General features: G+C 58.8%; 90 protein-coding genes and 1 pseudogene (1 of these 91 running past the window's edge). 63 read left to right on the top strand and 28 right to left on the bottom strand.

The annotated features are described in order from the left end of the window. The first annotated feature begins 205 nt into the window (after positions 1-205). Positions 206-1,870 (top strand): putative bifunctional diguanylate cyclase/phosphodiesterase, encoded by a 1,665-nt coding sequence (locus tag LJU29_RS27705; RefSeq protein WP_016982710.1) that lies wholly within the window; start codon positions 206-208, stop codon positions 1,868-1,870. Positions 1,871-1,882: 12 nt separating this feature from the next. On the opposite strand, the gene LJU29_RS27700 is transcribed toward LJU29_RS27705, so the two are convergent. Beyond that, the gene (locus LJU29_RS27700; protein ID WP_054995865.1) at positions 1,883-3,262 is read right to left on the bottom strand and encodes a NorM family multidrug efflux MATE transporter; all 1,380 of its coding nucleotides are present in this window, start codon (positions 3,260-3,262) and stop codon (positions 1,883-1,885) included. 155 nt (positions 3,263-3,417) lie between these two features. Between LJU29_RS27700 and LJU29_RS27695 the strand changes: the two genes are divergently transcribed. From LJU29_RS27695 to LJU29_RS27675, 5 genes are all read left to right on the top strand, one after another. Continuing rightward, complete coding sequence (locus LJU29_RS27695; protein ID WP_002551384.1) at positions 3,418-4,338, top strand: LysR substrate-binding domain-containing protein; 921 nt, start codon at positions 3,418-3,420, stop codon at positions 4,336-4,338. 135 nt (positions 4,339-4,473) lie between these two features. After that, complete coding sequence (locus LJU29_RS29970; protein WP_306459385.1) at positions 4,474-6,498, top strand: methyl-accepting chemotaxis protein; 2,025 nt, start codon at positions 4,474-4,476, stop codon at positions 6,496-6,498. 762 nt (positions 6,499-7,260) lie between these two features. Beyond that, a complete protein-coding gene (locus tag LJU29_RS27685; protein WP_057453311.1) occupies positions 7,261-8,913 on the top strand; it encodes a Na/Pi cotransporter family protein in 1,653 nt (550 codons plus the stop codon). Positions 8,914-8,970: 57 nt separating this feature from the next. Next, the gene (locus LJU29_RS27680; protein WP_005756378.1) at positions 8,971-10,347 is read left to right on the top strand and encodes a M16 family metallopeptidase; all 1,377 of its coding nucleotides are present in this window, start codon (positions 8,971-8,973) and stop codon (positions 10,345-10,347) included. A gap of 96 nt (positions 10,348-10,443) precedes the next feature. Beyond that, positions 10,444-11,637 (top strand): DUF5924 family protein, encoded by a 1,194-nt coding sequence (locus LJU29_RS27675; protein ID WP_016980492.1) that lies wholly within the window; start codon positions 10,444-10,446, stop codon positions 11,635-11,637. A gap of 4 nt (positions 11,638-11,641) precedes the next feature. Here LJU29_RS27675 and LJU29_RS27670 read toward each other — a convergent pair whose 3' ends face one another. Beyond that, positions 11,642-12,883 (bottom strand): spore maturation protein, encoded by a 1,242-nt coding sequence (locus tag LJU29_RS27670; protein WP_054995861.1) that lies wholly within the window; start codon positions 12,881-12,883, stop codon positions 11,642-11,644. A gap of 727 nt (positions 12,884-13,610) precedes the next feature. Next, positions 13,611-15,005: an argininosuccinate lyase gene (gene argH / locus LJU29_RS27665; protein ID WP_002551376.1), complete on the bottom strand. Its 1,395-nt coding sequence runs from the start codon at positions 15,003-15,005 to the stop codon at positions 13,611-13,613. Positions 15,006-15,138: 133 nt separating this feature from the next. Between argH and LJU29_RS27660 the strand changes: the two genes are divergently transcribed. The 8 genes from LJU29_RS27660 (at position 15,139) to LJU29_RS27625 (ending at position 22,716) form a co-directional block, all read left to right on the top strand. Then, entirely contained in the window at positions 15,139-16,221 is a 1,083-nt protein-coding gene (locus LJU29_RS27660) for a sensor histidine kinase (RefSeq protein ID WP_002551375.1), read from the top strand. Continuing rightward, the gene (locus tag LJU29_RS27655; RefSeq protein ID WP_002551374.1) at positions 16,218-16,964 is read left to right on the top strand and encodes a LytR/AlgR family response regulator transcription factor; all 747 of its coding nucleotides are present in this window, start codon (positions 16,218-16,220) and stop codon (positions 16,962-16,964) included. The genes LJU29_RS27660 and LJU29_RS27655 overlap by 4 nt, the downstream gene beginning before the upstream one ends. 232 nt (positions 16,965-17,196) lie before the next feature. Then, a complete protein-coding gene (gene hemC, locus LJU29_RS27650; protein WP_002551373.1) occupies positions 17,197-18,138 on the top strand; it encodes a hydroxymethylbilane synthase in 942 nt (313 codons plus the stop codon). After that, complete coding sequence (locus LJU29_RS27645) at positions 18,135-18,908, top strand: uroporphyrinogen-III synthase (RefSeq protein ID WP_002551372.1); 774 nt, start codon at positions 18,135-18,137, stop codon at positions 18,906-18,908. The genes hemC and LJU29_RS27645 overlap by 4 nt, the downstream gene beginning before the upstream one ends. A 53-nt stretch (positions 18,909-18,961) precedes the next feature. Next, positions 18,962-20,083 (top strand): uroporphyrinogen-III C-methyltransferase, encoded by a 1,122-nt coding sequence (locus LJU29_RS27640; protein ID WP_257111480.1) that lies wholly within the window; start codon positions 18,962-18,964, stop codon positions 20,081-20,083. Continuing rightward, positions 20,080-21,324 (top strand): heme biosynthesis protein HemY, encoded by a 1,245-nt coding sequence (locus LJU29_RS27635; protein WP_004667181.1) that lies wholly within the window; start codon positions 20,080-20,082, stop codon positions 21,322-21,324. The genes LJU29_RS27640 and LJU29_RS27635 overlap by 4 nt, the downstream gene beginning before the upstream one ends. A 216-nt stretch (positions 21,325-21,540) precedes the next feature. After that, the gene (locus LJU29_RS27630) at positions 21,541-22,068 is read left to right on the top strand and encodes a disulfide bond formation protein B (RefSeq protein ID WP_230017231.1); all 528 of its coding nucleotides are present in this window, start codon (positions 21,541-21,543) and stop codon (positions 22,066-22,068) included. A 174-nt stretch (positions 22,069-22,242) separates the two neighbouring features. Next, the gene (locus LJU29_RS27625; protein WP_002551368.1) at positions 22,243-22,716 is read left to right on the top strand and encodes an Rsd/AlgQ family anti-sigma factor; all 474 of its coding nucleotides are present in this window, start codon (positions 22,243-22,245) and stop codon (positions 22,714-22,716) included. An 80-nt stretch (positions 22,717-22,796) separates the two neighbouring features. On the opposite strand, the gene LJU29_RS27620 is transcribed toward LJU29_RS27625, so the two are convergent. After that, positions 22,797-23,477, bottom strand: a complete 681-nt coding sequence (locus LJU29_RS27620; RefSeq protein ID WP_002551367.1) for an FKBP-type peptidyl-prolyl cis-trans isomerase — start codon at positions 23,475-23,477, stop codon at positions 22,797-22,799. 216 nt (positions 23,478-23,693) lie between these two features. On the opposite strand from LJU29_RS27620, the gene LJU29_RS27615 reads away from it, so the two are divergent. After that, positions 23,694-24,719, top strand: a complete 1,026-nt coding sequence (locus tag LJU29_RS27615; protein ID WP_005756393.1) for an AlgP family protein — start codon at positions 23,694-23,696, stop codon at positions 24,717-24,719. Here the strand turns inward: LJU29_RS27615 and LJU29_RS27610 are convergent. Beyond that, positions 24,716-25,192 (bottom strand): TIGR02444 family protein, encoded by a 477-nt coding sequence (locus tag LJU29_RS27610; protein ID WP_257111479.1) that lies wholly within the window; start codon positions 25,190-25,192, stop codon positions 24,716-24,718. The two genes, LJU29_RS27615 and LJU29_RS27610, sit on opposite strands and share 4 nt — an antisense overlap. 46 nt (positions 25,193-25,238) lie before the next feature. On the opposite strand from LJU29_RS27610, the gene abc-f reads away from it, so the two are divergent. The 5 genes from abc-f to LJU29_RS27585 all read left to right on the top strand — a co-directional run bounded on the left by abc-f (position 25,239) and on the right by LJU29_RS27585 (position 30,961). Beyond that, complete coding sequence (gene abc-f, locus LJU29_RS27605; RefSeq protein ID WP_005743916.1) at positions 25,239-27,149, top strand: ribosomal protection-like ABC-F family protein; 1,911 nt, start codon at positions 25,239-25,241, stop codon at positions 27,147-27,149. 16 nt (positions 27,150-27,165) lie between these two features. Continuing rightward, the gene (locus tag LJU29_RS27600) at positions 27,166-27,759 is read left to right on the top strand and encodes a mechanosensitive ion channel family protein (protein WP_002551363.1); all 594 of its coding nucleotides are present in this window, start codon (positions 27,166-27,168) and stop codon (positions 27,757-27,759) included. Positions 27,760-27,826: 67 nt separating this feature from the next. Next, entirely contained in the window at positions 27,827-28,459 is a 633-nt protein-coding gene (locus tag LJU29_RS27595) for a LysE family transporter (RefSeq protein ID WP_002551362.1), read from the top strand. Positions 28,460-28,620: 161 nt separating this feature from the next. Next, positions 28,621-30,519, top strand: coding sequence for a cytochrome c/FTR1 family iron permease (locus tag LJU29_RS27590; RefSeq protein WP_257111478.1), 1,899 nt, complete (start codon positions 28,621-28,623; stop codon positions 30,517-30,519). Positions 30,520-30,733: 214 nt separating this feature from the next. After that, on the top strand, positions 30,734-30,961 hold the full coding sequence (locus LJU29_RS27585; protein WP_002551360.1) for a hypothetical protein: 228 nt from the start codon (positions 30,734-30,736) through the stop codon (positions 30,959-30,961). Positions 30,962-31,048: 87 nt separating this feature from the next. Here LJU29_RS27585 and LJU29_RS27580 read toward each other — a convergent pair whose 3' ends face one another. Both LJU29_RS27580 and prlC read right to left on the bottom strand, forming a co-directional pair. Beyond that, entirely contained in the window at positions 31,049-31,336 is a 288-nt protein-coding gene (locus tag LJU29_RS27580; RefSeq protein ID WP_005732774.1) for a YheV family putative zinc ribbon protein, read from the bottom strand. Continuing rightward, positions 31,333-33,420 carry an oligopeptidase A gene (gene prlC / locus LJU29_RS27575; RefSeq protein WP_183137997.1) on the bottom strand — a complete coding sequence of 696 codons (2,088 nt, stop codon included), beginning with the start codon at positions 33,418-33,420 and terminating at the stop codon, positions 31,333-31,335. The genes LJU29_RS27580 and prlC overlap by 4 nt, the downstream gene beginning before the upstream one ends. A 76-nt stretch (positions 33,421-33,496) precedes the next feature. On the opposite strand from prlC, the gene LJU29_RS27570 reads away from it, so the two are divergent. Beyond that, positions 33,497-34,042 (top strand): gamma carbonic anhydrase family protein, encoded by a 546-nt coding sequence (locus LJU29_RS27570; RefSeq protein WP_002551357.1) that lies wholly within the window; start codon positions 33,497-33,499, stop codon positions 34,040-34,042. Between the two features lie 140 nt (positions 34,043-34,182). On the opposite strand, the gene LJU29_RS27565 is transcribed toward LJU29_RS27570, so the two are convergent. Beyond that, the gene (locus LJU29_RS27565; RefSeq protein ID WP_054994650.1) at positions 34,183-35,238 is read right to left on the bottom strand and encodes an aminopeptidase; all 1,056 of its coding nucleotides are present in this window, start codon (positions 35,236-35,238) and stop codon (positions 34,183-34,185) included. Between the two features lie 287 nt (positions 35,239-35,525). On the opposite strand from LJU29_RS27565, the gene LJU29_RS27560 reads away from it, so the two are divergent. Together LJU29_RS27560 and LJU29_RS27555 are read left to right on the top strand one after the other, a co-directional pair. Continuing rightward, the gene (locus LJU29_RS27560; protein WP_054994651.1) at positions 35,526-36,194 is read left to right on the top strand and encodes a hypothetical protein; all 669 of its coding nucleotides are present in this window, start codon (positions 35,526-35,528) and stop codon (positions 36,192-36,194) included. A 16-nt stretch (positions 36,195-36,210) separates the two neighbouring features. Beyond that, complete coding sequence (locus LJU29_RS27555) at positions 36,211-36,645, top strand: PA0061/PA0062 family lipoprotein (RefSeq protein WP_442628643.1); 435 nt, start codon at positions 36,211-36,213, stop codon at positions 36,643-36,645. On the opposite strand, the gene LJU29_RS27550 is transcribed toward LJU29_RS27555, so the two are convergent. Both LJU29_RS27550 and LJU29_RS27545 read right to left on the bottom strand, forming a co-directional pair. Beyond that, positions 36,646-36,879: a DUF1161 domain-containing protein gene (locus tag LJU29_RS27550; protein ID WP_011167298.1), complete on the bottom strand. Its 234-nt coding sequence runs from the start codon at positions 36,877-36,879 to the stop codon at positions 36,646-36,648. Positions 36,880-36,997: 118 nt separating this feature from the next. Then, positions 36,998-37,429: an OsmC family protein gene (locus tag LJU29_RS27545; protein ID WP_257111476.1), complete on the bottom strand. Its 432-nt coding sequence runs from the start codon at positions 37,427-37,429 to the stop codon at positions 36,998-37,000. Between the two features lie 212 nt (positions 37,430-37,641). On the opposite strand from LJU29_RS27545, the gene LJU29_RS27540 reads away from it, so the two are divergent. Beyond that, positions 37,642-38,643, top strand: coding sequence for an LLM class flavin-dependent oxidoreductase (locus LJU29_RS27540; protein ID WP_004660365.1), 1,002 nt, complete (start codon positions 37,642-37,644; stop codon positions 38,641-38,643). Between the two features lie 138 nt (positions 38,644-38,781). On the opposite strand, the gene LJU29_RS27535 is transcribed toward LJU29_RS27540, so the two are convergent. Continuing rightward, on the bottom strand, positions 38,782-39,006 hold the full coding sequence (locus LJU29_RS27535; RefSeq protein WP_002551351.1) for a DUF1161 domain-containing protein: 225 nt from the start codon (positions 39,004-39,006) through the stop codon (positions 38,782-38,784). 150 nt (positions 39,007-39,156) lie between these two features. Beyond that, a pseudogene (locus LJU29_RS27530) lies at positions 39,157-39,372 on the bottom strand (dodecin). 166 nt (positions 39,373-39,538) lie between these two features. Between LJU29_RS27530 and LJU29_RS27525 the strand changes: the two are divergent. After that, positions 39,539-39,865: an ElaB/YgaM/YqjD family protein gene (locus LJU29_RS27525; protein ID WP_002551349.1), complete on the top strand. Its 327-nt coding sequence runs from the start codon at positions 39,539-39,541 to the stop codon at positions 39,863-39,865. Here LJU29_RS27525 and LJU29_RS27520 read toward each other — a convergent pair whose 3' ends face one another. Beyond that, positions 39,866-40,822 carry a LysR family transcriptional regulator gene (locus LJU29_RS27520; RefSeq protein WP_122320959.1) on the bottom strand — a complete coding sequence of 319 codons (957 nt, stop codon included), beginning with the start codon at positions 40,820-40,822 and terminating at the stop codon, positions 39,866-39,868. Between the two features lie 79 nt (positions 40,823-40,901). Here LJU29_RS27520 and trpB point away from each other — a divergent pair, with 79 nt between their 5' ends. The 3 genes from trpB (at position 40,902) to LJU29_RS27505 (ending at position 43,596) form a co-directional block, all read left to right on the top strand. Continuing rightward, entirely contained in the window at positions 40,902-42,131 is a 1,230-nt protein-coding gene (trpB, locus tag LJU29_RS27515) for a tryptophan synthase subunit beta (protein ID WP_002551347.1), read from the top strand. Then, entirely contained in the window at positions 42,128-42,940 is an 813-nt protein-coding gene (gene trpA, locus LJU29_RS27510) for a tryptophan synthase subunit alpha (RefSeq protein ID WP_004660359.1), read from the top strand. Before trpB ends, trpA begins: the two co-directional genes overlap by 4 nt. Positions 42,941-43,065: 125 nt before the next feature. After that, positions 43,066-43,596 carry an anti-virulence regulator CigR family protein gene (locus tag LJU29_RS27505; RefSeq protein ID WP_257111475.1) on the top strand — a complete coding sequence of 177 codons (531 nt, stop codon included), beginning with the start codon at positions 43,066-43,068 and terminating at the stop codon, positions 43,594-43,596. Between the two features lie 184 nt (positions 43,597-43,780). Here LJU29_RS27505 and LJU29_RS27500 read toward each other — a convergent pair whose 3' ends face one another. The 3 genes from LJU29_RS27500 to LJU29_RS27490 all read right to left on the bottom strand — a co-directional run bounded on the left by LJU29_RS27500 (position 43,781) and on the right by LJU29_RS27490 (position 46,138). Beyond that, the gene (locus LJU29_RS27500) at positions 43,781-44,605 is read right to left on the bottom strand and encodes an alpha/beta fold hydrolase (RefSeq protein WP_005732763.1); all 825 of its coding nucleotides are present in this window, start codon (positions 44,603-44,605) and stop codon (positions 43,781-43,783) included. 213 nt (positions 44,606-44,818) lie between these two features. Beyond that, the gene (locus LJU29_RS27495) at positions 44,819-45,151 is read right to left on the bottom strand and encodes a DOPA 4,5-dioxygenase family protein (RefSeq protein WP_117139771.1); all 333 of its coding nucleotides are present in this window, start codon (positions 45,149-45,151) and stop codon (positions 44,819-44,821) included. A gap of 36 nt (positions 45,152-45,187) precedes the next feature. Further along, positions 45,188-46,138, bottom strand: coding sequence for a choline sulfate utilization transcriptional regulator (locus LJU29_RS27490; protein WP_257111474.1), 951 nt, complete (start codon positions 46,136-46,138; stop codon positions 45,188-45,190). A gap of 114 nt (positions 46,139-46,252) precedes the next feature. On the opposite strand from LJU29_RS27490, the gene betC reads away from it, so the two are divergent. From betC to LJU29_RS27475, 3 genes are all read left to right on the top strand, one after another. Beyond that, positions 46,253-47,758 carry a choline-sulfatase gene (betC, locus tag LJU29_RS27485; RefSeq protein ID WP_257111473.1) on the top strand — a complete coding sequence of 502 codons (1,506 nt, stop codon included), beginning with the start codon at positions 46,253-46,255 and terminating at the stop codon, positions 47,756-47,758. 37 nt (positions 47,759-47,795) lie between these two features. Beyond that, positions 47,796-48,722, top strand: coding sequence for a choline ABC transporter substrate-binding protein (locus tag LJU29_RS27480; RefSeq protein ID WP_005743937.1), 927 nt, complete (start codon positions 47,796-47,798; stop codon positions 48,720-48,722). A gap of 177 nt (positions 48,723-48,899) precedes the next feature. Continuing rightward, the gene (locus LJU29_RS27475) at positions 48,900-50,468 is read left to right on the top strand and encodes a SulP family inorganic anion transporter (protein WP_257111472.1); all 1,569 of its coding nucleotides are present in this window, start codon (positions 48,900-48,902) and stop codon (positions 50,466-50,468) included. A gap of 96 nt (positions 50,469-50,564) precedes the next feature. On the opposite strand, the gene aroE is transcribed toward LJU29_RS27475, so the two are convergent. Continuing rightward, a complete protein-coding gene (gene aroE / locus LJU29_RS27470; RefSeq protein ID WP_257111471.1) occupies positions 50,565-51,389 on the bottom strand; it encodes a shikimate dehydrogenase in 825 nt (274 codons plus the stop codon). Then, on the bottom strand, positions 51,389-52,303 hold the full coding sequence (gene hemF / locus LJU29_RS27465) for an oxygen-dependent coproporphyrinogen oxidase (RefSeq protein WP_002551339.1): 915 nt from the start codon (positions 52,301-52,303) through the stop codon (positions 51,389-51,391). Before hemF ends, aroE begins: the two co-directional genes overlap by 1 nt. A 171-nt stretch (positions 52,304-52,474) precedes the next feature. Here hemF and LJU29_RS27460 point away from each other — a divergent pair, with 171 nt between their 5' ends. Further along, complete coding sequence (locus LJU29_RS27460; protein WP_257111469.1) at positions 52,475-53,452, top strand: NADPH:quinone reductase; 978 nt, start codon at positions 52,475-52,477, stop codon at positions 53,450-53,452. Positions 53,453-53,459: 7 nt separating this feature from the next. On the opposite strand, the gene tsaC is transcribed toward LJU29_RS27460, so the two are convergent. From tsaC to LJU29_RS27445, 3 genes are all read right to left on the bottom strand, one after another. Continuing rightward, complete coding sequence (gene tsaC / locus LJU29_RS27455; RefSeq protein WP_004662860.1) at positions 53,460-54,017, bottom strand: L-threonylcarbamoyladenylate synthase type 1 TsaC; 558 nt, start codon at positions 54,015-54,017, stop codon at positions 53,460-53,462. 38 nt (positions 54,018-54,055) lie between these two features. After that, positions 54,056-55,174 carry a DNA-processing protein DprA gene (dprA, locus tag LJU29_RS27450; protein ID WP_257111468.1) on the bottom strand — a complete coding sequence of 373 codons (1,119 nt, stop codon included), beginning with the start codon at positions 55,172-55,174 and terminating at the stop codon, positions 54,056-54,058. Positions 55,175-55,297: 123 nt separating this feature from the next. Continuing rightward, positions 55,298-56,323, bottom strand: coding sequence for a LysM peptidoglycan-binding domain-containing protein (locus LJU29_RS27445; RefSeq protein ID WP_002551334.1), 1,026 nt, complete (start codon positions 56,321-56,323; stop codon positions 55,298-55,300). Between the two features lie 125 nt (positions 56,324-56,448). Here LJU29_RS27445 and def point away from each other — a divergent pair, with 125 nt between their 5' ends. From def to LJU29_RS27420, 5 genes are all read left to right on the top strand, one after another. Continuing rightward, positions 56,449-56,955 carry a peptide deformylase gene (gene def, locus LJU29_RS27440; protein WP_005732754.1) on the top strand — a complete coding sequence of 169 codons (507 nt, stop codon included), beginning with the start codon at positions 56,449-56,451 and terminating at the stop codon, positions 56,953-56,955. Positions 56,956-57,014: 59 nt separating this feature from the next. Then, positions 57,015-57,959: a methionyl-tRNA formyltransferase gene (gene fmt, locus LJU29_RS27435; protein WP_005781328.1), complete on the top strand. Its 945-nt coding sequence runs from the start codon at positions 57,015-57,017 to the stop codon at positions 57,957-57,959. Beyond that, positions 57,956-59,302 (top strand): 16S rRNA (cytosine(967)-C(5))-methyltransferase RsmB, encoded by a 1,347-nt coding sequence (rsmB, locus tag LJU29_RS27430; protein WP_257111467.1) that lies wholly within the window; start codon positions 57,956-57,958, stop codon positions 59,300-59,302. Before fmt ends, rsmB begins: the two co-directional genes overlap by 4 nt. Continuing rightward, the gene (gene trkA / locus LJU29_RS27425; protein WP_005743947.1) at positions 59,299-60,672 is read left to right on the top strand and encodes a Trk system potassium transporter TrkA; all 1,374 of its coding nucleotides are present in this window, start codon (positions 59,299-59,301) and stop codon (positions 60,670-60,672) included. The genes rsmB and trkA overlap by 4 nt, the downstream gene beginning before the upstream one ends. Positions 60,673-60,826: 154 nt before the next feature. After that, positions 60,827-63,178, top strand: a complete 2,352-nt coding sequence (locus LJU29_RS27420) for an FdhF/YdeP family oxidoreductase (RefSeq protein WP_257111466.1) — start codon at positions 60,827-60,829, stop codon at positions 63,176-63,178. Positions 63,179-63,346: 168 nt separating this feature from the next. On the opposite strand, the gene LJU29_RS27415 is transcribed toward LJU29_RS27420, so the two are convergent. Together LJU29_RS27415 and LJU29_RS27410 are read right to left on the bottom strand one after the other, a co-directional pair. After that, the gene (locus LJU29_RS27415) at positions 63,347-64,234 is read right to left on the bottom strand and encodes a lysophospholipid acyltransferase (RefSeq protein ID WP_004660326.1); all 888 of its coding nucleotides are present in this window, start codon (positions 64,232-64,234) and stop codon (positions 63,347-63,349) included. A 38-nt stretch (positions 64,235-64,272) separates the two neighbouring features. Continuing rightward, a complete protein-coding gene (locus tag LJU29_RS27410; RefSeq protein ID WP_005743950.1) occupies positions 64,273-64,824 on the bottom strand; it encodes a DNA-3-methyladenine glycosylase I in 552 nt (183 codons plus the stop codon). A gap of 80 nt (positions 64,825-64,904) precedes the next feature. Here LJU29_RS27410 and glyQ point away from each other — a divergent pair, with 80 nt between their 5' ends. From glyQ to LJU29_RS27385, 5 genes are all read left to right on the top strand, one after another. Next, positions 64,905-65,852 (top strand): glycine--tRNA ligase subunit alpha, encoded by a 948-nt coding sequence (glyQ, locus tag LJU29_RS27405; RefSeq protein ID WP_002551326.1) that lies wholly within the window; start codon positions 64,905-64,907, stop codon positions 65,850-65,852. Beyond that, positions 65,849-67,903 carry a glycine--tRNA ligase subunit beta gene (gene glyS, locus LJU29_RS27400; protein WP_005756442.1) on the top strand — a complete coding sequence of 685 codons (2,055 nt, stop codon included), beginning with the start codon at positions 65,849-65,851 and terminating at the stop codon, positions 67,901-67,903. The genes glyQ and glyS overlap by 4 nt, the downstream gene beginning before the upstream one ends. Before the next feature lie 10 nt (positions 67,904-67,913). Next, positions 67,914-68,468: a D-glycero-beta-D-manno-heptose 1,7-bisphosphate 7-phosphatase gene (gene gmhB, locus LJU29_RS27395; protein ID WP_005756444.1), complete on the top strand. Its 555-nt coding sequence runs from the start codon at positions 67,914-67,916 to the stop codon at positions 68,466-68,468. Between the two features lie 57 nt (positions 68,469-68,525). Next, on the top strand, positions 68,526-69,296 hold the full coding sequence (locus LJU29_RS27390) for a lysophospholipid acyltransferase family protein (protein WP_054994624.1): 771 nt from the start codon (positions 68,526-68,528) through the stop codon (positions 69,294-69,296). Positions 69,297-69,656: 360 nt separating this feature from the next. Further along, positions 69,657-70,142, top strand: a complete 486-nt coding sequence (locus tag LJU29_RS27385; RefSeq protein ID WP_005756448.1) for an SHOCT domain-containing protein — start codon at positions 69,657-69,659, stop codon at positions 70,140-70,142. A 263-nt stretch (positions 70,143-70,405) separates the two neighbouring features. On the opposite strand, the gene LJU29_RS27380 is transcribed toward LJU29_RS27385, so the two are convergent. The 5 genes from LJU29_RS27380 to dnaA all read right to left on the bottom strand — a co-directional run bounded on the left by LJU29_RS27380 (position 70,406) and on the right by dnaA (position 78,243). Further along, positions 70,406-71,731 carry an NAD(P)/FAD-dependent oxidoreductase gene (locus LJU29_RS27380; protein WP_257111465.1) on the bottom strand — a complete coding sequence of 442 codons (1,326 nt, stop codon included), beginning with the start codon at positions 71,729-71,731 and terminating at the stop codon, positions 70,406-70,408. Positions 71,732-72,017: 286 nt separating this feature from the next. Further along, the gene (gene gyrB / locus LJU29_RS27375; RefSeq protein ID WP_257111464.1) at positions 72,018-74,435 is read right to left on the bottom strand and encodes a DNA topoisomerase (ATP-hydrolyzing) subunit B; all 2,418 of its coding nucleotides are present in this window, start codon (positions 74,433-74,435) and stop codon (positions 72,018-72,020) included. Positions 74,436-74,439: 4 nt separating this feature from the next. After that, positions 74,440-75,543: a DNA replication/repair protein RecF gene (gene recF, locus LJU29_RS27370; RefSeq protein ID WP_057423247.1), complete on the bottom strand. Its 1,104-nt coding sequence runs from the start codon at positions 75,541-75,543 to the stop codon at positions 74,440-74,442. A gap of 22 nt (positions 75,544-75,565) precedes the next feature. Beyond that, on the bottom strand, positions 75,566-76,669 hold the full coding sequence (dnaN, locus tag LJU29_RS27365) for a DNA polymerase III subunit beta (protein ID WP_005756455.1): 1,104 nt from the start codon (positions 76,667-76,669) through the stop codon (positions 75,566-75,568). A 38-nt stretch (positions 76,670-76,707) separates the two neighbouring features. Beyond that, on the bottom strand, positions 76,708-78,243 hold the full coding sequence (gene dnaA, locus LJU29_RS27360) for a chromosomal replication initiator protein DnaA (RefSeq protein WP_005744955.1): 1,536 nt from the start codon (positions 78,241-78,243) through the stop codon (positions 76,708-76,710). A 583-nt stretch (positions 78,244-78,826) separates the two neighbouring features. Between dnaA and rpmH the strand changes: the two genes are divergently transcribed. From rpmH to glmS, 21 genes are all read left to right on the top strand, one after another. Beyond that, positions 78,827-78,961 (top strand): 50S ribosomal protein L34, encoded by a 135-nt coding sequence (rpmH, locus tag LJU29_RS27355; RefSeq protein WP_002551315.1) that lies wholly within the window; start codon positions 78,827-78,829, stop codon positions 78,959-78,961. Between the two features lie 16 nt (positions 78,962-78,977). Next, positions 78,978-79,379 carry a ribonuclease P protein component gene (rnpA, locus tag LJU29_RS27350; protein ID WP_002551314.1) on the top strand — a complete coding sequence of 134 codons (402 nt, stop codon included), beginning with the start codon at positions 78,978-78,980 and terminating at the stop codon, positions 79,377-79,379. After that, positions 79,372-79,617 carry a membrane protein insertion efficiency factor YidD gene (gene yidD / locus LJU29_RS27345; protein ID WP_002551313.1) on the top strand — a complete coding sequence of 82 codons (246 nt, stop codon included), beginning with the start codon at positions 79,372-79,374 and terminating at the stop codon, positions 79,615-79,617. Before rnpA ends, yidD begins: the two co-directional genes overlap by 8 nt. A gap of 2 nt (positions 79,618-79,619) precedes the next feature. Further along, positions 79,620-81,311 carry a membrane protein insertase YidC gene (gene yidC, locus LJU29_RS27340; protein ID WP_257111463.1) on the top strand — a complete coding sequence of 564 codons (1,692 nt, stop codon included), beginning with the start codon at positions 79,620-79,622 and terminating at the stop codon, positions 81,309-81,311. 78 nt (positions 81,312-81,389) lie between these two features. Then, complete coding sequence (gene mnmE, locus LJU29_RS27335; RefSeq protein WP_054077432.1) at positions 81,390-82,760, top strand: tRNA uridine-5-carboxymethylaminomethyl(34) synthesis GTPase MnmE; 1,371 nt, start codon at positions 81,390-81,392, stop codon at positions 82,758-82,760. A gap of 574 nt (positions 82,761-83,334) precedes the next feature. Further along, positions 83,335-85,227, top strand: a complete 1,893-nt coding sequence (mnmG, locus tag LJU29_RS27330; RefSeq protein WP_005756465.1) for a tRNA uridine-5-carboxymethylaminomethyl(34) synthesis enzyme MnmG — start codon at positions 83,335-83,337, stop codon at positions 85,225-85,227. Next, complete coding sequence (gene rsmG, locus LJU29_RS27325) at positions 85,224-85,868, top strand: 16S rRNA (guanine(527)-N(7))-methyltransferase RsmG (protein WP_005744951.1); 645 nt, start codon at positions 85,224-85,226, stop codon at positions 85,866-85,868. The genes mnmG and rsmG overlap by 4 nt, the downstream gene beginning before the upstream one ends. Before the next feature lie 18 nt (positions 85,869-85,886). Then, positions 85,887-86,678 carry a ParA family protein gene (locus LJU29_RS27320; RefSeq protein WP_002555991.1) on the top strand — a complete coding sequence of 264 codons (792 nt, stop codon included), beginning with the start codon at positions 85,887-85,889 and terminating at the stop codon, positions 86,676-86,678. 9 nt (positions 86,679-86,687) lie between these two features. Continuing rightward, positions 86,688-87,560: a ParB/RepB/Spo0J family partition protein gene (locus LJU29_RS27315; RefSeq protein WP_002555990.1), complete on the top strand. Its 873-nt coding sequence runs from the start codon at positions 86,688-86,690 to the stop codon at positions 87,558-87,560. Positions 87,561-87,706: 146 nt separating this feature from the next. After that, positions 87,707-88,114 (top strand): F0F1 ATP synthase subunit I, encoded by a 408-nt coding sequence (locus LJU29_RS27310; RefSeq protein WP_002555989.1) that lies wholly within the window; start codon positions 87,707-87,709, stop codon positions 88,112-88,114. Positions 88,115-88,130: 16 nt separating this feature from the next. Next, entirely contained in the window at positions 88,131-89,000 is an 870-nt protein-coding gene (gene atpB / locus LJU29_RS27305; RefSeq protein ID WP_002555988.1) for a F0F1 ATP synthase subunit A, read from the top strand. A gap of 138 nt (positions 89,001-89,138) precedes the next feature. Continuing rightward, complete coding sequence (gene atpE, locus LJU29_RS27300) at positions 89,139-89,396, top strand: F0F1 ATP synthase subunit C (RefSeq protein ID WP_257111462.1); 258 nt, start codon at positions 89,139-89,141, stop codon at positions 89,394-89,396. Between the two features lie 57 nt (positions 89,397-89,453). After that, positions 89,454-89,924 (top strand): F0F1 ATP synthase subunit B, encoded by a 471-nt coding sequence (locus LJU29_RS27295; RefSeq protein WP_002555986.1) that lies wholly within the window; start codon positions 89,454-89,456, stop codon positions 89,922-89,924. 12 nt (positions 89,925-89,936) lie between these two features. Continuing rightward, entirely contained in the window at positions 89,937-90,473 is a 537-nt protein-coding gene (locus tag LJU29_RS27290; RefSeq protein WP_003315956.1) for a F0F1 ATP synthase subunit delta, read from the top strand. A gap of 21 nt (positions 90,474-90,494) precedes the next feature. Continuing rightward, positions 90,495-92,039, top strand: a complete 1,545-nt coding sequence (atpA, locus tag LJU29_RS27285; protein WP_002555984.1) for a F0F1 ATP synthase subunit alpha — start codon at positions 90,495-90,497, stop codon at positions 92,037-92,039. 50 nt (positions 92,040-92,089) lie between these two features. Further along, on the top strand, positions 92,090-92,950 hold the full coding sequence (atpG, locus tag LJU29_RS27280; protein ID WP_003367855.1) for a F0F1 ATP synthase subunit gamma: 861 nt from the start codon (positions 92,090-92,092) through the stop codon (positions 92,948-92,950). A gap of 27 nt (positions 92,951-92,977) precedes the next feature. Next, the gene (gene atpD, locus LJU29_RS27275; RefSeq protein WP_002555982.1) at positions 92,978-94,357 is read left to right on the top strand and encodes a F0F1 ATP synthase subunit beta; all 1,380 of its coding nucleotides are present in this window, start codon (positions 92,978-92,980) and stop codon (positions 94,355-94,357) included. A gap of 44 nt (positions 94,358-94,401) precedes the next feature. Continuing rightward, on the top strand, positions 94,402-94,818 hold the full coding sequence (locus tag LJU29_RS27270; protein ID WP_257111461.1) for a F0F1 ATP synthase subunit epsilon: 417 nt from the start codon (positions 94,402-94,404) through the stop codon (positions 94,816-94,818). 125 nt (positions 94,819-94,943) lie between these two features. Next, entirely contained in the window at positions 94,944-96,311 is a 1,368-nt protein-coding gene (gene glmU, locus LJU29_RS27265; protein ID WP_057454282.1) for a bifunctional UDP-N-acetylglucosamine diphosphorylase/glucosamine-1-phosphate N-acetyltransferase GlmU, read from the top strand. A 302-nt stretch (positions 96,312-96,613) separates the two neighbouring features. After that, positions 96,614-97,381 carry a DeoR/GlpR family DNA-binding transcription regulator gene (locus LJU29_RS27260; protein WP_257111460.1) on the top strand — a complete coding sequence of 256 codons (768 nt, stop codon included), beginning with the start codon at positions 96,614-96,616 and terminating at the stop codon, positions 97,379-97,381. Positions 97,382-97,390: 9 nt separating this feature from the next. Beyond that, positions 97,391-98,743, top strand: the 5' portion of a protein-coding gene (gene glmS / locus LJU29_RS27255; protein WP_005756480.1) for a glutamine--fructose-6-phosphate transaminase (isomerizing). Its footprint extends 483 nt past the window's final position; 1,353 of the gene's 1,836 nt are visible here — the first part of the coding sequence; its start codon is at positions 97,391-97,393; the stop codon falls past the right edge of the window.

Raw genomic sequence — 98,743 nt, 5'->3', positions numbered from 1 at the left:
GGCGGTATGAAGAGTCGTCTGTAAAAAAGGTCGGGCATTTTAACAGGCCCACGGGTTTGTGCAGCGGTCATCGTAGCCAGACAGTGATCGCTATCTAATTCTTCTGTTTTTGTTACATTTGCGCCGCGACGCAACGATACGTGTATTTGTCACGCTCCAGCGGGAGTGCGGCCACCGGTTTTTCCTTTGCACTTAGGAAGTTAGATTGCCTACACCTGTCGAACCCTTGCGATTGCTGTTATTGGCGCACGAGCCTTTCTGGTACGCGCTGCTGCGCGATTGCCTCACTGCGCCGGGCAGCAACGTAATACTTCTGCATGGCGAGAACTGGGACGCTTTCAGCGCCGGGTACGCTAACGAGCGCAGCACCGTGCTGCTGACAACGCCCGACCTGCAGCCCAGAACCGGAACCTGCCTGCTACCCACCGTGGTGCTGCTCGAAAAGGAACCGCTGGTCGGACCGAGTGGCGTCAGTGACTGGCTGGTGCGCGATGCATTGACCGGCGATGCGCTGCGCCGCTGCCTGCGCTATGTCCATGAACGCAGTCGCCTGGAAGACAGCTTGCGGCGTCTGGTCGGTCAGGACCCATTGACCGGCATCGCCAATCGTCAGGGTTTTCAGGCGCTGTTGACGGCGCGTCTGGCCGAGGGTGGCAGCCTGGCGCTGGGGCATCTGGACCTGGACAACTTCCGCCGCGCCAACGATTCGCTGGGGCATCAGGCCGGTGACCGACTGATTCTGCAAGTCGTGGCACGTCTGAAAAACCAGCTCGCTGCGGGCGATCAGCTTGCACGCCTGGGCGGCGACGAATTCGCCCTGTTGATTGACACCCGCACAACACCTGCACGCGCCATGCAACTGGCCGAGCGAATTACTGACGTGCTGTCCGAACCCTACTGGGTCGATGGCGAAAGCCTGCTGCTGGGTTGCAGCCTGGGCATTGCCCATTCACAAACCCGGCCCGAAGCAGACCCGCTGATGTGGCACGCCCACATCGCCATGCGCCAGGCCAAGAGCATGCAGGGCTGCACCTTTCATCTGTTCGACGAGCGCATCAACCGCAACGCCCGCAGCCTGGCCGATCTGGAAGGCGAGCTGCGACGAGCCCTGCGCCGCGATGAACTGGAGCTGCATTATCAGCCGCGGCTGTGCCTGGAGACCGGGCGCGTTGTCGGCCTGGAAGCGTTGGTACGCTGGCGCCACCAGGCGCGCGGGCTGCTGCCGCCCAGTGAATTCGTGCCACTGGCCGAGCAAAGCGGCCTGATCGTGCCGCTCGGCTACTGGGTCATCTTCCGCGCCCTGCGTGACATGCAGGCCCTGCGCGAGCAAGGATTTGCGCCGTTGCATATGGCGATCAACCTGTCGTTCCGGCAATTTCAGGACAGCCAGTTGTTGCCGACACTGAGTCGCCTGATTGAGGAGCTCAGCGTCGACGCGCACTGGCTGGAGTTCGAACTGACCGAAACTGCCGTCATGCGCCGCAGCGATCAGGTCCTGCAGACCATGGACGCAATGCGGCGGCTGGGTGTGCGCTTCTCGCTGGATGATTTCGGTACGGGCTATTCATCGTTCATGCACCTCAACAGCCTGCCCATCGCGCTGCTCAAGATCGACATGGGCTTTGTCGGGCAGATGGAGCTACGCGAAGAGAACCGCAAGCTGGTCAACGCCATGATCAAGCTGGCCCACAACCTGAACCTGGAAGTGGTCGCCGAGGGCGTCGAAACCGCCGGGCAACTGGAGTTGCTGCGCGATTTCGGCTGCGACCAGGTGCAGGGTTATCTGATCAGCAGGCCGCTGCCTATAGCGGATCTGGTGGCTTACCTGCGCTCGGAAGCCGCCAATACGGGTGCATCAAACTCCGGATGACGGCGCGCCGGATCAGGCTGGCACCGCTAACCCGGCTGCCTCCCGACGCAACAGGCGAGCCGTCTTCCACTCAAACGCATAGGTCAGCGCCACGGCCGAGCAGAACAGACCCAGCGCCAGCCCCCACCAGACGCCTGAAGCACCGGCATTGGTAGAAAAGCCGAGCAACCAGGCGGCAGGCGCGGCAATCAGCCAGTAACAGCCCAGACCGATCAGGAACGTGGTGCGCGCATCCTTGAGCCCGCGAATCGCCCCCATCGCAATCGTCTGAGTACCGTCGAAGAACTCGAACAGGGCCGCAATGGCCAGCAGTTTTGCGGCCAGCACGACAATCTCGGCAAAGGCCGGGTCATTGATATCCAGAAACAGGCCGATGACCACATTGGGTGCCAGCCAGAACAGCAGCCCGAACATCAGCATCACGCAGCCGCCAAAACCGATGCCCAGACGGCCCGCCATGCGCACCATCAACAGGTTGCCCGCGCCATAATGCTGGCCGATACGCATGGTCACCGCATAGGACATTCCCACCGGAACCATGAACGCCATGGACACTGTCTGCAGGGCGATCTGGTGCGCGGCCATTTGCGTACTGCCCATTGCCCCCATGCAGAACGCTGCGAAGGTAAACAGGCCGACTTCCACCGCATAGGTCCCGCCAATCGGCAGGCCGAGACGCCAGAGTTCTTTCAGATGGCTGCGCGACAACTTCGAAAGCCCCTTGCTGATCGGGTACGCCGCGTAGGCCGGATGGCGCTTGATGTGCAGTGCCAGCGCCAGGGCCATGCAGTTGGTCACGATCGCGGTCACCAGCCCGATGCCCATCAGCCCCAGATTCGGCAGCCCGAGCCATTGATGAATCATCGCGTAATTGAGCACGAAGTTTGCGCCCGCACCGGCCAGACTGATGGTCATCACCGGCCCCGCACGCCCGAGTGCACTGGTGAAGCCGCGCAATGCCATGAAGCTGAGCAAGCCAGGCAGAGCAAAGGGCAGGGTGATCAGAAATTGAGCAGCCATATGCACGTTGGCTTCGGCCTGACCGAACTGCAACAGGATGGGCTCGAGGTTCCACAGCAGCAGCGCGGCAACCAGCGCCATGCCCCACGCCAGCCACAGACCGGCCTGCGTCAGGCGCGTCGCACCTTCGGTATCACCTGCACCATGGCGAATCGCGACCAGCGTGCCGACCGCAGCCATCACGCCCACGCAAAAGAATGAAACAAAGCTGTACGTGGCCGCACCCAGGCCACCGCCTGCCAGCGCCTCCGGACCGATCTTGCCCATCATCACCGTGTCGGTGAACACCATCAGCATGTGCGCCATCTGCGATGCAATCAGCGGCCCGGCAAGGCGCAGGATGATCCAGAGTTCTTTAAGTGCGGGCTGCATGTGGGCGGTGCTCTACGGCGGAGTTCGGATGAGCGCCTATTCTGGGCGGTTGCACGCGCAAGCACAAAACGATAAACCTGATGCGCTGCATGAGTAAAACTCATCTGAAGCGATTTGCAGTAAAGTAGCCACTCATCGCCAGCAGGAAGCGCCACATGCCTCGCAGTCTCCCCCCTCTTTATGCACTAAGGGCGTTTGAAGCTGCGGCGCGGCATACTTCGTTCACGCGGGCGGCCGAGGAGCTTTCGATCACTCAAAGTGCAGTAAGCCGTCATATCCGCACGCTGGAAGAGCACTTTGCCTGTCGTTTGTTTCAGCGCAACGGGCGCAACTTGCAACTGACTGAATCAGCGCGTGCGCTGTTGCCCGGCGTGCGTGATGGGTTTCTGGCGCTTGAGCGAGCCTGCAGCACCTTGCAGACCGACGAAGGCATTCTGCGCATGAAAGCGCCATCGACGCTGACCATGCGCTGGTTGCTGGCGCGGCTCAGTCGCTTCCGTCATCTGCAAGTAGGCAACGAGGTGCAGCTGACCAGCGCCTGGATGGATATCGATGCCGTGGACTTCACTCTGGAGCCTTTCGACTGCGCGATTTTACTCAGTCACGGGCATTTCCCCTCGGACTGGGAAGCCACTTTGCTGTTCCCGGAGCTGTTGATTCCGGTGGGGGCACCTACGTTGTTGAAGGACCCGCCATGGGACGTGAAGCGGCTGGCCAAGGCCGAGTTGCTGCATCCCACCCCTGACCGGCGTGACTGGCGCACCTGGCTGAACCGCATGGGGCTGGCCGATCAGGTGTCGCTCAAAGGCGGGCAGGTGTTCGATACGCTTGAGCTGGGAATGATTGCAGCGGCACGCGGTTACGGCGTATCGATGGGCGACTTACTTATGGTCGCCGAGGACGTGGCGCAGGCCCGTCTGAGCCTGCCGTGGCGCACCGCGGTATTCAGCGGAGAAAATTATTATCTGGTCTGGCCGCGCACAAGGCCCGGCGCAGAGCGGTTGCGTCGCCTCAGCGATTTTCTGCAGACGGAAGTCAACGCTATGGAGTTGCCGTTAGTTGAAGTACTGCATTAAAAATTAGTTTAGTATTGAACTGCCATCATTGGTTAATGTCGCGACCGTTACTCAAGTAACGACTCTGGTGGCCGAAGCACTGCTTAACGACTGCCTGTTCAGGCAGCTTAAAACACTCATTAATTTGTTCGCTGAATGGTAAGCCACGGATCAGGCAACTCCAATCATTCGGCATGGAGTCTCTATGTCCAAGCCCCGTACCCGAATGCCTCGCAACTCGGTATTGCTCTGGCCGTGATCCTGGCTGTGGTTATCAGCGGCAGCACCCTGTTCGCGTTAAGGTCTCTGGACGCGTCCAACCTGGTCATTCGCGAAGAGCACATGTCGAGCGAAGCCAGATTACTCGCCGACCAGTTGAGCACGTTCCACAGCACACTGCGTGATAGCACTCAGCGCCTCAGTGGTCTGTTCGAAAAGCGCTTTGCCGGTGGCCTGAGCCTGCAACCCGACAAACCGGTCACGGTAGCGGGCACCTCCACGCCAGGCCTGTTTATGCGTGATACCGCACTGAACAACGACTTCGCCGAGGTTGATGAATTCCGCTCGATGACCGCGGGCGTGGCGACGATTTTCGTGCGCAGCGGCGACGACTTCGTCCGTATCAGCACCTCTCTGAGCAAACAGGATGGCACGCGCGCCATCGGTACCGTGCTGGATCGCAAGGGCGCAGCCTACGAGCGTTTGATCGCCGGTCAGAGCTATGTGGGCAAAGCGGTATTGTTTGATCGCTATTACATGACTCAGTACAGCCCGGTTCGCGACAGCAGCGGCAAGATCATTGCGGCGCTGTTTGTGGGCTTCGATTACACCGACGCACAGAAAACCCAGTTCGATAACCTCAAGAGCTTCCGCATTGGCTCTACCGGCTCGCTGGCACTGCTGGACGAGAAAGGCACCTGGCTGGTTCCGCCGGCGGGCGTAAAATCTCTGGACGGTGCAGCGAAGTCCGTTGCCGACCTGGCCAGCAAACCTGGCAAGGCGCAGTTCTGGAACGACGGTGATGACGACTACTACAGCGTTGGCCAGCCGTTTGCCGGTGGCCCCTGGACCGTCATCGCCAGCATGCCGCGTGACGAAATCAGTGAAGTGACCTGGAGCGTCGGCACCCAGCTGGCCATCGGCAGTGTGCTGGCCATGCTGATCGCAGTGATCAGCGCGATCTGGCTGCTGCGCAGCAAGCTGCGTCCACTGTCCGAACTGGTACGCCAGGCCGATGCATTGGGTGCGGGCGACCTGAGCGTACGCCTCAATGTGACCAGCAACGACGAGATCGGGCAACTGTCGGGCAGCTTCAACAAGATGAGCGAAGCGCTGTCATCAATGGTGTCGCATATCCGCACCGCGGCGCAGGAAGTCAGCACGCGCGCCCACGCATTGTCCGGCCTGTCCGGCGGCGCGTTCGAGGGCATGGAGCAGCAATCCGGCGAGATCACCAGCATGGCCGGTGCCGTCGAGGAGTTCAGCGCCACGTCGATGAACATCGCTGACAACATGAGCAATACCGAACGTCTGGCACAGGAAAATGCGCAGCAAACGCGCATTGGCCGTACCTCGATGGACGAGGCGTCTTCATCGCTGCAACAGATCGCAACCTCGCTGAACAGCACGGCAACGGTCATCGACACACTGGGCCAGCGCTCGCAGGAAATCGGCAGCATTGTCGGGGTAATTACCTCGATTGCCGACCAGACCAACCTGCTGGCGCTCAACGCCGCCATCGAGGCCGCACGTGCCGGTGAACAAGGCCGTGGCTTTGCCGTGGTGGCTGATGAAGTGCGCAGCCTGGCCTCGCGTACCCGTGAAGCGACGGACGAAATCTCCGGCATGATCGCCAGCATTCAGCAGGAAACCGGCAACGCCATCAGCACCATGCAACAGGGCAATACGCTGATGCAGGAAGGCCTGGCGCTTAACGCCAAAGTGGCCTCGGCACTGGCCCAGATCGACGAACAAAGCCGCTCGGCCGGTCACCAGTTCGCCGCCATCACCACCGCCACCCAGGAACAAAGCAGCACCGCCACCATGCTCAGCAGCAACCTGCAAAGCATCGCCATGGCCAACAGCGAACAGCGCCAGGTGATGTCCAACCTGGCGGTCACCGCTCAGGAGCTGAATGGGTTGGCGACAGAACTGCGTAACGAGGTTGACCGGTTCCGTTGATGGCTGCTGGAAGCCTGACGACTATCGTGCCGATGCTCCGCGTCGGAGAGCGATAAGTGCTCTCAAGAACACCATCGTACCCATGCTCCGCGTCGCATGCCGTTCTGGACGCTCCGCGTCCGGTCTTGCGTTTGCGGTGCGGCGCAGACTTGTGACGCAGAGCGTCACGAACGGCATTCCCACGCTGGAGCGTGCGGAACGATAATCTCAACTGTCGTGCCGAAGCTCTTCAGCTATCGTGCGACGCTCCGCGTCGCATGCCGTTCTGGACGCTCCGCGTCCGGTCTTGCGTTTGCGGTGCGGCGCAGACTTGTGACGCAGAGCGTCACGAACGGCATTCCCACGCTGGAGCGTGCGGAACGATAATCTCAACTGTCGTGCCGAAGTTCTTCAGCCATCGTACGACGCTCCGCGTCGCATGCCGTTCTGGACGCTCCGCGTCCGGTCTTGCGTTTGTGGTGCGGCGCAGACTTGTGACGCAGAGCGTCACGAAAGGCATTCCCACGCTGGAGCGTGCGGAACGATAATCTCAACTGTCGTGCCGAAGTTCTTCAGCCATCGTGCGACGCTCCGCGTCCGGTCTTGCATCTGCGGTGCGGATTTATGACACTTTTATTTCAATGAATCCCACCCTGTGCGATGCTGGCGCCAAGGCTAATAGCCGACTAAAAGCTTAGTAGAGCGTTACACCCTTTCCCCGCTCGCTACATGCACATCTTTCAATTCATCGCCTGAACGGGCAAACCTCAGGGGGCTTTCAGCATGCTGACCCTGCTCGATTTGCTATCTGCCGTCGCCCTGCTGATCTGGGGCACGCATATCGTGCGCACTGGCATCCTTCGTGTTTACGGTGCACAACTTCGTCGTTTACTCAGCCAGAACATGTCCAAGCGACCACTGGCGTTCATCGCCGGCATTCTGGTGACAGCCATGGTGCAGAGCAGCAATGCCACTGCCATGCTGGTGACCTCATTTGTCGGCCAGGGGCTGATGACGCTGACACCGGCGCTGGTGATCATGCTCGGCGCCGATGTCGGCACGGCATTGATGTCCCGCGTGCTGACGTTCGATCTGTCGTGGCTGTCGCCGTTGCTGATTTTCCTTGGCGTGGTGTTCTTTCTGTCGCGCAAGCAGACCCGTGCCGGTCAGTTGGGGCGGGTCGGTATCGGCCTGGGCCTGATCGTGCTGGCACTGCAATTGATCGTCGCAGCGGCTGCACCGATCACCCAGGCGGCCGGGGTCAAGGTGCTGTTTGCATCGTTGACCGGCGACCTGCTGCTGGATGCGCTGGTTGGTGCCATGTTTGCGCTGATCTCCTATTCCAGCCTCGCGGCAGTTCTGCTGACGGCCACCTTGGCGGGCACGGAAGTCATTGGTCTGCCAGTGGCGATCGGCCTGGTGATCGGTGCCAATATCGGCAGCGGTCTGCTGGCGTTTCTCAGCACCAGTATGCAGAACGTCGCCGGTCGGCAGGTGGCGCTGGGCAGTCTGTTGTACAAACTGTTCGGCCTGTTGCTGATCATTCCGGTGCTCGACCCGCTGGTTGCCTGGATCGACACGCTGGGCTTTCGTCCGCAGGAGTTGGTGATTGGCTTTCACCTGATCTACAACACGTTGCGCTGCCTGATCATGCTGCCTACCGTTGGCCCGATGGCGCGGTTGTGCGCGGCCTTGCTGCCGCAGCAGAACGAGGTCGGTGGCCTGGCCAAACCTCGCCATCTGGACCTGACCGCACTGTCGACGCCCAGCCTGGCACTGGCCAACGCAGTGCGAGAAACCCTGCGCATGGGCGATTTGATCGAGAGCATGCTGGGCTCGATGCTGGCGGTGCTGCGCGGCACGCAAACAGCGGTCACTCAGGAAGTGCGCCGCCTCAACGATGACGTGGAAGCGCTCTACAGTGCGATCAAGCTATACCTGGCGCAGATGCCGCGTGAGGACCTCGGCGAGCACGATAACCGGCGCTGGGCCGAGATCATCGAGCTGACCATCAATCTGGAACTGGCCAGTGGCCTGATCGAACGCATGCTGCGCAAGATCCAGCAGCAGAAGACCTCGCACCGCCGCTCATTCTCGGAAGTGGGCCTGGAAGAACTCGCCGATCTGCATATCCAGTTGCAGTCGAACCTGCGTCTGGGGCTCTCGGTGTTCCTCAGCGGTGACGAGGAAAGCGCGCGTCAATTACTGCGTGAAAAACGCCGTTTTCGAGCCCAGGAACGCCGTCTGGCGCATGCTCACGTCAGCCGCCTGCGGCAGAAGGTTGTGCAGAGTATCGAGACCAGTTCGCTGCACCTGGAACTGATTGCCGACATGAAACGCCTGAACTCGCTGTTTTGCAGCAGCGCTTATGTGGTACTGGAAACGGCCGACACCGGGGCCTTGTCGAGCGAGAGCGAGCCCGAACGATCACTATGAACGTAAGGGCCGAGGTGAAGTCTGTTAAACATACCGGCCCGCCAGGAAAGCTGTTTTATGCGTTGCCTGCTGTTCGCTTGTCTGCTCCTCGGTTCACTCCCTTCGTTTGCCCTTGACCGCCTTCAGGTCGAGGGCTATCTGCTGCCCAATGGTTTGCAAGTCCTTCTCAAGCCCGGTTCCGAAAAGGGTCACGTCGCCATCCGGCTGGTGGTAGGTATCGGGTTCGATGACTTCCCCTGTCAGGACAAGGAGCTGCCGCATTTGCTGGAACATCTTCTGTTCAGCGGGGTTGATGACAGCGGTGAAGGCGGCCTGGAAGAGCGCATGCAGGCACTGGGCGGCGAGTGGAACGCATTCACCAGCAATGCCGATACCACCTTCGTGATTGAAGCGCCCGCGCGAAACCAGCGCAAGGTGCTCGACCTGCTGCTGGAGATCATGACCAGAACCGAGCTCAGCCAGGCACGACTGGACGGCGTCAAACGAGTCGTAGAACGAGAAGACGGCGGACACTTTTCACACTTGCAGCGCCTGCTTGACCGGCGTGACTCGGGGCGCAGCGCCAGCAGTCAACTGGCAGTGGAGCTGGGCCTCAAATGCGCCGAGCGTCCTGAAGTGGATGGTATCAAGCTGGGCCATATCGAAGACGTCTTCGCCAACTGGTACGCGCCCAATAACATGACGCTGATCGTGGTTGGCGATCTGGACAAGCTGTTGCCGGCCTATCTGGAGCGCACTTACGGCAAACTGGCACCCACCGACCCCATCGATCACCCGCCGCTGGCGCAAAGCACGGGTTCAGCCGAGCCGCGACGCGAGCTTGAGCGCGGCGGGCTGGGCGAGAGTGCCAAGCTGCACCTGATCTACCCCGAGCCACAACTTGACGACCAGCACGACGAAACCTGGGAGCTGGTCAAAGCCTATCTTGACTGGACGCTCTACACTGAGCTGCGTCTGAAACACAGCTTGTCGTACGGTCCTTCTGCCGAGCGGGAAGTGTTCGGCGATGTCGGGTTTTTGAGCCTGAATGCCGATGTCGAACGTGACGATGCCGATGAAGCCGAGCGGGACATCCGCAATATGGTCGAGCGCCTGCAAAAAGAAGGTATGCAGCCCGCTACATTTGCGCGGTTGCAACAGCTCGCCATCGACCGGCAATCGTGGGCCACACAGGGCAATAGTGCGCTGGCCGACTATTATTGGAGCGCGCTCAATGATTACGAAAACGGGCGCTTCGAAGACCCGGCCAAACGCATCAAGGCGGTGAAACTGGAGACAGCCAGTCAGGCCATGCGCCAGCTGCTCGCCCAGCCGGGCTACATGCGAATTGAAAAGCCTCTGTTCAGTTATGACAGCCTGTATTGGCTGATTGGCGGGGTGCTGGGCCTGATAGCCTTGTTGGCCGTGTGGCGCTGGCGTGTACGCAATAAATAGAATTCTGACGCCGAACTGCATTGGTGGTGTTGGCTGCGCGCCGCGCTTGTTACGCTGCGCGGTTTTTTGTATGAACAGAACCGAGTGACCCCTCCGATGCTTGACGTGAATCGCTATGTGACACCCGTGCTCAACTTGATGCAGCGCTATCCGGGGCTCATTGCGGCGTTTGGTTTTGTTTCAGGTATCGCCAGTTTTATCCTGGTCGACCGCCAGGCAGGGCTGGCCACCTGGATCGCCGTGGTGATGCTGATCAGCTGGCTGTGGCTGATGGTCGAAAACACCATGGTCGGGCTGCTCAACAAGGCGCTGGGCCGCGAGATTCCGCAGGGTTTGCTGCGCTACGGCACGCAGATGATCCATCAGGAAAGCCTGTTTTTCGTGTTGCCGTTCTTTTTCATCACCACCACCTGGAACAGTGGTCAGGCGGTATTCACTGCGGTGCTTGGCGCCGCCGGGCTGATCTCGATCATCGACCCTCTCTACTACAAGTGGCTGGCGCCCAGACGCTGGCTGTTCATGACGTTGCACACTCTGACACTGTTCGCGGCACTGCTGACCGCGCTGCCGATCATCCTGCACCTGACCACCGCCGAGAGTTACAAACTGGCGCTGGGCGTGGCGATGGTCCTGTCGGCACCCAGCCTGATGTCGAACTTCCCGCTCAACACCTGGCGCAGCGCACTGGCCGTGATCAGCATCATCCTGGCCATCGGCGCGGCGGGCTGGTTGCTGCGCTCCTGGGTGCCGCCTGCGACGCTCTGGTTGACCGAAGTGGCGGTCAGCCCGGACTTCGATAACAAGAACCGCACACCAGGCGACAGTATTTCGCTGATCAGCGCCAAACAGCTGCGCAACGGCGGCCTGTATGCGTACACCGCTATCAATGCGCCGCGCGGTCTGGACGAGCGTATCTACCATGTGTGGTGGCATGAAGGCGAAGAGATGGACCGGATCGCGCTGGACATTCACGGCGGACGCAAGGAAGGCTATCGCGCCTGGACACGCAAACAGAACTTCCCGGAGGACGTGACAGGGCGCTGGCAGGTGAGGGTGCTGACCGAGGACGGCCAGATGATCGGCGTGCTGCGCTTTGTGGTCACTGACAATGACCAGCCAGCAGTCAAGCGACCTACCGGGCGGATAATCAAGCTCAAGCCGGGCGGCGACTCGGCTGAGGAAGCCACACCTGAATCTGCACCCGCCGATCAGCCGAAGCAGGAAAAGCAGGAGGCAGCGCCTGCCGAGTCGGCACCTGCGGAATCTGCACCTCAGGCTCCGGCGCAGTGAGCTGTCAGGAAGCGGTCGCGCCGAAGAACCAGTAGCAGACGAAGATCGCGGCCACGACACCGGAAAACTCGGCCAGCAGCGCGCAGCCCACCGCATGGCGAGCGCGCTGAATGCCCACGGCGCCGAAGTACACCGCGAGCACGTAGAACGTGGTTTCGGTGCTGCCCTGAATCGTTGCGGCGGCCAATGCCGCGAAGCTGTCGACGCCTTGGGTCTGCATGGTTTCGATCAACAGGGCACGGGCGGCGCTACCGGAGAAGGGTTTGACCATCGCGGTCGGCAACGCATCGACGAAGCGTGTATCCAGCCCCAGCCACTGCACCACATGCCGAATGCCTTCCAAGCCAAAGTCCAGCGCGCCGGATGCGCGCAGTACGCCCACTGCGCAGAGCATGGCGACCAGATAAGGCAACAGGCTCTTGGCGACGTCGAAGCCTTCCTTCGCACCTTCGACAAAGGCCTCATAGACCAGCACCTTACGCAGCGAGCCGATGATCAGAAACATCATGATCAGGCCAAACAGCGTGAGGTTACCCAGAATGGACGACAGTCCCGCCAGCGCAGCTGCCGACAGTGTGCCGAGAAAGGCCATGAAAGTACCCAGCAGCAGGGCGCCGGGGATCAGGTAAGCGAGCACCACCGGGTCCCAAAGCCGCAGGCGCTGCATGAACGCCACCGACAACAGGCCGACGATGGTCGAGACGCTGGTGGCCAGCAGAATCGGCAGAAATACCAGGGTGGGGTCGGGAGCACCCTGCTGGGCGCGGTACATGAAGATCGTTACCGGCAGCAGTGTCAGCGAGGAAGCGTTGAGCACCAGAAACAGGATCTGCGCATTACTGGCGGCGGTCTTGCTCGGGTTGAGTTCCTGTAGCGAGCGCATGGCTTTCAGGCCAATCGGCGTGGCGGCGTTGTCGAGACCCAGCGCGTTGGCGGCGAAGTTGAGGGTGATCAGCCCCAGCGCAGGGTGGCCGGGCGGCACTTCCGGCATCAGGCGCAGAAACAGCGGGCCGAGAACCTTGGCCAGCCAGTCGACGATGCCCGCCTTTTCGGCGATGCGCAAAAAGCCCAGCCACAGCGTCAGTGTGCCGAACAGCAGCACCATCACCTCCACCGACAGCTTGGCCATCGCGAAGATACTTTCGACCATCGCCGCAAAAATGCCGGCGTTGCCCCCCACCAGCCACTGCACCAGCGCGGAAATCGTCGCCACGACAAAAAAACCAAGCCACAGGCCATTGAGCATCGGATAAGTCCCTCACAAGATGCGGCGATGATAGCGGCGAGGTGCGCTGGAGGGAAATCGGCGGAAGCCGTACGGCGCAGAGCGGACGCAGAGCGTCCAGAACGGCATGCGACGCGGAGCGTCGCACGATAGTTGAATGGTCGTTACTCACGCTCCAGGGTGGGAATGCGGTGGGTGACACTCTGCGTCACAAATCTGCGCTGCGCCGCGCACTCAAGAGCGGACGCAGAGCGTTCAGAACGACATTCGACGCGGAGCGTCGCACATAGCAGGGGTCATCGTTCCTCACGCTCCAGCGTGGGAATGCCGTGGGTGACGCTCTGCGTCACAAATCTGCGCTGCGCCGCGCACTCAAGAGCGGACGCAGAGCGTTCAGAACGACATTCGACGCGGAGCGTCGCACATAGCAGGGGTCATCGTTCCTCACGTTCCAGCGTGGGAATGCCGTAGGTGACGCTCTGCGTCACAAATCTGCGCTGCGCCGCACACTCAAGAGCGGACGCAGAGCGTTCAGAACGGCATGCGACGCGGAGCGTCGCACGATAGTTGAATGGTCGCTCCTCACGCTCCAGCGTGGGAATGCCGTGGGTGACGCTCTGCGTCACAAATCTGCGCTGCGCCGCACACTCAAGAGCGGATGCAGAGCGTTCAGAACGGCATGCGACGCGGAGCGTCGCACGATAGTTGAATGGTCGTTCCTCAGGCTAAAGGAATGCCTTGGTTGTATTCAGCGCCCGGCCAGCAGTTCCTGACCGCGGACCACGGCGGCGCGGACCTGTTCGGGTGCGGTGCCGCCGATGTGGTTACGGGCGTTGACCGAGCCTTCCAGGGTCAGCACGGCAAACACGTCCTGCTCGATCTGGTTACTGAACTGACGCAGTTCTTCCAGGCTCATTTCTGCCAGGTCCTTGCCGGTTTCCACGCCATATTTCACGGCATGACCGACGATCTCGTGGCAGTCACGGAACGGCAGACCACGGCGCACCAGATAGTCGGCCAGATCGGTCGCGGTCGAGAACCCGCGCAGCGCGGCTTCACGCATGATCGCGTGCCTGGGTTTGATTGCCGGGATCATGTCGGCAAACGCACGCAGCGAATCACGCAGAGTGTCGGCAGCGTCGAACAGCGGTTCCTTGTCTTCCTGATTGTCCTTGTTGTAGGCCAGAGGCTGGCCTTTCATCAGGGTCAGCAGGCCCATCAGGGCACCGAACACACGGCCGCTCTTGCCACGTACCAGTTCAGGCACATCAGGGTTTTTCTTCTGCGGCATGATCGAGCTGCCAGTACAGAAGCGATCCGGCAGATCAATGAACTGGAACTGCGCACTGGTCCAGAGCACCAGCTCTTCGGAGAAGCGCGACAAGTGCATCATCGCGATGGACGCGGCCGAGCAGAATTCGATGGCGAAGTCGCGATCCGATACGCCGTCCAGCGAATTACCGCCCACGACATCGAAGCCCAGCAGTTTGCAGGTCAGTTCGCGGTCGATCGGGTAAGTGGTGCCTGCCAGCGCAGCGCTGCCCAGAGGCATGCGGTTGAGACGCTTGCGGCAGTCGACCAGACGCTCGTAGTCGCGGCTGAGCATTTCGAACCAGGCCAGCATATGATGACCGAATGTAACGGGCTGGGCGGTCTGCAAATGGGTGAAACCGGGCATGATGGTTTCAGCTTCGCGCTCGGCCTGGCCCAGCAGGCCTTGCTGCAGACGCGTGATTTCGCTGAGGATCAGGTCGATTTCGTCGCGCAGCCACAGACGGATATCGGTGGCGACCTGATCGTTGCGGCTGCGACCGGTGTGCAGCTTCTTGCCGGTGATACCAATGCGATCGGTCAGGCGTGCTTCAATGTTCATGTGCACATCTTCCAGATCGACGCGCCACTCGAAATTGCCGGCCTCGATCTCGGCCTGGATGGTGTTCAGGCCGTCAACGATGGTGTCACGCTCGGCGTCCGTCAGAACGCCCACCTTGGCCAGCATCGTGGCGTGGGCGATGGAGCCCATGATGTCGTGGCGATACAGACGTTGATCGAAGGTGACGGAGGCAGTGAAACGCGCGACAAACGCGTCGACGGGTTCACTGAAGCGGCCGCCCCAGGACTGATTGGTCTTGTCGGTGCTCATGGATTCGCTCGTTGCTAACAGAAAGTGGCGTGCCCGTTACCTGGCACAAGGGCGATTGCGATGATAACAGGGTTGATGCATTTTTATCCCCGGACAGCTTGCCGCTGACGAGGCCAGGGCAGAGACTGGAGGCATGCGAATCGAACCTGTGAAACACGAAGCCCGGCCTGTGCCCGGCAAAGACTTTTTCCTCCCCGAACTGTGCCTGCCGCAGGCATTGCTGGTGCTTGTCGTTCTGGCGGAGCTGCTGGTGCTGGTTCTGGTGCTGGTAGAACCGATGCGTACCGGCTTCGACTGGGTACGTCTGGCGCTGATGTCGCTGTTCGTGCAATGGATCGTGCTGCTGTCCGCAGCGCTGCTGTGTGGTTTGCGGCCCTGGCTGGCGCGCCTGACGCCTGGGCTGGCAGGCATGCTCAGTTGCCTGCTGGTGGTCGGCCTGACGTTGCTGTGCACAGCCGTCACCGATGTCTGTCAGCTCACCGGACGGATTTCAATCGGCGGGATGGTCGAGCGCTACCTGCGCTACTCGACAATTGCGTTGATCATGTCCGCACTGATGCTGCGCTATTTCTATTTGCAGAGTCAGTGGCGCAAGCAGCAACAAGGCGAGCTGCGCGCGAGGATCGAATCGCTGCAGGCGCGAATCCGTCCGCACTTTCTGTTCAATACCCTCAACAGCATTGCCAGCCTGGTTGCCAGCAACCCGGTCAAGGCAGAGCAGGCGGTACTCGACCTTTCAGACCTGTTTCGCGCCAGTCTGGCCAAGCCCGGCAGCCTGGTAACGTGGGGCGAGGAGCTGGCATTGGCAAAACGATATTTATCGATTGAGCAATATCGTCTTGGCGAGCGTCTACAGTTGGACTGGAGGGTGAGTGCAATTCCCGATGACTTGCCGATTCCCCAGCTAACCTTGCAGCCATTACTTGAAAACGCTTTGATTTATGGCATTGCTCCGCGAGTCGAGGGGGGCGTTGTAACGGTCGAAGCGAACTATGAAGGGGGAGAGTTCATATTGAGCGTCAGTAATCCCTATGAAGAAGTTGCCAATCGGCAGACTTCCAACGGTACTCAGCAGGCTCTGACGAATATAGGCGCACGTATTGCGGCACTTTTTGGCCCGCACGCCAGTCTGAGCGTGGAGCGCCGTGACGGTCGTCACTACACCTGTCTACGCTATCCTTGTGCGAGACTCACGCAGGAAGCCAGAGCTATATGAATGTCCTGATCGTTGATGACGAACCCCTGGCCCGCGAGCGATTGAGCCGCATGGTCAATGAGATTGAGGGTTATCGAGTACTGGAACCCAGCGCCTCCAATGGTGAAGAAGCCTTGGCGCTGATTGAAACTCACAAACCGGACGTGGTGCTGCTCGATATCCGCATGCCGGGTCTCGATGGCCTGCAGGTTGCAGCGCGACTGTGCGAGCGGGAAGCGCCGCCTGCGGTGGTGTTTTGCACTGCCCACGATGAATTCGCCCTGGAAGCTTTCCAGGTCAGTGCAGTGGGCTATCTGGTCAAGCCTGTGCGTTCCGAGCACCTCGTCGAAGCATTGAGGAAAGCCGAGCGGCCAAACCGCGTGCAACTGGCGGCGTTGACCCGTCCGGCTGCCGAAAGCGGATCGGGCCCACGCAGCCATATCAGCGCGCGGACTCGCAAGGGTATCGAACTGATTCCACTCGATCAGGTGATCTACTTCATCGCCGATCATAAATACGTGACCTTGCGTCATGAGGGTGGCGAAGTGCTGCTGGACGAGCCGCTCAAGGCGCTGGAAGACGAATTCGGCGACCGTTTCGTGCGTATTCACCGCAATGCACTGGTGGCCCGCGAGCGAATAGAACGGTTGCAGCGCACGCCGCTGGGGCATTTCCAGCTGTTTCTCAGAGGGCTTAATGGCGATGCGTTGATCGTCAGTCGCCGCCATGTAGCCGGTGTACGCAAGATGATGCAGCAGCTCTAGCGCCTCGCCTCTCTGGAGCCTCTGGGCCCAGACCGAGTCATGGAACGGGAGAGAATTCCGGCTCCATGTGCTTTTCGGCTGGCCTACGCGCAGCCTTTCCCATGCGCCCCTCAGCCACTGCCGATTGATTGATCGGCTCAGTGTCTGACGCAAGTTTCAATCAGCGCCGAAGCCGCCCTGACCGGGATTGAGCTGTTATTATCCGTCGCATTCACTCAGTACGGATTGTTCAATGTCCTCTCGCGAAATCCGCATCGCCACGCGCAAAAGTGCGCTGGCACTCTGGCAGGCAGAATACGTAAAGGCCCGTCTCGAACAGGCTCACCCCGGCCTGCTCGTGACGCTGGTGCCCATGGTCAGTCGTGGTGACAAGCTGCTCGACTCCCCACTGTCGAAAATCGGCGGCAAAGGTCTGTTCGTCAAGGAGCTGGAAACAGCGCTTCTGGAAGACAACGCCGATATCGCCGTGCATTCGATGAAAGACGTACCGATGGACTTTCCACAAGGCCTGGGCCTGTTCTGCATCTGCGAGCGCGAAGACCCACGCGATGCGTTCGTGTCCAACACCTTTGCCAGCCTGGACGAACTGCCAGCTGGCAGCATCGTCGGCACCTCCAGCCTGCGCCGTCAGGCGCAATTGCTGGCACGCCGCCCCGATCTGCAGATCCGCTTCCTGCGTGGCAACGTCAATACGCGCCTGGCCAAGCTCGATGCCGGAGAGTACGACGCCATCATTCTTGCCGCTGCGGGCCTGATCCGCCTGGGCTTTGAAAATCGTATCACCTCGGCAATCAGCGTCGACGACAGCCTGCCTGCGGGCGGGCAGGGCGCGGTGGGTATCGAATGCCGCAGCGTCGATGCAGAAATTCATGCCTTGCTTGCACCTCTGCATCACGAAGACACCGCCGTGCGCGTGATTGCCGAACGCTCGCTGAACAAGCACCTCAACGGCGGCTGCCAGGTGCCTATCGCCTGTTACGCCGTGCTGGAGGGCGATGACGTCTGGTTGCGCGGGCTGGTGGGCGACCCGGCCGGGAGTGTATTGCTGCACGCCGAAGCCCGCGCGCCACAGACATCCGCCCAGGCGCTGGGTGTGCAGGTGGCCGAAGCACTGCTGGCGCAGGGTGCCGCCGACATTCTGAAAGCGGTGTATGGCGAGGCCAACAACGAATGAGCACCTGGCGCCTGTTGCTGACCCGCCCGGCCGAAGAATCGGCAGCGCTGGCAAAAGTGCTGGCCGAGGCCGGTATCTTCAGCAGCAGCCTGCCTTTGCTCGAGACCGAGCCATTGCCCTTGACGCCTGCACAGCGTTCGATCATTTTCGAGCTGCTCAATTATTGTGCAGTAATCGTGGTCAGCAAACCTGCGGCGCGGCTGGCCATCGAGCTGATCGACGAAGTGTGGCCACAGCCACCCATGCAACCCTGGTTCAGTGTGGGTTCAGCAACCGGGCAGATACTGCTTGATTACGGGCTCGATGCGAGCTGGCCGGAGCAGGGCGATGACAGCGAAGCCTTGCTCGAGTTGCCGCGCTTGAAACAAGCGATTGCCGTACCGGGAAGCCGTGTGCTGATCATGCGCGGCGACGAAGGACGCGAACTGTTGGCCGAGCAATTGCGCGCGTTGGGGGTGGGAGTTGACTACCTGCCGTTGTATCGTCGCTACCTGCCGCAGCATGCCCCCGACGCCGTGCCGCAACGTGTTGCGGTGGAACGCTTGAACGGGCTGGTGGTCAGCAGTGGGCAGGGTTTTGAACATTTGCTTCAGCTGGCGGGTGATTCTTGGCCAGACCTGGCCGATTTGCCACTGTTCGTACCAAGCCCCCGGGTGGCCAGCATTGCGCAGGCAGCTGGAGCCCGGACCGTTATTGATTGTCGTGGCGCCAGCGCCACGGCATTGCTGGCAGCGTTGCGGGATCAACCTCAACCTGCCGTCAAGGCGTAATGATCGACACTTGTCGTTTACGCTATTACGCCAAAATGCAAAGGATGGGATACGTGAGCGAAACAGCCTTGCCTAAAGACGAAGAATCGGTGTTGAAAACGCCTGCACCCAAGCCTGACCCAGTACGTGCCGAGCGCACCGGCAGCCGCAGCAGTGGCTTGGTATTCCTGGCCTTGCTGCTCGGTATCGCTGGTGTCGCGGTCGCAGGCTGGGGAGTCTGGCAACTGCGCATGCTGCAAGCCGGCCACCAACAGCAGCGCGGCCAGGTTGAAGACATCGCCGAGCAGACGCTGGTACTGGCTCAGAATGATCAGCAGCTGAGCGCACGCCTTGCGCAATTCCCGCCTGCCGATCAGTTGGCAGACAGCAGACGTCTGGTCGCGCAATTGCAGGGCGATCAGCAGCGTCTCAGCCAGCGACTCGAAACCGTGCTGGGCGCGAGCCGCAAGGACTGGCGCCTGGCCGAGGCCGAGCATTTGCTGCGTCTGGCCAGCCTGCGTCTTTCAGCGCTGCAGGACATCAACAGTGCTCAGGCGCTGGTTCAGGGTGCCGACGAAATTCTACGTGAGCAGGACGATCCCGGCTCCTTTGCCGCCCGCGAGCAACTGGCCAAGAGCCTTGCCGCCTTGCGCAGCGTCGAGCAGCCAGACCGCACCGGACTGTTCCTGCAATTGGCCGCCCTACGCGAACAGGCTGAGCAGCTAAATAAGCTGGCACCTGAATACGAAGACAAGGGCGAGTCTCTTCTGGGCCTGACCGCCGACAAGACTGAACAAAGCCGGTGGACGCAGTGGTGGGACGAAATTTCCCACTACTTCCGTATCGATTTCAACGCCGACAAGGATATACACCCGGTATTGGCAGGCCAGAGCCTTTCCCAAGTGCGCCTTGCCCTGAGCCTGGCGCTGGAGCAAGCGCAATGGGCGGCGCTCAACGGCGAGCCGCAGGTCTATACCAAGGCCATCACCGAAGCACAGAGCGTTTTGAAGGCCAACTTCGATCAGGACGACCCACAGAGCAAAGTGCTCGCCCAAGGGCTTGAGGCGCTAGCCAATCAGCCTGTGTCGGTCAAGACCCCTGATCTTGCGCAGAGCCTGAGCTCGGTGCAGGCCTACCTTGAACGCCGTCATGCCGCGGGCCAGCCAGCCGAGGCGCAACAGGGGACCAGCCGATGAAGCGCTTTTATGTGCTGTTATTCATCGCTATCGCCGCTGCGGCGCTGATTGGTGTCGCCATCGCCGAGCATTCCGGCTACGTGCTGATCGCCTATCAGAACTTCCGCTATGAATCGAGTCTATGGGCAACGCTGGCATTGCTGGTCGCAGTTCTGCTGGTGATCGCCCTTCTCAGGCTGGTCATCACGCTGCTGACGACGTCAGGCCGCGTGGTCAACCCATGGTCGCGTCGTAACCGCCGTCGCCGTGTGCAACTGGCTATCGAGCATGGCCAGATGGACCTTGCCGAAGGACGCTGGGCCAGTGCACAACGTCATCTGCAACGGGCGGCCGAAGCCGATGCCCATCCATTGCTTTACTACATTGGCGCCGCCCGCGCGGCCAATGAGCAGGGGCGTTACGAAGACTGCGATGCCTTGCTGGAGCGTGCGCTGGAGCGTCAGCCGCAAGCCGAGCTGGCAATTGCCCTGAATCACGCTCAACTGCAACAGGATCGTGGCGATACCGAAGGTGCGCTCACCACGCTGCTGGCAATGAAAGAGCGTCATCCACATAACCCTCAGGTGCTTCGCCAGTTGCAGCGGCTCTATCAGCAACGTGGCGACTGGTCCGATGTTGTCCGTCTGATGCCGGAACTGCGCAAGGACAAGGTCCTGCCAGCCAAGGAGCTTGCCGAGCTGGAGCGCCGCGCCTGGGGCGAGAACCTGACCCTGGCGGCCTACCGCGATGGTATCGAGGGCTCACCCACCGGGTTGCCTTCGCTGGAAAGCGCCTGGCAAGGACTCGGCTCCGCACAGCGTCAGGAGCCGCAACTGGTGCTGGCGTATGCCGATCAATTGCGTCGTCTGGGCGCCGAAGCTCAGGCTGAAGAGGTGCTGCGTAGCGCCCTCAAGCGCGAATACAACAGCCATCTGGCGCGTCTGTATGGCCTGGTGCGCGGCAGCGATCCGCTGAAGCAACTGCAAACGGCAGAAGGCTGGCTCAAGCATCATCCTGCCGATCCAAGCCTGTTGCTGAGCCTGGGGCGTATCTGCCTGCAAGGCCGATTGTGGGGCAAGGCGCGGGATTATCTGGAGAGCAGCCTGCGTCTGGAACGCAATCCCGAGACCTGCGCAGAGCTGGCTCGTCTGCTGGCCCAGCTGGGTGAGACGGATCGCAGCAATACGCTGTTTCAGGAAGGCCTGGGCCTGCTCGACGAACGCTTCCTGTCGCGCCCTGTGCCTGTGCTGACCAAAGCATAAAGCTGCCGGAGAGCCCCGTGCGAGGGCTCTCCATGCTGTCTCGAAGACCATCAGAAAATAGTGCGTGAGAATCTTCCTACGCCGATGTGTAAAAGAACCACGCAGTAGTGTGTTTGTTTTCCCAGGTAAACAGCGACGTATCCGCACGCCGCCACCTTGAATGCGCCGTACCCTTTCCTCTACCGTAATCGCCTCGTCCTTTGTTACGGATTTGCCATGTATCTGGCTCGCACACGCTTCCTGTTTTTCCTGGCATCGCTGGCCTGTGCATCAATCATTGGCACCGCCTTTTATCTGCAGCAAACCTTCGGCCTCGACCCTTGCGTCCTTTGCCTGATACAACGCGCGGCAATCATCGCCTGCGGTGTGTTGGCATTGTGCGCTGCCTGCCACGCTCCCGGCCCGACAGGCATGCGGCGCTACAGCCTGGGCTTTCTGCTGATCGCGCTGACAGGGCTTGTTACGGCAGGCGCTCAGGTATGGCTGCAAACCGCCTCGGCAGATCAATTGATACCTTTCATTACCAGACTGGAGCATCTGTTAAGCCTGCTCTCACTGGAGATGTGCATTGACCGGCTGCGAAGCGATGCAATGTTTTGCGCAGAAATCACCTGGACCCTGTTCGGTATAAGCCTGCCGGAGTGGAGTCTGCTGGCATTTACCGGCCTTGCGCTGTTACCCCTGTATCCTCTTTTCAGCGAATTCAGCCACTGGCTGGCGACCAAAGATCGGGCCAGGTATTAAACGCTTGTATGAACTTTATCTCCTGCGTACCTTGAAGGCCTTGTCGAGCGGGCATAATCTGGCCCGCACGCGTCACTGGAAATATGCTGTCCTGGCGCATCTATCAGGCCAGGTACAGGCTAACCGCCAGGACCGGCCCAGGACTGCATGCCCCTGAAGGGAAGAGAGAAGACCATGCTGGAAAGTTGTCAGAATGCTCAGGAACGCTGGGGCGGAGTCAATAAGCTGATTGATCGCTGGCTTCAAAGCCGCCTCGAACTGGTCGAAGCCTACGATGCGCTGGGCGACACGCCCCAGGCTCTGGCAGCCGACCGTGAAGGCTTGCAGAACTTCTGTGGAGTTCTTGTCGATTACGTCTCGGCCGGCCACTTTGAGGTCTATGAACAGCTGGGTGATGAAGCCCGCGCGTTCAACGACGAGCGTGGGCTCGAGCTGGCTGACACGATCTACCCGCGCCTGGACGTCATTACCAAGTTTGCGTTGACGTTCAATGATCGTTGCGACAAGGGCGACTGCTCGGACGCTACGGTGGTGGCCAAGGAATTCAACCAGCTGGGGCAACTGCTGCACGAGCGCTTCGAGCTGGAAGACTGCCTGATTGAAGTGCTGCACAACTCCCACAAGGAAGAGATCGCCGCGCAGGTGTGACCGCTCGCGTGCAGAGGCTACAAACCGCCAAGGGTGCTTTTGCACCCTTTCGCGTTTCTGGATTCCGGATTTACATCCGCTTACTGTGAAACGGCAATCAGCTCGATTTCAAATACCAGCGGAGTGAACGGATCGATCAGGTCGCCAGCACCCTCAGCGCCGTAGGCTTGATCCGAAGGAATCACCAGTCGCCATTTCGCGCCGGTCGGCATCGTCTGCAATGCGCTGGTCCAGCCGCTGATCACGCTGTCGAGCCGGAACCATTGCGGCTGGGTGCTCTGATCGAAGATCGTGCCGTCCGGCAAACGACCCACATAGCGCACTTCAACCCTGCCATTGGCATCAGGTTTGGGCCCCGTGCCAGGTGTCAGCTCGGTCATGAGAATCCCGTCCGCCAATACCTTCACACCCGGCTTGGCCTTCTCGCTGTCCATGAACGTGCGCTCTGCCTTCAGGGCTGCTTCGGTAGGCGCGTCTGTGCCTGCGGTCTCGGCCTGCGCGATTGCGGCGTCATGCTCACGCAGGACCTGGTCGATACGCTCCTGCTTGAGTGCCAGCGGCTTGCCCTGATAAGCCTGTTTCAGACCGTCGACAAGTGCCTTCAGATCAAGGTCAGGGACTTCCTGATGCAAGCGTTCACCCAGGCTTGCACCCAGGCTGTAGGCGAGATCATGACCATCATCGGCCGCCGCAGGTGGTGCTTCGGCAGCTTGAGCCAGGGGTAGCAAGAGGAACAACGACGTTAACAGGTAGCGCGACATTAATGCTCTCCGGCCTGGGAAGGCAGCGATTATGCCAGCGCCAGCGCGTGTAGTGACGAGTCTTGCCAAGTGAATTTCACAATGCCTGTGCATCGTGTCAGGCAATCATTTTTTGCAGTATGCAACAGCGCCCCCTGGATGCTGTCAAGATGCGCTAGCGGCGATGCGCGCAGAAGCCTAGTATGAGCAGCAATTTCGTCACCCAGGAGGTAAGTCATGTCGGCCAAAAAGAAGCCAGTAAATACTCCGTTGCATTTGCTTCAACAATTATCGGGCAGCTTGCTTGAACATCTGGAAGACGCCTGTTCCCAAGCCTTGGCTGATGCCGAGAAACTGCTCGCCAAGCTTGAGAAACAACGCGGCAAGGCGCAGGAAAAACTGCACAACTCCCGCATCAAACTGCAGGACGCTGCCACCGCCGGAAAATCCAAGGCACAGGCCAAGGCCAAAGACGCCGTTTCCGAGCTGGAAGAGTTGCTCGATGCTCTCAAGGATCGCCAGACCGAAACCCGCACCTACATTCTGCACCTCAAGCGCGATGCCCAAGAGAGCCTGAAGCTGGCCCAGGGTATCGGTCGCGTGAAAGAGGCGGTCGGCAAGATCCTCACCACTCGCAATGCCAAGCCTGCTGCCCCTAAAGCCGCCGCCAAAGCAGCGACCACCGCTACAGCAAAAGCACCCGCAAAAACCGCAGTGAAAGCGGCCGCTGCCAAGCCAGTCGCCAAAACTGCTGCCAAGCCTTCGTCGGTCGCCAAGCCTGCAGCCAAACCTGCAGCAACCAAGGCCCCGGTCAAAGCTGCCGCCAAACCTGCCACCCGGGCAGCGGCAGCAGCCAAGCCTGCCGCGGCAAAAACAGCCGCCGCCAAGCCAGTTACGGCTAAACCTGCCGCCACCCGGCCGGCTGCCAAAGCGGCTGCGGCCAAGGCACCTGTCGCCAAAACGACGGCAAGCAGCGCTGCCAAACCAGCAGCAGCAAAAACTCCGGTAGCCAAACCAGCGGCCAAAGCCCCGGTAAAAGCGCCCGCGAAGGCCGCGACCAAAGCACCAGTCAAGGCACCTGTGAAAGCAGCAGCCAAGCCTGTCGCAAAACCTGCGGCCAAGCCAGCAGCGAAGCCGACCGCCGCCAAACCGGCTACGCCAGCGCCTGCTGCCGCTGCCAAGCCGACGACGCCTGCACCTGCTGCGCCAGCCGCCGCACCGGCAACACCTGCCAACGGCGCAACGCCAACCAGCGCTTCCTAAGTCTGGTCGACGGCAAGATCAACCGCGATGCGCAGCACCTGCAGCGCATCGCGGTTTTTTTCTGCCTCTCCGTCAGCGAGCTCTATCAGCCATTCCCCTGCATTTCTCGCCTCACCCGCTGGCCAGTCTCCAGTCAGTGCCTCAAGCTTCAGCATCAGACTCTGTTCGGCCTCCAGCTCCAGCGCCTTGACCTTCATTCGCAACGTCATCAGCACCGCGTCCTCAAGCGCTGCATTGCGCCATTGGTTACGCAAATCCCGCAGCGGACGCACCACTTCATCGTGCCAGGGTGTCGCCAATTGCCTTATTTGCGTTAATCGCTGCGCATTGCACGCCACTTCGCGCGTGCCGAGCCAGACCCCGCAAAGCACCATGCACACGTTGGCCCCGTTGGCTTGCAGCGTCAGACAAGCCTGCTCTACACCCGGACGGGCGTAGAAATCGAGGGTGAAACTCCAGAGCGCTGAAGGCATAGTGATCCACCTGTTCAGGACGAAGCTGGTAGACTCCGCCGCCATTATGATTCGACTTCAAAGCCTTACCTTACAGCGTGGTCCGCAACGTCTGCTAGAAGACGCCGAGCTGACCCTGCACGCCGGCCATAAAGCCGGCCTGATCGGTGCCAATGGCGCCGGTAAATCCAGCCTGTTCGCCTTGCTGCGTGGCGAGCTGACGCCCGATGCCGGTGACTGCCTGCTGCCCGCCGACTGGCGTATCGCGCATATGCGTCAGGAGGTCGACACCCTTGAGCGCCTGGGCGTGGACTACGTACTCGACGGCGACGAGCGCCTGCGCGAGGTTCAGCGTCTGCTGGCCGAGGCGGAAGCCGCGCAGGACGGCGCTGCTCAGGCGCGTCTGCATTCGGAGCTCGACAGCGCCGACGGTTACACCGCAGATGCGCGGGCACGCAAGCTGCTGGCAGGGTTGGGCTTCACCAACGAACAGATGGAACGTCAGGTCGGCAGTTTCTCCGGCGGCTGGCGTATGCGCCTGAACCTCGCGCAAGCGCTGATGTGCCCGTCGGACCTGTTGCTGCTCGACGAACCGACCAACCACTTGGACCTGGACGCCATTCTTTGGCTTGAAGACTGGCTCAAAAGCTACCCTGGCACCTTGCTGCTGATTTCCCACGACCGGGATTTTCTGGACGCTGTGGTCGATCACATCGCCCATGTCGAGCAACGCAAGATCACGCTTTATCGTGGCGGCTACAGCGCTTTCGAGCGCGCTCGTGCCGAACGTCTGGCCCAGCAGCAACAGGCCTACGAGAAGCAGCAGGCGCAACGCGCGCACATGGAAAAATACATCGCGCGCTTCAAGGCCCAGGCCACCAAGGCCCGCCAGGCCCAGAGCCGGATCAAGGCACTGGAGCGCATGGAAGAGCTGTCCGCCGCGCACGTCGATTCGCCGTTCAACTTCGTTTTCCGTGAGTCCGACAAGATCTCCAGCCCGTTGCTGGATCTGTCAGACGCGCGTCTGGGTTACGGCGACAAGACCATTCTGGAGAAGGTCAAGCTGCAACTCACGCCGGGCGCGCGCATCGGCCTGCTGGGTCCCAACGGCGCAGGCAAGTCGACGCTGATCAAAAACCTCGCCGGCGAGCTCGAGCCGCAAAGCGGTCGGCTGGTGCGTGGCGAAAACCTCACCGTGGGCTACTTTGCCCAGCATCAGCTTGACTCACTGGACGCCAAGGCCACCCCATTACTGCACTTGCAGCGTCTGGCACCGACTGAACGTGAACAGACGCTGCGCGACTTCCTCGGCGGCTTCGATTTCCGTGGCGCACGTCTGGATGAGCCCGTGCTGAATTTCTCCGGTGGAGAGAAAGCCCGCTTGGCGCTGGCACTGATCGCCTGGGAAAAGCCCAACCTGTTGCTGCTCGATGAACCGACCAACCACCTCGATCTGGAGATGCGTCTGGCGCTGACCATGGCCTTGCAGGAGTTCGGTGGCGCGGTACTGGTGGTGTCTCACGATCGGCACTTGCTCAAGAGCACCACCGATGACTTCCTGCTGGTGGCTGACGGCCGCGTACAGGAGTTCGACGGCGATCTGGATGACTACACGCGCTGGCTGGCCGATTACCGCCTGCGCAACGCGCCGGTCAGCACCACGCCAGTCAACGCCGACAAGACTGACAAGAAAGCCCAACGTCAGCAGGCAGCGGCCTTGCGTCAACAACTGGCGCCACACAAGCGTGAAGCCGACAAGCTGGAGCGTGACCTTGGGCTGGTGAATGAAAAACTCGCCAAGGTCGAGGAAGCGCTGGCGGACAGCACCAACTACGAGGCGGCCAACAAGGACAAACTGCGCGACCTGCTGGCCGAGCAGGCAAAGTTGAAGGTACGTGAGTCCGAGCTGGAAGACGCCTGGATGCAGGCGCTGGAACTGCTGGAGTCCATGCAGGCCGAGCTGGAAGCATTGTCGTGAGAGAGGCGGGGAAGTGATGGACATGTTGGGCCTGCCGGTATCCGCGTACTGGCTTGAACCGCTGCTGGTGGGTGCGCAGATTCTGCTGATCCTGTTGGCCGGTTACGTATTGCAACGCATCGTGGGCGGTTTTCTGACCGGTCTGGGCGAGCGCTATCCATTGCCGCCAGAGCTGCTGGTGCCGGTGCGTGGCGGCTTGCGCTGGTTGATCATGGGCAGCGCGTTTGTTCTCGTCCTCGGCCGCCTCGGAGTTTCGGCCACAGTGCTGTGGACGGCACTGTCCGGCTTTGTAGCCGTCGCGGCGGTGGCGTTCTTCGCCATGTGGAGCGTGCTGTCGAACCTGCTCTGCGCCATTTTGATCTTCACCATCGGCCCGTTCCGCATCGGTGACATGGTCGAGCTGGTCGATACGCTGGACAAGCCCGGGGTAAAAGGTCGCGTGGTCGCTATCAATCTTATGTTCACCACCCTGATCGAGACCCCGGAAGCCGGTGGAGCGCTGGTTCAGGTGCCCAATAGCCAGTTTTTCCAGAAGTCGGTCCGGCGCTGGCGCGGCAGTGATCTGTTTCCACAAATGGTGGTTGCGAAGCAGCCTGACGAGCAGGATTAAAAATAGTTAGCCTTCCAAAGCGTTAACCACTAATTTATCGGGCATTCGACTTTGCTTGAGGTGCGTGATGGCGCTTGAAACGTGGCTGGGCTTCTTTGCGGCCTGCTGGATTATCAGCCTTTCCCCTGGCGCAGGCGCTATCGCCTCCATGTCCTGCGGCCTGCAATACGGTTTCCTGCGCGGCTACTGGAATGCCCTGGGGCTGCAAATTGCGTTGGTGGCGCAGATCGCGATTGTTGCTGCCGGGCTCGGCGCGGTATTGGCAGCTTCCGAGATGGCCTTCACGTTGATCAAGTGGTTCGGCGTGGCGTACCTGGTCTATCTGGGCATCAAGCAATGGCGCGCATTGCCTGCTGACCTTGGCGACGAGTCTGCCGTGCGCCCTGTCGGCAAACCGATGACGCTGGTGATCCGCGGTTTTCTGGTCAATATCAGCAACCCCAAGGCTCTGATCTTCATGCTGGCGATTTTGCCGCAATTCATCGAACCGGCTGCTCCACTGCTCATCCAGTACGCCATTATCGCGGCGACCATGGTCGTGGTCGATCTGATCGTGATGGCCGGCTACACCGGGCTGGCGTCGAAGGTGCTGCGCATGTTGAAGACACCTCGCCAGCAGCGTCGCCTGAATCGTACGTTTGCCAGTCTGTTCGTAGGGGCCGCGGGGTTTCTGGCCACGCTGCATCGCGGTACAGCGTAAACCTGCCGACCTCTTCAAGCCTTTGAACGAGCTAATGTCCTGTTCGAAGGCTATATGAAGTCCGAATGTAAGATTCTGTAACAAAAACAGACTTCGACACTTGAGTAGTGCTCTTGCGGCGTTAACAATGCACCGCATCGCATTCCTGTCGAGATTCTGCAATGCCCCTCCGTTCTCGTTTCCTTGCCTGGCTGCTGATACCACTACTGGCGCTGTGCAGCGGCGTCACGCTGGCTGATCCTGTCGAGGGCGCAGCCCAGGCGTTGCATCTGCTGGATTATCTGGGTGCCGACTATCCGGCCACTGTGGCGGATGGCAAGGTCGTGAATAGCGCCGAGTATCAACAGCAGGTCGACAACCTGGCCGCGCTGCAAGGCCTCGTCGTGGCCCTGCCGCAACGCGCAGAGCGTGCTGATCTGGAACGGGACGTGACGCAGCTGAAAAGCGCCGTAGCGGGTCGACAGGACGGTGTACAGGTTGTGCATCAGGCGCGGCAGTTGAGTGCGAAGCTCGCACTTGCCTACGAAGTCAGCCAGGCCCCTGCCATTACTCCGGACCCGGCCCGTGGTGCGCCCCTTTACGCTCAGCATTGCTCGGTCTGTCATGGCGATAGCGGCGCAGGTGATGGCCCGGCAGGCATCGGCCTGGAACCGCCTCCCTCAAACCTGCGTGACACGGCACGGCTGGATCGCCTGAGTCTTTATGATCTCTACAACGCGACCGGGCTGGGCATCGCCGGTACCGATATGCCCGCATTTGCCGACCAGCTGGACGACCGCCAGCGCTGGGACATCGCGACCTATATCGCCAGTTTCAGTGCACAACCGGTTGCCAACCCAGCCAAGACCTTCAACATCGCCGACCTGGCTCGCCAGACACCTGCCGAAGTTCAGGCAGCCGAGGGTGCGGATGCCAGCGCAACCTTTCGTGTCCAGCGCGCGCAGCCGCCACAGGTGCAGCGCGGCCCGGCACAACTGCTGGATTACACCAGTGTAACGCTTGACAAAAGCCTGGCTGCCTACAAGGCCGGTGATCGCGAGCAGGCCTATGACTTGTCGGTGGCAGCGTATCTGGAAGGTTTCGAACTGGTCGAAAGCTCGCTGGATAACGTAGACGCCAATGTGCGCAAGGACACTGAAAAAAGCCTGATGGCTTACCGACAGTCCTTGCAGGACAGCCTGCCGCTGGCGCAGGTTGCCCAAAAGCTGGAAGCGGCCAAAGGCAAGCTCAAGGAATCGGCGGGGCTGTTGGGCAGCGATGGTCTGAGCCTGTCGCTGAGCTACGTTTCGGGCCTGTTGATTCTGCTGCGTGAAGGACTGGAAGCGATTCTGGTACTGGCGGCGATTCTGGCGTTTCTGCGCAATACCGGCCAGCAGTCTGCGGTGCGCAGCGTCAACATCGGCTGGGGTCTGGCTTTGCTGGCCGGGCTGGGCATCTGGGCGCTGGCGGCCTACGTCATCGACGTCAGCGGCGCACAGCGTGAATTGCTGGAAGGTGCCACCGCGCTGTTTGCCAGCGTAATGGTGCTCTGGCTTGGTGTGTGGATGCACGACCGTCGTCATGCCGCCGCATGGCAGGACTATGTCAAAAGCAGTCTGGTCGGCGGCGGTGGTCGTTTCGGCTTCGCGGTGCTGGCGTTCTTCTCGGTGTATCGCGAGCTGTTCGAAGTGATCCTGTTCTATGAAACCCTGTGGTTGCAGGCAGGACCCGCCGGGCACGATGCCGTGCTGGCGGGTGGTGCCACGGCGCTGGTGCTGCTCGTGGGCCTGGCATGGGTCATCCTGCGCGGTTCGGCGAAGCTGCCGCTGTCGCTGTTCTTCGGTATCAACGCTGCGCTGCTGTGCGCGCTGTCAGTGGTGTTTGCCGGTCACGGCGTCAAGGCGCTACAGGAAGCGGGCATATTCGGTACCAGGCCCGTGCCGTTCTTCGAGTTCGACTGGCTGGGTATCCACGCCGACCTGTACTCGCTGAGCGCACAGGCCATTGCCCTGATCGCCATTGCGGTGCTGTACGGCAGAAGCCGTCTGGCAGAGAAACGCAGGCTGCAGACAGAAAGCTGAGACATCGCCTTCTTCATGGGCAAGCGGTGCGCGCCGCTTGCCTGCATGAACGAGTCGATACCGCTCCAGCCTGTTACTCGCGTGTTTTAACTTCCTGTACAAACAACCACCTGCCATTTCTGTCAGTAGACGCATTTTTAGTCGCGCACTACTGTAGGGAAACGCCAACTCGGCTGCCGGGTAATGGCGCATTTACCTGAGAACGAGGTGGGTGATGGCAAAGTATGAGATACGGTTGTGGGCTGAAGATATCGAGCAACATAACCATCCTGTAATAGCCATCCAGTTTTATGAGGACGACGACCTGCAAGAACAAGCCTGGGTCAGGCTGCACCCACACGGAAATCACAAGATTTTCGGCGAGCTGGGCAGGGATGAGGAAGTGCTGACGGTTCTGGCGCTAGCCTTCAGGAAGAAGGTGGCTGAATTGGCCGATTGGTAATTTCTGTCGCTGATAACCTGAGGCGGCGAGCTATAAAAAAGGTTCGTTCAGACGAACGAACCTTTCATTTTGACCCGACCGATCACGTCACTCAGGATCCACCGGCTTCTTCAACTTCGGATTCGGAAAAAACTGCACACCCTGCACTTTCGGATCTGCCGGTTTGACCACCACCTTGTTGACCCGCGTGCCCAGTTCCTTCGGTATCGAAATACCTTGCTCGTTGAGCGTATCGCTGTATCCGCAGCCGACGCACTCGCGGTGCGGCACGTCGTTTTCGCTCCACATCATGAGCTTGTCAGGCTCGCTGCACGCCGGGCAAACAGCCCCGGCGATGAAGCGTTTCTTGGTAATGATTACCGGTGTATCGGTCATGCTGCCGCATCCTCACTCAAGCCACTGTGACGCAAGAGTGCGTCAATCGACGGCTCGCGTCCGCGGAAGTCGACGAACAGCACCATCGGTGCCTGTGAACCGCCACGGGCCAGAATGGCTTCGCGGAAGGCGCGGCCGGTTTCGGCGTTGAGCACACCGTCTTCCTCGAATTTCGAGAACGCATCGGCAGACAGCACTTCGGCCCACTTGTAGCTGTAATAACCAGCTGCGTAACCGCCTGCGAAGATGTGCGCGAAGCTGTTTGGGAAACGGTTATAGGCAGGCGGACGCATCACCGACACCTCGTCACGAATGCCTTCCAACACCTCCAGCACGCTGCGGCCGTCGCCGTGGGTGGCGTGCAATTCAAAGTCGAACAGCGAGAACTCCAGCTGACGCACCATCATCAGGCCGGACTGGAAGTTCTTGGCGGCGAGCATTTTCTCCAGCAGGTCCTGCGGCAACGGCTCGCCGGTTTCGTAATGACCGGAGATCAGCGCCAGGCCTTCGGGCTCCCAGCACCAGTTTTCCATGAACTGGCTCGGCAACTCGACGGCGTCCCAGGCCACGCCGTTGATACCGGATACGCCGGCATGATCGATGCGGGTCAGCAGATGATGCAGGCCATGACCGAATTCGTGGAACAACGTGGTGACTTCATCGTGGGTCAGCAGCGCAGGCTTGCCCGCGACCGCAGGCGTGAAGTTGCACACCAGATTGGCCACCGGGCTTTGCAGAGTACCTTCAGCCGTGCGACGGCGATCACGAGCGCCGTCCATCCAGGCACCGCCACGCTTGTTGGCGCGCGCATACAGATCGAAGAAGAAACGCCCGACGTGCTGGCCGTTTTCCTTGATCTCGAACAGACGAACATCCGGGTGCCAGGTGTCGAAGCCTTTTTGCTCGGCAATCTCGATGCCGTACAGACGCTGGACGATAGCGAACAGACCGCCGAGCACTTTATCGATGGGGAAGTAGGCACGCAGGATTTCCTGGGAAACGCTATAGCGCTGTTCGCGCAGCTTCTCGCCGTAGAAACCGCTGTCCCAGCTTTGCAGATCCGGGCAACCCTGTTCGGCGGCGTAGGCCTTGAGCTGCTCCAGGTCCTGGGCCGCGAAAGGCTTGCTGCGCTTGGCCAGGTCACGCAGGAAGCTCAGCACCTGATCGCTGGACTCGGCCATCTTGGTTGCCAGGCTCAGCTCGGCAAAGTTCGCGTAGCCAAGCAGTTGGGCCAGTTCCTGACGCAGGTCGAGGATCTGCTCCATGACAGGGGTATTGTCGTTCTTGCCCGCATTCGGGCCTTGATCCGACGCGCGAGTGCAGTATGCCGCATAGACTTCTTCACGCAGTGCGCGGTCTTCGGCGTAGGTCATCACCGCGTAGTAGCTCGGGAATTCCAGCGTGATCAGGTAGCCTTCCAGATCCTTGGCCTTGGCGGCGGCAGCCATCTGCTGTTTGGCAGAATCGGTCAGGCCGGCGAGGGCGGACTCATCGGTAACCAGCTTGGTCCAGGCCTGAGTGGCATCGAGCAACTGGTTGGAAAACTGGCTGCCCAGCTCCGACAGTTTGCTCTGCACTTCGGCGTAACGCTTCTGCTGTTCAGGCGGCAGATCGATGCCGGACAGGCGGAAATCGCGCAGCGATTGCTCCAGAATGGTCTTCTGACCGACGTCGAAGGTGGCGGCTTCAGGACCGTTGGCCAGCGCTTCATAGGCCTGAAACAGTGCGCGATTCTGGCCCATCTCGGTGGAGTAGGCGCTCAATGCCGGCAGGCACGACTCATACGCTTCGCGCAGCTCAGCGCTGTTGCACACGGCGTTCAGGTGGCTGACCGGGCTCCAGGCAGCGCCCAGGCGGTCATTCAATTCGTCCATCGTCAGGACCAGCCCGGCCCAGGTCGGTGTCGACCCCTGTTTAGCGAGGATGTCGGCAATCGCGGCACGGTTGTCCGCCAGAATTTTTTCAATAGCAGGTTTGACATGTTCGGCACGAATCGCCGAAAAGGGTGGCAGGTCGTACGATTGCAGAAGAGGGTTGTTCGCGCTCACGGTTTTGCACCTTGGCTGGAAGAAACACCCAACCATCTTAATTACAATCGACGCCGACCGCAGCAACCAAACCCGCTCTGCACGCCTATCACTGCCAAAGAAGGAGCCTATCGTGGCCATTCGCAAGTTTCAGGACCACACCCCAGCCCTCGGCGAACGGGCCTTTGTCGACCATTCAGCGGTGGTTATCGGCGATGTTGAAATCGGAGCCGACAGCTCCGTCTGGCCGCTGACGGTGATACGCGGCGACATGCACCGCATCCGCATCGGTGCCCGCACCAGTGTGCAGGACGGCAGCGTGCTGCACATCACCCACGCAGGCCCCTTCAACCCGGACGGTTTCCCGCTGCTGATCGGCGACGAAGTGACCATCGGCCACAAGGCCATGCTGCATGGCTGCACAATCGGCAACCGCATTCTGGTCGGCATGGGCACCACCATCATGGACGGCGCGGTTGTCGAAGACGAGGTCATCATCGGCGCAGGCAGCCTGGTGCCACCGGGCAAAGTGCTGGAAAGCGGGTTTCTGTACGTTGGTCGTCCGGTCAAACAGGTACGTGCATTAACCGACAAGGAAATCGCCTTTTTTCCGTACAGCGCCACTAACTACGTGAAGCTCAAGGATCAGCATCTGGCGGAGGGGTTTGATAAGGCCTGACTATCGTTCCTGCGCTCCAGCGTAGGAATGCATCCCGTGACGCTCTGCGTCACAAATCTGCACAGCGCCGCTCACTCGAGGCCGGACGCAGAGCGTCCAGAAAGGCATTACCACGCGCAGCGTAGTAACAATAATCGTACTCAGGGCATCAACCGCTGCAACGCCGCCTTGCGCGCCTCGACCGGCAGCCCTCCCAGCTTTTCCACGGCATTGAAAAACGCCACCCAATCGCCATTCACCTGCCTGAACAACGCTGCAAACGCTGGCACCCACTGATCATAAAGACCAAATGGCAGCAGCTTGGCGTTGTTCATCGGGCTGTTGATCCAGGCATCAAAACGCTTGTCGCCTGCCCATTGTTCATCGCGTAACGTGCGGTAGTCACTGCGCAACCGCTCGAACTCTTCAGCCTTGCGCGCGCGCATCTCCTCAGCCGACAACGGCTGACGATACAACGCCTTGAGCCGCTCCCGAGTGTCGAGCACCAACCGGATAAACTGGTCACGCCGTGCGGACTGCGAAACACTCTCTGGCGGCAAACCCCGCGCCGCACGCCACTGCCGCGTACCTTCCTGTTCGACGAAGCTGGCGTAGGACTCGTTGAACTCGGTGTCGTCTTTCACATAAAACCGCTGATGCGCCAACTCATGAAAAATCAGCGTCGCCAAACGCTCATCTCCCCAGCCCATCATCGAACTGAGAATCGGGTCATTGAACCAGCCCAGTGTCGAATAGGCTTCCACACCGCTCAAATACACATCCTTGCCCGCCTGACGCTGCAACGCCGCCTCACCACGCGCCCCGCCAGGGCTGTAATAACCGCGATACGCGACGCAGCCGGCAATCGGAAAACAATGCGTAACAGGCTCCAGCGAAAACTCGTCGGTCGCGAACACATTCCACACCACATAAGGACGTCCCAGATCCGCATACAGGCGATAGCTCTGGTTATCCGGCAGATGCAAATGTTCACTGGCAAACGTCCGTGCCAACTGTGAACGGGCCAGACGCTCACGCAACCCGGCATCCCGCTTCGGGTCAGCGACGATCTTCGCCACCGGTTCGCGAGCCTGCAGCAATTGCCACTGCCCTTGAGCCAACTGGCCGTAGTAAGAAACGCTGGAGCAGCCGGCAAGCAGCGTGACGGCCGTCAGCGCTGGCAGGTGTCGAAGGCGTGGCAGGGAGAATGTGGCCATGAAGGAAGTGCTTTGGTGGCTTGGGTACGGTGATGTTATGCAGGAGGGGAGTGGGGATGTGCAACTGTTATGAGGATTGAAGGTTACAGAGACTCAAACCACGGACGAGCTGGAACGCACCGAGCTGTGCGCCCGTGTAAAAAGCTATTTTCATTAGACACAAACAGAAAACCCACCGTGCAGGTGGGCTTTAGGTATTGCTATATCATCTGTCCGTGGGGGGAGGCATAAGCCAGCTAGGCCCTCGGCAAGTGGGCAGACTATAGGGAGATTTGCAGTTGTCGTCAATGTCAGCTTTAGAGGTCGCAAAGGCAATCAGATTGTCCATTTCCTCTGCCCGGATTTCGACGTATGAGAACGCAGCGCGCGCTGTGGGCCGGGGTCTTGATGAGGCCATCACTTTGTATGCCTGGAACGCCCTCGTCTCTGCAGCGTTCCTTACACCGCTACACCTGTGCGAGGTGATTGTTCGTAACGGTGTTGCAGACGCAATCGCTTCGGTTTACGGCCCCGAGTGGCCTTGGAGTCCCGGCTTCGAGCAAAGCTTGCCCAATGTTACAGGTCCGGTTTTCAAGCCAAAACAAGAGCTTGCAAGAGCCAGACAGAAATGTGGAACAACCGGGGCCGTTATTGCGGAGTTGAAATTCGTCTTTTGGGAAAAAATGTTCACAAAACGGTTTGAAGGCCGTATCTGGACTCCTTATCTATACCGCTTTTTTCCAAACCTCGAAAAGTGCTTCACTGTATCTGCCCACCGAGCAAAGATCGCGGCTGATCTCGAACAAATCCGATTGCTTCGAAATCGAATTGCTCATCATGAACCAATCTTTTCACGAAACCTGAGAAGCGATTTTGCCGTTATCCAACGCTTGACCGAAACACGCTGCGCAGTTTCTGCAGACTGGATGAATGGCCAACAGCAGGTCATGTCAACGGTTGCCACTAAACCTTTTTAAACAGAGGTACACCTCGGTGCCAAACCGTCTTCTGATACTGATAACCGCACTCACTCTAGCCACCCTCGCCGGATGCGCCGGCCCCTTGCCCACCGCCAATCCGGACATGGCGTGGGTCGAGATGCGCACCATCACCGGCCAGTTGATCATGGGCGACAAGCTGGATGGCGAGAACACCTACGACGGGCGCTATTTTCAGGTGACGCCGGGCAGCCATGAGTTACAGGTGCGTTATGACTATGAGTACCGGTCGGGCGGCATGGGGATGATCGGCGACGAGTACACCGAGATCACGTGTTACGTCAGTGTTCGTTACGACCACTTCGCTGCCGGGCAGCGTTATGTGCTGGAGGTACGCTCACTGGCGAACAGTGTCGACGCCTGGCTTTACGATGCAGAGCGCAAGGTGGTGGCCGAGGAGGAAGAAGAGGGCGGGGTGCACTGCATCTGATCAGCGACCGTTGAGCTGGTAGATGATTTTTTTCGTACCGTTGTCGCAGCTGCCGACGATCATGCTGGGATCGGAAGCCTCTTCGTTGCTAACAATTTCCAGCGTGTAGGACGTGACGTTGTTGGCCTGGATCTTGGCTTCGATTTCATCCTTGAGTTCTTCACAGGATTTCGGCGCCGCCAGGGCGCTGGTTGCCAGCAGGGTGCAGGTTACTGCCAGAATAAAACGTTTCATGCTCGACTCCTGATCAAAATCAAACCATGCGCCAATGAACGCATGACCGATGAAGCAAGCCAGCTTTATACAGGAGATGAAGGAGCGCACAAGGCGCTCCCGCAAAGCTCGCTGTGGATCAGCTCAACAACGTAGCATCCAGAGTGATCTTGGCGTTCAGCACCTTGGAAACCGGGCAGCCTTCTTTGGCTTGCTTGGTCAGTTCGTCGAACTTCTCCTGCGTTGCGCCTGGCACTTTGGCCTTTAGGGTCAAATGCACAGCGCTGATTTCAAAACCGCCTTCAATCTGGTTAAGCGTCACGTCAGCATGAGTGTCGATGCTCTCAGCAGTCAGGCCTGCACCGCCCAGAATCATGGACAGTGCCATCGAGAAGCAGCCTGCGTGGGCCGCGCCGATCAATTCTTCAGGGTTGGTGCCTTTACCGCCTTCAAAACGAGCCTTGAAGCCGTAAGGCGCTTCTTTCAACACGCCGGTTTCCGTGGAAATGCTGCCGATACCGTTTTTCAGATCACCTTCCCAGTGGGCGGATGCTTTCTTGACGATGCTCATGGTGGCTCCTTCTTGAGATGAATTTGGATCAATGCTGTTACAAGGTTCTGAGGATAGACGGCTCTGGAAAGTTCAACCGTCGGAAAGACCAAGCGTTTAAGTAGGTTTTTATCCGCCTGCCATTGAAAAGCCAGACTTGCGCCCGCACTGCTGTTTCATCGTGGGCAGCTCCAGCAGCCAGCCCATCACAATTCGAGGAGCTACCCCGGCCTATGAAACGTCTGGCAGATGTAAAAATTTCCACCCTTGATCTGGTGCCGGTGCGCCACGACAAAGGGCCCGCCGATTCCCTGCGCAACTCGCTCAACCTTGCCCAGCATGTTGAAAAGCTGGGTTACAACCGCTTCTGGGTGGCCGAGCACCACAACATGGACGGCATCGCCAGTTCAGCGACCTCGGTGCTGCTCGCCTACCTGGCAGGCGGCACGTCGACCATTCGTGTCGGGGCTGGCGGGATCATGCTGCCCAACCATGCACCACTGGTGGTTGCCGAGCAGTTCGGCACGCTGGCCAGCCTGTATCCCGGTCGGATTGATCTGGGGCTGGGTCGCGCGCCGGGTTCCGATCAGATGACCGCTCGCGCCTTGCGCCGCGAACGCTCCGGCAGCGCCGAAGATTTTCCGGATGACGTCACCGAGCTGATGGAATATCTGGGGCCGCGTACGCCTGATCAAAAAGTGATCGCTGTTCCTGGCTCAGACACCAACGTGCCGATCTGGCTACTGGGCTCGAGCCTGTTCAGTGCTCAACTGGCAGGCATGCGCGGTTTGCCGTATGCCTTCGCGTCGCATTTTGCGCCGCGTTATATGCATGAGGCGATTCGCGTGTACCGCAATCACTTCCAGCCATCGGCCGTGCTCGACAAACCCTACGTGATGCTCGGCGTTCCGCTGTCCGCGGCAGACACCGACGAGCACGCCGAATACCTCGCGACATCTGTTTACCAGCGCATCCTGGCGCTGATGCGCGGGCACAGTCTGATGCAGCGCCCACCGGTCGAATCCATGGACGGCCTGTGGCTGCCGCATGAACGTGAAGCGGTGGCGAGCTTCCTGGGGCTGGCGATGGTTGGCGGCCCGGACAAGATCCGCGCCAAACTGGATGTGCTGCTTGAACAGACCGATGCCGATGAACTGATCTTCACGTGCGACATGTATGAGCACGAGGACAGGCTGCGTTCCTACGAGATTCTGGCGCAGGTCGCACAAGGCTGATAGCAACCTTTCGGGTCACAACGCGGGCTTCAAAAACAGCATCGCCCCGGACTGGATGACAGTCCGGGGCGATGCTGTTCGTGAAACCTGCAAACGGGATTAGCCGGCGAACCGACCTGAGTCAGGCCCGGCTGGCAATCAACCGCGTTGGTAAACGACTTCCTTGGTGCCGCCTTCGCAGGTGCCGACGACTTGCTTGTCGGACGCGCTGCCTTTCTCGACCACTTCCAGCGTGTAGGACGTTACGCCCTTCGCCTGGAGTCTGGCGTCGATTTCACTTTTCAACTCTTCACATGGCTTGCCTGCCGCGAGGGCAGTACCTGCAATGCTCAGCAAGCCTACAGCCAACAAAAACTTCTTCATGGGTAATCCCTCTCGTCCGGCCAAATGAAGACGCCATCGGAACAGGCGCCCATTGAAAACCCCCACGCCCACACATCAACCGTGTGGTCATATCAGTGTGTGTGTAGCGCAGGTTATGGCAATCGGCCAGCCGAAAGGTTCAGAAGGGCATCAGCTGTTGGTAATGCGGAAGCCGACTTTCAAGGTGACCTGGAAATGCGCGACTTTGCCGTTTTCGATATGGCCGCGGGTTTCGGTCACCTCAAATCATTCCATCAGGTCGAGGCTTTTGCTGGCTTCGGCCAGGGCGTTGTTGATGGCGTCTTCGATAGTGGTAGTGGAAGAGCCTACGATTTCAACTTTTTTGTACGTGTGATGATCGGTCATGGCAGTTCTCCTGAAGGTCTGGAAAAGACGCGATATAGACCGCGCTCCCTGCTTCTGTCAGGAGAACGCGCGCAAAAGTTCAGCGCTTTGCAAAAATCCCATCGCACTTTCCAAAAAGCCCGGAGTCGGAAACAACACGCCCACTCATCATTGCAGGAGAAACACCATGGCTACTACGTCACTTCGCAAAGCCTCGTTGCAGAGTATGGAAGCTGAGATCGAGAGCCTCCTGAAGTCCCTCGAGGGCCTGAAAGCCGACGCTACCGACGAGTCGCGCAAGACACTGAAAAATCTGAAAGCCAACGCTGAAAGCGCACTGAGCCATTCGCGCAGCCTGCTCAGCGATGTCTACGAAGACGTTAAAGAGAAAACCCGCGAAAATGCACTGGCAACTCGTGACTATGCTCAGGAGCACCCTTGGACCACCGCTGGTGTTGCGGTAGGTGCCATTGGCCTGATCACTGCCTACATGCTGTTCAAGCGCGGTAACTGATCAGATTCTGATCGGGTCCTCAGACCGCTTCAGCTCATTTTTCAACCACTGAGCAAGCTGTCGCGCCCGTCCATCGGCCGCACGTCTGGGTACCCAAAGCGCCAACTGCGCCGGGGTTTCGCTGAAACCCCATGGCGCAGCCAGGCGACCGGCTTTAAGGTCATCGATGACCAAAGGCTCCGGCGCAATCGCAATGCCCAGGCCCGCCACAGCCGCCTCCAGCAAATAATACAAATGCTCGAAACCCTGCCCGTAACGTAATGATCGCGGATCGATGCCGTTGTGCTGCGCCCAGCTTGGCCAGGCTTGCGGACGTGAGGTGGTTTGCAACAGTGATTCTTTGAGCAGTGCTGCGGCGGGTGCATCGCGCAGACTTTCGAATCGCGCGAAGCGTGGGCTCAAGACCGGCCCTATTCGTTCGCTCGCCAGTTCGAAAACCTGCATGTCTGCAGGCCACGGCGGCTCGGCGAATACCAGCAATGCATCCAGGCCGGGCCGGCGCGGATCAAGGTCGCCTTCACCTGCCGACAGGTGCAGGCGCAGGTCTGGCAACTCGGCATTAAGACGGCTCAAACGCGGTATGAACCAGCGCGCCAGCAGGCTGCCGGAACATCCCAACACGAATGGCGCGTCTGCGCTGCCCTTGCTCAGCTCGACACATACGCCGCGCAATCGATCGAATGCTTCGCCACTCACATCGCGTAACCGAATGCCTGCATCTGTGAGTTTCAAGCCTCGTCCGTCCTTGCTGAACAGGCTTACACCCAAGTGCTCTTCAAGCACTTTCAATTGGCGACTGACAGCACCATGTGTCACGTTCAGCTGTTCAGCGGCCTGACTGACGCTGCCAAGTCGGGCAGTGCTTTCGAAGGCACGCAGGGCGTTGAGGGGAGGAAGGTTGCGGCTCATGATCTGTGAGTTTTCCTGACAGGTTGCAGCGATCTTATCGGTTTTCATCCAGCCGTGCGCTGGTTAAAGTGGACCCATTGCCGATCCGGCTCAATTCATTCGCCCAATACTGCAACTGGAGCACTTCATGACCCAGACCAACTTCCGCAGCGGCCCCGACGCCAACGGCCTGTTCGGCTCATTCGGCGGCCGCTACGTGGCTGAAACCCTGATGCCGCTGGTGCTAGACCTCAACCGCGAGTACGAAGCCGCCAAGGCCGACCCGGAGTTCGCCAAGGAAATGGCCTACTTCCAGCGCGATTACGTGGGCCGTCCAAACCCGCTGTACTTCGCCGAGCGCCTGACCGAATTCTGTGGCGGCGCGAAGATCTACTTCAAGCGCGAAGAGCTGAACCACACCGGCGCGCACAAGATCAATAACTGCATCGGCCAGGTATTGCTGGCCAAGCGCATGGGCAAAAAACGCCTGATTGCGGAAACCGGCGCGGGCATGCACGGCGTTGCCACCGCTACCGTCGCGGCGCGCTTTGGCTTGCCTTGCGTGATCTACATGGGCGCGACCGACATCGAACGTCAGCAGGCCAACGTGTTCCGCATGAAGCTGCTGGGCGCTGAAATCGTTCCGGTCACTTCCGGCACCGGCACCCTGAAAGATGCGATGAACGAAGCGCTGCGTGACTGGGTGACCAACGTCGACGACACCTTCTACCTGATCGGCACTGTGGCAGGTCCGCATCCGTATCCGGCGATGGTGCGTGATTTCCAGGCCATCATCGGCAAGGAAACCAAAGAGCAGATGCAGGAGAAGGAAGGTCGTCTGCCGGACAGCCTGATCGCCTGCGTGGGCGGCGGCTCCAACGCCATGGGCCTGTTCCATCCGTTCCTCGATGACGCCAGCGTAGAAATCATCGGCGTTGAAGCGGGCGGTCACGGCGTGGATACCGACAAGCACGCGGCCAGCCTCAATGGCGGCGTACCGGGCGTGCTGCACGGCAACCGTACCTACCTGCTCCAGGATGGCGACGGGCAGATCACAGACGCGCACTCGATCTCTGCTGGCCTGGACTATCCGGGTATCGGCCCGGAGCACGCCTTCCTGCACGAAGTGAAACGCGTCGAGTACGTCAGCATCACCGATGACGAAGCGCTGGATGCCTTCCATCAATGCTGCCTGCTCGAAGGCATCATCCCGGCACTGGAAACCGCTCACGCACTGGCCGAAGCCATGAAGCGGGCAACCAACCTGCGCGACGACCACCTGATGGTCGTGTGCCTGTCCGGGCGCGGTGACAAAGACATGCAAACCGTCATGAACCATATGGCAGCCGCCGAAAAAACTCAGGAGAAGCTGGTATGAGCCGTCTCGAACAACGTTTCGCCCAGCTGAAAACCGAAGGTCGTGCGGCGCTGGTCACTTTCATCACCGCCGGCGACCCAGGCTACGACACCTCGCTGCAAGTCCTGAAGGGCCTGCCTGCTGCGGGTGCTGACGTGATCGAGCTGGGCATGCCGTTCACTGATCCGATGGCAGACGGTGTGGCGATTCAGCTCGCTACGCTACGCGCTCTGGACGCGGGCCAGACCCTGCAGAAAACCCTGCAGATGGTCAGCGAATTCCGTGTCGACGATCAGACCACGCCGATTGTGCTGATGGGTTACTACAACCCGATCCACCGCTTTGGCGTCGAAGCCTTCGTGGCGCAGGCAAAAGAAGCAGGCGTCGACGGTCTGATCATCGTTGACCTGCCTCCCGAGCACGACGCCGAACTGGCAACGCCTGCACAGGCATCCGGTATCGACTTCATCCGCCTGACCACGCCAACCACCGACGATGCGCGCTTGCCGCGTGTGTTGGAGCGCAGCTCCGGGTTTGTCTACTACGTGTCGGTTGCCGGTGTAACTGGTGCTGGCTCGGCGACCACCGAGCATGTCACTGAAGCCATTGCACGCTTGCGCCGCCACACCAGTCTGCCGATCAGCGTCGGTTTCGGTATCCGCACACCCGAGCAGGCTGCAGCCATTGCTCGTCTGGCAGACGGCGTTGTAGTGGGCTCGGCGTTCGTCGATAAGATCGCCACTGCCGAGTCGCCTGAAAAGGCAATCGATGGCGTGTTGACTCTGTGCGCCGCATTGGCCGAAGGCGTACGTAACGCACGCATCGGCTGAGGGTAAAGTTTCTGATACAGAGGAATCAAAGCGCTATCAGCGGTTCTATGTAGCACGACACAAGGGGTTCATGACCAATGTCATGAACCCCTTTTTGCTGCATTGAGTGAAGCTGAGGAAGCACCATGAAACTGCCAAACCGTTTTATCACCGGGCTGGGTATCTTGATGATCAGCGCCAGCCCGCTACTGCAAGCGGCGCTGCCTGACCAGCGCGGTGATGGCCCGGACGACAACCTCGGCGGCCAGCAGCAGGGACCGCAGAACAACGGCGGCCATAAAGAGCGCGCTAATGACCGTGGTCCGGGCAACGATAACGGCAGGGGTCCAGACAAGGGCCCGGGTAGCCAGCCAGGCAGACAGGCCCACCAGGACAACCGCGGCGGCAACCGCCCACCGCAGGATTTCGGCCCGGTACGCGAGACCTTCCAGCAGCACCGCGACGTCATCGGCCGAGGCCAGCCGCTGCCATCTGGTGTACACATCGCCAAAGGCCGTCCGTTGCCACCTGGTTACGGTAAACGCCTGGACAGCCGCTCGCTGCAATACCTGCCACATTATGACGGCTACGAATGGCGACGCCTGGGCACCGACGTCGTACTGATCGCCGTGGGTTCGGGAATTGTTTACGCGATTCTGGATGGCGTGTTGAATTGATGGTCTGCTGACGCCCTTGAATGCGCGGTGACACACAGACTTGTGACGCGGAGCGTCACGAACGGCATTCCCACGCTGGAGCGTGCGGAACGATCATCCAACTATCGTGCGACGCTCCGCGTCGCATGCCGTTCTGGACGCTCCGCGTCCGATCTAGAGGGCCCAGCGTAGAAACCAGCCCACCTCAACCCTGCTGCTGATTAACCCGCGCCAAAAACGTCATCAGCGCCCCTGACACAAAATCCGGGTTTTCCAGATTGGCAATATGACCCGCTTCAGGCACCAGCACGTAAGGGCAGCCAATCAGGCTGGCCATCTCACGGGTTTCTTCAGGCGGACGCGGGATGTCTGCATCCCCACACATTACCAGCGTGGTGTCTGCATTCAGTTGCTCTATCAACCCAAGCCGATCGTCACGACCAAAGATCATTCGCCCCAGGGGCACTACAGTCTGGCGCAACTGCTCTGCATTCATACCCGCCAATGCGGAGCGGAACGCCTGATACACCGGCGACTGCGGGTCAATGCCAGGCCGGAAGAAGATCGGCACCACAATGTCCAACAGCGGCTCAGGAAAGGCACCGGCCTCTTCCAGCTTGTCGAGCAACGAGAAATAGTAGGCTTTCTTGGCTTCCGACTCTTTGCCCAGATAAGTGTCCATCAGCACCAGCCCGGTGATCCGCTCTGGCGCGAGCAGCGCAGCAATCGCACCCCACATGCCGCCCACCGACAGCCCGACGATGCTGCAACGCTCGATATTCAAATGATCCAGCAGCGCCAGCGCATGACGGGCCAGATCATCGAGATTGCGGGTGCCTTCCGGAAAACCGCTGGAATCTCCATGCCCCCAAAGGTCCGGCACAATCACCCGATACCGGCTGGCCAGCGTGTCGATCTGCGCACTCCACATCGCCTTGTCCCAAAGGTAACTGTGACCGAGCAAGACAACCGGCCCGGTGCCTTGGTCAGCGTAGTGGAGGGTCTTACCGTCGATGAGTAGATCCGGCATTTCTGATGATCCTCTGTCTGGTCTTTCAGCATTCATTTCAGGCAGCCCGTGAAAGGCGGCTTATCGATGTTGACGCGTATGCATGACCATTTTGTTGAAATTTGCGCTGCAACGGACCGAGTGGTCATTTTTCAGCGGAGCTATCTTACACCGATCTTTTCGACGAGGAATGCGCTTGTAATTGCTGAATGAAAACGGCCGAGAAGCTGGCTATCAGCCACTTAGAGCGCCCAGATTCAAAGGCCGAACCGCGCCCATCCAGATGGCATGGTCGGTATGGTCGCGCAGCTCATCGCCCGTCAACGGATGCAGAAAAACCACCAATCCATCGCGATTAAGCGCGAGCCATAAAGTGACGTCAGCCAACTGCTCATGCCCGAACGCCAACTGGCAACTCCAGTCCGGATGCGGGCCAACCAGCTTTTGGTGAACGCGGCCCATCTGCAGCGCAAATTTCTCGGTCGCGGCTTCGCACAGGGCTCGGGCCTGGTCCAGGGTCTGGGCGTTGAAATAGATATGGGCGTGGTAGCCGTGGATGTCTTGCATGTATGAGTCCTTCCTGACCAAAAAATGAACGCCTGCTTACACCGCAATCGACGGCAACGGCCTGCCCGCCAGCGAAACCCCGCTCAACGCCTGCTCACTCGCCAGCCAGTCCATGAACTGCTGGACGATCTGCACGCGCCGTTTGCGCTGGGGCAAAACCACGTAATAGCCTTGGCCGGAAATGGCGGCTCCGGCGATGGGGCGGCAGAGCAGGCCTTGGTCGAGGAGGTCGTCGACCAGGTGTTTCCAGCCGATGGCGATGCCTTGTCCGCCAATCGCAGCCTGGATGAGCAGGGTGTAGTTGTCGAAACGCAGCTGGCCGGGGGTAGGGGCCTGGGGGATGTCGAGGGCGCGGAATACGCCCGCCCAGTCGAACCAGTTGTTGCTGCTTTCGCCGCGCAGGTGCAAGAGCGGAAAGTCGCGCAGTGCCTCGTTGGGCAGCGGCGTCTGGCGACCCGTGATCAGTTGCGGGCTGCACACCGGAAAGACTTCTTCGCTGAACAGCCAGTGGCTTTCGCCTTGCTTGAAGCGCCCGTCGCCGAACAGTACGGCAACGTCGATATCTGCGCGTAACATGCTGTGGGTACGCTCGCTGGTGACCAGGCTGACATCCACGTCCGGGTTGACCTTGTGGAAACGGTGCAGACGCGGCATCAGCCAGTAGGCGGCGAAGGCAAAGTCGGTCGCCACTTGAAGCACTTCGTGCTGGTGCTGTTCGGTGATCGCTATCAGTCCGCTGTCGATGGATTGCAGGCCAGCCTGCACATGGCTGAACAATATTTCACCGGCTTCGGTAAGCTCGATGCCGCGATAGATCCGGTCAAACAGGCGGGTGGCCAGCTGTTCTTCAAGGCGCTTGATCTGCTGGCTGACGGCAGGCTGGGTAGTGCCCAGTTCGATAGCCGCCGCAGTGAAGCTGCGCAAGCGAGCCGCGACTTCAAAGGAACGCAGCAGGTCGAGGGACATGTCGCCAAAAACTTCAAACATAAGCGGTGCTTATCCTAGGCATTGCTGCGCATGGGCTTTACCATCAAACACGACGACTTCATCCTCGTACCCGGCACTTTCGCATAACTTTTCACAATGGGATGCAGCGATTACATGAAGCGCAAAAATATTCTGTTCATCATGGCCGATCAAATGGCCGCGCCAATGTTGCCGTTTTACTCCCGGTCTCCAATCCAGATGCCGAATCTGAGCCGCCTTGCTGCCGACGGCGTGGTGTTCGATTCAGCGTATTGCAACAGCCCTCTGTGCGCACCATCGCGTTTCACACTGGTCAGCGGTCAGCTGCCAAGCAAGATCGGCGCGTACGACAACGCAGCCGACTTCCCGGCTGATATTCCAACCTACGCTCACTATCTGCGTGCGCTGGGCTACAAGACCGCTCTGGCAGGCAAGATGCATTTCTGTGGGCCGGATCAACTGCACGGTTACGAAGAGCGCCTGACCAGTGACATTTACCCGGCCGACTATGGCTGGTCGGTCAACTGGGACGAGCCGGACGTGCGTCCGAGCTGGTATCACAACATGTCTTCAGTGTTGCAGGCCGGCCCGTGCATTCGTACCAACCAGCTGGATTTCGATGAAGAAGTGCTGTTCAAGTCCCAGCAGTATCTGTACGACTATGTACGCCAGGACGGTGATGCGCCTTTCTGCCTGACCGTTTCCATGACTCATCCTCATGATCCGTACATCATTCCCAAGCCGTTCTGGGACCTGTACGCCGACGAAGAGATCCCGATGCCGCCGCCGCACGCCAATCAGGCCGCGCTGGACCCGCATTCGCAACGGCTGCTCAAGGTCTATGACCTGTGGGACAAGCCCATGCCGACCGACAAGATTCGTGATGCGCGCCGCGCCTACTTTGGCGCGTGCAGCTACATCGACCTCAACGTCGGCAAGCTGATGCAGACGCTGGATGAAGTCGGGCTGGCGGAAGACACCATCGTGGTGTTCTCCGGCGATCACGGCGACATGCTGGGCGAGAAGGGCCTCTGGTACAAAATGCACTGGTTCGAAATGGCCGCCCGCGTGCCGTTAGTGGTGTATTCGCCGGGCCAGTTCAAGCCAGGGCGGGTCAGTGCGTCGGTGTCGACTGCCGACTTGCTGCCGACCTTCGTCGAAATGGCCAACGGCAAACTGGACGCCGGGTTGCCACTGGACGGACGCTCGCTGATGCCGCACCTGAAACGCAAGGGCGGGCACGATGAGGTGTTCGGCGAGTACATGGCCGAAGGCACGACCAGCCCGTTGATGATGATCCGTCGCGGCGCTTACAAATTCATCTATTCGGAGCAGGACCCGTGCCTTCTCTTCGATGTGAAGAAGGACCCGAAAGAGCAGAAGGATCTGAGCCAGTCACCCGCCCATGAAAAGCTGTTCAATGACTTCCTGGCTGAAGCTCGAGCCAAGTGGGATATACCGGCGATACACCAACAGGTGCTCGCCAGCCAGCGCAGAAGGCGCTTCGTCGCCAAATCGCTGGCAACCGGCAAGCTGAAGAGTTGGGATCACCAGCCACTGGTCGACGCCAGTCAGCAGTACATGCGCAACCACATTGATCTGGACGATCTGGAGCGTAAGGCACGTTTTCCGCAACCTTGACCCTGCCCACACCAAAAAAATCAAAAGGGGTACATCAATGAAGAAGTTATCCACAGCCGTTGCGGTCGCGGTCATGGCGTTCGGCAGCCTTGCGGCGCAGGCAGAGGACGCAAGTTGCAGCACCGTGAAAATGGCCGATCCGGGCTGGAGTGACATCGGGGCCACCAATGCTATCGCCAGCGTGGTGCTTGAAGGTCTGGGCTACAAGGCCAAGGTCGACACCTTGGCCGTGCCGATTGCCTATGGCGGCCTGAAAGACGGCAAGCTGGATGTTTTTCTGGGTAACTGGATGCCGGCGCAGCAGGGCTTTTACGACAAGTTCGTGGCGACCGGCGATGTAACGCAATTGGCCAGGAACCTTGAAGGCACCGAGTTCACCCTGGCCGTGCCGGACTATGTGTGGGACGCCGGCGTGCATGATTTTGCCGACCTGAATAAATTCGCTGACAAGTTCGACCAGAAGATCTACGGCATTGGCGCTGGCGCACCTGCCAACCTGTCGCTGCAGGAGATCATCAAGAAGAATGAATTCGATCTGGGCAAATGGAAGCTGGTCGAGTCGAGCGAGACGGCGATGCTCGCCGAGGTCAATCGCAATGTGAAGAAGAAAGCGTTTGTGGTCTTCCTCGGCTGGACCCCGCATCCGATGAACGTGCAGATCAAAGGTATGCATTACCTCAAGGGCGGCGAGAAATACTTTGGCGATACCGGCTCGGTCTTCACCCTGACTCGCAAGGGTTATGCGCAAGCCTGTCCGAACGTCGGCAAGCTGCTGACCAATCTGAGCTTCACCCTGGACATGGAAAACAGCATCATGGCTGAAGTGGCGAACAAGAAAGTCAGCAATAGCGCAGCGGCAAAGGCCTGGATCAAAGCCAATCCCGCAGTGCTGGACACGTGGCTGGAGGGCGTGAAGACGTTTGATGGCAAGGATGGGCTGACGGCGGTGAAGGCCAGATTGTAGTCGTAAGGTCTTGAGTGCGCGGCGTGGCGCAGATCTGTGACGCGGGGCGTCACCCAAGGCATTCCAACGCTGGCGCGTGAGGAACGATAGGTGTCCGACTATCGTGCCCCATGCTCCGCGTGGGTATGCCGTTCTGGGCGCTCTGCGTCCTCTACGTTCAATTCACTCGAGGGACCGATGCGCTGGCTCAATCGCCATAAAATTCTACCGTTTCTGGCCTGGCTGCCGCAGCAGAGCCGCGCCAGTGTCGGGCATGATGCGCTGGTGGGCCTGAGCGGTGCCATTCTGGCCCTGCCGCAGTCCATCGCTTACGCACTGATCGCCGGGCTGCCTCCGGAGTACGGCCTGTACGCCGCGATTGTTCCTGTTCTGATCGCCTGCCTGTGGGGCTCGTCCTGGCACCTCATCTGTGGGCCGACTGCGGCTATTTCCATCGTGCTGTATGCCAGTGTCAGTCCGCTCGCCGTTCCGGCCAGTCAGGACTACATAATGTTGATCCTGCTGCTGACGTTCATCGCCGGTATATTCCAGCTATTGCTGGGGATGATGCGCTTCGGTGCGCTGGTGAATTTCGTTTCGCACTCAGTGGTGCTCGGTTTCACACTGGGCGCTGCAATAGTCATTGCACTCGGGCAGATGCCCAATCTGCTGGGCATTGACCTGCCGAGTCAGACCACCGCCCTTAGAAGCCTGACCGCCGTGTTAGAACATCGTGGAGAGGTCGATCTACCTTCACTGACACTGGGCCTGTTGACCCTGGCGCTGGGCATCGGGCTCAAACTCCTGGTGCCTCGCTGGCCAACCTTATTGATTGCATTGGTATCGAGCAGCCTGTTGGTATGGCTGTGGCCGGCGATGTTCGGCCATGTCCGTGTGGTCAGTGCCTTCGTTGGCCATCTACCGCCTTTCAGCCCGCTACCGCTGGACCTTGAGCTGATCCTCAAGCTGCTGCCGACAGCAGTGGCGGTGGGCATGCTCGGGCTGGTCAACAGCCTGTCGATTGCCCGCTCGCTATCGGCACGTTCGCAGCAGATGCTCAACGCCAATCAGGAAGTCCGTGCGCAAGGTCTGTCGAATATGGTCGGCTCGCTGTTTTCCGGCTACCTGTCAGCGGGATCGTTCACCCGTGCGGCGCTGAGTTACGAGGCGGGTGCGCGTTCGCCGTTGGCCGGCGTTTTTTCGGCGCTATGGGTGGCATTGTTCGCGGTCGCCGGAGCCTCGTTGATCTCGCACATTCCAATCCCGGCCATGGCCGCCTCAATTCTGCTGATCTGCTGGGGCCTGGTGGATCGTCGTGGCATTCGCGCACTGTTCCGTGTCAGCCGCGCCGAGTTTTTCGTGATGGCGCTGACCTGTCTGGCCACCCTGCTGCTGGAGCTGCAAACCGCGATTTATGCCGGTGTGCTGGCCTCGCTGTTCTTCTACCTCAAACGCACCTCACAACCGCGCGTGCAGCAATGGCGCGAAGGCGATGAGGATGTGCTGCGGGTCGGCGGCTCGATCTTTTTCGGTGCCAGCCACTACCTGCAAACCCGCCTGCAACGCACTGAAGGGCTGCGTGTGGTAATCGATGCGCAGCAGATCAACTTCATCGATTACTCAGGCGTGGAAATGCTTCATCAGGAAGCGAGACGTCTGGGCCGTCAGGGGCGATTACTGATCCTGCGCAATACCAGGCCGCAAGTGATCGAGGAATTGCACAAGCTGGAAGGGCCGCAGAACTGCCCGATTCTGTTTGAGGATTGAGCCATAACTCATCGTCCCGACGCCCTGCGTCGCAAGAGGACGCGGAGCGCCCAGAACGGCATGCCAACGCGGAGCATTGGCACGATAGTCTCTCAGTCAACCAGCCGCCAGCAGCCTGCGCAACTCGGCCAGTACCGGAGCCGAGTCCGGCCGCACGCCGCGCCATAGCAGGAAAGCTTCTGCCGCCTGCTCCACCAGCATACCCAAGCCATCAACCGACTGTGCCGCACCCTGTTCAGTGGCCCAGCGGCAAAAGGCGGTGGGCTCTTTGCTGTACATCATGTCGTAGCAGAAGGTCGCACCGGGCTGGATAAGGCTCGGGGAAATCGGTGGCAGCTCTCCGGCCAGACTGGCAGAGGTGGCATTGATGATCACATTCACCGGCTCTTCAAGCCAATCGAAGCTACTGGCAAACACAGGGCCAAGATCCGCAAATTCCTGAGCCAGTCGTTCGGCTTTTTCAACGGTGCGATTGGCAATCACCAGCACTGAGGGTTGCTCCGCCAGCAAAGGCTCCAGCGCGCCACGCACAGCACCACCCGCACCCAGCAACAGAATGCGCTGACCACGCAGGCTACGCCCGCAATTGACTGTCAGGTCGCGCACAAGCCCGGCACCGTCGGTGTTGTCACCCAGCAGCGTACCGTCATCGAGCTTGCTCAAGGTGTTCACGGCTCCCGCACGCTGCCCGCGCTCGGTCAGGCTATCAGCGAGGCGATAGGCTTCTTCCTTGAACGGCACAGTCACGTTGGCACCACGTCCGGTCTGGAAAAACGCCTGGGCAAATGCGGTGAAATCATCCAAAGGTGCCAGCGACGTCTGGTAATCCAGCGCCTGCCCGGTTTGCTCGGCGAACAGGCGATGAATCAACGGCGACTTGCTGTGGCCAATGGGGTTACCGAAGACGACGTACCGGTCCATCAGTTGTCCGCCAGCCAGTCGCGATCAGTCAGGAAGTATTCGGTCAGACGCGCCTCCTCACTGCCCGGAGCGGCTTTCCAGTCATAACCCCAGCGCACTTGCGGCGGCAGCGACATAAGGATCGATTCGGTACGGCCACCCGATTGCAGACCGAACAGCGTGCCGCGGTCGTACACCAGGTTGAACTCGACGTAGCGCCCCCGACGGAATTCCTGAAACTCGCGCTGCTGCACCGTATAGGCCGCAGCCTTGCGACGACGCACGATCGGCAGGTAGGCATTGATAAACGCATCACCGATGGCGCGGATGAAGGCAAAGCTGGTATCGAAATCCCACTGGTTCACGTCATCGAAAAACAGACCACCGATACCGCGTGGCTCATCACGATGCTTGAGGTGGAAGTAACTGTCGCACCATGCCTTGTAGCGCGGGTAGACATCGTCGCCGAAGGGCGCACAGGCGCGTTCGGCCACCCGGTGCCAGTGTACGCAGTCTTCCTCGACGCCATAGTAGGGCGTCAAATCGAAACCGCCACCAAACCACCAGACCGGCTCCTCGCCTTCTTTCTCGGCAATGAAGAACCGCACATTGGCGTGGGACGTCGGCACATGCGGGTTGTGCGGGTGAATCACCAGCGACACGCCCAGCGCCTCGAAACCACGCCCGGCCAGCTCAGGCCGGTGGGCACTGGCCGACGGAGGCAGGTTGCTGCCGAACACGTGGGAAAAGTTGACACCACCTTTCTCGATGACCGCGCCATTCTCGATCACCCGCGTGCGACCACCGCCGCCCGCCGGACGCGTCCAGGCATCTTCCACAAAGTGTGCGTTGCCATCTTCCTGCTCGAGCGCGGTGCAGATCCGGTCTTGCAGGTCGAGCAGGTAGGCTTTTACGGCCTCGGTACGGGTACTCATGAGGATCCCTTACGGCTGACGTCAAACGGCTGAGCCCCCGCAGCAAAAGAGGCGCAGGCAAATTGGCGCGTAGCATACCATCGGCAGCGCTGGCTGGCAGTTGACGAAGGCCGGGGGAAGGAGTCCGATAGGTGCTTTCGGAACTTGTTTTAACCATCAAGGAGAGAGCACATGGCAAAGCGTATCCAGTTCAGCACTGTCGGAGGACCCGAGGTTCTTGAATATGTCGATTTCGAGCCGGAGGCTCCAGGGCCGCAGGCGGTGGTTGTGCGCAACAAGGCCATTGGCCTGAATTTCATTGATACCTATTACCATAGCGGGCTGTATCCGGCGCCTGAGTTGCCTTCCGGGCTTGGTGCTGAAGGGGCAGGCGTGGTCGAGGCGGTGGGTGATGAGGTGACGCGCTTCAAGGTCGGTGATCGTGTCGCCTATGGCACCGGGCCTCTGGGTGCGTACAGCGAGGTGCATGTGCTGCCTGAGGCGAATCTGGTGAAGTTGGCGGACTCGGTCAGTTTCGAGCAGGCCGCTGCGTTGATGCTCAAGGGCCTGACCGTGCAATACCTGTTGCGCCAGACCTATCAGGTGAAGCCGGGCGAGATCATTCTGTTTCATGCGGCGGCGGGTGGTGTTGGCTCGTTGGCCTGTCAGTGGGCCAAGGCATTGGGCGCGAAGCTGATCGGCACGGTCAGCTCACCGGAGAAGGCCGCTCACGCCAAGGCGCTGGGTGCCTGGGAAACCATCGACTACAGCCACGAAGACGTCGCCAAACGTGTGCTGGAACTCACCGACGGCAAGAAGTGCCCGGTGGTCTACGACGGCGTGGGGCAGGACACCTGGCTGACATCGCTCGACAGCGTGGCACCGCGTGGGCTGGTGGTGAGCTTCGGCAATGCGTCCGGACCGGTCTCAGGTGTGAATCTGGGGATTCTGGCGCAAAAAGGCTCGGTGTATGTCACCCGCCCGACGCTGGGCACCTACGCAAACAATGCGCAGAACCTGCAAGCCATGGCTGACGAGCTGTTCGACATGCTCGCCAGCGGCAAACTCAAGGTCGACAACATTCAGCAGTACGCCTTGAAGGACGCCGCCAAGGCGCAAACCGAGCTGTCCGCTCGGCGCACCACTGGCTCGACCATTCTGATTCCCTGAGCCTGCGTCAGCCAGCGCGCATGACCTGGCCGGTCGCGATATCACGGATCACGCTGGGGTTTCGGCGGCCGCCCAGGCTGCCGCCCAGCACACCGTCGATCTGACCCCGGAAATACTGCTCGACGCGCAATCGCGAACGGGCAGCCGGGCGACCTGCCGGGTTGGCCGATGTGGAAATCAACGGGCCGACCAGCGCGCACAGTTCGCGCACCGTAGGGTGGTCGGTGACGCGCAGCGCCACGGTTTCATGAATGCCGGTGATCCACTCGGGCAGCAGGTTCTGATGCGGCACCAGCCAGGTATTGGGCCCCGGCCAGGTGCTGGCCATTCGGTCGAGCCACAATTGGGGGAAGTCTTCGAACAGAAAGTCGAACTGACGAATGTTGTCGGCGATCAGTATCAGGCCTTTTTCCACTGGCCGTGACTTGATCGCCAGCAAACGATAAACCGCTTCTTCATCCCATGGATCACACCCCAGGCCCCAGACTGCCTCGGTCGGGTAAGCAATCACCGCACCGGCTCGAATATCCTGAGCGGCTTGTTGCACACGCCAACTGCTGACCATTGTTTGTCTCTCCGCTAAATCCTGACGGCAGTTTAACCTCAGGGCGCTCTGGCGAACCATCGTCCCGCTTCACAGCTTATTCTGCCGTCCAGTTCCAGCTCGGTCAGGCCCGCCAGTACCTTGGGCAATGGCCAGCCGCTGGAGACCGATAACCCCTCGCTGGTATGCGGCGCAGCGTGCAACAGCGCCAGAAGAGGATGGTCGCAAGGCACCGGTTTGGCAGGTGTCTCGGTCGGTGCAGCGGGCGCAACGCTCTTCCAGTGCTGCAAGCCTTCAAGAATGTGCTCAACGGTCTCGACCAGCGTTGCGCCGTCGCGTATCAACTGGTGGCAGCCCTTGGCACCCGGGTGGTGAATCGAACCCGGTATCGCATACACCTCTCGCCCATGCTCGGCGGCCAGTCGCGCGGTAATCAACGAGCCGCTGGCAACACTGGCCTCGACCACCAGCACGCCGAGCGACAGGCCGCTGATGATTCGGTTGCGCCGCGGGAAGTTGCTGGGCTGTGGTTCAGCGTCCAGCGGGAACTCGGAAATCACCGCGCCACCTTGCGCCGCCATCTGCGCGGCGAGCGCACGATGCTGCTGTGGATAAAGTTTTTCAAGCCCGGTGCCCAGCACACCGATTGTATGCCCACCGACATCCAGTGCGCCCTGATGCGCGGCTCCGTCAATGCCACGCGCCAGACCGCTGGTGATCACAAAACCGGCACCCGCCAGGCTACGCGCAAAAGCTCTGGCAGTGTCCAGCCCGGGTCTGGAAGCGCGACGACTGCCGACCATTCCCAACTGCGGACGCTCGAGGATTGAAGGGTCGCCGGCAATGAAGATCAGCGGCGGAGGGTCGGCGATTTCGGCCAGCAGCGCGGGGTAGCAAGGGTCGTCCCACATCAGCAAATGCTGGGCCGGACACTCCAGCCAGGCCAATGCAGCACTCGCACCGTCCCTGACGGAAGGGGCTCGACGCGCCTCGGCGCAGGCACCTGGAATACCCAGCGCACGCCACGCACTGGCCGGTGCGCTCAGCGCAGACGACGCAGAACCGAAGGCTTCGATCAGCCTGGAAAAGCGTTTCGGTCCTATCTCGGGCAAGCGATGCATACGCAGACGGGCTTCCAGCTCTGCTGGCGAAGAGAGGGCATTTTCGAACAGTGGCATGAGATCGTCCCTGATCCATTGTGCATCTCAGACGATGCACAAACCTGTGGATAACTCTGTTGACAACAATTTGATAAGTGTCTGGCTCGTCACACAAATCCGTAGCAGAACTGAAACATACCTTTAAGGATTTCGAACCTTATCCATGATGGCCAAAGATCGGTTGGCTTGCAGGACCAAGGCGTAACTAAGCTTGTCGTACGTACGGAAAACCATGAGCAGGCCAGACCGTTCGTCAGGGATTTTCACCTGTTCACCAGTGATTCGGTCACGCACTGTCTCGCTGGTTTTGTATATCGCCAGCACGTTGCCCTCAGCCAGGCCGTCACGTTTGCCTTTGTTGAGAGTGACCACATCCAGCACGCTGACCTGGGTTACGCCGCGTGGCACATCCAGAATCAAACCTTCTATCGGCGTTTGCGGGGCGCTGGGCAGGAAAGTCGAGTTGATCGCTCGCTCCTCGCTGCTGAACAATCGGTCGCCCAGACGCACTTCCTGCGTAGAGCGCTGCAAAACCAGGGTCGAGACGTCGCCCTCGGAGGCAACCACTTCAGCGCTGCCGATGTCATCCGCGTTGATCCCCAGCACTTCCTTGGTCTGTGGGTCGGTGTAGGTCTTGCCCTGTCGGAAAATGCCGTAGACGGTGTGCGCTGGGTCCAGCGTGCCCCGTGCATAGGCCCGGTCACCGCTACCGCTGAGCACGCGCTCGGCATTGCCCGCGACGATGTAGGGGGCCTTTTCGAACTGCTCGGCATTGTCGACGATGCGATTGCTGATCAGGAATGCGTTGATCGCCCCCAGCGGAATGCTCGGAATGGCCTCGACCATCGGCGTACTGCGCACACGCGGTGACAATTTGATGGTCCCGCGCGACTCGCCCCGATTGAGCGTCACACGCGGCTGACCATCGACCCAGGTCAGCGCAAGGGTGTCACCGGGGTAGATCAGGTCAGGATCATGGACTTGCGGATTGGCCCGCCATATCTCGCGCCATTTCCACGGTTCACGCAAAAACTTGCCGGAAATGTCCCAGAGTGTGTCCCCGGCGACAACGGTGTAGCTCTGCGGATAGCCTTCCCTGAGTTGCACTTGCGCCTGAGCAAGACCGCTGGCGGTCAGCAGCAGCAGGGCGAGTAGTGATTTCCTCATGCGGTGAATCCCTTTATCATGTTGCCTCACGCGAACCCTAGAGTCCTGTCCTGGGTTGCCTGCCTTGAACTCCCGGGCCCGGCACCCAACATTGACTTTACCTTAACAGTGCAGCTCTTACGTATATGGCCATTCTAAACATCCTCGAATTTCCCGATTCGCGCCTGCGCACCATCGCCAAACCTGTGGCGATGGTAGACGAAGGCATTCGCCAGTTGGTCGACGACATGTTTGAAACCATGTACGAAGCGCCCGGCATCGGGCTGGCAGCCACGCAGGTCAATGTCCACAAGCGTGTGGTCGTCATGGATCTGAGCGAAGACCGCAGCGAACCGATGGTCTTCATCAACCCTGAAATCGAAAAACTGACCGATGAAATGGATCAGTATCAGGAAGGCTGCCTGTCGGTACCCGGTTTCTACGAGAACGTCGACCGCCCGCAAAAGGTCCGCGTCAAGGCGCTGGACCGTGACGGCAAGCCTTACGAACTGGTTGCCGAAGGCCTGCTCGCCATCTGCATCCAGCATGAGTGCGATCACCTGAACGGCAAGCTGTTCGTTGATTACCTCTCTAACCTCAAGCGCGACCGGATCAAGAAAAAACTCGAGAAACAGCACAAGCTGAACGCTTGATCCTTCGTCCCTCCAAAAGGCCTGCACAAGGCCTTTTTGTTTTTTAGAACGAGAAGCCCATGACTGAGCCACTGCGCATCGTCTTCGCCGGCACCCCGGAATTTGCCGCCGAACACCTCAAGGCCCTGCTAGACAGCCCTTACCAGATCGTCGCCGTGTACACCCAGCCTGATCGCCCGGCCGGTCGTGGACAAAAGCTGATGCCCAGCCCGGTCAAGCAACTGGCACTGCAGCATGACATCCCGGTCATGCAACCGCCCACGCTGCGCGCCCCTGACGCGCAGGCCGAACTGGCCGCGCTCAAGCCTGATTTGATGGTGGTGGTCGCCTACGGCTTGATCCTGCCGCAAGTGGTGCTGGATATTCCGCGTCTGGGCTGCATCAACAGCCATGCCTCACTGCTGCCACGCTGGCGCGGAGCTGCGCCGATTCAGCGCGCGGTGCAGGCCGGCGACGCCGAAAGCGGCGTGACCGTGATGCAAATGGAAGCTGGTCTGGACACCGGGCCGATGCTGCTCAAGGCTGTCACCCCGATCACCGCACAGGACACCGGTGGCACGCTGCATGACCGTCTGGCCGAACTCGGCCCACCAGCGGTGTTGCAGGCCATTGCAGGGCTGGCGGATGGTTCGCTGGTCGGCGAGGTTCAGGACGACAGCCTGGCCAATTACGCTCACAAATTGAACAAGGATGAGGCGCGTCTCGACTGGACACGTCCGGCCGATGAGCTGGAACGTCTGATCCGCGCCTTCAACCCGTGGCCGATCTGCCACAGCACGTTGAACGAAGAAACCCTGAAAGTGCTGGCTGCCGATCTGGCCGAAGGACAGGGCGCACCGGGAACTGTACTCAGCGCCAGCAAGGACGGCCTGATCGTCGCCTGCGGCCAGAACGCCCTGCGCCTGACCCGTCTGCAACTGCCGGGCGGCAAGCCGCTGAATTTTGCTGATCTGTTCAACAGCCGTCGCGAGAAATTCGCCATCGGCACGGTGCTGGGCCAATGAACCCGCGTCTGGCCGCCGCCAAGGCACTGGCTGCCGTGCTCAGCGGCAAGGCATCGCTGAACAGTTCGCTGCCCACGCAACTGGACAAGGTCGAGGTGCGTGATCGCGGCCTGACTCAGGATCTGGCGTTCGGCACCGCACGCTGGCAGCCACGCCTGTCGGCACTGGCGGCCAAACTGTTGCAAAAACCCTTCAAGGCCGCCGATGCCGACGTCGAGGCGTTGCTGCTGGTAGGTCTTTACCAGCTGTTTTACAGCCGAATTCCTGCGCATGCGGCCATTGGTGAAACCGTTGGCTGCGCTGACAAGCTGAAAAAACCGTGGGCCAAAGGCTTGCTCAACGCCGTACTACGCAACGCGCAACGCGATGGCGAAGCGCTGTTGATTGAGCTGGAACACGACCCGGTGGTGCGCACCGCCCACCCGCGCTGGCTGCAAAAAGCCCTGAAAGCGGCGTGGCCGGAGCAATGGGAAGCGATCTGCGCAGCCAACAATGCGCATCCGCCGATGATTTTGCGGGTCAACCGTCGGCATAACAGCCGCGACCAGTACCTTGAGCTGCTGAACACTGCCGGGCTGCAAGCCAGCGCGTGCACCTTCAGTCAGGACGGCATCGTACTTGCCGAGCCCTGCGACGTGCGCTCGCTGCCGGGCTTTACCGAAGGCTGGATCAGCGTTCAGGACGAAGCCGCGCAACTGGCCGCCGACCTGCTGGAGCTCGCACCCGGGCAACGCGTACTCGACGCGTGCTGCGCGCCAGGTGGCAAGACCTGCCATTTGCTGGAAGTGCAGCCGCAATTGAGCGGCGTAGTCGCGGTGGACCTCGAAGCCAAGCGCCTGGTGCGCGTGCGTGAAAACCTTGATCGTCTGGGGCTGGACGCCGAGCTGATCGCTGCCGACGCCCGCGAAACGGCGCAGTGGTGGGACGGCAAGCCGTTCCAGCGCATCCTGCTCGACGCGCCGTGCTCGGCGACCGGCGTGATTCGTCGTCATCCGGACATCAAACTGACTCGTCAGACAGACGACATCGTCGCGCTGGCGGCCTTGCAGGGCGAGCTGCTCGATGCGTTGTGGCCTACGCTGCAGGTAGGCGGCATGCTGGTGTACGCGACCTGCTCGACACTGCCGACCGAAAATACCGACGTCATCGAGGCGTTTCTGGCGCGTACCTCCGGGGCCAGAGAACTGGATATCGCCGGGCAGGCCGGACAGCCACCCGCAGGTATCAAGCAAGCCCATGGTCGCCAGCTGCTTGCCCAGCAAGGCGGCCACGACGGTTTCTACTACGCCAAACTGATCAAGATCGCGGATCAAGGTCGAGGCGGCGCGGGAGTAAGCAGGTGAAAATCATCATTCTGGGTGCAGGTCAGGTAGGCGGTACGCTGGCCGAGCATCTGGCGGGCGAAGCCAACGACATTACCGTGGTCGACACCGATGGCGACCGGTTACGCGATCTGGGCGACCGCCTGGACATCCGTACCGTGCAGGGCAAGGGCTCCTATCCCGCAGTCCTGCGCCAGGCGGGCGCGGACGACGCCGACATGCTGGTCGCGGTGACCAGCAGCGACGAAGCCAATATGATCGCCTGCCAAGTGGCCCACACGCTGTTCCACACGCCGACCAAGATCGCGCGCATCCGCGAAGCGGCGTACCTGACACGCGCGGGCCTGTTCGATAAAAACGCGATTCCGGTCGACGTGTTGATCAGCCCGGAACAGGTGGTTACCAATTACATCAAGCGTCTGATCGAGTACCCCGGCGCGCTGCAGGTCATCGATTTCGCCGAAGGCAAGGCACAACTGGTCGCGGTCAAAGCCTATTACGGCGGTGCCTTGGTGGGCCAGCAGCTGCGCCAGTTACGTGCGCACATGCCCAATGTCGACACCCGTATCGCGGCGATCTATCGGCGCGACCGGGCGATCCTGCCCCACGGCGATACGGTCATCGAAGCCGACGACGAGGTGTTCTTCATCGCCGCCAGGGCCGATATTCGTGCGGTGATGGGTGAGCTGAGGCGTCTGGACGAGAACTACAAGCGCATCGTCATCGCAGGCGGTGGCAACATCGGCGAGCGTCTGGCTGAAGCCATTGAAAGCCGCTATCAGGTAAAGATCATCGAAGTGAACCCGGCGCGCTGCCGCTATCTGTCGGAGCACCTGGACAGTACGGTGGTGCTACAGGGCAGCTCATCGGATCGTGATTTGCTGATGGAAGAAAACATCAACAATACCGACCTGTTCCTGGCGCTGACCAACGACGATGAAGCCAACATCATGTCGTCGCTGCTGGCCAAACGGCTGGGCGCACGCAAGGTGATGACCCTGATCAACAACCCGGCCTACGTCGATCTGGTCCAGGGCGGTGAGATTGATGTGGCGGTCAGCCCGCAACTGGCAACCATCGGCACGCTGCTGGCTCATGTACGACGGGGCGATATCGTCAGCGTGCACTCGTTACGGCGCGGTGCAGCCGAAGCCATCGAGATCGTCGCGCACGGCGACCCGAAATCCAGCAAAGTGGTCGGTCGCGCCATCAAGGACATCAACCTGCCGACCGGCACGGCAATCGGTGCGATCATCCGCGACGAACAAGTGCTCATCGCCCATGACATCACCGTGATCGAATCCGGTGACCATGTGATCATGTTCCTTGTGGACAAGAAGTGCATCCGCGAGGTTGAGCGGCTGTTTCAGGTCGGCCTGAGCTTTTTCTGAACCGCTCCTGAACAGGGTGTGACCCTGACTGAACCTCTTGCCGACCTGTCTGGTCGGCAACGCTCGTCGACTCGGACGAATTCTCTCTGAGCCCGTGCATCTCAGACACACGAGCTTCATGCCTGCACGGGCTTTATGAGAGAGAACGCACCCCATGTCCGAATCGGAAAATTCCCGGGCCCCGCTTCAAGGATCACAGACCGACGGCACACCTGCGGGTGGCTGGCCTGCGCTCAGTGCGGTCAACAAGCACCTGTTGCACCAGCATGTGCTGATCAAGGGCAACCGCACGCTGCTGTCCATGAACAAGCCCGGCGGCTTTGATTGCCCCAGCTGCTCCTGGCCGGACCCAAAAAAACCGCACACGTTTGAATACTGCGAGAACGGTGCCAAGGCACTGGCTTGGGAATCGACCAAAAAACGCGTGACGCCTGAGTTCTTCGCCCGGCATACAGTCAGCGAACTGGCGACCTGGAGCGATCACGAGCTGGAAGCAGAAGGCCGTATCACCGAGCCGATGCGCTACGACGCCGCCACAGACAAATACCTGCCCGTCACCTGGGACGAAGCGTTCGCCGAGATCGGCGCAGAGCTGCGCGGCCTGAGCGATCCGTGGAAGCTGGAGCTGTACACCTCCGGGCGCACGTCGAACGAAGCCGCCTTTCTGTATCAGCTGTTCGGTCGGCTGTACGGCATGGCCAACTTCCCTGACTGCTCGAACATGTGCCATGAAACCACCACTGCGGCGCTGCCCGAGTCGATCGGGGTCGGCAAGGGCACCACGACGCTGGAAGATTTCGAGAACGCCGACGCGATTTTCATCATTGGTCAGAACCCCGGAAGCAACAGCCCGCGCATGATGTCCGAACTGCACGCGGCCGCAAAACGGGGTGCCAGTATCATCTCGTTCAACCCGCTGCGGGAAAGGGCGCTGGTACGCTTTGCGGCGCCGCAGGACCCGCGCGACATGCTCAGCCTTCATGGCGTAGAGATCAGCTCGCAGTACCATCAAGTGAGAATCGGCGGCGACATGATCGCCCTGCAAGGCGTTTGCAAGGCCGTGATCGAAGCCGACGACGTGGCGCAGCGTGAAAACCTGCCGCGCGTCCTTGATGTGGCGTTCATTGAAGAACACACCCATGGTTTTGAGCAGTACGCCAATTATTGCCGACAGTTGCCCTGGGACATCATCGAGCGCCATTCGGGCCTGACGCGCCAGGCCATCGAAGAGGTGGCTGCGGTTTATAAGCGCTCGAAGGGGGTCATCTGCTGCTGGGGGATGGGCATCACTCAGCACAAGCGTGGCGGTGATGCGATGCAGCAGATCATCAACCTGCTGCTATTGCGAGGCAACATCGGCAAGCTCGGTGCGGGGGCTTGCCCGGTGCGGGGGCATTCCAACGTACAGGGCGACAGGACGATGGGCATCTATGAAAAGGCCGGCGAACCGTTTCTGGCCAGCATGAGCAAGGTGTTCGGTTTCGAGGCGTCCAGAAAAAAAGGCCATGCCGTGGCCCAGACCTGCGAAGCCCTGTTGCGTGGCGAGGTGGAAGCTCTTATTTCCATGGGCGGTAATTTATTCCGCGCCATTCCGGACACCGATGTGATCTGCCCGACCGTCAGCCGTTTGAAAATGACGGTGCTGGTCAACACCAAACTCAACCGCAGCGCGACGGTGCATGGACAGAAGGCCTTTCTGCTGCCATGCGTGGCGCGTTCGGAACGCGACCTGCAGAACGCCATTACGGTGGAGGACGCGATGTCGATGGTGCACGGCTCGACCGGCATGCTCGAGCCTGCGTCGAAGCATCTGATTTCCGAAGTCGCCATCATCGCCGGTATCGCCAAAGCGACGCTTGCGCCCAATCCCAAGGTGGATTGGGACAGTTATGTGGGCGACTACGCCAGGATTCGCGACAAGATCGAAGAAGTGTTGCCCGAGCAGTTTTATGACTTCAATCAGCGCATCCTAGAACCCGGAGGTTTTCGATTGCCCAATGCCGCCAGTGAGCGCAAATGGGACACCGAGTCGGGCAAGGCCAACTTCCTCTTTCCTGAAGGCGTCTACGACGAAGACGACACGCCGCCGGGCGCGGAGCATTTACAGTTGATGACGATCCGCAGCCATGACCAGTTCAATACCACGGTGTATTCCAACGATGACCGTTATCGAGATATCTACGGCGACCGCATGGTGGTGATGCTCAACCCACAGGACATCGAACGCCTGGGGCTGAAGGCCGGGGACTACATCGAGTTTCAGACGGCGCTCGACCCGACCACGACGCGGCGTGCAGCGGGTTTCAAAGTCATCCCCTACGACGTGCCGCAAGGCTGCTGCGCAGCCTACTACCCGGAAACCAATGGGCTGCTGCCACTGGCCAATCGGGATAAACACGGCAACACCCCTGCGGCCAAATCCATCCCGGTGAACCTGGTGCGGATGAGTCCGGAGGGCACGCAAGTGGCACTGGAACGGCGCGGGTTGATTGCTGCGGCCAGTTGAGGGAACACTATCGTGCGGCGCTCCGCGTCGCATGCCGTTCTGGACGCTCTGCGTCCGATCTTGAATGCGCGGCGCAGCGCAAATCTGTGACGCGGAGCGTCATTCCCACGCTGGAGCGTGCGGAACGATAATCTCGACTATCGTGCGGCGCTCTGCGTCCGATCTTTCCTAGTACCAGCGCGCTTCGCCTGCCGGGCGTTTCTTGAAGCGTTTCATGGTCCACATATACTGGCTTGGGTAGGCCCGCACGTATTTCTCGACCACTTTGCTCATCGCCGCTGCCGAGGTTTCGGTGTCGGTGCTGTACATGGCTTCAGGGGCCGCTTCGAGTACCACTTTGTAACCCGAGCCGTCCGGCAGGCGCATGGCGTGCAGGAATACACCGACCGCCTTGCCGCCCGCCAGCATGTTCGGCACAAACTTGCTGGTCAGGGCCTGGGTGCCGCAGAAGGGTACGAAGATACCCGCAGACTCAGCCGGCTCCGGATCGGCCGGAATACCCACCGAGCCGCCTTTGCGCACTTCCTTGATGACACTGAGAATGCCTTCCTTGGTCGACGCCGCCACCCGGTTGCCCAACTGCACACGCTGCTTGCGCAAAAGGTCGTCGACCGCCTTCAGCTTCGGTGGACGATAGAAAATGATCGGCTTGCACTGGCTGCAATAGAAGTGATTAAGCACTTCCCAGTTGCCCAGGTGGCTGGTGATGCCAACCACGCCCTTGCCGGACGCCAGCGCGTCCTTGAGCACATCAAGCCCTTCGACTTCACGCACCAGGTTGATCGATTTCTGCGCAGGCCAGATCCACGCACAAGCGCTTTCGGTCAAGGTCTTGCCGATGTCCATGAGGCTGCGGCCAACGAGCTTTTCCAGCTCGGGCTCGCTCAACTCGGGGAAGCACTTGGACAGGTTGATCCGTGCCACTTCGCGCGAGCGGTTGGGCAGCTTCCACATCAGCCAGCCAATCGCAGTGCCTGCCCATTGCACCGCGCGCCACGGCAACAGCGCAAACAATCGCAACGCTCCGACCATTACGGCGCCTTTGAACTTATCCACAGATGACTCCCAGATTCTCGAGGCGGGTAGTGTAACCGTCAGCGGCTCAGGATCGCATACCGATCACAATCTACAGTGTGATCCATGACCATACCGCTGGCCTGCATATACGCATAACAGATGGTCGGGCCGACAAACGTGAAGCCGGCCTTTTTCAGCGCCTTGCTCATCGCTTCGGCCTCGGCGGTAATCGCCGGCACTTCGCTGCGATCCTTGAAATGGTTGATCTTCGGCTCGCCACCAACAAACGACCAGAGCAGACCGACCGGGTCTTGCAGCGCCAGCCAGGCCCGCGCATTGGTGCGCACGGCCTTGAGCTTGAGGCGATTGCGGATAATGCTCGGATCGAGCATCAGCGCCTCTATTTCGGCATCGCTCAGCTGCGCCAGGCGCTCGACGTCAAAGCCGTGCAGCACTTCGCGATAACGCGCCCGACGCTTGAGAATCGTGATCCACGACAACCCGGCCTGGAACCCTTCGAGCAAAAGCAACTCGAAGAGCTTCTGCGCATCGCGCAGCGGCACTCCCCACTCCTGATCGTGATAAGCGATGTACAGGGGGTCTTCGTTGCACCAAAAGCAGCGTGTCATAGGGCTCCCAAGGAGTGGACGTGCGGCCGAATCGGGTATACTCCCGCTCTTTGAATCGCAGCCCAGCACAGGTGAAATTTGTGAGCCAGCCTACGCCAGCCGTGCGTACCTTCCAAGACTTGATCCTCGCCCTCCAGCAATACTGGGCAGAACAAGGTTGCGTGGTACTTCAGCCCTACGATATGGAAGTAGGCGCCGGCACGTTCCACACTGCCACGTTTCTGCGCGCCGTAGGCCCGGAAACCTGGAACGCCGCTTACGTACAGCCAAGCCGTCGCCCGACTGACGGCCGCTACGGCGAAAACCCGAACCGCCTGCAGCATTACTATCAGTTCCAGGTGATTCTCAAGCCCAACCCGGACAACTTCCAGGAACTGTACCTGGGTTCGCTCAAGCACATCGGCCTCGATCCGCTGGTGCACGACGTGCGTTTCGTCGAAGACAACTGGGAATCGCCGACGCTGGGCGCCTGGGGTCTGGGCTGGGAGATCTGGCTCAACGGCATGGAAGTCTCGCAGTTCACCTACTTCCAGCAGGTCGGCGGTCTGGAGTGCTACCCGGTTACCGGCGAAATCACTTACGGCCTTGAGCGTCTGGCCATGTACCAGCAGGGCGTGGACTCGGTCTACGATCTGGTCTGGGCTGACGGCCCGTTCGGCAAAGTGACTTACGGCGACGTGTTCCATCAAAACGAGGTGGAACAGTCGACCTACAACTTCGAACACGCCAACGTCGACAAACTGTTCGAACTGTTCGATTTCTACGAGAGCGAAGCCGCACGTCTGATCGAGCTGGAGCTGCCGTTGCCGGGCTATGAAATGGTCCTCAAGGCCTCGCACACCTTCAACCTGCTGGATGCCCGCCGCGCGATTTCCGTGACCGCGCGTCAGCAATACATCCTGCGCGTGCGCACGCTGGCCCGCTCGGTGGCTCAGGCCTACCTGCAGGCCCGCGCCCGTCTCGGTTTCCCGATGGCGCCGCCCGATCTACGCGATGAAGTGTTGGCCAAGCTGGAGGCAGCGCAATGAGTGCTCAAGATTTTCTGGTTGAACTGGGCACTGAAGAACTGCCACCCAAGACCCTCGTTTCCCTGGCAGATGCATTTCTGGCCGGTATTGAAAAAGGCCTGTCGGGCGCAGGTCTGATCTACAGCGCCAAACAGGTCTACGCTGCACCGCGTCGCTTGGCAGTGCTGATCACCGCGCTGGCCACACAACAGCCGGATCGCAGCGTCAACCTCGACGGCCCGCCGCGTCAGGCAGCGTTCGATGCGGACGGCAACCCGACGCAGGCAGCTTTGGGCTTCGCCAAGAAGTGCGGCGTCGACCTGAGCGAAATCGATCAGAGCGGACCGAAACTGCGCTACAGCCAGACCATCCTCGGCAAGCCGACTACGTCGCTGCTGCCGACTATCGTCGAAGACTCGCTGAACGACCTGCCGATTGCCAAGCGCATGCGCTGGGGTGCCCGCAAGGAAGAGTTCGTGCGTCCGACCCAGTGGCTGGTAATGCTGTTCGGTGATCAGGTGGTTGACTGCACGATCCTTGCCCAGAGCGCGGGTCGTCATTCTCGTGGTCATCGCTTCCATCACCCGCAAGACGTGCGTATTTCTTCGCCTGCCGGGTACCTCAGCGACCTGCGCGCCGCGCACGTACTGGCCGACTTCAATGAACGTCGGCAGATCATCAGCAAGCGCGTCGACGAGCTGGCCACCCAACAGGAAGGCACCGCCATCGTGCCGCCAAGTCTGCTGGACGAAGTGGCCGGTCTGGTCGAGTGGCCGGTTCCGCTGGTGTGCTCTTTTGAAGAACGTTTCCTGGAAGTACCTCAGGAAGCGCTGATTACTACCATGCAGGACAACCAGAAATACTTCTGCCTGCTGGATGCCGAAGGCAAGTTGCTGCCGCGCTTTATCACCGTGGCCAACATCGAGAGCAAGGACCCGGCGCAAATCGTTGCCGGTAACGAGAAGGTTGTTCGTCCACGCCTGACTGATGCCGAGTTCTTCTTCAAGCAAGACAAGAAGCAGAAGCTGGAAACCTTCAACGATCGTCTGAAAAACGTCGTGTTCCAGGCGCAATTGGGTAGCGTGTTCGACAAGGCCGAGCGCGTCTCGAAACTGGCTGCCTACATCGCCCCGCGCATCGGCGGCGACGCCCAGCGTGCGGCACGGGCTGGCCTGCTGTCCAAGTGCGACCTGTCGAGCGAAATGGTCGGCGAGTTCCCGGAAATGCAGGGTATCGCCGGTTACTACTACGCCAAGGCGGACGGCGAGCCTGAAGATGTCGCGCTGGCGCTCAACGAGCAGTACATGCCACGTGGCGCGGGCGCCGAACTGCCGACAACGCTGACTGGCGCTGCAGTGGCCATCGCCGACAAACTTGACACGCTGGTCGGTATCTTCGGTATCGGCATGCTGCCCACTGGCAGCAAAGACCCCTATGCGCTGCGTCGTGCTGCGTTGGGTATCCTGCGTATTCTGATCGAGAAGAAGCTCGACCTGAATCTGGTAGAAACGGTGAAATTCGCAGTCACGCAGTTTGGCGCGAAGATCAAGCCTGCCGGTCTGGCGGAGCAGGTACTCGACTTTATCTTCGACCGTCTGCGCGCGCGTTATGAAGACGAAGGCGTCGATGTGGCTGTGTACCTCTCGGTACGTGCGCTGCAACCTGCTTCGGCGCTGGATTTCGATCAGCGTGTTCAGGCGGTCCAGGCTTTCCGCAAACTGCCACAGGCCGCTGCACTGGCCGCGGTTAACAAGCGCGTATCGAACCTGTTGAGCAAGGCCGAGGGCAGTATTGCCCAGACCGTCGAGCCCAAGTATTTCGACAACGCCAACGAGTTTTCGCTGTACTCGGCGATTCAGCAGGCTGACCACGCGGTTCAGCCGATGGCTGCCGAGCGTCAATACAGCGAATCGCTGGCGCGTCTGGCGATGCTGCGTGAGCCGGTCGATGCATTCTTCGAAGCGGTAATGGTCAACGCGGAAGACGCCAATGTGCGCGCCAACCGTTATGCCTTGTTGTCGCGTTTGCGCGGCCTGTTCCTTGGCGTTGCCGATATCTCGCTGCTGGGCTGAGAAGGGGTCGATGGTGAAACTGCTGATACTTGATCGAGACGGAGTCATCAACCATGACTCCGATGCTTACATAAAGTCAGTGAAGGAGTGGGTGCCCATTCCCGGCTCGATCAAGGCTATCGCAGATCTGAGCAAGGCCGGCTGGACGGTGGCCGTCGCCACTAACCAGTCGGGCATTGCCCGAGGTTATTATGATCTGGCCACGCTGGACGCCATGCATGAGCGCTTGCGCAAGCTGGTGGCAGAGCAGGGTGGCGAGGTCGGTTTGATCGTCTACTGCCCACATGGGCCAGACGATGGCTGTAGCTGCCGCAAGCCCAAACCCGGCATGCTGCAGGCCATCGTCACTCATTATGCAGTAGACCCCAAAGGTCTCTGGTTCGTGGGCGACAGTAAAGGTGACCTACAGGCCGCTTTGGCCGTCGATTCTCAGCCTGTGCTGGTGATGACCGGCAAAGGTCGTAAAACGATGGAAGGCGGAGTGCCGGCAGGCACGTTGATTTTTGACGATCTGGCGGCGGTTGCCGCAGAACTTATCCACAACAGCGCTTCACTGAACAGTTAGCTCGTCAGGTTCAGGACGCTCAAGGAGCGGGCACCTGCCCGTACGGTAAACGTAACTATGTCGATCATGCAGGCAATCAGGACCTTCTTCTTTTACCTGTTGCTGGGCACCAGCTCTTTGCTGTGGTGCACATTGAGCTTTTTCATTGCGCCTTTTCTGCCGTTCAAAGCTCGCTATCGCTTCATCAACGTCTATTGGTGCCGCTGCGCAATCTGGCTGACCAAGGTGTTCCTGAACATCCAGGTTGAAGTGACTGGCGCAGAAAACGTACCGAAAACGCCCTGCGTGATCATCTCCAACCATCAGAGCACCTGGGAGACCTTCTTCCTGTCGGCGTACTTCGAGCCGCTGAGCCAGGTTCTCAAGCGTGAGTTGCTCTACGTGCCGTTCTTCGGCTGGGCCATGGCGATGCTGCGCCCCATTGCCATTGACCGCGATAACCCTAAAGCCGCACTGCGGGAAATAGCCAAGAAGGGCGACGAACTACTCAAGGATGGCGTCTGGGTATTGATCTTCCCGGAGGGCACACGCGTGCCTTACGGCCAGGTCGGAAAATTCTCTCGCGGCGGTACTGCGTTGGCGGTAAACGCTGATCTGCCAGTCCTGCCTATCGCTCATAACGCTGGCAAATACTGGCCTCGGGATGGCTGGGCGAAAAAGCCAGGCACTATTCAGGTGGTGATTGGCGAACCGATGTACGCAGAAGGTACAGGCCCGCGCGCCATTGCTGCGTTGAATGACCGTGTGCAGGCCTGGAATGAGGAAGCACAGCGCGCGATGGGCTCGCCTGTTACACCAGCAGCAAATCCTGAAAAAGTCCCGGCGTGATTTTGTGGATAACCTGTGTACGGTTTTTCTGAAATCCGTCAAAAACCTTGGCTAACTCTTTAATTCGTATACATATTTTTTCAGGCTATAAAAACTGGAAAAACGTGCATAAGTTTTGGTGATTTATCAAAAACCGACCTCAAAAAGGTCGGTTTTTTTTGCGTGGAGTTAACGCCCGAGGCGAAGCCGATTTCAGTCAGGCCAACGTACCGCCCCAATATTTCTGAAAGGGCAGCAGGGGAACATGTCCCGTTCAATCTGGCTGCAACGTTTCCTCAAATCCTCGCGCTTGGACCACTCTTATTGCTGCCATAACGCCTACCTTCAGGTAATCTTGCATTTTTGTAATGGAGTACGGCGATGAGCAATTTACCTTTTACAGCCAAAGGGTCTAACGGCGAGATTACATTCACCGGATCTGAGGTTCTAATTCGCCGCACAGGACTGTTTGGTGCACTGCGACAATTCTCAGGCATGGGCAAAGGTAACAAAGATATTCCAATATCAGCCATTTCAGCTATTCGCCTGGAGCCCGCCTCACTGCTTAATAAAGCTTTCTTCCAAGTGATCCACGCTGGTGATTTGGCTTTTCGCGGCGGTTCAACAAATATTGCAAACGATGACAATTCCGTATTCTTCGGCAAGGGCAGCAACGCGGATTTTGAGCAGATCAAGAAAATGATTCTCGAGGCAGTAGCAGCGTCGCACCAACCAGCCAAGACCTCGTCGGCTTCGACAGAGGACATCCCTGCAATGTTGAAAAAACTCTCCGACTTAAAGGACCAAGGCGTCCTGACCGAAGATGAGTTTCTGATAAAGAAAGCAGATCTGCTTTCACGGATGTAGACCGTAACGAGCCTATAGGTAGTGGACACCTGATTCCGGACACGACGTTAAATTTCCGCTAAGACTGAGCGGTTGCCTGGTCCGTTATTGAAAGGGCGTGGCCGGCTCCATTGATGCGTAAAATAGTCACTGATATCCCAAAACCATGGTGTTCCACGTGGAACACCAGTCGTAAGTTTTCTCAGCTCCAATGCGCGCACAGTTATCGCGGTGACTACGCCGATGTAAGCACAGCAGTCACTGTGGATCGCTCGTCTTTTCAATCAAAAATCTGCCACCTTACCCCAAGATGAGCCGTGGAAACGGTCTGGGTGATAAGGTTTAGGGTCAACGATAGGGGCGACACCACTGACAATGTCAGCGATCAGGTGACCTGCTCCTGGTCCAATACCGAAACCATGGCCGCTGAACCCGGCGGCCAGGACGAGGCCGGGCAGGCTGGCGATTTCACCGATCCCGGGCACACCATCAGGTGTGCTGTCGACATAACCGGCCCAGGCAGCAGTGACCGACGATTGCTTGAGAGCGGGGACCATCGCCATCGCACGCTTGTAGGTCAACTCCACCGCAGATGTATCTACCTTTGGATCGAGTATGCGCATTTTCTCCATAGGTGTCGGCTGGTCGAGACGCCACCTGCCACGGCCCTCGTGACCTGAGCGCAAGCCTTCCAGCCCCCCCGGTGCCAGATTGCGCCAACGGCGCCCAAACATGGGCAGAAACTGCGCAGCAAACCGGAACAACTGTGGGGTAGGATCAACCCTTCCACGGCCACTGATTGCCAGAGTGTAGCTACCGTCATGACGGCGAGTCATCGAAACATTTGAAGTATGTAATGCTGGCACCAACTCACCGGTCGGCGGGGAAACTGACATTACCGTTTGGCGAATAGTGGCCTGGGGAAAGCTAATACCGTACTGGCGACAGAATGAGGAAGCCCACGCGCCTCCGGCAAGTACCGCGAGCCGGGTTCGAATGGTGCCGTGCTCGGTGACCACGGCAGACAATCGCCCACCTTCGGTTTCCAGCCCCCGAGCGGCGCAACCTTGATGCACGGTGCCGCCAAGCGCCATGATCGCTCGCGCAACAGCTGGTGCTGCACGAGATGGATCGGCAGTACCATCCGTAGGCGCATAGACTCCGCCCTTCCATTGCTTGCCTGTAGCCTTGCCGCGTTCAGCGGCCTGCTGGGCGGTCAACATGTAAGTCTGGACACCTACAGTACGGGCAAATTCTCCCCAGCGCGCCCATCCCGCAAGTTCTTTCTCGTCGTTGCTCAAGTAAAGCAGGCCACAGCGGGTGAAACCTGTCTGCTCGCCGCTCTGCTTGGCAAACTGCTCCCACAGGTCCAGGCTTTTGGTTGCCATCGGCAGCTCCCGGGCATCCCGATTCTGCTGCCGGCACCACCCCCAATTACGACTCGATTGCTCGGCACCGATACGGCCTTTTTCAACCAGAGCGACCTTCATGCCGCGCAGGGCGAGGTAGTAGGCGGTGAAGCTGCCTATTATGCCGCCGCCAATTACAACTACATCTGCCTCCAAGGGAAGCTTGGGGGAGGTCTCGACGGGGATCAGAGGTGCGGGCATTTTTGCTATTCCTGCCAATATCGTAGTGATACGTGCAGCCTTGAGCGGCTGCGATATTGATCAGGTTAATCGCTCAGCGAAATCATCTGCGCTGAAGTTCTCCGCGCAAACGTACGGATCGACTGTTTTGGCCACTATAAACGGCAGATTCATTCAACGATCGTTGCGACACAGGATAGGCCTGAAAGACACTCAAATGAAAAAGACCAACCCTGGGGTTGGCCTTATCAAGCCGAAATCACCATGGCGGGATAACGGCTAGCTTTTCTGTGAAGCTACACGCCCATCAGAAGTCCAGGTTGGACACTGCCAACGCATTGCTCTCGATGAAGTCACGACGTGGCTCGACCGCATCACCCATGAGGGTGTTGAAGATCTGGTCAGCGCCAATGGCGTCTTCGATGGTCACTTTCAGCATACGGCGCACACTTGGGTCCATCGTGGTTTCCCACAATTGGTCCGGGTTCATTTCACCCAGTCCTTTGTAGCGCTGGATGGTGTGGCGCTTGGTGCTTTCGGCCATCAACCAGGCGAGGGCTTCCTTGAACTCGGTGACAGGCTTCTTGCGCTCGCCACGTTGTACATAGGCACCTTCTTCCAGAAGTGTGCTGATCTGCAGTCCCAGAGCGGTAACGGTCTTGTAGTCATTGCTGCCGAAGAAGTCACGGTTGAAGGTGACGTAGTTCGACAGACCATGAGAGATCAGTTCTACCTCTGGTAGCCAGACGTTACGTTCACGGTCTTCACGCAGGCTGGCCTTGTAGACCAGACCCGATTTCTCGCCGGTGCGCAGACGCGCGTCGAACAGTGCCAGCCAGGCCTGCATGCCCTCGTGGTCGGACAGTTGCTCCAACGAGATCGGCGGCAGGTAGACGAAGTGTTCGGTCAGTTCCTGTGGATAAAGACGCGACAGACGCTTGAGAGTCTTCATGACCATGCGGAAGTCGTTGATCAGTTTCTCCAGCGCAGTACCAGAGATGCCCGGTGCCGATTCGCTGAGGTGCAGGCTGGCGTCTTCGAGGGCAGATTGGGTCATGTACTCTTCCATGGCCTCGTCGTCCTTGATGTACTGCTCTTGCTTGCCTTTCTTGACCTTATACAGCGGTGGCTGAGCGATGTAGATATAGCCACGCTCGATCAGCTCAGGCAACTGACGGAAGAAGAAGGTGAGCAGCAGGGTGCGGATGTGCGAGCCGTCGACGTCAGCATCGGTCATGATGATGATGTTGTGATACCGCAACTTGTCGATGTTGTACTCTTCACGGCCGATGCCACAGCCCAGCGCGGTGATCAAAGTGCCCACTTCCTGGGAAGAGATCATCTTGTCGAAACGCGCTTTTTCAACGTTCAGGATCTTGCCCTTGAGTGGCAGGATCGCCTGGGTTCTACGGTTACGCCCCTGCTTGGCTGATCCGCCAGCAGAGTCCCCTTCCACCAGGTACAGTTCGGAGAGGGCAGGGTCCTTCTCCTGGCAGTCGGCAAGCTTGCCCGGCAAGCCAGCGATATCCAGTGCACCTTTGCGGCGAGTCATCTCGCGAGCCTTGCGCGCTGCTTCGCGGGCACGGGCTGCGTCAATCATCTTGCCAACAACTGCTTTGGCTTCGTTCGGGTTTTCCAGCAGGAAGTCGGAGAAGTATTTGCCCATCTCCTGTTCCACTGCAGTTTTGACTTCGGACGAAACCAGTTTGTCCTTAGTCTGCGAACTGAATTTCGGATCAGGTACTTTGACCGAAATAATCGCAGTCAAACCTTCACGCGCATCGTCGCCGGTGGTCGCGACCTTGTGCTTCTTGGCCAGACCTTCCTGCTCAATATAGTTGTTCAGGTTACGCGTCAGAGCGGAACGGAAGCCCACCAAGTGAGTACCACCGTCACGCTGTGGAATGTTGTTGGTGAAGCACAGCAGGTTCTCGTTGAAGCTGTCGTTCCACTGCAGCGCAATTTCGACACCGATTCCATCATCACGCTGGATGTTGAAGTGGAACACTTCGTTGACCGGCGTTTTGTTGGTGTTCAGGTATTCAACGAAGGCACGCAGACCGCCTTCATATTTGAACAGCTCTTCCTTCCCGCTGCGCTCGTCTTTGAGGACAATGCCGACACCGGAGTTCAGGAACGACAGTTCACGAATTCGCTTGGCCAGAATGTCCCAGCTGAAGTGGATATTCTTGAACGTGTCAGCAGAAGGCTTGAAGTGGATCTGAGTACCGGTGGTATCACTTTCACCGACGATTTTCATCGGCTCCTGTGGAACACCATGCACGTAGGTCTGTTCCCAGATCTTGCCGCTACGACGAACCGTCAGCAGCAGAAGCTCTGAAAGGGCGTTAACAACCGACACACCTACACCGTGCAAGCCGCCGGATACTTTGTAGGAGTTGTCATCGAACTTACCGCCAGCGTGGAGCACGGTCATGATGACCTCGGCTGCCGACACGCCTTCTTCTTTATGCACGTCTACCGGAATACCGCGGCCGTTGTCGCGCACGGTGATAGATTCGTCTGGATGGATGATGATGCTGATGTCGTCGCAATGGCCTGCCAATGCTTCGTCGATCGAGTTATCAACCACCTCGAACACCATGTGGTGCAGACCGCTGCCATCGTCTGTATCACCGATGTACATTCCGGGACGCTTGCGTACGGCATCAAGTCCTTTCAGCACCTTAATGCTGGACGAGTCGTACGTTTGGTTTTCGCTCATGCAATCACTCCCGATGGTCGTGGGTCTGGGTGATACGGCCTTGTTCCACGTGGAACAAAGCGACTGGCGTTTCCGTCTGCCAGCCTTCCCTCAAAAATTCTTGATCTACACAGGTGATAAACACCTGGCAGCGTAATTCTTCCAGCAAGCGGCAAAGCGCGCGTCGATGGTTGTCATCCAGTTCGGAGGGCAAGTCATCCACCAGGTAAATACACTGGCCGCGACGTACCTGGCTGACCAGATGTCCCTGAGCAATACGCAATGCGCAGACCACCAACTTTTGCTGACCGCGAGACAATATATCCGCCGCGTTATGAGCGCCTAATCTAAGGCGCAGGTCAGCTCGTTGTGGTCCAGCCTGGGTGTGGCCCATTTGCTGATCACGATGCAGGGAAGAGGCGAGCACTGTACTCAGCTCCTTTTCCTTGTCCCATCCTCGGTAATAGCTCAGGGTCAAACCTTCAAGCTCAACAAGTTCGCCCAAAGTCTGTTCAAAAACGGGCTTCAATGCCTTGATATAGGCGCGACGGAATTCATCTATTTCGTCACTTGCAGAGCACAGCTCTCGGTCCCATGCCGCCTGTGAAGCGGCGTCAAGTGTACCATGCCGAAGCCACGAGTTTCGCTGCTTGAGGGCCTTCTGCAGGCGCTGCCAAGTGACCATAAAGCGAGGTTCCACGTGGAACACTCCCCAATCCAAAAACTGCCTGCGTATCTTCGGAGCACCTTCCAGCAATCTGAAGCTGTCCGGATTGATCAGTTGCAGCGGCAATATTTCAGCAAGCTGAGCGGCACTTCTCGCATTTTGCCCGTCAATACGAATTTGGAATTCGCCTTGTCGGTCGCGCGATACTCCGAGATTGCTGTGACCACCTTGCGCAAGATCGACCTGTCCAAAGACGGTGCAAGAGGGCTGCTCGTACTGGATAACAGGGAGCAGGCGACTGCTACGAAACGAACGCGCGATCCCCAGCAGGTGGATGGCTTCCAGAACACTGGTTTTGCCACTGCCGTTTGCGCCGTAGAGGATATTGATACGCGGGGAGGGGGAGAGGGTCACCGGGTGCAGATTGCGCACCCCGGTGACCGAGACGCGACTAAGAGACATCTAGGTTACGCTGGACATGAAGTTACAGACGCATCGGCATGACAACGTAGGCGGAATCGTCGTTATCCGACTCTTGCACCAAGGCGCTGCTATTGGAGTCCGACAGAATCAGGCGTACCTGCTCGGTCGTCATCACACCCAACACGTCGAGCAGATAGCTCACGTTAAAACCTATCTCCAGCGAATCGCCGTTGTACTCGACGCTGATTTCTTCCTCTGCCTCTTCCTGCTCCGGGTTGTTGGCCTGAATTTTCAATTGACCACTGGCCAATTGCAGGCGGATACCGCGGTACTTCTCGTTGGACAGAATTGCGGTGCGACTGAACGCTTCGCGCAATGCCTGACGGTCACCCAGCACCAGTTTGTCGCCGCCTTTGGGCAACACGCGCTCATAATCCGGGAATTTTCCATCGACCAGTTTGGAAGTGAAAGTGAACTCGCCGGTAGTCGCGCGGATGTGATGCTGACCCAGAACGATGCTGACCATACCGTCCTGCTCAGTCAGCAGGCGCGCCATCTCGAGAATACCTTTGCGCGGGACGATCACCTGATGACGATCGGCATGTTCGATATCGGCAGACATCGAGCACATCGCCAGACGGTGACCGTCAGTGGCGACGGCGCGCAAAATACCGGCACTCACTTCAAGCAGCATGCCGTTGAGGTAGTAGCGAACATCCTGCTGGGCCATCGCAAAGCTGGTGCGTTCAATCAGGCGGCGCAACTTGCTCTGCACCAGATTGAAGGTCAACGAGCCCGGGCCTTCTTCCACTGTCGGGAAATCATTGGCAGGCAACGTGGACAGAGTAAAACGGCTACGACCTGCCTTGACGATCAGCTTCGAGTCATCGAGTTTGATATCGATCAGCGCGTCACTGGAAAGGCTTTTGCAAATGTCCATGAGCTTGCGCGCAGGAACCGTGATTTCTCCAGGTTCGGCGGGCTCTTCCAGCTGGACGCGGCCAACCAGTTCGACTTCCAGATCCGTACCGGTCAGCGACAGTTGCTGACCTTCGACGACCAGAAGCACATTGGAAAGAACCGGCAAGGTCTGGCGGCGTTCTACCACGCCGGCGACCAATTGCAGGGGTTTCAACAGGGCTTCGCGTTGAATGGTGAAATGCATGGTCTAGTCCCTTGCCTTAATAAGCTGCACTGGCGTTATCACGTAGTCAGAGTGCGCAGCAGGTTCTTGTAGTCCTCGCGGATATCCGCATCGGATTCCTTGAGCTCGTTGATCTTTCTGCAGGCGTGCAAGACAGTCGTATGGTCCCGACCACCAAATACATCACCGATTTCCGGAAGACTGTGGTTGGTGAGTTCCTTGGAAAGCGCCATTGCAACCTGGCGAGGCCGGGCAACAGAACGGGAACGACGCTTGGACAGCAGATCGGAGATCTTGATCTTGTAGTACTCGGCGACAGTACGCTGAATGTTATCCACACTCACCAGCTTGTCCTGCAACGCCAGCAAATCTTTCAGCGATTCGCGAATCAGTTCGATGGTGATGTCGCGGCCCATGAAGTGCGAGTGAGCGATGACACGCTTGAGCGCGCCCTCCAGCTCTCGAACGTTGGAGCGAATCCGCTGGGCAATGAAGAACGCCGCGTCATGAGGCAGATCGACCTTGGCCTGATCCGCTTTCTTCATGAGGATAGCCACGCGGGTTTCCAGCTCCGGAGGCTCGACAGCAACTGTCAGACCCCAGCCGAAACGCGACTTGAGTCGTTCTTCAAGGCCTTCGATTTCTTTCGGATAGCGGTCGCTGGTCAGAATGACCTGTTGCCCGCCCTCCAGCAGCGCGTTGAACGTGTGGAAAAACTCTTCCTGTGAACGTTCCTTGCGAGCAAAAAATTGAATGTCATCGATCAGCAATGCATCGACTGAACGGTAAAAGCGCTTGAACTCGTTGATTGCATTGAGCTGCAAGGCCTTGACCATGTCTGCGACGAAGCGCTCCGAGTGCAGGTAAACAACCTTGGCGTTAGGATTCTTCTTCAGCAGGTGGTTACCCACAGCATGCATCAAGTGAGTTTTACCAAGACCTACACCACCATAAAGGAATAGCGGGTTATAGCCGTGCTTGGGATTATCGGCAACCTGCCAGGCTGCAGCGCGTGCCAGCTGGTTGGATTTACCCTCGACAAAATTCTCGAACGTGAACGTGCGGTTCAGGTAACTGGTGTGCTTGAGCGCGCCTTCGACCTGCACGGTACGTTGCTCCGCACGAGCGGGTGCCTGTTGCGAGCTGGCACCAGCCATTGGGTCGAAGCTGTCGCGTGAAGGCTCGTCGTGTGCTGCAACGTTCTGAACCGGTGCAGGCACCGCGACAGGAGCAGCCGGAGCAGCCATGGCGGGTGCAGACGACGAGACGCTGCTGACCGAATTGGCAGACAGCGCCTGGGACGCCGCGGCAGCTAATGGCGCATTCGGAGCGGCACGCGGTGCAGAGCTGCGCTTGCTTCCTATTAATAAGGAAAGGGCAGGCGCCATGCCTTGGCCATGCTCGCCAAGAAGCTCCAGCAAACGGCCGAGGTATTTTTCGTTGACCCAATCGAGAACAAAACGATTCGGTGCGTACACACGCAACTCGTCGCCTTCGGCTTCGACCTGTAGCGGACGGATCCAAGTGTTGAATTGCTGGGCAGGCAGCTCATCGCGCAAAAGCTCCACGCACTGCTGCCAAAGTTCCACTGACACGGATATCCCCTGAGTTGAAAGCCGGTGAGGCAAAAACAGCCACCATTGTAACGATCCGCAGACGACTTATCCACATGTAGGTTGCTCACAGGCAGCTATAAATCAACGATTTATGCAGTGGTGACACGACAAACGGTCAAATCATAAGCTCTGTGGATAACCCATCTTCAGCCCGTTGCATAAGTCAGGGCTAAACTCTGTGCATAACTCGCCTGTGGATAAAACCGCATTCCATGCACAGCTTTTCCGACCGTGTGGCACAGGCAAAGCACCGCTTCTGGACAACCTTTCTTTTCGCTGTACACATTGAATTACAAGGGCTATAGGATGTTATCCACAGAAAACGGCTACGTAAGAGTTATAAGCTTTATAAAGAAGCTTTAAATACTCTCTTCTTTTTATTTCTATAACTGACACGAGCCCGACTGCTCCAAATCGAGTGCCAGCGGGAAATTACCTATAAAAGACGCGTATGAAGAAAAGCTGGTTGGAAATTGACCTGCGGGCCTGCTTTCTCTAGAATCCCCGGTCTCTTAAAACGGGGGCCATTCCGGCCCGTAGTGGACGAACCAGGTAACACGCCATGAAACGTACTTTCCAACCCAGCACTATCAAGCGCGCCCGCACCCACGGTTTCCGTGCACGCATGGCCACCAAAAACGGCCGCGCAGTCCTTTCGCGTCGTCGTGCCAAAGGCCGTAAGCGTCTGGCAGTTTGATAAATCGGCACAGGAGGTGAGTCGAGACTTCAGTCGGGAAAAGCGTTTGCTGACTCCCCGGCATTTCAAGGCAGTCTTTGACTCCCCTACCGGCAAGGTTCCGGGGAAAAATCTCCTGCTCCTTGCGCGCAACAACGACCTTGATCATCCCCGTCTGGGGCTGGTGATAGGTAAAAAGAGCGTCAAGCTCTCCGTCGAGCGCAATCGCTTGAAACGCCTGATGCGCGAATCATTTCGCCAACACCAAGACAGTTTGGTCGGTTGGGATATCGTTATCGTCGCGCGTAAAGGTTTGGGTGACGTAGAAAACCCTGAACTGATTCAGCATTTCGGCAAGCTCTGGAAACGTCTGGCGCGTAGCCGACCCATTCCGGAAGAAAAATCCGAACCTGCAGGGGTAGACAGTCCAGATGCGTAAACTGGCACTCGTTCCGATCCAGTTTTATCGCTATGCCATTAGCCCGCTGATGGCCAGTCACTGTCGTTTCTACCCCAGTTGCTCCTGCTACGCGTATGAAGCCATCGAAAATCATGGCCTTTTGCGCGGTGGCTGGCTGTCAATTCGTCGCCTGGGTCGCTGTCACCCATGGAATCCCGGTGGTTATGACCCGGTTCCAGCTGTCCCCACCTCCCGTTCTTCTTCGATGGCCGAGTAATCATGGATATTAAACGCACGATCCTGATCGTCGCCCTGGCAATCGTGACCTACGTCGGGGTTCTGAAATGGAACCAAGACTATGGCCAGGCTGCCATGCCGACCCAGAATGTTGCAGCCAGCACCACCGCACCGGGTATTCCGGATACGGCTGCTGGTACTAATGGTTCTGCAAGTGCCGATGTTCCAAGCGCAAGCGCTACGGCCAATACGGCTGCAGCACCTCTTGAAACTCTGGCCGTAGCCAGCAAAGACCTTATCCACGTCAAGACCGATGTGCTCGATCTGGCGATCGATCCGGTGGGTGGCGACGTCGTTCAGCTTCGTTTGCCTCTGTACCCGCGTCGTCAGGATCGTCCTGACGTTCCGTTTCAGTTGTTCGACAACGGCGGCGAGCGTACTTTTCTGGCACAAAGCGGCCTGACCGGGACCAATGGTCCTGATGCACGCGCTGCCGGTCGTCCGGTTTACACCTCCACACAAAAGACTTATCAACTGGCTGACGGCCAGGACACGATGGTTGTGGATCTGAAGTTCTCGGAAAACGGCGTAAACTACATCAAGCGCTTCACCTTCAAGCGCGGTCTGTACGATCTGGTCATGACCTACGTTGTGGATAACCAGAGCGCACAACCCTGGGCCGGTAATCTGTTCGCGCAATTGAAGCGTGACGCCAGCTCCGATCCTTCTTCGACAACTGCTACCGGTACAGCCACCTATCTGGGTGCTGCCCTGTGGACTGCGGCCGAGCCGTACAAGAAAGTGTCGATGAAAGATATCGACAAGGGTCAGGTCAAGGAAACTGTCCAGGGCGGTTGGGTGGCATGGCTGCAGCACTACTTCGTGACTGCGTGGATTCCGGATCACAACGCCACCAACGCTGTTCAGACCCGCAAAGACAGCCAGGGCAACTACATCATCGGCTTCACCAGCCCGACTCTGTCGGTTGCACCCGGTGCACAAGGTGAAACCAGCGCTACCCTGTATGCAGGTCCAAAAAGCCAGGCGGTACTCAAAGAGTTATCCCCAGGTCTGGAGCTGACCGTCGATTATGGTTTCCTGTGGTTCATTGCCCAGCCTATCTTCTGGCTGCTGCAACATATCCACGCCATTCTCGGTAACTGGGGCTGGTCGATCATTGTTCTGACCATGCTGATCAAAGGCCTGTTCTTCCCGTTGTCCGCAGCCAGCTACAAGTCGATGGCACGCATGCGCGCCGTGGCTCCCAAGCTTGCACTGCTGAAGGAACAACATGGCGATGATCGCCAGAAGATGTCCCAGGCAATGATGGAGCTGTACAAGAAAGAAAAGATCAACCCGCTGGGTGGATGCTTGCCGATTCTTGTCCAGATGCCGGTTTTCCTTTCGCTGTACTGGGTACTCCTGGAAAGTGTGGAAATGCGTCAGGCTCCCTGGATCCTGTGGATAACCGACCTGTCGATCAAGGACCCGTTCTTCATCCTGCCGATCATCATGGGCGCGACGATGTTCATCCAACAGCGTCTGAACCCGACTCCGCCGGACCCGATGCAGGCCAAGGTCATGAAAATGATGCCAATCATTTTCACGTTCTTCTTCCTGTGGTTCCCTGCCGGTCTGGTTCTGTACTGGGTTGTGAACAACACCCTGTCGATCGCTCAGCAGGCTTACATCACTCGCAAGATCGAAGCGGCTACCAAGAAAGCAGCTGCCTGATCTAACCTGGGAATAAGTTCTACAAGACGCCCCCTCGTGGGGCGTTTTGCTATCCGTCATTTGTCCGGGAGCCGGAGCATGAACGTTCCTCGTGAAACCATTGCCGCCATTGCCACAGCCCAAGGGCGTGGTGGTGTTGGTATTGTCAGGGTGTCAGGTCCTCTGGCGGGCAGGGCCGCCGAAGCCATTATCGGTCGGACCCTCAAGCCACGATTTGCCCATTACGGACCTTTTGTCGATGATGCCGGACAGGTACTCGATGAGGGGATCGCGCTGTATTTTCCGGGGCCCAACTCATTCACCGGCGAAGACGTACTTGAGCTTCAGGGCCACGGCGGTCCCATCGTTCTGGACATGCTGCTGCAGCGCTGCCTGCAACTGGGCAGCAGACTGGCTCGTCCGGGAGAATTCAGTGAGCGTGCGTTCCTCAATGACAAACTCGATCTTGCCCAGGCAGAAGCCATTGCTGACTTGATTGAGGCAAGTTCTGCACAGGCAGCGCGCAATGCACTGCGCTCGTTGCAGGGCGCTTTTTCGCGGCGTGTGGATAACTTGACCGAGAAGTTGATCAGCTTGCGCATCTATGTGGAAGCTGCAATCGACTTCCCCGAGGAGGAAATCGACTTCCTTGCCGATGGCCATGTCCTGAATATGCTCGATGACGTGCGTGCTGAGTTATCCACAGTATTGCGTGAAGCGGGGCAGGGTGCCCTGTTACGCGACGGGATGACCGTTGTGATTGCCGGGCGTCCCAATGCAGGCAAATCCAGCTTGCTGAATGCTCTGGCGGGCAGAGAAGCGGCCATCGTCACCGAGATCGCCGGCACTACGCGCGATGTGTTGCGTGAACATATCCACATCGACGGGATGCCGTTGCACGTCGTAGACACAGCAGGCCTGCGTGATACCCAGGATCAGGTAGAAATGATCGGCGTGCAGCGCGCACTCAAGGCCATCGGTGAAGCTGACCGGATTCTGCTGGTTGTGGATGCAACGGCACCCGAGGCTGCCGACCCGTTTGCTCTGTGGCCGGAGTTCCTCGAGCAGCGCCCGGACCCATCGAAAGTCACGCTGATCCGCAACAAGGCAGATTTGAGTGGAGACCCCATTGATCTGCAAACCAGCGTAGATGGCCACGTCACTATCAGCCTGAGCGCCAGGTCAGGGGGCGAGGGGCTTGAACTGCTGCGTGAGCACCTCAAGGCCTGCATGGGCTATGAGCAAACCTCGGAGAGCAGCTTTAGCGCACGTCGACGCCACCTTGAGGCACTGCGCCATGCCAGCGACTCGCTGGAGCACGGCAGGGCTCAACTCACCCTGGCAGGCGCTGGAGAGCTACTGGCCGAAGACCTTCGTCAGGCACAACAAGCGCTTGGCGAGATTACCGGCGCATTCAGCTCCGACGACTTGCTTGGCAGAATCTTCTCCAGCTTCTGCATCGGCAAGTAAACCTTCTGGCATGGCCCGGCCTGGGTCATGCCTTCAAGTACCACGAGACGCCTCTTTCAGCTGGAGTGTTATCCACATACTCGGCTTTTTCCTCCTTTAACTTTGCTTCGACACCTGAATCTACCAACAGAAATGCCTGAGGGAAGGATTTTCTGTGCCTGATTTTTGATGAAGAGCCGGTTTTTTGTGGATTAAGCCCTGTGAATAACTGCCCTTCAGCTCGGTGGGTAAGCAGGGTTCAAACCTGAAGATAAACTGCCCTGTGGACAAGTGGCTATCTTATCAACAGGCTCAAGTCGGTTATCCAACCCCTCATCCCTACATGAACACAGACTTTTGATTCTCTGTAAACATTGAATATAAAGGCTTGTATAGATCTATCCACAGAAATCATGCTCAGTAAGAATAAACATAAAAACAAGGCTTTATAAACTTTCTTTCCTTTTTATTTTCTTTATTCGTGAGTTTTCCACAGCTGGTTAAATTTTGTCCAACGGGTTTCATTCAGGTGGGGGAAGTCCCTATACTTGTCAGCTATCCCAATTTCTCATCGACAACAGGCCCGAGGTGCGTGGTGGATTTCCCTTCCCGTTTTGAAGTGATCGTCATCGGTGGCGGTCATGCCGGTACCGAGGCCGCACTGGCGTCGGCGCGCATGGGTGTCAAAACCCTGCTGCTGACGCACAACGTGGAAACGCTCGGCCAGATGAGCTGCAACCCGGCCATCGGAGGCATTGGCAAAAGTCACCTGGTCAAGGAAATCGACGCCCTTGGCGGTGCGATGGCCATGGCTACTGACAAGGGTGGCATCCAGTTCCGTGTGCTGAACAGTCGCAAGGGCCCGGCTGTACGGGCTACTCGTGCTCAGGCAGATCGCGTGCTGTACAAGGCAGCAATCCGCGAAACGCTGGAAAATCAGCCGAACCTGTGGATATTTCAGCAAGCCTGTGATGACCTGATCGTCGAACAGGACCAGGTGCGCGGTGTAGTGACCCAAATGGGGATGCGCATATTTGCCGATTCGGTTGTATTGACCACCGGTACGTTCCTGGGTGGACTTATCCACATCGGTATGCAGAACTATTCTGGCGGACGCGCAGGCGACCCTCCATCGATCGCACTGGCTCACCGCTTACGTGAACTGCCACTGCGGGTAGGTCGCTTGAAAACCGGGACGCCGCCACGCATTGATGGCCGCTCGGTCGATTTCTCGGTAATGACCGAGCAACCAGGTGACACACCGATTCCGGTCATGTCGTTCCTGGGCTCCAAAGAACAACATCCGCCGCAGGTCAGTTGCTGGATTACCCACACCAACGCCCGGACTCACGAAATCATTGCGTCCAACCTTGATCGATCGCCAATGTATTCCGGCGTGATCGAGGGGATTGGCCCGCGCTACTGCCCTTCGATCGAGGACAAGATTCATCGGTTTGCCGACAAGGAAAGCCATCAGGTCTTCATCGAACCAGAGGGGTTGACCACGCACGAGCTTTATCCGAACGGTATCTCCACGTCGTTGCCATTTGACGTGCAACTGCAGATCGTCCAGTCGATTCGCGGCATGGAGAATGCACACATCGTTCGTCCTGGTTACGCCATCGAATATGACTATTTCGACCCGCGTGATCTGAAATACAGCCTGGAAACCAAGGTCATCGGCGGTCTGTTCTTCGCAGGCCAGATCAACGGCACGACCGGTTATGAAGAGGCCGGTGCCCAGGGTTTGCTGGCCGGGACCAATGCTGCACTGCGCGCTCAAGGTCGCGACAGCTGGTGCCCGCGTCGGGATGAAGCGTATATCGGGGTTCTGGTCGATGACCTGATCACGCTCGGTACGCAAGAGCCTTACCGGATGTTCACGTCCAGAGCCGAATACCGGTTGATCCTGCGTGAAGACAACGCGGACCTGCGACTCACCGAAAAAGGCCGCGAACTGGGTCTGGTCGACGATGCCCGCTGGGCTGCGTTCTGCACCAAACGCGAAAGCATCGAGCTGGAAGAACAGCGCTTGAAAAGTACCTGGGTGCGCCCGGGTACCGCGCAGGGCGATGCGATTGCAGAGCACTTTGGTACGCCGCTGACCCACGAATACAATCTGCTCAACCTGCTGACCCGTCCGGAAATCGACTATGCCAGTCTGATTGCCCTTACCGGGCAGGGCTGCACTGACCCTCAGGTAGCCGAGCAGGTCGAGATCAAGACAAAATACGCCGGTTACATTGACCGCCAGCAGGACGAAATCGCCCGTCTGCGCGCCAGTGAAGACACGCGTCTGCCGGAAGACATCGATTACGCCGCGATATCCGGCCTGTCAAAAGAAATCCAGAGCAAGCTGGGGATAACTCGGCCAGAAACACTCGGACAGGCTTCGCGCATTCCTGGCGTTACGCCGGCGGCTATTTCGCTGTTGATGATTCATTTGAAAAAACGCGGCGCGGGCCGTCAGTTGGAGCAAAGCGCTTGAGTTCTATGGTCACCCCGCAACACGCCCAAGAGTTATCCACCGGTGCCCGGGAATTGGGGATCGACCTCAGTCCGGCGCAGCACGAGCAATTGCTGGCGTATCTGGCGTTGTTGATCAAGTGGAACAAGGCCTACAACCTGACTGCGGTCCGTAACCCGGACGAAATGGTATCGAGGCATCTGCTCGACAGTCTCAGTGTGGTGCCCTTCATCGAAGGTACACGCTGGATCGACGTCGGCAGCGGCGGTGGGATGCCTGGCATTCCCATGGCCATCCTGTTTCCGGAGCGCAAAGTGGCGCTGCTGGACAGCAACGGCAAGAAGACCCGGTTTCAGACACAGGTCAAACTGGAGCTGAAACTGGACAATCTTGAAGTTATCCACAGCCGTGCAGAAAGTTATCAGCCCGAAGTGCCTTTCGACGGGATCATCTCCCGTGCATTCAGCAGCCTGGAAGACTTCACCGGCTGGACGCGTCACATGGGCGACGTGAATACACGCTGGCTGGCAATGAAAGGGCTGCATCCTGACGATGAGCTGGTAGCATTGCCCTCGGATTTTCACCTCGATAGCGCACAAGCCTTGACCGTTCCGGGTTGCCAAGGCCAACGCCATCTGCTGATACTGCGCCGCACGGCATGACGGGGAACACAAGCAAGAATGGCTAAGGTATTCGCGATAGCGAACCAGAAAGGTGGGGTCGGCAAGACCACCACATGCATCAACCTCGCTGCGTCGCTGGTCGCGACCAAACGCCGTGTGCTGTTGATCGATCTCGATCCCCAGGGCAATGCGACCATGGGCAGCGGTGTGGATAAACATAATCTGGAAAACTCGGTCTATGACCTGTTGATCGGCGAATGCGATTTGGGCGAGGCCATGCAGTTTTCCGAACACGGCGGGTATCAACTGCTTCCGGCCAACCGTGATCTGACGGCGGGTGAAGTGGTTCTGCTGGAAATGCAGATGAAAGAGAGTCGTCTGCGCAATGCGCTGGCGCCGATCCGCGAAAATTACGATTACATTCTGATCGACTGCCCACCTTCGTTGTCGATGCTGACCCTGAACGCGCTGGTTGCGGCAGACGGGGTAATTATCCCCATGCAGTGCGAGTATTTCGCGCTCGAGGGTCTCAGCGACCTTGTGGATAACATCAAGCGCATCGCTGAACTGCTCAATCCGCAGCTGAAAATCGAAGGTTTGCTGCGCACCATGTATGACCCGCGTCTGAGCCTGATCAACGATGTTTCGGCACAGCTCAAGGAACACTTTGGCGAGCAGTTGTACGATACGGTGATCCCGAGGAACATCAGGCTGGCCGAGGCGCCGAGTTTCGGCATGCCGGTGCTGGCGTATGATAAATCGTCTCGCGGTGCGCTGGCCTATCTGGCCCTGGCAAGTGAACTGGTTCGTCGTCAACGTCGCGGCGCAAAAACCGCTCAGCCAACCTAAGGAATTCCCATGGCCGTCAAGAAACGAGGTCTCGGACGTGGGTTGGACGCACTTCTGAGCAGTCCAACCGTCAGTTCGCTGGAAGAGCAGGCCGTCAAGGCTCCGCCAAGTGAGTTGCAGCATGTGCCGCTGGACCTTATCCAGCGCGGCAAGTATCAGCCGCGCCGCGACATGGATCCTCAGGCGCTCGAAGAACTTGCGCAGTCGATCAAGTCACAAGGTGTGATGCAGCCTATCGTGATTCGGCCTATCGGCGACAACCGCTTTGAAATCATCGCCGGTGAACGCCGTTGGCGTGCCAGCCAGCAGGCAGGTGTCGAGACAATCCCGGCGATGGTCCGTGATGTTCCGGACGAGACCGCGATTGCGATGGCGTTGATCGAGAACATTCAGCGCGAAGACCTCAACCCTATCGAGGAGGCCATGGCGCTACAGCGCTTGCAGCAGGAGTTTCAACTGACCCAGCAGCAGGTGGCGGATGCTGTCGGCAAGTCGCGTGTCAGTGTGGCCAACCTGTTGCGCCTGATTGCCTTGCCTGAAGCCATCAAGACCATGCTGTCCCACGGCGACCTGGAAATGGGGCATGCACGCGCCTTGCTCGGTCTGAGCGAAGATCGGCAGGTTGAAGGTGCGCGACATGTTGTCGCACGCGGGCTTACCGTGCGCCAGACTGAAGCACTGGTCAGGCAGTGGCTGAGCGGTAAGCCGGAGGCTGCCGAACCAGTCAAGGCCGACCCTGATATCAGCCGCCTCGAACAGCGTCTGGCCGAGCGTTTAGGCTCTGCGGTGCAGATTCGCCACGGACAGAAGGGCAAAGGCCAATTGGTCATCCGATACAACTCGCTGGATGAGCTGCAAGGAGTGCTCGCTCACATCCGCTGAAACAATTGCTCTGTAGCGTATAGTCGGAAATCACTACCCGACTGTTGAATAGGGGCTGAACCGCCCCTATACTCTGCGCGCATTTTGTCGGCACAAATTATGCCAAGTTATTGATTATGGCGACCGACATCAAAGGAGCAGTTGCGATGGAATCCCGCATGCCAGACCGCTTGCCGTTCTATCGCCTGGCGGTTTTTCCGCTATTGCTGGCTCAATTGATCGTGCTGCTCATGGCCGCATTGGTGCTATGGCAGTGGCAAGGAGTCGTTGCAGGATATTCGGGACTCTGTGGAGGCCTGATAGCCTGGCTACCCAATTTATACTTTGCTCACAAGGCATTCCGGTTTTCCGGGGCCAGAGCAGCGCAAGCCATCGTGCGGTCGTTCTACGCCGGCGAGGCAGGCAAACTGATTTTCACGGCAGTGCTTTTTGCATTGACGTTCGCAGGTGTGAAGCCACTGGCACCGCTGGCGGTATTCGGTGTGTTCATGTTGATCCAGGTGGTCAACTGGTTCGCTCCCCTGCTTACGAGAACAAGACTTTCGAGACCTTAGGGCGTTTGAGGCAACCATGGCAGAGCAAACAGCTTCGGGCTATATCCAGCACCACTTGCAGAACCTTACATTCGGGCACCTGCCCAATGGCGAATGGGGCTTTGCCCACACCGCAGCAGAAGCCAAGGAAATGGGTTTCTGGGCCTTCCACGTCGATACCCTCGGCTGGTCGGTTGCGTTGGGTCTGATTTTCGTTCTGATCTTCCGCATGGCGGCCAAGAAGGCAACTTCCGGTCAGCCTGGCGCACTGCAGAACTTCGTCGAAGTGCTGGTCGATTTCGTCGACGGCAGCGTGAAAGACAGCTTCCACGGCCGCAGCGCGGTTATCGCGCCACTGGCGCTGACCATTTTCGTCTGGGTTTTCCTGATGAACGCGGTCGACCTGGTACCGGTGGACTGGATTCCGCAGCTGGCGATGCTGATTTCGGGCGACGAGCACATTCCGTTCCGTGCCGTTCCGACTACTGACCCGAACGCCACGCTGGGCATGGCCCTGTCTGTGTTCGCACTGATCATTTTCTACAGCATCAAGGTCAAGGGCATCGGCGGTTTCATCGGCGAACTGACCCTTCACCCGTTCGGCAGCAAGAACCTGTTCGTTCAGGCGCTGTTGATCCCGGTCAACTTCCTGCTGGAATTCGTGACGCTGATCGCCAAGCCTATTTCTCTGGCTCTGCGTCTGTTCGGCAACATGTATGCTGGCGAGCTGGTCTTCATTCTGATCGCCGTGATGTTCGGCAGTGGTCTGTTGTGGCTCAGCGGTCTGGGTGTAGTGCTGCAGTGGGCGTGGGCTGTTTTCCACATCCTGATCATCACCCTGCAAGCGTTCATCTTCATGATGCTGACCATCGTCTACCTGTCGATGGCTCACGAAGATAACCATTGAGATTCGTCTCAGGACGTGTCTGATGACCGTCTCGCCATCGGCGGGACGGTGCCCGCAAGGGCTGATGTAGAAACGATTTTGTTTTACCGCTTCAATTAAAAAAACCTAACCAATACGACGTAAAAGTCGGGAGGAAAGATGGAAACTGTAGTTGGTCTAACCGCTATCGCTGTTGCACTGTTGATCGGCCTGGGCGCACTGGGTACTGCAATCGGTTTCGGCCTGTTGGGCGGCAAATTCCTGGAAGGCGCTGCGCGTCAGCCGGAAATGGTTCCAATGCTGCAAGTTAAAATGTTCATCGTTGCGGGCCTGCTCGACGCCGTGACCATGATCGGTGTTGGTATCGCTCTGTTCTTCATCTTTGCGAACCCCTTCGTTGGTCAACTCGCTGGCTGATCACTCGAATTTTCGAGTTGATTGGTGTGATGGACAACGAACGAGCGAGGTGTTGGCGTGAACATTAATGCAACCCTGATTGGCCAGTCCGTTGCGTTCTTCATTTTTGTGATTTTCTGCATGAAGTTCGTGTGGCCTCCGGTCATCGCGGCTTTGCACGAACGTCAGAAGAAGATCGCGGATGGACTGGACGCTGCTTCCCGAGCAGCTCGCGACCTGGAGCTGGCCCAAGAGAAAGCGGGTCAACAACTGCGCGAAGCTAAGGCTCAAGCAGCTGAAATCATTGAGCAAGCCAAGAAACGCGGTACTCAGATTGTCGACGAAGCCCGTGAAACGGCACGCGTTGAAGCTGACCGTGTGAAGGCCCAGGCTCAGGCCGAGATCGAGCAGGAACTGAACGGTGTCAAAGACGCCTTGCGCGCCCAGTTGGGCAGCCTGGCAGTCAATGGCGCAGAGAAGATTCTGGGTGCCACAATCGATCAAAACGCGCACGCGGAGCTGGTTAACAAACTGGCTGCTGAAATTTAAGCGAGGGCGATCATGGCAGAACTGACCACGTTGGCCCGACCTTACGCGAAGGCGGCCTTCGAGCACGCGCAGGCCCACCAGCAGCTGGCCAATTGGTCAGCCATGCTCGGCCTGGCTGCTGCGGTGTCGCAAGACGACACCATGCAGCGCATGCTCAAGGCCCCGCGACTGACGAGCGCACAAAAGGCCACCACTTTTATTGAAGTGTGTGGCGAAAAGTTCGATGCCAAGGCACAGAATTTCATTCACGTCGTTGCTGAAAACGACCGCCTCCCGCTTCTGCCGGAGATCGCCGAACTGTTCGACCTGTACAAGGCCGAGCAGGAAAAATCGGTCGATGTGGATGTCACCAGTGCTTTCGCATTGAACCAAGAACAGCAAGACAAACTCGCCAAGGTTCTCAGTGCACGGCTCGGCCGGGAAGTGCGCCTGCATGCTGCGGAGGATGCCTCTCTCATAGGGGGTGTCGTAATCCGCGCCGGCGACCTGGTTATCGATGGCTCAGTTCGTGGCAAGATCGCGAAACTAGCCGAAGCATTGAAATCTTGAGTTTGAAGGGGCAGCAGAGCAATGCAGCAACTCAATCCTTCCGAAATAAGTGAAATCATCAAGGGTCGCATCGACAAGCTCGATGTAACCTCCCAAGCCCGTAACGAAGGCACAGTCGTCAGCGTGTCTGACGGTATCGTGCGGATTCACGGTCTGGCCGACGTAATGTACGGCGAGATGATCGAGTTTCCGGGCGGCGTCTACGGTATGGCGCTGAACCTTGAGCAAGACTCCGTGGGTGCCGTTGTACTGGGCGCTTACACGACTCTGGCTGAAGGCATGAGCGCCAAGTGCACTGGCCGCATCCTCGAAGTTCCGGTTGGTAAGGAACTGCTGGGTCGCGTTGTCGATGCACTGGGTAACCCAGTTGACGGCAAAGGTCCGCTGAACAACACCGAGACCGATGCGGTCGAGAAAGTTGCTCCAGGCGTGATCTGGCGTAAGTCGGTAGACCAGCCTGTACAGACTGGCTACAAGGCTGTCGATGCCATGATTCCTGTCGGCCGTGGCCAGCGTGAGCTGATCATCGGTGACCGTCAGATCGGTAAAACCGCTCTGGCCATCGACGCAATCATCAACCAGAAGAACAGCGGCATCTTCTGCGTCTACGTAGCAATCGGTCAGAAGCAATCGACCATCGCCAACGTTGTTCGCAAGCTCGAAGAAAACGGCGCACTGGCTAACACCATCGTCGTGGCTGCAAGTGCTTCCGAATCCGCTGCGCTGCAATTCCTTGCACCGTACTCGGGTTGCACCATGGGCGAGTTCTTCCGCGACCGCGGTGAAGACGCGCTGATCGTTTATGACGATCTGTCCAAGCAAGCAGTGGCTTACCGCCAGATTTCCCTGCTGCTGCGCCGTCCACCAGGCCGTGAAGCTTACCCAGGCGACGTGTTCTATCTCCACTCCCGTCTGCTGGAGCGCGCATCGCGTGTTTCCGAAGAGTACGTAGAGAAGTTCACCAATGGCGCAGTGACCGGCAAAACCGGCTCGCTGACCGCACTGCCGATCATCGAAACCCAGGCTGGCGACGTTTCCGCGTTCGTTCCGACCAACGTGATTTCCATCACCGACGGTCAGATCTTCCTGGAATCGGCCATGTTCAACTCCGGCATCCGTCCGGCTGTGAACGCCGGTGTTTCGGTATCCCGTGTGGGTGGTGCCGCTCAGACCAAGATAATCAAGAAGCTTTCCGGTGGTATCCGTACCGCTCTGGCTCAGTACCGTGAACTGGCGGCATTCGCCCAGTTTGCTTCTGACCTGGACGAGGCGACCCGCAAGCAACTTGAGCATGGTCAGCGCGTTACCGAGCTGATGAAGCAGAAGCAATACGCACCAATGTCGATCGCTGACATGGCGCTGTCGCTGTATGCCGCTGAGCGTGGGTTCCTGACTGACGTCGAAATCGCCAAGATTGGCAGCTTTGAACAAGCGCTGATTGCTTACTTCAACCGCGATCACGCCGATTTGATGGCGAAGATCAACGTGAAGGGTGACTTCAATGACGAAATCGATTCTGGCATGAAAGCCGGCATCGAGAAGTTCAAGGCCACCCAAACCTGGTAAGCCGCAGCGGGGGCCGCAAGGCTCCCGCTTGCTAACCTGATAGGTGTTACATGGCAGGCGCAAAAGAGATTCGCAGCAAGATTGCGAGCATCAAAAGCACGCAAAAGATCACCAGCGCCATGGAAAAAGTGGCGGTCAGCAAAATGCGCAAGGCTCAAATGCGCATGGCTGCTAGCCGTCCTTACGCGGAGCGCATTCGTCAGGTGATTGGTCATCTGGCAAACGCCAACCCGGAGTACCGCCACCCGTTCATGATCGAGCGCCCTGTGAAGCGCGTCGGTTATGTCGTAGTGAGCAGTGACCGTGGTCTGTGTGGTGGATTGAATACCAACCTGTTCAAGACTCTGGTCAAGGACATGGCGGTGAACCGTGAAAACGGTGTAGAGATCGATCTGTGCGTGGTCGGCAGCAAAGGTGCGGCATTTTTCCGCAACTTCGGCGGTAACGTCGTCGCTGCGATCAGCCACCTGGGCGAAGAGCCGTCGATCAACGACTTGATCGGCAGCGTCAAGGTGATGCTGGATGCCTACCTGGATGGCCGTATTGATCGCCTGTCCGTGGTATCCAACAAGTTCATCAACACCATGACCCAGCAACCAACAGTGGAGCAATTGATTCCGCTGGTGGCAACCCCGGATCAAGGGCTCAAGCACCACTGGGACTATCTCTACGAACCCGATGCCAAAGAGCTGCTAGACGGCCTTATGGTTCGCTACGTGGAATCGCAGGTGTACCAGGCGGTGGTCGAGAACAACGCAGCTGAACAAGCAGCGCGGATGATCGCGATGAAGAACGCCACAGACAACGCCGGTGATTTGATCAGCGATTTGCAGCTGATCTACAACAAGGCGCGTCAGGCAGCGATCACCCAAGAGATCTCGGAAATCGTCGGCGGCGCTGCCGCGGTTTAACGGTTCAAATATCAGAGGAACCAGCTAATGAGTAGCGGACGTATCGTTCAAATCATCGGCGCCGTGATCGACGTGGAATTCCCACGCGATAGCGTACCGAGTATCTACAACGCGCTGGAAGTTCAAAGCGCGGCAGGAACCACCCTGGAAGTTCAGCAGCAGCTGGGCGACGGCGTGGTTCGTACCATTGCGATGGGCTCCACCGAGGGCTTGAAGCGTGGTCTGGAAGTAACAGACTCTGGCGCAGCCATCTCCGTACCGGTCGGTAAAGCGACTCTGGGCCGGATCATGGACGTGCTGGGCAACCCGATCGACGAAGCAGGCCCGATTGCCACCGAAGAGCGCTGGGGCATTCACCGTCCTGCACCGTCCTTCGCTGAGCAGGCTGGCGGCAACGACCTTCTGGAAACCGGCATCAAGGTTATCGACCTGGTTTGCCCGTTCGCCAAAGGCGGTAAAGTCGGTCTGTTCGGTGGTGCCGGTGTCGGCAAGACCGTAAACATGATGGAACTGATCCGTAACATCGCCATCGAGCACAGCGGTTATTCCGTGTTCGCCGGTGTGGGTGAGCGTACTCGTGAGGGTAACGACTTCTACCACGAGATGAAGGATTCCAACGTTCTGGACAAAGTGGCACTGGTTTACGGTCAGATGAACGAGCCGCCGGGTAACCGTCTGCGCGTAGCACTGACCGGCCTGACCATGGCCGAGAAGTTCCGTGACGAAGGTAACGACGTTCTGCTGTTCGTCGACAACATCTATCGTTACACCCTGGCCGGTACCGAAGTATCCGCACTGCTGGGCCGTATGCCTTCCGCAGTAGGTTACCAGCCGACCCTGGCTGAAGAGATGGGCACTCTGCAAGAGCGCATCACTTCCACCAAGAATGGTTCGATCACCTCGATCCAGGCCGTATACGTACCAGCGGACGACTTGACTGACCCGTCGCCTGCGACCACGTTTGCCCACTTGGACGCCACCGTCGTACTGTCCCGTGATATCGCTTCCCTGGGTATCTACCCTGCGGTAGACCCACTGGACTCGACTTCGCGTCAGCTGGACCCGAACGTCATTGGCCAAGAACACTACGACACCGCTCGCGGCGTTCAGTATGTGTTGCAGCGTTACAAAGAGCTGAAAGACATCATCGCGATTCTGGGTATGGACGAGCTGTCGGAGACCGACAAACAGTTGGTTAACCGTGCTCGTAAGATCCAGCGCTTCCTGTCCCAGCCTTTCTTCGTGGCAGAAGTCTTCACCGGTGCTTCGGGTAAATACGTTTCCCTGAAAGACACCATTGCTGGCTTCAAAGGCATCCTCAACGGTGACTACGACCACCTGCCAGAACAAGCGTTCTACATGGTCGGCGGCATCGAAGAAGCGATCGAGAAAGCCAAGAAACTGTAATCCCGGCGCCCGGAAACGGGCGCTAATTAGGTTGAGGCAAGCAAATGGCTATGACAGTCCATTGCGACATCGTCAGCGCGGAAGGGGAAATCTTCTCCGGTCTGGTCGAGATGGTGATTGCGCACGGCAACCTGGGTGATCTCGGTATCGCTCCAGGCCACGCGCCGCTGATCACTGATCTGAAGCCGGGCCCGATCCGCTTGATCAAGCAGGGTGGGGAAGCCGAGGTGTTTTACATCTCCGGTGGTTTCCTTGAGGTTCAGCCGAACATGGTCAAGGTGCTTGCCGATACTGTGCAACGTGCTGCCGACCTGGATGAAGCTTCTGCTCAGGCTGCCGTACTGGCTGCCGAGAAGGCTCTGAACGAGAAAGGCGCAGATTTCGACTACGGCTCTGCAACTGCTCGTCTGGCCGAGGCTGCAGCTCAGCTGCGCACCATTCGCAAGAAGTTCGGCGGCTAACCCCGCTGCATTCGATGCGCGATTGAGAAAAAGGGTAGCCTCGGCTACCCTTTTTCTTTTTTCAGATTTCCTCTTTCAAGTCAACCCGCCTTCGGCCTGGTTGCCGCTCAGTTGGTAGTCCTATCATGTCTCTCGATATCGTTATTCTCGCTGCTGGCCAAGGTACCCGGATGCGTTCCTCCTTGCCCAAGGTTCTGCATCCCGTGGCTGGCAACTCCATGCTCGGTCATGTTATCCACAGCGCACGTCAGTTATCCCCAAGTGGAATACACGTCGTGATAGGACACGGCGCGGATGCTGTTCGTGAACAGCTGGCAGCCGATGACCTGAATTTCGTGATGCAGGACAAGCAACTGGGCACAGGCCACGCTGTTGCTCAGGCGCTGCCTGCACTTACGGCTGAGACCGTGTTGATTCTTTATGGCGATGTGCCGTTGATTGAAGTGGAGACGCTTGCGCGCCTGCTCAAACTCGTCAATCCGCAGCAACTGGGCCTGTTGACCGTTACTCTGGACGACCCCACCGGTTACGGCCGCATTGTTCGCGACGAGCAGAATCGTGTCTGCGCGATTGTCGAGCACAAGGATGCGAACGATGCACAGAAGGCAATCACCGAAGGTAACACTGGCATTCTCGCGGTGCCTGCCAAGCGTCTCGCTGACTGGCTGGGGCGGCTGTCGAACAACAACGCCCAAGGCGAGTATTACCTCACAGACGTAATCGCCATGGCCGTCAATGATGGGCTGATTGTTGCTACAGAGCAGCCTTACGACGCAATGGAAGTGCAGGGTGCCAATGATCGCAAACAGCTCTCCGAGCTGGAGCGCCATTATCAGCTGCGCGAAGCCCGCCGGTTGATGGCAGGTGGTGTGACCCTGCGTGACCCTGCGCGATTCGATGTGCGCGGCGAAGTCAGCGTCGGCCGCGATGTGCTGATCGACATCAACGTGATCCTTGAAGGCAAGGTAGTCATCGAGGACAACGTGGTCATCGGCCCTAACTGCGTCATCAAAGACAGCACCCTGCGTAAGGGGGTCATCGTCAAAGCCAACAGCCACATCGAAGGCGCAATTCTGGGCGAGGGCAGCGATGCCGGCCCATTTGCGCGCCTGCGCCCTGGCAGTGTGCTGGGCGTCAAAGCGCATGTGGGTAACTTTGTTGAACTCAAGAATGCGAACCTGGGCGAGGGTGCCAAGGTTGGCCACCTGACCTATCTGGGCGATGCCGAGGTCGGCGCACGTACCAACATAGGTGCCGGGACGATTACCTGCAATTACGATGGGGCCAACAAGCACAAGACCACGTTGGGTGCAGACGTGTTCATTGGTTCTAACAACTCACTGGTTGCGCCTGTGGATATCTTTGATGGTGCGACGACCGCAGCCGGTTCGACCATCACGCAGAACGTGCCCGCTGAACAACTCGGCGTGGCTCGCGCCCGCCAACGCAACATCGAAGGCTGGAAGCGTCCGGTAAAAATCAGGAAAGACTGAGTTATCCACAGCCCGGAAAAATGATGTTCTGTGGGAGCGGACTCGTCCGCGAAAGCCATCCCCCGTCCTGGAATCTATGTAAATAGTTTTCGCGGACGAGTCCGCTCCCACGAAATGCATTCCGGGTTGGTCCAACTGGCCTATGCATACTTCTGAGAGCGGAGCACTGGAGCGAGAGTTACAGGAATCTCGTTCCAAAAGCTCCATTGAAAATACCCTGCCAAACCCTCTGGCCTTGACCAAACCCAAAAAATAGGTTTTGATTGCCTTCGTTATCTTTCGAAACGAAACTTAAGGCTGTCATGTCGAAGCGCAATACACTACAACGTCGCCACAACATTCTTGCCCTGCTCAATGAGCTGGGTGAAGTTAGCGTCGACGATTTGGCCAAACGCTTTGAAACTTCTGAAGTTACGATTCGAAAGGATCTGGCAGCCCTCGAAACCAATGGTTTGCTGTTGCGCCGTTACGGGGGCGCAGTGCCGCTCCCTCACGAGCTGATCAGCGAAAGCAGCCAGCCGGTTTCCCGTTACAAACAGGCCATTGCCCGCGCTGCGGTTTCCCGAATTCGCGAGCACGCCAGAATTATTGTCGACAGTGGCAGCACCACGGCTGCGTTGATCCCTGAACTGGGCCAGCAACCTGGTCTGGTGGTCATGACCAACTCACTGCATGTGGCGCGAGCCCTTACTGAGCTGGAACACGAACCGGTCCTGTTGATGACTGGCGGAACATGGGATCCGCACTCGGAGTCTTTTCAGGGGCAGGTCGCTGAACAGGTACTGCGCTCCTACGATTTCGATCAGTTGTTCATCGGTGCCGACGGCATCGATCTGACTCGTGGCACCACCACGTTTAATGAGCTGCTGGGTTTAAGCCGGGTCATGGCGGAAGTCGCCCGGGAAGTCGTTGTCATGGTCGAGGCCGACAAGGTCGGTCGCAAGATCCCCAATCTGGAGCTGCCCTGGAGCAGTATCCACACCCTTATTACTGATGATCGCTTGCCCAGCGAGGCTCGCGATCAGATACAGGCCCGCGGCATCAATCTGATTTGTGCTGCTGTCAGCTAGGAGATAACCATGTGTGGAATCGTCGGCGCCGTTGCTGAACGTAATATCACGGCCATTTTGCTCGAAGGCCTCAAGCGTCTTGAGTACCGCGGTTACGACAGCGCAGGCGTGGCTGTTTTCACCAACGAAGGCACCCTTGAGCGCCGACGTCGCTCGGGCAAGGTCAGTGAGCTGGAACAGGCGCTGGCAGGCGAGCCGCTGACCGGCCGTCTGGGTATCGCCCACACGCGTTGGGCGACCCATGGTGCTCCGTGTGAACGTAACGCTCATCCACACTTCTCGGCCGATAAACTGGCAGTTGTCCACAACGGCATCATCGAGAACCACGAAGCACTGCGTGAACAGCTGAAAAGCCTGGGTTACGTCTTCTCATCCGATACCGACACTGAAGTCATCGTTCACCTGCTGCACCACAAGCTCAAGGACACGCCAGATCTGGCGGTTGCCCTGAAGGCTGCCGTGAAAGAATTGCACGGTGCCTATGGTCTTGCCGTGATCAACGCTGCACAACCGGATCGCCTGCTGGCCGCCCGCAGTGGCAGCCCGCTGGTGATCGGCATGGGCTTGGGTGAAAACTTCCTGGCCTCCGATCAACTGGCGCTGCGTCAGGTGACCGACCGTTTCATGTACCTGGAAGAAGGCGATATCGCCGAGATCCGTCGCGACAGCGTGCAGATCTGGAACGTCGACGGTGTGTCGGTCGAGCGTGAAGTGGTGCAATACCATGAAGGCGCTGAAGCCGCTGACAAGGGCGAATACCGTCACTTCATGCTCAAGGAAATCCACGAGCAACCCAAGGTCGTGCAGCGCACCCTCGAAGGTCGCCTGGGGCAACAGCAAGTGCTGGTCCACGCATTTGGTCCACAGGCTGCCGAACTGTTCGCCAAAGTACGCAACGTTCAGATCGTGGCGTGTGGCACCAGCTACCACGCAGGCATGGTCGCGCGTTACTGGCTTGAAGGCCTGGCCGGCATTCCTTGCCAGGTGGAAGTGGCCAGCGAGTTCCGCTACCGCAAGGTCGTGGTTCAGCCGGACACCTTGTTCGTTTCGATCTCGCAATCCGGCGAAACCGCCGACACACTGGCAGCGCTGCGCAACGCCAAGGAACTGGGCTTTCTGGCCAGCCTGGCGATCTGCAACGTCGGCATCAGCTCACTGGTACGTGAATCCGACCTGACTCTGCTGACCCAGGCTGGCCCGGAAATCGGCGTGGCATCGACCAAAGCCTTCACCACCCAACTGGTCGCCTTGCTACTGCTGACCCTGTCACTCGGCCAGGTCAAAGGTTCGTTGGAGGAGGGCGTTGAAGCACAACTGGTCGAAGAACTGCGCCGTCTGCCAACCCGACTCGGTGAAGCCCTG

The sequence above is a fragment of the Pseudomonas ficuserectae genome, assembly GCF_024584585.1.
GTDB classification, from domain to species: domain Bacteria; phylum Pseudomonadota; class Gammaproteobacteria; order Pseudomonadales; family Pseudomonadaceae; genus Aquipseudomonas; species Aquipseudomonas amygdali.
This window is presented reverse-complemented; position numbering and strand designations above follow the sequence as displayed.

What these genes read in the sequence shown, in the direction of transcription:
- LJU29_RS27700 (WP_054995865.1), bottom strand. Translation starts at nt 3,262, where the DNA reads ATGCAGCCCGCACTTAAAGAACTCTGGATCATCCTGCGCCTTGCCGGG.
- LJU29_RS27695 (WP_002551384.1), top strand. Translation starts at nt 3,418, where the DNA reads ATGCCTCGCAGTCTCCCCCCTCTTTATGCACTAAGGGCGTTTGAAGCT.
- LJU29_RS29970 (WP_306459385.1), top strand. Translation starts at nt 4,474, where the DNA reads ATGGTAAGCCACGGATCAGGCAACTCCAATCATTCGGCATGGAGTCTC.
- LJU29_RS27685 (WP_057453311.1), top strand. Translation starts at nt 7,261, where the DNA reads ATGCTGACCCTGCTCGATTTGCTATCTGCCGTCGCCCTGCTGATCTGG.
- LJU29_RS27680 (WP_005756378.1), top strand. Translation starts at nt 8,971, where the DNA reads ATGCGTTGCCTGCTGTTCGCTTGTCTGCTCCTCGGTTCACTCCCTTCG.
- LJU29_RS27675 (WP_016980492.1), top strand. Translation starts at nt 10,444, where the DNA reads ATGCTTGACGTGAATCGCTATGTGACACCCGTGCTCAACTTGATGCAG.
- LJU29_RS27670 (WP_054995861.1), bottom strand. Translation starts at nt 12,883, where the DNA reads ATGCTCAATGGCCTGTGGCTTGGTTTTTTTGTCGTGGCGACGATTTCC.
- argH (WP_002551376.1), bottom strand. Translation starts at nt 15,005, where the DNA reads ATGAGCACCGACAAGACCAATCAGTCCTGGGGCGGCCGCTTCAGTGAA.
- LJU29_RS27660 (WP_002551375.1), top strand. Translation starts at nt 15,139, where the DNA reads ATGCGAATCGAACCTGTGAAACACGAAGCCCGGCCTGTGCCCGGCAAA.
- LJU29_RS27655 (WP_002551374.1), top strand. Translation starts at nt 16,218, where the DNA reads ATGAATGTCCTGATCGTTGATGACGAACCCCTGGCCCGCGAGCGATTG.
- hemC (WP_002551373.1), top strand. Translation starts at nt 17,197, where the DNA reads ATGTCCTCTCGCGAAATCCGCATCGCCACGCGCAAAAGTGCGCTGGCA.
- LJU29_RS27645 (WP_002551372.1), top strand. Translation starts at nt 18,135, where the DNA reads ATGAGCACCTGGCGCCTGTTGCTGACCCGCCCGGCCGAAGAATCGGCA.
- LJU29_RS27635 (WP_004667181.1), top strand. Translation starts at nt 20,080, where the DNA reads ATGAAGCGCTTTTATGTGCTGTTATTCATCGCTATCGCCGCTGCGGCG.
- LJU29_RS27630 (WP_230017231.1), top strand. Translation starts at nt 21,541, where the DNA reads ATGTATCTGGCTCGCACACGCTTCCTGTTTTTCCTGGCATCGCTGGCC.
- LJU29_RS27625 (WP_002551368.1), top strand. Translation starts at nt 22,243, where the DNA reads ATGCTGGAAAGTTGTCAGAATGCTCAGGAACGCTGGGGCGGAGTCAAT.
- LJU29_RS27620 (WP_002551367.1), bottom strand. Translation starts at nt 23,477, where the DNA reads ATGTCGCGCTACCTGTTAACGTCGTTGTTCCTCTTGCTACCCCTGGCT.
- LJU29_RS27615 (WP_005756393.1), top strand. Translation starts at nt 23,694, where the DNA reads ATGTCGGCCAAAAAGAAGCCAGTAAATACTCCGTTGCATTTGCTTCAA.
- LJU29_RS27610 (WP_257111479.1), bottom strand. Translation starts at nt 25,192, where the DNA reads ATGCCTTCAGCGCTCTGGAGTTTCACCCTCGATTTCTACGCCCGTCCG.
- abc-f (WP_005743916.1), top strand. Translation starts at nt 25,239, where the DNA reads ATGATTCGACTTCAAAGCCTTACCTTACAGCGTGGTCCGCAACGTCTG.
- LJU29_RS27600 (WP_002551363.1), top strand. Translation starts at nt 27,166, where the DNA reads ATGGACATGTTGGGCCTGCCGGTATCCGCGTACTGGCTTGAACCGCTG.
- LJU29_RS27595 (WP_002551362.1), top strand. Translation starts at nt 27,827, where the DNA reads ATGGCGCTTGAAACGTGGCTGGGCTTCTTTGCGGCCTGCTGGATTATC.
- LJU29_RS27590 (WP_257111478.1), top strand. Translation starts at nt 28,621, where the DNA reads ATGCCCCTCCGTTCTCGTTTCCTTGCCTGGCTGCTGATACCACTACTG.
- LJU29_RS27585 (WP_002551360.1), top strand. Translation starts at nt 30,734, where the DNA reads ATGGCAAAGTATGAGATACGGTTGTGGGCTGAAGATATCGAGCAACAT.
- LJU29_RS27580 (WP_005732774.1), bottom strand. Translation starts at nt 31,336, where the DNA reads ATGACCGATACACCGGTAATCATTACCAAGAAACGCTTCATCGCCGGG.
- prlC (WP_183137997.1), bottom strand. Translation starts at nt 33,420, where the DNA reads ATGGTTGGGTGTTTCTTCCAGCCAAGGTGCAAAACCGTGAGCGCGAAC.
- LJU29_RS27565 (WP_054994650.1), bottom strand. Translation starts at nt 35,238, where the DNA reads ATGGCCACATTCTCCCTGCCACGCCTTCGACACCTGCCAGCGCTGACG.
- LJU29_RS27560 (WP_054994651.1), top strand. Translation starts at nt 35,526, where the DNA reads ATGTCAGCTTTAGAGGTCGCAAAGGCAATCAGATTGTCCATTTCCTCT.
- LJU29_RS27550 (WP_011167298.1), bottom strand. Translation starts at nt 36,879, where the DNA reads ATGAAACGTTTTATTCTGGCAGTAACCTGCACCCTGCTGGCAACCAGC.
- LJU29_RS27545 (WP_257111476.1), bottom strand. Translation starts at nt 37,429, where the DNA reads ATGAGCATCGTCAAGAAAGCATCCGCCCACTGGGAAGGTGATCTGAAA.
- LJU29_RS27540 (WP_004660365.1), top strand. Translation starts at nt 37,642, where the DNA reads ATGAAACGTCTGGCAGATGTAAAAATTTCCACCCTTGATCTGGTGCCG.
- LJU29_RS27535 (WP_002551351.1), bottom strand. Translation starts at nt 39,006, where the DNA reads ATGAAGAAGTTTTTGTTGGCTGTAGGCTTGCTGAGCATTGCAGGTACT.
- LJU29_RS27525 (WP_002551349.1), top strand. Translation starts at nt 39,539, where the DNA reads ATGGCTACTACGTCACTTCGCAAAGCCTCGTTGCAGAGTATGGAAGCT.
- LJU29_RS27520 (WP_122320959.1), bottom strand. Translation starts at nt 40,822, where the DNA reads ATGAAAACCGATAAGATCGCTGCAACCTGTCAGGAAAACTCACAGATC.
- trpB (WP_002551347.1), top strand. Translation starts at nt 40,902, where the DNA reads ATGACCCAGACCAACTTCCGCAGCGGCCCCGACGCCAACGGCCTGTTC.
- trpA (WP_004660359.1), top strand. Translation starts at nt 42,128, where the DNA reads ATGAGCCGTCTCGAACAACGTTTCGCCCAGCTGAAAACCGAAGGTCGT.
- LJU29_RS27505 (WP_257111475.1), top strand. Translation starts at nt 43,066, where the DNA reads ATGAAACTGCCAAACCGTTTTATCACCGGGCTGGGTATCTTGATGATC.
- LJU29_RS27500 (WP_005732763.1), bottom strand. Translation starts at nt 44,605, where the DNA reads ATGCCGGATCTACTCATCGACGGTAAGACCCTCCACTACGCTGACCAA.
- LJU29_RS27495 (WP_117139771.1), bottom strand. Translation starts at nt 45,151, where the DNA reads ATGCAAGACATCCACGGCTACCACGCCCATATCTATTTCAACGCCCAG.
- LJU29_RS27490 (WP_257111474.1), bottom strand. Translation starts at nt 46,138, where the DNA reads ATGTTTGAAGTTTTTGGCGACATGTCCCTCGACCTGCTGCGTTCCTTT.
- betC (WP_257111473.1), top strand. Translation starts at nt 46,253, where the DNA reads ATGAAGCGCAAAAATATTCTGTTCATCATGGCCGATCAAATGGCCGCG.
- LJU29_RS27480 (WP_005743937.1), top strand. Translation starts at nt 47,796, where the DNA reads ATGAAGAAGTTATCCACAGCCGTTGCGGTCGCGGTCATGGCGTTCGGC.
- LJU29_RS27475 (WP_257111472.1), top strand. Translation starts at nt 48,900, where the DNA reads ATGCGCTGGCTCAATCGCCATAAAATTCTACCGTTTCTGGCCTGGCTG.
- aroE (WP_257111471.1), bottom strand. Translation starts at nt 51,389, where the DNA reads ATGGACCGGTACGTCGTCTTCGGTAACCCCATTGGCCACAGCAAGTCG.
- hemF (WP_002551339.1), bottom strand. Translation starts at nt 52,303, where the DNA reads ATGAGTACCCGTACCGAGGCCGTAAAAGCCTACCTGCTCGACCTGCAA.
- LJU29_RS27460 (WP_257111469.1), top strand. Translation starts at nt 52,475, where the DNA reads ATGGCAAAGCGTATCCAGTTCAGCACTGTCGGAGGACCCGAGGTTCTT.
- tsaC (WP_004662860.1), bottom strand. Translation starts at nt 54,017, where the DNA reads ATGGTCAGCAGTTGGCGTGTGCAACAAGCCGCTCAGGATATTCGAGCC.
- dprA (WP_257111468.1), bottom strand. Translation starts at nt 55,174, where the DNA reads ATGCCACTGTTCGAAAATGCCCTCTCTTCGCCAGCAGAGCTGGAAGCC.
- LJU29_RS27445 (WP_002551334.1), bottom strand. Translation starts at nt 56,323, where the DNA reads ATGAGGAAATCACTACTCGCCCTGCTGCTGCTGACCGCCAGCGGTCTT.
- def (WP_005732754.1), top strand. Translation starts at nt 56,449, where the DNA reads ATGGCCATTCTAAACATCCTCGAATTTCCCGATTCGCGCCTGCGCACC.
- fmt (WP_005781328.1), top strand. Translation starts at nt 57,015, where the DNA reads ATGACTGAGCCACTGCGCATCGTCTTCGCCGGCACCCCGGAATTTGCC.
- rsmB (WP_257111467.1), top strand. Translation starts at nt 57,956, where the DNA reads ATGAACCCGCGTCTGGCCGCCGCCAAGGCACTGGCTGCCGTGCTCAGC.
- LJU29_RS27420 (WP_257111466.1), top strand. Translation starts at nt 60,827, where the DNA reads ATGTCCGAATCGGAAAATTCCCGGGCCCCGCTTCAAGGATCACAGACC.
- LJU29_RS27410 (WP_005743950.1), bottom strand. Translation starts at nt 64,824, where the DNA reads ATGACACGCTGCTTTTGGTGCAACGAAGACCCCCTGTACATCGCTTAT.
- glyS (WP_005756442.1), top strand. Translation starts at nt 65,849, where the DNA reads ATGAGTGCTCAAGATTTTCTGGTTGAACTGGGCACTGAAGAACTGCCA.
- gmhB (WP_005756444.1), top strand. Translation starts at nt 67,914, where the DNA reads ATGGTGAAACTGCTGATACTTGATCGAGACGGAGTCATCAACCATGAC.
- LJU29_RS27390 (WP_054994624.1), top strand. Translation starts at nt 68,526, where the DNA reads ATGTCGATCATGCAGGCAATCAGGACCTTCTTCTTTTACCTGTTGCTG.
- LJU29_RS27385 (WP_005756448.1), top strand. Translation starts at nt 69,657, where the DNA reads ATGAGCAATTTACCTTTTACAGCCAAAGGGTCTAACGGCGAGATTACA.
- LJU29_RS27380 (WP_257111465.1), bottom strand. Translation starts at nt 71,731, where the DNA reads ATGCCCGCACCTCTGATCCCCGTCGAGACCTCCCCCAAGCTTCCCTTG.
- gyrB (WP_257111464.1), bottom strand. Translation starts at nt 74,435, where the DNA reads ATGAGCGAAAACCAAACGTACGACTCGTCCAGCATTAAGGTGCTGAAA.
- recF (WP_057423247.1), bottom strand. Translation starts at nt 75,543, where the DNA reads ATGTCTCTTAGTCGCGTCTCGGTCACCGGGGTGCGCAATCTGCACCCG.
- dnaN (WP_005756455.1), bottom strand. Translation starts at nt 76,669, where the DNA reads ATGCATTTCACCATTCAACGCGAAGCCCTGTTGAAACCCCTGCAATTG.
- rpmH (WP_002551315.1), top strand. Translation starts at nt 78,827, where the DNA reads ATGAAACGTACTTTCCAACCCAGCACTATCAAGCGCGCCCGCACCCAC.
- yidD (WP_002551313.1), top strand. Translation starts at nt 79,372, where the DNA reads ATGCGTAAACTGGCACTCGTTCCGATCCAGTTTTATCGCTATGCCATT.
- yidC (WP_257111463.1), top strand. Translation starts at nt 79,620, where the DNA reads ATGGATATTAAACGCACGATCCTGATCGTCGCCCTGGCAATCGTGACC.
- mnmE (WP_054077432.1), top strand. Translation starts at nt 81,390, where the DNA reads ATGAACGTTCCTCGTGAAACCATTGCCGCCATTGCCACAGCCCAAGGG.
- LJU29_RS27320 (WP_002555991.1), top strand. Translation starts at nt 85,887, where the DNA reads ATGGCTAAGGTATTCGCGATAGCGAACCAGAAAGGTGGGGTCGGCAAG.
- LJU29_RS27315 (WP_002555990.1), top strand. Translation starts at nt 86,688, where the DNA reads ATGGCCGTCAAGAAACGAGGTCTCGGACGTGGGTTGGACGCACTTCTG.
- LJU29_RS27310 (WP_002555989.1), top strand. Translation starts at nt 87,707, where the DNA reads ATGGAATCCCGCATGCCAGACCGCTTGCCGTTCTATCGCCTGGCGGTT.
- atpB (WP_002555988.1), top strand. Translation starts at nt 88,131, where the DNA reads ATGGCAGAGCAAACAGCTTCGGGCTATATCCAGCACCACTTGCAGAAC.
- atpE (WP_257111462.1), top strand. Translation starts at nt 89,139, where the DNA reads ATGGAAACTGTAGTTGGTCTAACCGCTATCGCTGTTGCACTGTTGATC.
- LJU29_RS27290 (WP_003315956.1), top strand. Translation starts at nt 89,937, where the DNA reads ATGGCAGAACTGACCACGTTGGCCCGACCTTACGCGAAGGCGGCCTTC.
- atpA (WP_002555984.1), top strand. Translation starts at nt 90,495, where the DNA reads ATGCAGCAACTCAATCCTTCCGAAATAAGTGAAATCATCAAGGGTCGC.
- atpG (WP_003367855.1), top strand. Translation starts at nt 92,090, where the DNA reads ATGGCAGGCGCAAAAGAGATTCGCAGCAAGATTGCGAGCATCAAAAGC.
- atpD (WP_002555982.1), top strand. Translation starts at nt 92,978, where the DNA reads ATGAGTAGCGGACGTATCGTTCAAATCATCGGCGCCGTGATCGACGTG.
- LJU29_RS27270 (WP_257111461.1), top strand. Translation starts at nt 94,402, where the DNA reads ATGGCTATGACAGTCCATTGCGACATCGTCAGCGCGGAAGGGGAAATC.
- glmU (WP_057454282.1), top strand. Translation starts at nt 94,944, where the DNA reads ATGTCTCTCGATATCGTTATTCTCGCTGCTGGCCAAGGTACCCGGATG.
- LJU29_RS27260 (WP_257111460.1), top strand. Translation starts at nt 96,614, where the DNA reads ATGTCGAAGCGCAATACACTACAACGTCGCCACAACATTCTTGCCCTG.